This window comes from Aliikangiella maris, from assembly GCF_040719265.1.
GTDB classification, from domain to species: Bacteria; Pseudomonadota; Gammaproteobacteria; order Enterobacterales; family Kangiellaceae; genus Aliikangiella; species Aliikangiella maris.
This window is the reverse complement of sequence record NZ_JBFDAH010000017.1, coordinates 1-108819: the sequence shown is the minus strand read 5'-3', so window position 1 is coordinate 108819 and position 108819 is coordinate 1. Positions and strand designations below refer to the sequence as shown.

Genomic DNA, 108819 nt, shown 5'->3' with positions numbered 1-108819 from the left:
CAATGGACGGGTTTTTTTATATCAATAAAAAAGTGCTTTGGTGAGATGGCGTTAGGCTGTTAAATCGTCAAGTATCCTGTCTGAACTTACTGGTTGTTATTGAGCACCCAATCTTACTTCTATACACTGTTTTAAGCTGCTAAGGTTTTTGCTTGGTGTTTCTGAACCAGAGCTTTACGCTGGCGAGTATTATCCTTGATATTTTTACCCGAATGCGATTTGGCTTTCGGAGTCTACTGCGCTTGCTCATACGGGAGAGACAGGAAGGTAGCGAAAGTAAGAGTGGCTAACCGCTTTGACTTGATGTGTTTTTAGTATCGGGATGTTTTATTAGAGCTGGTTTATTCTGAAGGATTTAATTAAATAGTTAACTGCTCACGCAGTATTGAAGCAAGTATGCCACTTAATTGAAATAAAGAAGCATACTTAGATAAATTTTGATATGTTTTAGACTTCTTTTAAAATTGAAGCCAATTATTAAAGGTAATTAGGGTAATTGAATATTTGAGCCAGATTGTCCTGGAACAACAATTTTAGATGCTTGTTCGCGTTGATACTCTTGTATTTCACGCATAGTTTGCTCCATACTTTCTTTGGCTGCGTCACCAAATTTATCGATCGCTTCTTCTAATGTTGGAACTTCAAGCTCGAAATTCAGTGGTATTGCGCCCGCAGCAGTCATTACTTGAGTTTGACCGAAAAAGGATACTTTTCGACTTGAGTCTTGTTCGCCATTTGCTAAAACTGGAATTAATTTTCGGATACTGCCGATTTTTTGATCGGTATAAACTTCTTCGCGAACTAGCGTCTCTTCACTGAATTGAATATCTGGTAATTGTTGATTCATATTGATTCTCTATTTTTGATAGGAAATGCCAAACATTATAGGTGATTGATAAAACAAATACCATGATAGCAATTGTTAACGAAAGGTTTGTATGTAACAATTTATCGAAATATTGTAAGAAAGTAGCTTTATTTATTATTGAATAAATGAGTTAAAAAGATATAAATTAAGATGAATTTATTTGAATGCTTGGAAAAATTTACCTGTTAGTATGAGTCAATTGAGTGAGAAAAAGCAATGCTGGTATGTGTACATTATTAAAGCAACGAATGATAAACTTTATACTGGTATTACTACGGATTATCGACGACGTTTTAATGAGCATCTTAGCACTAATAAAAAAGCGAAATTTTTTCATTTAACCGAACCAGAGGGTATTATTTTCTTGCGTAGTGAAAGTTCTCGCTCGAGTGCAAGTCAACTTGAATACCAAATAAAACGAAAAAACAAAGCGCAGAAGCTGCTTTTAGTTAATTCTAGTGAAAACCAAATTCATAAGATAATGCGCGATGAACTTTAGAAAAAATGCTCGACTTTTTCATCGATATATCGCTTTAATTGTTAGTATACAGTTATTACTTTGGTCGATTAGCGGATTATATTTTTCGCTAATGCCAATAAGTGAGATTCACGGTGATCATTTATTAACTAGGGGTTTGGGAGCGAACTGGTCTGAGATTAATTCACCCTTATCGATTAATGACTTAAAGAAAATATTATTCGCGGAAAAAATTGATGTTGAAGATGTCGTTAATATTGAATTGATTACTAATGAAAAACAGCTTTATTTTAAGGTTAGGTTTAATGCGGATCGAGCTGAATCACTATATTTTGACAGTATTACTGGGGAAAGGTTAGCAAAAATCTCAGAGGAAGAAATATTACGATTAGCGGAACAGCTCATTAGCAATGCTGGAAATCCAATCGACGTATTGTGGCTAAAAAAGGTTGGAAACCACCATGAATATCGAAATAAGGAGTTACCGGTTTATCAGATTAATTTTGATGGGGATGAAAATCTCCGCTTATATTTAGATGGATATACTGGTGAGGTAAAGAGTTTACGAACAGACAATTGGCGCATTTTTGATTTTTTATGGATGCTTCATGTTATGGACTATAAAACAAGGGATAATTTTAACCATATGTTGCTACAATTTTTTGCTTTATTGGCTGTTCTTACATCGATGTCGGGGATTATATTATGGTTGGTTAGCAGAACAAAGAGGAAACGTTTTGGACATTGATTCAGCAAAACAATTGGCGCTAACTCTTAAACAAGATTTAACAGTAGAATATGCTTTTTTACACGATTGGCGAATAGAATTTGATAATGCCAAGCGAAGGGCTGGTGTTTGTCGATTAAAACTTCGTGTTATAGGTTTGAGTATTTATCATGTACGCTTAAATTCAGATTCTGTGATTAGTGATACAATTTTGCATGAATTAGCACATGCGATAGCATACACCTTATATGGTGAAGTTGGCCATGGATTTCATTGGAAGAATGTTGCGAGAAAGATTGGTGCAACACCTAAGTCAACAGGTAAGTTTAATTTACCGCAAGCACCGTGGATTCTGGTTTTATTTTGTCCGACATTTAATCAGCTCGAAGAGGTTAGCCAACGATTTAGACGGAATAAAAATATTCGCTATTTTGCGTTACGAGGACGACCTGAAACTAAAGGGTGCTTATATTATATTTCAAGTAATGAGTTGAACAGGTATAAGGAAGGCCTGATTGCGATAAATCAGTTAAACCTGATTCAGTAATGATAAAAACTAATTTAGAACCACAGCGTAAAATTATACAGAGATTGATTAAACGCTGTGGCTCATCTTTTTAGGTTGAGTCATATATTAGGCCGCTACGTTAAAAGACTGAATAGTTAATGGGCGACGGCTTGGATTCATTTCGTTAGAAAATTCTTTCAAGGCATTGATTTCATCCATAATGATCTTTGCTTTCTGGAGCACCACTTTTCCTTGCTCAGTAACACCAATTAAATTCTTGCCGTTACGTGCGAAAATTTGTATACCTAACTCATCTTCTAACAGTCTAAGCTGTTTGCTGACTCCTGGTTGAGAAGTAAACAGTCTCTCTGAAGCTTGCGTGATATTCATATCACATTCGGCTATTGCCAATATAAACCTGAGTTGCTGTAATTTCATTGTTAATTCCTCATTACTGCTTAAAAATAAAATCAAAGTCCTAAAAAAAACGCCACTGAGTGATTTACTGAGTGGCGTTTTAGAAAAATTTAGATTCTGTCTGCTCTAAGTCACCACTCTATCTCTATGTTTCTTGGTAAAGAGCATGTGCTTAAACATAGAGACCAACCACGCACATGCAGCCACTACGCGCTTGGTAATGCGGGTAATGGTAGTTAGACGTTTATAAGTTATTGCTCTATTGTTCATATGTAATTTAATTCTGATAAATTGCTGGTTTACTATATTTAATAATTAGCTAAATCCTAATGAAAAACTATGTAGTATTTATAATACGAATTTAAAGAATATAAATGTTATAAAACTACTTTTAAACTTAGGTATTAATTCAAATGTGTGAACTTTTATAACATGATGTTTTAGATGCGTCAAGAGGGTAAAATTACTGCAAGTCACTGAATATGCTGAATCATAACCAAAAATTATGCGGCTGACGGTTAAAAATCAGCTATCCTTGCCGGCTTTAATACTCAATCTTCAACTGAATATTTGAGTTATATTAAATTATTTATATCTAATTATATGATGGTGTCAAGCGCTAGGCTTGATGGAGTTTAAGCAATAAATTCCCTTAAAATTAAAGGCTTATAGAAATGAAAAAATATAATGTTGCTATTGTGGGTGCAACTGGAGCGGTTGGACAAGAACTGATTCGAATATTACATTTGAGATCATTTCCATTGGAAAAATTAACCCTGTTAGCATCTAAACGTTCTGCTGGTAAGACCATTGAAACTGAACATGGAAATTTCATTGTTGAAGAATTTTCTGTCGATAAGTTTCAAGGACAGGACTTTGTATTTTTTGCCACAAGTGGCAGTCATAGCTTAGAATTCGCACCAAAAGCAGCAGAAGCAGGTGCAGTTGTTATCGACAATAGTAGTGCATTTCGTCTGGACGACAATGTACCGCTGGTCGTTCCCGAAGTGAATCCTCAAGCCGCACTGACTCATCAAGGAATTATTGCTAATCCTAATTGTTCAACTATTCAAATGGTGGTTGCACTGAATCCTATTCATCAGGTATCGCCAATCAAAAGAATTGTCGTTTCAACCTATCAGGCAGTATCGGGTGCGGGACAAGAAGGTATTAGTGAACTTAATACCCAGTTAGGCGAAGTATTAGAAGGCAAATCACCTAAAATCGAATATTTTACCAAGCAAATAGCCTTCAATGTGATACCTCATATCGACGTTTTCCAGGAAAATGGTTACACCAAAGAAGAAATGAAAATGGTCAATGAAACCTGGAAAATTATGGGTGATCCAAATATTCGAATTTCAGCTACTTGTGTTCGTGTGCCGGTTGTCCGAGCGCATTCTGAAGCAATTAGCATAGAAACGGCTGATTATATTGGCGAACAAAAAGCTCGTGAGATCTTTAGTCAGGCTAAAGATATTGAAGTAATCGATCACCGAGAGAATGGCGGCTACCCAACACCATTAGATGCAAGTGAAACTATGGTGACTTATGTTGGACGAATTCGCGAAGATATATCTTGTGAAAATGGATTGGCGCTTTGGTGCGTTGCTGACCAATTATGGAAAGGTGCTGCACTCAATGCCGTGCAGATTGCTGAACTCTTGGTGAGCGAAAATTAAGATGCGCGTACTAAAGTTTGGAGGTACTTCGTTGGGCGATGCTCAACGAATGCAAAATGTCGCTGAGATTGTCACTCAGCAAGGCGAGGTACTGGTGGTGCTGTCTGCTGTTGCAGGTACGACGGATTCATTGGTAAAAATTGCTGATTATGTCAAGCAAGGACAAGTAGGTGATGCGACCAGCATTATCGACACTTTAAGACAGCATTATTTACAATACGTTGAAGCACTTTATGTACAGCAATCTAATAAAGATTTAGCAAATGAATTAGTACAAAATCATTTAAATGAAATTGCAGACCTTTCTATTGAAACGGTCACCGCTGCAACTGAGTATCATATTTTGGCCAAGGGTGAGATTATCTCTACCGAACTATTTCACTTGTTACTTGCCGAAAAACAAATCGCCAGTCACCTATTATCATCACTCGACTTTTTGAGGCTTGATAATGACAATGCACCGGATGAATCTTATTTAGAACAGGTACTCAATCAACAAATTGCTGCCGTTAATAATATTCAGGTTTTCATTGCGCAAGGATTTATCTGTCGTAATGCTTTTGGGGAAATTGCCAATCTTAAACGTGGTGGAAGTGATTATTCTGCTTCATTATTTGGGGCTGCTATTAACAGTGAGGAAGTTCAAATTTGGACTGATATCGATGGGATGCATAATAATGATCCGCGTTATGTCGAGAATACTTATCCTATTCGTGAGCTTACTTTTGACGAAGCGGCTGAACTAGCCTATTTTGGTGCAAAAATTTTGCATCCTTCCAGTATAAAGCCTGCTCGTAAAAAAAATATTCCGGTTAAATTGTTAAATACACTTGAACCTAAAGCTGTTGGGACCGTGATTTCTCACCAGGTAACACGCTCTGAAAAGGATAATATTATTCAGGCGGTAGCTGCAAAAGACGGTATAACCGCAATTAAAATTCGTTCAAGTGAAATGCTACAGGCGCCTGGCTTTTTACGCAAAGTATTTGAAGTTTTTGAGCTGTATCATACTTCAATCGATGTTGTTACCACTTCCGAAGTTGCAGTATCGGTAACCATTGATGACACAACTTATCTTGAACCGATTGTTAAAACTTTAACTGAGTTTGGCCATGTTGAAGTGGATTCAGAGTTAGCTATTGTTTGCGTGGTTGGAGAGTTTTTGTTAGAGCGAGCAGGCGTTGCCGCCAGAGTCATTGAATCGTTAAAAAATATTCCTTTACGAATGATATCCTATGGCGGAAGCGCTCATAATATCACTTTGCTGGTAGCCCAGCAGCAGAAAGTTAATGCTTTAAAAGCGCTGCACAGGGGATTATTTAATGTTTAGTTCGATGATTATTGAAAAATTTCAACAACAGTCAACGCCTTTTTATCATTACGATTTAGGTTTGCTCAATAAAACAATTGAGCATGTTGCAGGTCTGGCAAAGAAATATCAATTTGATATTCATTATGCACTAAAGGCAAATAGTAATGAGCCCATTTTAAAATTGCTTAAAGACGCTGGTTTTGGTGCTGATTGTGTAAGTGGTAATGAAGTTAAACTCGCTGCAAAAGTTGGTTTTGACGCTAAGAGTATTTTATTTGCGGGTGTCGGTAAAACAGACAAAGAAATTAATATTGCTCTAGATCTTGATATCAAAGCTTTTAACTGTGAGTCAGTGCAGGAAATTGAAATCTTAAATGAATTAGCTGCGGCTAAAAATAAAACGGCTGAAATTTCTCTGCGCATTAATCCTAACGTTGATGCAAAAACGCACAAATATATTACTACAGGACTTGATGAAAATAAGTTTGGGATTAACCAGGCTGATTTAGCACAATTGCTACAGACATTAAAACAGTTAAATCATATTCAATTAACTGGATTACATTTTCATATTGGTTCGCAAATTACCGATCTTAATGTTTTCAAAGGATTGTGCTTACGTGTGAATGAAATCAGTAATTGGTTCAAAGAACAGGGCATAAATATTGAACATCTCAATTTGGGAGGCGGTTTGGGCATCGATTATCAACAACCCGATGAACACTGTATTGCCGACTTTGAACAATACTTTGCGATTTTTGATGAGTTTCTTGAACGAAAACATGATCAGCAAGTTCATTTTGAATTGGGTCGATCAATTGTTGCTCAATGTGGCAACTTAATCACACGTGTTGTATTTATCAAAAATGGATTAAATACAAACTTTGCAATTGTCGATGCCGGTATGACCGAATTGATGCGTCCGGCGTTATATCAAAGTTATCATCAGATAGATAATCTGACAGCAAGTACAGCTACAGCAGATAAAGATACTGAAAAAGTGTTATATGATGTTGTTGGACCGATCTGTGAGTCTACTGATTGTTTTGGCCGGGCAGTTGAATTACCTGAATCAAAACGTGGAGATATTATTGCAATTCGCAGTGCCGGAGCTTATGGTGAAGTGATGGTTTCTAATTACAATTTACGTGATCGTAATTCGCCGCTTTATACTGCATAAGCTTATATGCACAATATCGATTAAAGCAGATCGACTATTGTTGATTGAATAAAAAGCTCACGTAATTCGTGAGCTTTTTTGATAATTGCAATTATTTATTGCTTCCCCAATGTTTGCACATTAATACTAGCATAATCTTTAACTTAAAAATCTACACGTTTATACTTTAAATTGTCCAACTAGCGATTGTAGTTGCTCGCTAAGTTCAGCTAACTGATAACTGGCTTTTGCCGTTTTATCGGCGGCTTGTGAGTTAGTTTCTGAAATTGTCTGAATATTCACGATATTACGATTGATTTCTTGCGAAGTAACACCTTGTTCTTCTGAAGAGGCGGCAATCATAGTATTCATTTCTACAATTGTTGCCACAGCATTGGTGATAATCTCTAAAGATTCTCCCGCTTTTTTAGCCTGCTCAACAGAAACATTAGCACCTTTACGGCTTTCTAACATGGAGTTCACTGCTTGCTCTGCCCCGGATTGTAGTGTGGCTATCAGCGTTTCTATTTCAGTTGTTGACTCCTGGGTACGTTGTGCCAACGTGCGTACTTCGTCTGCGACTACCGCAAAGCCTCGGCCTTGTTCGCCTGCTCTGGCAGCTTCAATTGCAGCATTGAGAGCCAACAAATTTGTCTGTTCGGCAATACTTTTTATCACATCTAAAACTGTACCGATATTTTCACTTTGTCTACGTAATTGTTCGATATCTTGAGAGGAGGTTTCTACATCATTAGCCAAGTTTTTTATTGTTGAAACCGTTGTGTCCACAATGTTACGTCCTGATTTTGCCTGCTGATCGGCGTCACTGGCAGCAGCAGATGCTTGACTGGCATTTTCAACCACGCCTTGTATAGCTTGTGTCATTTCGGTAATAGCTGTTGCAACCTGAAATGTTTGAGCATTTTGATTCTCAACGCCTTCAAAGGTTTCTTTGGTGATCAGATTCATTGTATCGGCTGCTTTAGCGACATTGGTAGTGACGCTCGAAATTTCCTTGATGATGCTTTGTAGTTTATTGGTAAACTGATTGAAGTTTTGTGCTAAATGACCTAGTTCATCTTGACTCTTTACCGGAATTCGTTTGGTGAGATCTCCGTCACCTTGAGCGATATTTTCCAAAATCATATTGGTTTGTTTGATTGGTTTGATAATGCTTTGAGTTACCAATATGGCAATTGATAAGCCTGCAATTATTGCAACAGCCATTGTAGTTAAAATGAGAGAAATTGTTTCAGAAATACTTTGTTCAACTACCTCACCTTGCTCGAGCAGTGATTTAAAAACACTATTACTGAGTGCCGTTGTTGTTTTAGCCATAATCGGGCCAATTACATCTAGGGTATTGTTAATCGCATTATTACGATTATTTATTGCGATAACGACTTCTTTAAATGCTTTTTGGTAGGTGACTATATTTTTTTGGGCTGTCATGGCCAATTCACGGCGTATTGGATTTTCCAAATTAAGTAATAGGTTTTCAATTTCTTTTTGAGTCTGTTGTAATTCATTATCGACACGTTGCTCTGAATCTTTGTCGTTATCGGTTAAAAATCGGAAAGCATATAGTCTGCCTAATAATAGGTGTCTTTGAGCAACACCTGCATAAAATGCGGCAGTTAAATCGCCATCGTCAAAGGCGGACTGCATAATTTGAGATAGTTTTTTTTCTGTTTGTGGGCCAACAACATTTAAGGTGTTATTGACCAGTTCGTGCCGGTGTTGCATATTGTTAACCACAATATTTTTAAAACTATCATTGTATTGCTGATTGAGTGAAATAACCTTTTCCAACATTTCTACTCGTTGTGCATTGCCAATGTCTTTTTGTGCTTTATTGAGTGTCTGCATCAACTCCTTATCGATTTGGTCAAACTCGGTGACAAATTCGCTTTTTGCACTTTTAATATAGTTTTTTACCTGTAAGCGCTTTAAGTAAAGGCCACTTAACATTTGGGTTGCTGTTCCCGCATCGGGAGCAAGATCTTGGGTGATATTCTTGGTGTCATGACTTAATAACTTTAGTTCTGAATAAGATATGCTACCTAGAATAGATAAAAGGATTAATATTGATATAGGTGAAACGAGTGTTTTGATTCGGATTGAAAGGTTATTAAAAAACGACATACGGTAACCTCTGACAAATAAAACTGATTAAGGTCAATAGTTATTAATATTAGTCAGTATAGTCTGTGTTACCAAAAAATAATTTTTATCAGTAGTTTACCGACAATTGATATAGGCTTAATGATTGGTTTAATATAATAATCTGCTTTGCGATATGTAAAAACTTTTAAACTGATTATAAGTAAAAAGGGACTAATTGAGTTAGTTAGATAAAAGGACTTAAAATTTTAATAAAATTTTCAGATAAACGATTTTAATTGGGTTTTTTATAATAAAAGCTTATAAATTTTATTTATTTAAATCAATTTTAAATTTATTCATGGTGTCTTAGCCGGAAATGGTGTCTTAGCAGGAAAAAGTTGATTTCGGTGGGTAAAAGTCATTCCTTTGACTTTTTTGTTTTTTTGTAGTGCATCATCTATTGGTAATTAAATATGGGTAGATGGTAGCGATAATTGCGACATAAATTCCAGAAACTTTCCGTCCAGAATTAAACTCTTAATCCCTTCAATGTCACTAGCCATATAACGGTCTTTTTCATAAAAATCAGCTTTGGTTCGAATAACATCAATCACTTTTTCGCCCTTAGATGAGGACTGTATGGGTTTTCTAAGTTCAACACCTTGAGCGGCACATAACATTTCTACAGCAATAATTCCTGCCAGGTTATCGGCCAGCTCGACCAGTTTTCTGGCAGCAAAGGTTGCCATTGATACATGATCTTCCTGATTGGCAGAAGTGGGTAAACTGTCTACCGAAGCTGGGTGTGCCAACGTTTTATTTTCACTTGCCAGGGCTGCTGCGGTAACCTGGGCGATCATAAAACCTGAATTAACGCCGCTATCATTAACCAAAAAAGGCGGCAGTTGGCTTAGATGTTTATCCAGAAGTAATGCAATGCGGCGTTCGCTGATAGCGCCAATTTCTGCCGCAGCAATTGCCAGTGCATCTGCTGCGATAGCAACGGGTTCTGCGTGGAAATTACCACCTGAAATAATATCGCCCTGTTCGGCAAAGACTAATGGGTTATCTGAGACCGCATTGGCTTCGGTTAATAGCACACTGGCTTGAAAACGAATTTGATCAAGTATGGCGCCCATAACCTGCGGTTGGCAACGCAGTGAATAGGGATCCTGAACTTTATTGCAGTCAGCGTGAGATTTTAGCAAGTCGCTGTCTTTCAAAAAGTCATGATAAGCCGCCGCCGTTTGGATTTGACCAGAATGACCACGCACTTGATGTATGCGCGTATCAAATGGTGCAATACTGCCAAGCGCTGCATCGACCGATAGACAGCCAGCGACCATTGCTGCAGCAAAGGTATCTTCAACCATAAATAAACCGGTTAACGCAATTGCCGTTGAAGCTTGCGTACCATTGAGCAAAGCTAAACCTTCTTTCGCTGCCAGAATTTGTTTCTCCAAACCTGCCGCTGCCAGCGCTTCGCTAGCATTCATTAGTTCGTCTTTATAGAAAACTTTGCCTACACCAATAAGTGCACAGCTCATATGTGCCAGTGGTGCCAAATCACCTGAAGCACCAACCGAACCTTTTTGTGGGATAAAGGGGTAGATATCATGATTAAGTAAATTAATCAGTGCTTGAATCACTTGCAGGCGAATTCCCGAATAGCCTTGTGACAGACTGCTAATTTTGAGTGCAACTAACAGGCGCACTGTATTTTTATCCAGCGCTTTACCAATACCAGCTGCATGTGACAGTACCAGGCTTTCCTGGAGTAGCTGCAATTTATCGTTAGGAATGCTGGTCGATGCGAGCAATCCAAACCCCGTATTTATACCGTAGACAGTACGACCCTGATCAATAACATCTTGTACCGTTTGCGCGGCAAAGTGTACTGCCTCAAAGCAGGTTTCAGATAATTCTAGTTGTACGGCATTATTAAAAATATAGCGACAGTCTTTCAGGGTTAATAAACCAGGATGAATCGTAAACTTTTGCATGTTGATGGCTCCTGTTATTATTGACTGATCATCGGTAAATTCAGCTGGTTTTCGGCTGCACATTGCTTGGCAACTTCATAACCCGCATCGGCATGACGCATGACCCCGGTTGCCGGATCATTCCATAGTACTCTGGCTATTCGCGCCGCGGCGTCATCAGTGCCATCGCAACAAATAACCACTCCTGAGTGTTGCGAATAACCCATTCCAACACCTCCACCATGATGCAATGATACCCAGGTTGCGCCACTGGCAACATTAAGCATTGCATTAAGTAGCGGCCAATCTGACACCGCATCGGAACCATCTTGCATACTCTCGGTTTCGCGATTAGGACTGGCAACCGAACCCGAGTCAAGGTGGTCGCGTCCAATAACAACAGGCGCTTTTAACTCACCCGATTTAACCATTTCGTTAAAGGCTAGGCCAAGTTTATGTCTTAAACCTAAACCTACCCAACAGATGCGCGCAGGCAGGCCTTGAAATTGAATTCTTTCACGTGCCATATCGAGCCAATTATGTAAATGTTTGTCGTCGGGTATCAGCTCTTTGACTTTTTGGTCAGTTTTATAAATATCTTGTGGATCTCCCGAAAGCGCTGCCCAACGAAAAGGTCCAACACCTCGACAAAATAGCGGGCGAATATAAGCGGGTACAAAGCCTGGAAAATCAAAAGCATTTTTAACACCCTGGTTATAGGCTTCCTGACGAATATTATTGCCGTAGTCAACAGTTGGAATACCTTGTTGATGAAAAGCCAGCATTGCCGATACCTGAACGGCCATTGATTGACGTGCTTCAGCTGCAACTTGCTGCGGATCTGATTGCGCTAGTTCACGCCATTGTTGAACGGACCAGCCGATGGGTAAATAGCCGTTAACTGGATCGTGTGCTGAGGTTTGATCGGTTACCAGATCAGGTTTAATGCCTTGTTCTTGTAATTGGCTAAAGATTTCGGCGGCATTGCCCAGTAATCCTATTGAAATGGCTTTGCCTGAAGCCAGTGCCGCGTTAAGTTGCGTGATAGCTTCATCAATAGTTAATGCCTTTTGGTCTACATATCCGGTTCTCAGACGGAAATCTATGCGTGTTTCGTCGCACTCTACGGCAATCATGCAATAGCCTGCCATAGTTGCTGCCAGCGGCTGAGCACCGCCCATTCCGCCAAGGCCACCGGTTAGAATCCACTTACCTTGAGTATTACCGCCAAAATGTTGGCGTCCAGCTTCGACAAAAGTTTCATAAGTCCCCTGAACGATGCCTTGACTACCAATATAAATCCATGAGCCTGCCGTCATTTGCCCATACATCATTAAGCCTTTTTTATCGAGGTCGTTAAAGTGATCCCAATTTGCCCACTGTGGAACGAGATTTGAATTGGCGATGAGTACACGAGGTGCATCGGCGTGAGTTTTAAATACACCGACAGGCTTACCCGATTGCACTAATAACGTTTCATCATGATTTAACTGCTTAAGTTGACGGACAATCTCATCAAAGCAGGCCCAGTTTCTCGCTGCACGACCAATACCACCATAAACTACTAATGCATTTGGATTTTCGGCGACCTCTGGATCAAGATTATTCATTAACATTCTTAAAGGCGCTTCGGTAAGCCATGATTTTGCACTGAGTGAGCTGCCGCGATCAGCCCGGATTTCGCGGTTGTCATCATATCTGGAATCAGTCATTATTTTCTCCTGCATGTGTCCATATGCGTCTCAAAATGGTTTAACTACAATCAGGTTTTTGTACTGAACTTTGTACCTAAACTATAGCGATTACCCGGATGATAAAGACGGGCATAACTGACCAGTTTGTCATCGCACCAGGTGCGTCGTTGGAGTAGTAAAATCGCTTCGTCAGATGAAAGTTCAAGAATTTTGCGAATCGATTGATCACCAATAATAGCTTCAACCTTATGTTCTGCTTCGGTTACCGGCGCAATTGAAAGTAAATATTCGCTTGGTGTTACGCTGGTAAAATCCTGCTGGGCATATTCTGGTACTGCATCAATATTGATCCATCGATACTCTAGCTGTATAGGCTGATCATTCTGAAAATGAACCAGCTGCGAATGTGCGCATAACTGTTCGGGTTCTATATTCAGGGCTTTGGCAATTGAACTGTCAGCAGTTTGTTCTTCGCAACAGATCAATTCAGAACGATGGGTAAATCCCTGTTCCTTGATTTCAGCAGAAATACTGCGGATCTGTAATAAAGAGGATTGCTGTTTTTCTTCAGCTACAAAGCTACCTTTACCTTGTATGCGCACTAGAATCCCTTCTTGGTAGAGCTCTTGCAGTGCGCGCCTGGCAGTCATACGGCTGACTTTACACAACTCGACTAATTCATTTTCTGACGGGACTCGCTCGCCAGCAGACCAAGTTTGCTGACTGATTCCGTTAAGCAGAAAATTTTTGACTTGTGTGTATCGAGTATCTTTACTTTTCATAGAATTATTATGCGACCTTTTGGTTGTATATACAAGTTGATTTTAAAATAATTTATCGTTAGAGTAGCATGTGTTTGGCCAAAATCGACAATTTCACTTTGCTAATTTGCTGTTTTTATTCAGCTTTAGGAGAATCTTATGGGCGATTCAGTAACTGAATCATTTGATTATTTTGACGGTGACATCCCGATATTCATTTCTATTCCACATAATGGCTTTGCGATACCTGCAAACATTGCGAAAACAATGACAGAATCAGCCAGGCAGTCGAACGATACGGATTGGTATTTAGATAGACTTTATAAGTTTGCCAGACAACGCGGTTATTACATGATAATTCCACGATATTCTCGCTATGTTATCGATTTGAACCGACCAAGTAGCGGTGAGTCGCTGTATCCGGGGGCTGATAATACCGAATTATGTCCTACAACTCAGTTTGACTATCAAAAAATCTATCAGCAGGGGTTAGCGCCTGATTCAACAGAGATTAAACAACGTATTGATAGTTATTGGCTGCCTTATCATACCCAATTAAAGCAGGTACTTACTCGTTTAAGTAAGCAAAATAAACGGGTGTTATTATTTGAGGCACACTCTATTGCATCCAGAGTGCCTCGGTTTTTTGATGGTCAGTTGCCTGACTTTAACTTCGGAAACTTTAATGGTAAAAGTAGTGGTTATAAATTAGCTAACCTGGTAGATAATTGGCAGCCAAAAGGTTATAGCAAAGTGTTTAATGCGCGATTTAAGGGGGGATATATTACCCGTTGTTATGGTCAAATTTTGCCCAATGTTGATGCTTTGCAACTGGAGTTGTCACAAGCTACCTATATGAATGAGCAAAACTTAACCTTTAACAAAGAAAAAGCAGCTGAGGTACAAGTCAAAATAATAGAATTTTTCGAAATACTCGAAAATTTTTATGCTAAGTCGTGAAAAAGTCTAAACTTTACCTATGCAACATTTAAAGCGCATCAAAGTTTTCAGCGAAGATCTTAAACCGGGCATGTTTGTCGCGGCGCTTGACCGTGACTGGAGTGAAACCTCGTTTCTACTTCAGGGATTCACTATTGAAACGCCAAAAGATATTGAGATGGTTAAAAGTGAATGTCAGTTTGTTTATGTTGACTTTCGTAGTGATGAACAATTTAAGCTGTATAAACTGGAAACTAGTAAATCAAGGACTTATCGGGAAAAGGTGAAAAAACAGTTACAGTCGGTAGCTCCCGAATATAATCTTCAGGAAAAATTACGTCCTGCGGTGAATCGTCGCAAAACCACCAGTCGAATCGTTAAAAGTGTGTTGGATAAAGTGGCACTTGGCGAAGATTTTGATATTCATGGCGTACGCGATTCCGTTAAGGAAAATGTTGTCAGTGTATTAAGTAATGAAGAAGCCATGCTAATGATGACAATGCTGAAAACACGCAATGAAAGTATTGCTGAGCATAGTTTCAATGTAAGTATTTTAGCGATTGGTTTTGCCAAAGCGCTGGGGTTTTCTGAATTTCAATTAGAAGATTTAGGCATGGCTGCCTTGCTGCACGATATTGGTCAGGTCAAGGTTGATCAAAAAATTGTAAATAAAAAAGGTCGTTTAAATCATAATGAAAAAGCCGAAATAGCCAAGCATACGCAATATGGTTTTGAAATTTTATCGAGTAAGGATGGTTTGACGCCATCTTGCGTTGATGTAGCCTTTTCTCACCATGAACGACTCAGTGGACAAGGTTATCCCAGAGGACTTAAGGGCGACCAGATTTCAACTAATGTACGCATTGTTAGCATTATCGAAGTTTTTGATTCGCTCACCAGCCATCAGACTTATCGTAAGGGAATGTCAGTGATGGACGCATATAAGGTCCTTATGGCAGGTAAAAATACCCATTTTGATGAAGAGTTGATCTTGAAATTCATTAAGTGGCGCAGTATTTATCCGCCGGGTTGTATTGTTGAAATGGAAAATGGCGAAGTCGGTATTGTGATAAAAGCGCACAAAGAGCATAAATTAAAACCTAAAGTTTTATTAGTACTTAACGAATATAAACAACCCCGCCGAGAAAGAATGATTGATATGAGCAAATTAGCGCTTGATCCCGAATCAAAACCCTATAAAATCATTCGCGCTTACGAAAATATGGCTTTTGGTATCGACTTACAGGAATATGCTGAAAAAGGATTAAAAGTCCAATTAGCCGATTAGTTTGATTGCTTTAATCTGATTATATTTCCCAAGGTATTTCAATGAGTTTAAATATTTCTCAATTATATGCTGAGTTATCAGCCGAAGATAAACAGCTGTTCACCGAAATTTTAAATCGATTGACCGAGCATAATGGCGATTTGACAAAACTATCGGTACAAGACCAGCAAACAATTCAACATCTTGAGGCACAATATGCTGGCCAAGATTCATCTGGTGCGCATCAAGATAATACAATTAACGATAATGAGAGCGATTTTCTGACGTTACCATTTGCGCAATATGTCAGACAAATTTTAGCTAGAGATCTTGGTGGTCAGTTTCCTTTGGAAGAAGAGGCGATTGGCTATGCCTTCGATAATAAATGGCTGCCGCTAGAGTGCCAACGTCCAGAATTGATTGAAGAATTATTTGAACGCTTTAAAGCCGATATCGTCGAAATTAATCGGTGGCGGTCTGAACTGGTTGATGTTTCGTCTGATATAAAAATGGCCGTTGGTCTGGCTTGGTTTATGGTAATCTTTCAGTTGAATCAACGAATCAATCAATAAAATCATCTTTGAAACCTGGGTAAGTTTTACTTTTAAACTCACTCGCTTGCTCGTCTAATTCAATAATCCCTCTCATAAACGATGAAAACATTTATTTATTGTATCTGACGGCCAGATTATGGCTGTCTTAGATCAACATTTCTAATTCATATGATTTATGCGTTTTGTTAAACGATATCGCTAGTTGAATGAAAAATAAATAATTGGATTATTTCTATTTTGCTAGGTGTCTTAATATTTATAATGTTTGTCTTAAAATTACTAATTAATAGATTAAATTTTTAATAAAACGTATTGTCACAGGTACGAATTGAAATTTTTATAGTTGTAATTTGTTTAGAGATTGAGGGTTTTAACTATTGAAAATGCTCAAATAGTTTGGCTACAAAATATATTGAAAAGTTATAAAAGTGAGGATTTTTTTAAATTCACTAACGTTCTGTGGCTGAGTATATTATCATTACGCCTGATGTTTTATCGATGATTAGGGACATTAAGGGAGTGATAAAATATGAACATCAATCAATTAAGATTTACCTTGGCATTGGCACAGACCAACTCGTTCAGTAAGGCAGCCGAACAATGTTGTGTCGCTCAGCCAACGCTTTCAAATGCACTTTCGCAATTAGAAGATGAACTGTCTGCTCGTCTTTTTCAACGCACCACTCGTGCAGTGAGCTTAACGCCATTTGGCCAACACATGTTGCCAATTATTGAGTCAGCATTAACTGGAATTAATCAAATTCCACATGCTGCTCGGTTTTGGCAGTCACAACAAACACCCTGTGTTCGAATTGGATTTTCTCCTGTTGTCAGTCGTACAGCATTAACGCTGATGAGCAAGTTATTTAAGCAAGAAAATCCTGAAATTGAATTAAGTTTTCGCGAGTGTTCAATTCGCGAGCGGACGATTATGTTAGAAAATGACGAATTGGATGTCGTAATTAATCCAGTGATTGGTAAAAATGATTATTTAAATTATAGTTTGTTCAATGCCGAGCCATTGTATTTTATTTGCGGTGAGTCAATACATCGGCCAGATCAAAAGATAGCGATTAACACTCTGTCATCAAAAAAATTAATTTTAACAGAGACTTCCTGCGATTTGCATTGGGTTACACAATCACTTTTGCAAAAAGCCGGGGTTAGTCTTCAATATCAATTTGCACAAGCTAGTAGTTTTATTGATGTTGAACAACAAGTCAGTGCTGCGCAGGGGAGTGGTATTTTGCCACGCTCTAAAATAAATAGTAGTGAGCACTTAGCGAAGCCTTTATTATTAAATAATGGTGAACTAGCCGTGATTAATAACTATTTTTTCTGGCACGCTCGGGCAATGGATAAAGCACATGTAGAAAAATTTATCGATTATTTACTGCGTGCTTAATCGTGATTAAAAATGCCGAGTAATTTATAAAAACTCGGCATTTTTACTTTCTTTTTTGTTATAAAACTAATTATTTTAAATCGAAAATTTTTTAATTGGCTTTTGGGCGTTTTGCTTTGTTACCAATGTTTTTGGCTAAAAAAGTTTCAACAGTTTGAAAAACTTTCTGCTGATTTTCTTCTTTAATAAAACCGTGGACTTCCAAAGGTTCAATTAATGATTCATAGGTATAGTTAATGTTATCTAGTGCCTTAGTTAACCCTTCGTAATGTTCAATAGGGCATCGTTTATCTTGTCCGCCGTGAATAAGTAACAACTTTGCTTTGAGTTGGTCAACATGATTAACTGGTGAACGTTCTTTTATAAACTCGGGGTTATCAATTCCCCAAGCATTTTCTAGAAAGTATTGGCCATGCTCATATTCCCAAGTGTCACTGAGTTTCATGGTGTTAATATCATATACACCCGCATAACCAATTGCGCAAGCATATAAGTCGGGCTCTTTAATTGCACCCATCAAGGCCGCATAACCACCATAGCTGGCACCGTAAATACAAATGCGTTGTTTATTCGCGACGCCTTGCTCAACAGCCCATAAGGTGCCATCGGTAATATCATCTTGCATAGTTGCGCCCATTTCTTGGTAATGATCAAACTCAAAATCATTACCTCGACCACCTGAACCTCGGTAATTGATTTGCAATACCGCATAACCTCGATTTGCCAAAAATTGTACTTCCGAATCAAAGTACCAGGTATCTCTCACGCCGTATGGCCCGCCATGAACATATACAACCATAGGTAAATCTTTTTGCTGTGTTGTGGGAGTGGTTAAATATCCGGTAATCTCCAGTCCATCACGGGCTTTAAACCGAATCGGCTTTTTTGCGGCCATGGTGGATGGATCAATCCATGCGCGATTTTTTATCAGTGGTCTTATTTTATTTTTTTCTTGATCATATAAATAGAATACACCAGGATTTCTATCACTATTAACATGGAAAACAATTAGTTTTCTGTCACGAGTATTACTTAGTATCGTTACTTTTTCGTTTGGAAATAATTTAGCAAAGGTTTGATATAAGCGTGCATGATCACTTTGGCTATTTAGAAAATAACTCTGTGGAATTTCTTCATGACGATAAATACCTATCAATTCACTGCTATCAAAATCTAAATTAAATATAGGAGCGTCAATAGTGAAGTCGTCTTTTATTTCCATCCGAAGTGTCATTTCCATTGTTTCAGGGGAGAGTAGGTAGACGCCTTTGCTTTTTTCTTTTCCATCATAATAGATATATATTTTATCTTTGTCGGCGCTATAGCCCAAAGGATTAATGCCACCCTCTCCATTATCGTAGTCAGCTATTTTTTTCCAATCTGAGTCATTGTCGCTGCGATAAAATACCTGAGTGCGCGTGTTTAACTCTGTCAGTCCTGAAGCGATTCGAATATTACCTTCGGTGTCGGCAAATAGATTACCATCTCGATTGGGGCTAGAATCAACTTTTCGCTTGATTCCGGAATAGACATTGAGTTTAAATATTTCTGTGAATTTAGCGTGACGTCCAGGTTTTTGCTGAGCAATTAAAATGTGTTCAGGATCGCTGGGTAATAAGCTTAATATATTAAAGTGATAAGCATTGTCTCCGGCTTTAAATCCTCGTCGCTTGCTAGGCAAGATTTGACGAATTTTTTCTCGATTCCAATTAGCAGCATATAAATAGCCAGTCATATAGGGCTCGCCAATTGATCCGATACGAATATTCATTCGCGCATAAAGTCGCTCGTCGTTGAGCCATCCATATTGACCAATCTCTTCACCATTAGCATCTGCAAAATGGAGAGATGACAGAGGTTTAAGCGTTTTCCTATCAAAAATAGCAATTTGGCTTTTACCATTAATTAAGCCTTTCACTGCCAAGTATTTGCCATTGGGCGAAATACGTACGTCTTGATATTGCTCTGCTTTAGTGAAAGTCTCAATTGGTAGTTGCTTGGCATTAATTGATCACTTGCCGGTCATAAGGAATAATCCGATTATTAGAATTAAATCATGGAGAAGCCGATTAGAAAGTGATAATTTCATAAATACGTCCTTTATTTGTATCGTTACCGGTGCAAGATTAAATAATCGACTGGTAAAATTCAATGATAATCAAAGACAGTAATACATTACAAAAATATAGTACAAGCCGCATAAATATAATTTTAGAATTTTCTTTGATAAATATTGTATCTATTTAATTATTTTCTGTTTTTGCCACGCAGAGGCATTAATTTCTTTACTAATTTAATTTGTTTTTAAGTGTTAAAGCGATATAAGAATTTCATCTATGTTTAGTTTTATCTGTTGAACGGGCTATTTATTTTTAGATAATAAGTAATTGGCTCTAATTAATTACTTATTTGAGCGCTTGAGCAAGTTGATCTCAGTATCGTTATCAAGTTTTGACTGCTCGCTCGAATATAAACGTTCAATATTAATTCCAGACTTTAAACCCAGATTTTAAATTCACATCAAATGCGTTTTCTTGTGATTTTTAGCATACGTTATGCTGTGCACAATCATATGCGCCATAATTTCGCCGTTATTAAGACTCAATTGTGCTCATTTAATCGAAGATTTGTACATATTGGCTTGATTTAATGCTCACATCAACATTAATGGAATGACTGCTTTAAGAAATGGTGATTTAACTCTATGTAGATTTAAGTCTATGGGAATTTAAAATCATCGGTAAGGATAATTCTCAAATTAAAGTAAAAGGTGAAAGAAGTATGCTAAATTGGCCAAAAGATGACAATATATTAAGTTGGGATCCTGAAAATATGGAAGCCTATTGGAAACTGTGTGAACAATATGATCAGTATCCGCAACTAATAGAGTTTTTCGAAGCAACCAGCAGCCAGCAGGAATTTAACTTTGACTATATTGATTGATTTTCGACCAGGTGTTAAATCGACAGAAATATACAATCGAGCATTGTCTAACCACGAATGTTGATTAATTTTTCTTAAATAGAATAATTCTAATTCGAGTCAGCAAATACCAAATTGCACCTAAAAATGCGATAGATAGCTGAATAAAGTGTGAAGGTTCAGTCATACCACGCTCACCAACAAAATACCAGATAATGATTGCCCCCAAAAAGACAATCAGCCCACTCATTGCTTGCATTTGCAGTGAGTAACGTCTTTTCAAATGTGCTAATTTGGCCTTTGAAGCGATTTGTTCCTGTGATTCACCTTGTGCCGTTTGTCCGGTTACCAGATTGAAGTGACAGTGATTGCAAACGGTTGCTTTGTCAGAGATTTTGTCTTTACATGAAGGGCATTGAATAATCGCCATTTGAACCACCGTTAATTGAATATTGAGTCTGATTATAAATCAGACTCCCCGTGCGAACAATCACAATTTTACAGCGCACATTAGTCGTTAATAGGCTGTCATGTATCGTCAATTAGGTACTACAGATAACGGACTCACATTTCAACTCGTTTAATACTTATCGGTTTTTTTGTTGCTCACTAGCCGATAAGCAATGAAGTAAATGATGCAATCTATCAAACCTAGTCAATCAATAGACGAATTGCCAATCCGATTAAAATGATGCCTGAGAGTTTATTTAATCCATTGGTAATCCACAAATTGCATTTTAGTTTTTGTGCTAGTTTGCCACCAGCTAATGAGACAAATAAATCAGAAGGTAAAGCGGTAATTGGAATAAGCATACCAAGAATCAGCAGTTGACTGGTAGTAATGTCGCTAGAATCTGATAGTAATGATGGAATAAAGGCAACAAAAAATAAAATTGTTTTTGGATTTGATATTTCAACTAAGACACCTTGCCAAAATATCTTTTGGTAGCCACAATCTTTTTGTTTTTCAATGATTAAACGATGAGACTGAGCCGAAGATTTAAAACAACTAAAACCTAGATAAGCCAAATAAGTGACGCCAAATATTTGCACTAATAAAAATAGATGATGATTGATTGCGATTATCGAAGCCAGACCGAAAGCTGCTGCCAGTGCATGACATATTCCGCCTACAGCGAGACCAGCAGAGGAGGCCAGACCGGCTCGGGTATTTTGACTCATACTACGTGATAACACATAAAACATTGATGGGCCTGGCGTAACTGCTAGCAAACATCCGGCCAGAGTGACAATTATTAATGATTCGAAAGATGGTAGCATTACTGTTCTCCTCGGGGTTGGGTAACGGTATTTTGAAAGGGGTTAATATCAAGTCTTTGGTTGAGTAAAAAAGAATTACTTCGTTCAACAAACTGTCGTCTTAAATAAGCAAAATCTCGAGTGACCTGTTGCAATAAATGTTCGCCAGCTTTAATTGGTTGGTAGGTTGTGCTTCGAGGAACTCTAATTTGTTTTTCTGTCTGTTTTTTCTTGAAAGGAGAAACTACCGTGTCATAATCCAGTGAAGCGAAATAAGGAAATGAATATCGCTCTTGTCCTTGGTTAATCACTCGATGAAGATTTGATTTAAAAATGCCATCACTCCACACTTCAAGCATGTCACCAATATTAATCGTTAAAGTATCAGGCATAACCGGGACATCAATCCATTCGCCATTCAGGTTTTGTGTTTGCAGTCCCGTTTTATCGGCAAATAGAATAGTGAATAATTCATAATCGGTATGTGCTCCCATATTGATATCAACATTGTCTAAATGAGCCTGGTTTTGCAGGTAATGAATCAATCTTAATTGACTGGTTGGCTTGTGCATTTTTGATAGCATAAAGCCATCAGGCATACCTAATATTTTTTCAAAAGCAGTCGTTAATATATGGCTTAAATTACGAACTTGTTGAAAATATTGTTTCACAGTTAAATGAAAGTTTTTAATTTCAGGCCATTTGACAGGACCATAAAAAATATTGCCTCGTTGATGATCGGGATCGCTTGCCGGTAAATCTAACGACAGATCAAAAGCTTCATAAAGCCGCTTGTTGGCTTCATCTTCACATAAACCATTTTCGGTTAATGGTACATAACCGCAATGACGACCATTTAAACCGATTTGATATCTTCTTTTAAACTTTTCTGACTGGTTAAAAAATGTTTTAGCAACGGTCATCAGTTGTTGATAAAGTTTAGGGTCAACGCCAAAATTTTTGATTGCAAAAAAGCCGGTTTCTCGACAGGCTTTTTCAATTTCAATTAAACATTGATTGTGATAAACAGAACCATTGATTAATGGCGAAATATCAATGATTGGAATTTCGTTTGATGTTTGAGTGAAATGATACGATGAAAGTGTGGTGTTACTAGATACGACGTTTAGCATTTAATAGTCTCCTGATTATTACAGACATAAATGATTAGCGCTTGAATTTGAGGCTTCTAAATTAGTGAAGTAGTAATTTTGAAAAAACGGCCACAACTTTTTAGCTTTGCAATCTCTTATAGAGATTGCTGTAAAAATGAGTTTGTTAACGATAATTAATCGTTTTTCAGAAATGAGAAAGGTGAGGTAAAAATTTTAATTTAATAAAAAACTAAACTAAGCTTAATTATAGAAATGGTCAGTAGAAAAGGCATAAAAAAATAATTTAATAAAATTTGTGTAAAATTATTTGATTTGGTTTTCAATCAATTATGAGTTAATTGTTAATGCAATATTCGTTGTATGTTAGATTGTTATTAGATTAAATGATTTAAATAAAGTTTGAACTTAGTCACACTGATACTGAAAAGTATAGATGTAAACATTAGATAAAATTGCGACTATTGTGCGAGTCTGATTTATACTGCAAACTTGTGAATTTTTGATCATATAAAATATGAATCAAAATTTAAAATTGAAGAATTTTTTAAGGCGATAGTTGAAATACTAAAAGCTGAATTGTGCTAATAGTGGCTAGCATGCAAAAGGAATAATGAGTTCCTTTTGCATCTAAGTCTGTCTTAATTAGCTTGGTGTGGTTTACATTTTAAGTGACTTATCGACAACTTCAAATACATCGTTAGATAAAGCGTCAATTGAGATAATCTTAGAGAGTTGTGATTTAATCAATGTTTGACGATTGCTATCGAGTTTTTTCCATTGATTAAATTGTGTTGCCAGTCGTCCAGCAATTTGTGGGTTGATTTGATTTAATTGAATAACTAAATCAGCCAACAGGGCGTAGCCCGCACCTGAGGCATGATGAAACTGAACCAGATTATTGGCGCTAAAAGTACTGATAACCGAGTGAACTTTATTGGGATTTCCAATAGAAAACTTCTCATGTTCTAATAATGATGAACGTATATAATCAATTACGTTATCTTGCTCATTGAGTACTTGTGCAGAAAACCATTTGTCTAATACTAAATCTTCGTTTTGCCACTTTTGATAAAACTGCTCAACATACTCGGACTCAAAGCCATTTTTTGATTTCGCAATAACCTGTAATGCTGCCAGTTCATCGGTCATGTTGGTTGCATGGGTTATTTGATTGGCGGCAAGTTCAAAATATTGTGCTTCACTGGCAATCAACAAATAAGACAAGGCAACATTCCGCAACCAGCGAGCGCCAGCATTGTCACCTGCCAATGTATTGTAGATTGAAAACCAAACCGGCTCTAACGATTTTGCCAGATGTTGTTTCAGTTGATTTGACTTATTAAATAATTGATCTAAATCTACTTTGTCTGATTGTCCAATCAAGCTGTTTAAGCTGGGTAACTGTACCGCCAGCGCTTTTAAAGCATTATCGAGTTGTTCATCATGTAATATCGCACTAAATGCTTGTTCGACAATCTCTTTGTCAGTGGCAGAAAGTGTGGGGGAGTTACTAAGTAATAACCGAGACATCAGATTTTGACCGGCATCCCATCGATTAAATGAATTAGGGTCGCTGGCAAACTGAGTCGCTAGCTGCGTCAACGAATACTCATAAGCTAATTTTATCGGTGCAGAAAAATCTCTGAGTAACGAAGGAATAATTTGTTCGGCATCACACTCAATTTTAAAGCTCTGCTTGTTTTCGGTTAAAATTAACAGCGCCTCATCAGTCCAATCACCTTGTTCAACTTTAAATTTGAGACTGTTTCCTGCTGCATCCAGAAAACCTGTTTTAATAGGAATCATAAAAGGAGATTTTGATTGCTGTTCTGGCGTTGGTGGACAGCTTTGTTCACAGTCTAAGTGAAACTGACCCGCACCTAGCTGAGTTAACTTGACATTAACTAATGGCGTTCCTGCTTGAGAATACCAGTTTCTAAACTGTGTCCAGTCAACATCGTTCGCCTCTTCCATTGCTCTTACAAAATCTTCGCAAGTCACAGCTTGTCCGTCATGGCGTTCAAAATATAAATCCATCCCTTTACGGAATCCAGCTTCGCCTAATAAAGTGTGCATCATATTAATCACTTCTGCACCTTTGTTATAAACTGTCACCGTATAAAAATTATTCATTTCAATGTATGAATCAGGTCGAATAGGGTGCGCCATTGGACCAGAATCTTCGGCAAACTGGGCAGAGCGAATGATTTTAACCTGATCGATACGTTGCACCGGTTTAGATTGCATATCTTCACTGAATTTTTGATCGCGAAAAACGGTTAATCCTTCTTTTAAACTTAATTGGAACCAGTCGCGACAAGTGACGCGATTGCCTGTCCAGTTATGAAAATACTCATGTGCAATAACGCGTTCAACTCCTTCAAAATCAGCATCAGTCGCTGTTTTTTCGTTTGCCAGTACATATTTGGTATTAAATATATTGAGTCCTTTATTTTCCATTGCGCCCATATTAAAGTCACTAACGGCTACAACCATATAAAGATCAAGATCATATTCGCGACCAAACTTTTCTTCATCCCAGCGCATAGAGGCTTTTAAGCTGTCCATTGCAAATTGACATTGATCCAGTTTGCCTTTATCGACAAATAATTCGAGTTTAACTTTGCGACCATTCATGGTGGTAAACTCATCTTCCAGACAATCCAAATCACCTGCGACCAGTGCAAACAAATAGCAGGGTTTAGGGAATGGGTCATGCCATTCAACAAAATGTCGTCCATCAGTTAAATCACCACGAGATGCTGGATTTCCATTTGATAACAATAAAGGATATTTTTGCTGATCACCTTCAATGCGAACGCTGAATGCTGACATGATTTCCGGGCGATCAAGATAGTAGGTTATTTTTCTAAATCCTTCGGCTTCGCATTGAGTACAAAATTTTCCGCCAGAAGTATAAAGGCCTTCTAAAGATGTATTTTTTTGTGGATAAATTTTGCACAGAGTTTGTAAATTAAATTGTGCTGTTGTTGGCTGTATGATCAACAAATCTTGTTTTAGTTGATAGTCTGAATCTGAGAGTTCTTTGTCATCAATTGAAATTTCCAATAATTCAAGTGCCACGCCATCCAATTCCATTGGTGGTAAATTAACCGATTCTGCACTTTTTGGGTTTGATTCAATATTAAGTGAAGCAGAAACCAAGACATGATCTTCAAAAAGTTGAAAAATTAATTCAGTATTTTTTATTAAATAGGGGCTTGGCTTGTAATTTTTTCGAAATTTAACTACAGGTTTAGTGGAAGATGACATGTCATGATTTTCCTAATTGACGTTACGGTTGTTTTGAATAATTTTGAATTTAATGTGTAATAAACTAAATTTAGGAGTGTAACAATACACTAAAAAATTGCAAAGATTAAGGAATATAATTAGCCATTATGATATAATATCCGTAACGTCAAAAAGCGATTAAATGCACCTAATTGCTTCAAAATTACACGATATTACAGCTAAGTTCCTTAAGTTTTTATATACAAAATAGGTTTTTGAGCTTATTATCCACACCCAGAAAACGAAGCCGAAAAGAACTTAAAGCCATAAGTTGATTATGGATTTTAAGCCAAAATTTGTTCCATTTAAAACACTTAAGTTGGGTGTTAACTGGTATTATTTTACACAATCGCACCTTGTTTAAAGTGTCAATAATAAGGAGACATGACTTTGTCAATTGTTGCTCAATTTGAAGTAAAGTTTTATCAATATCTGGATGAAAATGGTGAACTGACTTCCGCAGATATGCCCGCCGTTGCTAAAGATTTTGAAACCCTCAGAAAACTTTATCGCGATATGGCGATCATTCGACAAATGGATTCTAAAGCTTACGCGCTGCAAAGAACCGGAAAAATGGGAACTTACGCTGCAGCGACAGGACAAGAAGCAATTGGTGTTGGATATGGTGCAGTAATGAACGATGCTGATGTATTAGTACCTTACTATCGTGGTCAAGCTGCAATGATTCAACACGGTGTCAGAATCGAGGAAATTCTGCTTTATTGGGGGGGTGATGAAAGAGGCTCTGATTTCCAAAATGAAGTTGCTCGTCAAGATTTTCCTATTGCCGTGCCAATTGCGACACAGTCATTGCATGCAACTGGCATTGCCAAAGCGATGAAACTGCGCAAAGAAAAGCGCTGTGTATTTACTGAAATTGGTGAAGGGGGTACTTCACAAGGTGACTTTTACGAAGCGCTTAATCTTGCCGGTATCTGGAATTTGGGGGTAGTCTTTGTCATCAACAATAACCAATGGGCGATATCTGTACCCAGTAAAATTCAGACGGCCTGTCAAACTTACGCACAAAAAGCTATAGCAGCCGGAATCGAATGCCTTCAAGTTGATGGGAATGATGTTATTGCGATGTATGATGCTGCACAAAAAGCTGCCGAAAAAGCACGTAATGGTGGCGGTGCAACCGTCATCGAAGCTATCAGTTTGCGTTTATGTGATCACACTACAGCAGATGATGCTTCACGCTATCGTCCAAAAGGTGAACTGGAAGAAGGCTGGCAAAAAGAACCTTTAGTACGCTTACGCAAATATCTAGAACACAATGGCCACTGGTCTGAAGATGAAGAAAAAGCCATGCAGGCTGAAGTTGTCGCTTTAGTGCAGCAGGCTGTTGATAATTATATCAATACGCCCGCTGACAAACCAGAAGCTATGTTCGATAACTTATATGCTGAACTACCCGAAAGAACCCTCGCACAACGCGAACTGGCAATTTCAAGAGGAGCAAAATAATGGCAGCCATTACTTTAATTGAAGCAGTTAATCGAGCAATGGCTTACGAAATGGAAGCCGATAAAGATGTGGTTATTTTTGGTGAAGATGTTGGTTTAAACGGTGGTGTTTTTCGGGCTACCGATGGCTTACAGGCTAGATTTGGTGAAGAGCGAGTTATCGATACGCCTTTAGCTGAAGCGATGATAGCCGGAGTTGCAATTGGTATGGCAGCACAAGGAATGAAGCCTGTCGCTGAAGTGCAGTTTATGGGATTCATTTTTCCTGCGGCTGACCATATTATTTCACACTGTGCGCGAATGCGAAATCGAACGCGCGGTCGAATTACCTTACCAATGGTGATTCGAGCCCCTTATGGTGGGGGTATTCATGCGCCGGAGCATCACTCCGAAAGTACCGAAGCTATTTTTGCGCACATACCTGGATTAAAGGTCGTTATTCCATCTAATCCTTCCCGGGCTTACGGTTTAATGCTGGCGGCTATTCGTGATCCTGATCCCGTTATCTTCCTTGAGCCAAAACGGGTATACCGTATTGAGAAGCATGATATAGAAGATAACGGTGAAGAATATCCAATTGGTGTTTGTTTTGTGGATCGTGAAGGAACAGATATTACCTTAATCAGTTGGGGGGCAATGCTGCATGAAACCAAACAGGCCGCAGAACAATTGGCCCAGCAAGGTATCAGCGCTGAAGTAATTGATGTGGCTACGGTTAATCCGCTGGATATTGATACTATATTAGAATCGGTTGAAAAAACCGGACGAGTCTGTATTGTTCAGGAAGCACCCAAAGCGGGTGCTCTGGGATCAGAAATCGCTGCCGAAATTGCTGAAAAAGCGGTATTAAGTTTACTTGCACCGATTGGTCGGGTTTCTGGTTACGATACGGTGATGCCTTACTTCCGTTTAGAGAAGCAGTATATGCCGAAAGTTGAGCATATTGTCGAAGAAGCTAAAAGAATTATGGAGTACCGATGAAAACATTTAATTTACCTGATTTAGGTGAAGGTTTACCGGATGCTGAAATCGTTCGTTGGTTAGTGAAAGAAGGCGATACGGTCACTCTCGATCAACCGATGGTTGAAATGGAAACGGCTAAAGCGGTGGTGGAAGTACCATCACCATTCAGTGGTGTGATTACGCGCTTATTGGGTAAACCGGGTGATGTTATTGATGTTGGCGCTGTACTGGTAGAGTTTGATGGTGATACAAGCTCTAGTACACCAATTGCGAGCACGCCAAAACCGGCATCAGAACCTGCAGCATCTGCCGCTGTTCAACCTGCGCCTGCTGCGGGTCCACAAGAAATTTTTAAACTCCCCGATTTAGGTGAAGGTTTACCGGATGCTGAAATCGTTCGCTGGTTGGTTAGTGAAGGCGATAGTCTGACATTAGATCAGCCAATGGTTGAAATGGAAACGGCTAAAGCGGTAGTGGAAGTGCCTTCGCCTCATGCCGGCGTTGTTGCAAGATTGCATGGTGCTCCGGGAGACGTGATTGAAGTAGGAGCGCCGCTAGTTACATTTGGCACCGCTGGCGCTGCAACCCCCGCAGCCAGTGAACAGGTTGCTCAATCGGAAGCTGATGAACCAGAAAAACAAGGGGATGCAGGAACCGTTGTTGGCGCGGTGCAAGTGGGTAATCAGGTCGTTGCTGAATCAGCTAGTGCGGTGGTTAAAGCGTTAGCCAAAAAGTTAAAAGTTGATTTAACCAAGGTTATTGGTACAGGTAAAGACGGCAACATCACTCAAGCTGATGTTAAGCAAGCTAAAAAAGATGGCAAACTTTTAAATGCTAGTGCTGAACAAACGCAAGTATTAGCAAATGCGGCTGTTAATGCTGTTGTCGATGATGCTAACCCACTGAATTACAAGGCTTCACCCGCAGTCAGGTCTTATGCACGTGAACAAGGCGTTGCCTTGTCACAATGTATTGCGACGGGTAAAAAAGGCAGTATTACTAAAGCGGATATTGATCAAGCGGCGCGTCAACCTGCTGGTCAAAGAGCGAGTGCACCGGCTGCGGCTGTCGATCGAGCTACTACCGGATTACCCAGCGTACAAGTGAGCGTTGAACCACAAACAGTGCGTGGTGTACGTCGCGCTATGGCAATGGGGATGGCTAAATCTCATGCGACTGTGGTGCCAACTACTTTAATGGAAGATGCAGATATTACCGCTTGGCCAAAGCAGGATTCTCTAGCGCGTTATGTAAGAGCACTGGTCTATGCATGTAAAATTGAGCCTGCATTAAACTGCTGGTTCGATGGCGAAAAGTTTGAGCGATTGGTGCATCCAGCAGTGCATGTTGGGCTAGCAGTTGATTCACCTGATGGCTTGTACGTGCCGGTAATTTTTGATGCAGATAAGAAAAACCCATTGCAAGTCAGAGAGCGTGTTCAAGAGTTACGTGAAAAAATCGAAACCAAGTCGTTAAAGCAAGAAGATCAGCAAGGTGCAACTATTACCTTATCAAATTATGGTTCTATTGCTGGACGTTATGGCACACCGGTAGTGTCACCGCCCCAAGTTGCTATATTGGGTACTGGTCGATTCAGAAATGAATTAAAATTAACGGCTAACGGTATTTCACAGCGAAAAATACTACCATTATCTTTAACATTCGATCACCGCGCTTGTACTGGTGGAGAAGCGGCGCGCTTTTTATCGGCGGTAATTGAAGATTTACAAAAACCGCAATGATGTTAAGTTTAAATAAGTCATAAGTCATAAGTCATAAGTCATAAGTCATAAGATTAAACAGGCTATCACTCGTAGCCTGCTCTCGATTTGGATTGGCTCACTATGAGGTAAGCCAATCCATATTATCCAAATTGCCCAACGGCTAGCATTCTGCTATCTGTAGGGCATTTTATGATGCTCATGCATTTGTTCTGCTAACCTCGTAATTTCCAGCTAAACTAAGAAGTAAATCCTTTTAATCACAAAAAGAATAGCAACGCATGAGTGAATTACCGGCTACCCTGACTTATTTTGGCAATTTGCAAAGTATCAGTCAGGTGCTCAATAAATGTGCATTACCTTTGGTTGAAGCCAGTCAACTGCATAATCCATTTTTGCCTGATAAAAATACACCGCTTGCTTTTACCGTGAGTGAAATGTTTGAGCAATCGGTTAAATTTATCTCTCACGCTATTTTGGGAAAAAGTGCACCAAGAGGCCAGCCCAATCACCCGTTAATCAAAGCAATTGCCCGTTGGCGATTGGAAAATCGCTTTAATGACGAATCAGAAATTCGCGAAGCGCTTAATGGTTTATTACCTGCGATGGTCGAAAAAACCTTTAATGATGCGAAAGTGGCGCACCAGCGTTGGATCGATTTTGTATCACAAAAGCGTATAGTTGTGCTTTATGAAAAATTTCAAGAATTACAACAATGGGAGCGTTTGATTTATCAGCATAAAGGGGCTGCGATTAAATTTAAATGTGCTACTGATGATATTTTTAAATTTGCCCATCCCGCTATTTATCAAAAAAAGCCCATGCAAACGGTCGAGTTGAGTGATTATATTGAACACATGGTTGGCACTAAAACTGAAATCGAATTTAATCCGCTTAATATTCTGCTTGCACAAAATTATAGTCAGCGCACATTCAAAGAATGGCGGATGGTGGTTAATTCAGATGACTATACCGAAAACTTGATAGAGTTTCCGGTGGGGGCTATTCAAAGTGTGTATATTGATGCATTGGTGCCTGCTCAATCCGTCGAGCAACTGAAAAATCATCTCGCTAAAATGAATTCGCATATTCATGTTTATCAGGCTAAATGTAAGCGCAATGAATATGAATTGGAGTTTGTCAAAATTAGTGATAACCATGATGAGCCGCCTGAGTAATCAGGTTGCAACTGCAGTGCTTCCTAGTTTTTAAACTAATTTTATCTCGTTTTTGAATGCCATTGCCAGTACTCATATGGCTTATGGAAAATAAATGCTAAGTGGCATTTGTTAAATTCAAAGTACTCTTAAATTCAAAGTACTCTTAAATTCAAAGTACTGGCTTAGTTTTTCACCTCACATTCGATCTCACCATCACTTAACATCAAACTGAATTGTGAGTGTTGGCGTAATTGTTTTACTTGTGATATTACTGACTTTTTATCTGTTGTTCTGGCAATCGCATAGCCTCGGTGTAAAGTAGAGAGCGGACTTAAATTATTTAAAGCGCCGGCTTGAATACGTAATTGAGTTACTTTCTTTTCAAACAATTTATACCAGACATTTTCTAAACGCATTTGTAATTTTTGATTTTGCTGTTGCGTATTTTTTAATTGAACAATCGGATTGATTCGGTCAAATTTTTGTTGAAGTGAATTAAAGCGCTTTTGTTGCTGCTGAATATTTCTATTTTGAGCAGTCATCAGTTTTTGTGATAGCAAATCCAGTTTGTGCTGGCTGGTGGCAATTGCGCGTGCCGGATCGGCTAATTTTAGCTGAGCCAGCTGCAATTGGCGGTTCGACCTATCGAGCTTATCATTGATTGAACGCATCATTTGTAAACTGCACAAATCGATTTTTTGCTGCAATACTTGTTGCTCGGGTACTAATAGTTCAGCCGCAGCAGATGGCGTGGGCGCGCGTAAGTCGGCGACTAATTCAGCAACTGTTGTGTCCACTTCATGGCCAACCGCTGCAACAATTGGAATAGGGCAATCAAAAATTTCCCGCGCCAGTTTTTCGTCATTAAAACACCATAAGTCTTCTAACGAACCACCACCGCGGGTTAACAACAATACATCACAGGTATGTTGATTTATGGCTAATTGTAAGGCGTTGCTAATTTCTTTGGCTGCAGTTGCGCCTTGTACCTGAGTTGGATAAATGACTACAGGGACCATCGGACAGCGCCGTGCCAAAACATGTAAAACATCGTGAATGGCTGCTCCGGTAGCTGATGTGATAACTCCGATTTTTTTCGGTAGTAAGGGTAAAGATTGTTTATGTTCAACGGCCAACAGTCCCTCGCTTTTTAGTTTATTCACCAATTCATTTAATTGTTGCTGGAGTAGACCCATACCGTCGGGTTCCATAAAGTCAGCAATAATTTGAAAATCGCCGCGCGCTTCATACAAAGTGACCTTGCCTTTAATGATCACCTTATCGCCTTCTTTGGGGGAGAAACGCAAATTTTGTGTTTTAAAACGAAACATGGCGCAACGTACCTGTGCATTGGCATCTTTTAGCGAAAAATACCAGTGGCCAGATACTGCTTTCGTTAAATTTGATATTTCGCCACTTAACCAGACAGCACCTAGTTGTCCCTCTAATAACGATTTCGATTGAGCATTTAACTGGCTCACCGTTAGGACTGTTCTTTTGGGCGGCGTTTGTGGTTGGAGTACTGGTTGAATCATTGTGTCAAAAAAATTAATTGAGAGTGAGCTTGAAATTTTATCTGATTAGCCAAAAATACTCAGCTATTCTTGCTAAGAAGTGAAGGATATCTTTGAAAACAATAGTAAAAAACTATTAAAAATCTTTTTACTTGTCGGAATTTATCTGTATAATCCCGCTTTGGCTGGAAAGCTCTTCTAGAAATGGTGACTTTTAATATGCGTATCACTCAAGAAGCTCTTACATTTGATGATGTTCTTCTTATTCCTGCTCATTCTGAAGTTTTGCCGAATGAGGTCAATTTAAAAACCCAGATTACCCGCGAAATCTCTCTGAATATCCCGCTTGTGTCTGCCGCTATGGACACTGTGACAGAGGCTAATCTTGCTATCGCATTGGCGCAAGAGGGTGGTATAGGGTTTATTCATAAAAACATGGATATTGCCCGCCAAGCAGCAGAAGTACTTAAAGTTAAAAAGTTTGAAAGTGGCGTGGTAACCGACCCAATTACCGTGACTCCCGATACCAGTATTGCCGCACTCAAAGAAATTACCTCAAAGCATGGTATATCTGGTTTACCTGTTGTAGAAAACGGCGAGCTGATGGGAATAGTTACCAGTCGAGATATTCGTTTTGAAACTCATCTTGATAGACCTGTTTCGAGTGTGATGACCAAAAAAGATAAGCTGGTTACAGTAACAGAACAAGCCACGCAGGAAGAAGTGCTGCGTTTAATGCACCAACACCGAATCGAAAAAGTCTTAATGGTTGATGACGATTTTCATTTAACTGGTCTTTATACAGTAAAAGATATTCAAAAAGCCGAAGATAAACCTAATGCTTGTAAAGATCGTTTAGGTCATCTACGCGTTGGCGCCGCGGTAGGAACTGGACCAGATACTAATGAGCGGGTGGAGGCACTGGTTAAAGCTGGCGTTGATATCATTTTGGTTGACACTTCTCACGGCCACTCTCAAGGTGTGATTAATAAAGTTCGCTGGGTCAAACAGACTTACCCTCAAATTCAGGTAATTGGTGGCAATATTGCAACCGCAGCAGGCGCTAAAGATTTAGTTGCCGCTGGTGCGGATGGTGTAAAAGTGGGTATTGGTCCTGGCTCAATTTGTACCACGCGCATAGTTACAGGTGTGGGTGTTCCACAAATTACTGCGGTTAATAATGTGGCAGCAGCACTTGAAGGAACTGGTGTACCATTGATTGCCGATGGCGGTATTCGTTATTCTGGGGACATGTGTAAAGCACTAGCAGCGGGCGCTTATTCAGTCATGGTCGGTTCTATGTTAGCTGGTACCGAAGAAGCGCCTGGAGAAGTTGAACTGTTTCAAGGGCGTTCTTACAAGTCATATCGTGGAATGGGGTCTCTAGGCGCGATGCAGCAAAAGCATGGGTCTGGCGATCGCTATTTTCAGTCGTCAAATGCAGCAGATAAATTTGTGCCTGAAGGTATTGAAGGTCGAGTACCATACAAAGGGCCATTATCGGCAATTGTGCATCAAATGCTGGGCGGACTGCGCTCATCAATGGGGCTGACAGGCTGTGCCGATATTACGACTTTTCGTACCAAATCTGAATTTGTTAAAGTGACTGCCGCAGGTATGCGAGAGAGTCATGTGCATGATGTTCAAATAACCAAAGAAGCACCTAACTATCAGGTTTCAAAATAAGTCTATAATTGACAAGATTGCTATTATTTTTTTCGATAGCCGCAATGAAAGTTGCGGCTTTTCAGTTTTATTTATGGTTCATTAATGATCGTTTATTTCAGTTATTTAAATTTAATAATTTAAATCTGAAAAGATTGCAGGTATTTACAAATGTCGACAGATATCCACGCGCAAAAAATATTAATTCTGGATTTTGGCTCACAGTATACGCAACTGATTGCAAGACGCGTTCGTGAGCTAGGCGTTTATTGTGAGCTTTATCCTTACGATTGGGATGAAGACAATATTAAAGCTTTTAATGCAGATGGAATCATTTTATCCGGTGGTCCCGAGAGTGTAACGGGGAATAACACGCCAAGAGCGGCAGATATTATTTTTAAATTAGGCGTGCCAGTTTTAGGTGTTTGTTATGGTATGCAAACTATGGCTCATCAATTAGGTGGGCAGGTTGCCAGTTCTAATATGCGTGAATTTGGTTATGCTAAAGTCCGCCATGCAGTTAAATCTCGTTTATTTGATGGTATAGAAGATCATTCTGAAAATGGTAATGGCGTGCTTGATGTTTGGATGAGTCATGGCGATAAAGTCATTGGCTTACCTGAGGGCTTTGTTGCTATTGGTGAATCAGATAATGCGCCACTGGCGGCTATGGCAAATGAAGAAAAGCAATTATATGGTGTGCAGTTTCATCCCGAAGTGACTCATACTCGACAAGGTCATCGCATTTTAGAGCGGTTTATCAGTGATATTTGTGGCTGTGAAAAGTTATGGACAGCCGACAGTATTATTGAAAATGCCATCGAGCAAATTAAACAACAAGTGGGTAGTGATGACGTCATTTTAGGGCTTTCTGGCGGAGTAGATTCTTCGGTAACTGCAATGTTATTGCATCGGGCTATTGGTAAACAATTAACCTGTGTTTTTGTTGATAATGGTCTGTTACGTTTGAATGAAGCCAAACAGGTTATGGATATGTTTCATAAAGATTTTGGCTTGAATGTGATTAAAGTCGATGCCGAAGATCGCTTTTTAAATGCTTTGGCTGGAGAAGTTGATCCCGAAGCCAAAAGAAAAATTATTGGCCGGGAATTTGTTGAAGTCTTTCAACACGAGGCTACCAAATTAAGCAATGCCAAGTGGTTAGCCCAAGGAACAATTTATCCTGATGTGATTGAGTCGGCAGGTGCAAAAACTGGCAAGGCACATGTGATTAAATCGCATCATAACGTGGGGGGATTGCCAGAAGATATGACATTAAAACTGGTTGAGCCGCTGCGTGAATTGTTTAAAGATGAAGTCCGAAAAATTGGACTCGAATTGGGCTTGCCGTACGATATGCTTTATCGTCATCCTTTTCCTGGACCAGGACTGGGCGTCAGAATTTTAGGTGAAGTGAAAAAGATATATGCCGACTTACTACGACTAGCTGATAATATTTTTATCGAAGAGTTACACCGACATGAGCTTTATCATAAAACCTCTCAAGCATTTGCTGTATTTTTACCCGTAAAATCCGTTGGCGTGATGGGCGATGCGCGTAAATATGATTATGTTATTGCACTTAGAGCAGTTGAAACTATCGACTTTATGACAGCGCGCTGGGCACATTTACCATATGAGTTTTTAGAGTTGGTATCCAATCGGATTATTAATGAAATTGATGGAATTTCACGAGTAACTTATGATATTTCATCCAAGCCTCCTGCAACTATCGAATGGGAATAGGCGACTGCTTTGTCCTTAGCAAAACCGTCAGATAGCCAACTTGAGGAGCATGAGCTTTGGATGCGTCAGGCACTTAAACTCGCTGAAAAAGCGCGTGATTTGGGGGAGGTGCCTGTCGGTGCGGTTATTGTTGAAAATAATCAATTAATTGGCGAAGGTTTCAATCACCCCATTAATAATCATGATCCCTGTGCGCATGCAGAAATTATAGCGCTGCGCGCAGCCGGTCAGGTGAAGCAGAATTATCGTCTTATCAATACAACTTTATATGTGACTTTAGAGCCTTGTGCCATGTGTGCAATGGCCATGGTACACGCGAGGGTAAAGCAAATTGTTTTTGCCACGCGCGAGCCGCGAACTGGTGCCGGGGGAAGTTTATATCAGCTGTTACAGCATCCTTCACATAATCATCAAATAGCTATCATTGAAGGTGTTCTGCAAGCGCCAAGCGCACAGTTACTACGTGATTTTTTTAAAGCCAGAAGGTGATTAAAATAATAAAATCACTATTTAAAGCTTAAAAAATTTAAACTTATCAAGTGACAGTCAAAGCAAGTGGCATACGAAACTCTGCATGTCACTTAGCCACCAAAAAGCAGATTGATATCATTTCAAATTTACGGGTTTTATAAGATCAAACCAATGTAATGACATCGGTTTGACTATATTTCTGCAACCCGTTCAGGCTAAAGATTAATGAATCATTTATTTAAAAATGTATTTCCAAGATCAAAGATTCGACCAATTTGCTCCAGAAAATCTTCTGCAGTACCTTTACCTAAAAAGAAACTGCTATTTGTGTTTTCAACTTTTGTACTTGGTGTTTTGTTATTGGCGTGTTTAACGTTGAAGTGATTGCTAGATTTCATAGTTTGACCCTCGAACAGCTAAAAAACGAGATTTTTATTAGTCTTTCTTTATGAAAAACGGCTTGGTTAATAACTAACCTAAATTAAGTCTAGTTTATGTTTTGCTAAATACCATGAGAAAAAATCAATATTTTAAAAATAAATTTTTAATTACAGGCTGAGATGTTTAGGGCTTTTTTATTAAGGTATAACCGGTGTGCCCGTAAAATTATTGCAGGTCAACCAAGCCTGTCAGGTTGTAAAATTTAAATCGACTTTCAGATGATAATTATTTTTTGTTTTATTTGTGGGTTAATTATCTTCGGTTTAGGCCGATGCATAATTAGGCATGACAAATCAAGCAATTTCTAAACTTGCCAAGCCAAACTGCTTTCTAGTAAACACAACATTTTGTAATTTATATAATAGTAAAAGGTGTTTTTATTCCGTTTTATGTGGTTTTTAAGTTAATAAATAGAAGGTTTAATACTCACTGGAAAAATTTAATTATATGATAGTGCAAATAAATACTTGAATATGAGTTATTTAAACGTTATATTTGCGCGCTCTTATGTAGTATGAAATTAAACGTTTCAAATTAAGAAATTAAAAGAGGAATTATATCGTGCGTGCAGTATTCTCTTTAAAAAGTACTTGTTCAATTATTCAATTCTTATTTCTTCTCGGTTCTTGTTTTTTAATTGGCTGTGGTAATAGTCGTCAGTCGTCCGATACGCCAAGTGGTGTTAATCAGGAATTAAGTTCTTTGGTGCAAACGCTGCAATTGAGCGGTGATCCGAGTAAAGGTAGAAATTTACCTAGTATTAACGATCCAAAAGCACAACTGGGGATGAAACTATTTTTCACTAAAGCCCTTAGTGGTGATAAAGATACCGCGTGTGTAAGTTGCCATCATCCCGTATTAGGCGGAGGAGATGATTTATCGTTACCTATTGGCGTTGATGCTGTTGATCCAGAATTACTAGGACCTGGTCGTGTGCATCTGGTCAGTGGTGAGCATTATGATGGCGGGCCAACAGTACCAAGAAATGCACCGTCAACTTTTAATATTGCGTTGTGGGATCAGGTTTTATTTCACGATGGTCGGGTTGAAAGTTTAGGCAAAACGCCTCTTAAAAATGGTGATGACGGAATGGGAATTCGAACGCCTGATTCTGCATTTGGTGAGGCCGACCCATTAGCAGGACAAAATATGGTTACAGCACAGGCTCGTTTTCCGGTGACATCTGCTGAAGAAATGAAAAATTTTGGTTTATTTCATGGGTTAAGCAATGCAGAAGTCCGTACAAACCTACAACAACGCTTAGGGGATTATGGCGAGCCAGCTGGTGGCTTTTTAGTGACCAATCATTGGCTAGATGAATTTAGAGCCGGATTTGACGAGCCACAAGGCAGCGCCGAAACTTTAATTACTTTTAATAATGTGGTGGATGCAATTGCCAGTTATGAAAACTCTCAGGTTTTTGTTGAAACACCTTGGAAATCTTATGTTGAAGGTGATGACGATGCGATTTCGACAGAGGCTAAGCGTGGTGCATTAATTTTCTTTAAATCAGTTGCAGATGGTGGCGCAGATTGTGCTTCTTGTCATTCTGGTGATTTTTTCACTGATGAATCATTCCATGTCATTGGTATGCCTCAAATTGGTCGAGGTAAACGGGATGGAGAAAATGGTACCGAAGACTTTGGGCGTTTTCGCGAAACTAAGAATGCCGCGGATAAATATGCATTTAGAACACCTAGTTTGTTAAATGTCAGTGCTACCGGGCCTTGGGGACATGCTGGGGCTTATACTTCACTTAGAGCAACAATAGTTCATCATCTTAATCCACAAGTGGCGCTAGATAATTATGACTTTACCCAGATTGCGCCAAATATTCAGGCTAATCAAATGCGCGTCAATACACAAAAAATCATTGATCAATTAAATGCAAATCGCGCAGCAGGTTTGCCAAGTTTGCAAAATGTTAACTTGAATGAAGAGCAAATTGACTGGCTGGTTGAGTTTTTGATGTCTTTGACTGATCCTTGTGTGGAAGATAAAAGTTGCTTGAATCAGTGGATTCCATCGGCTGAAGACACTAACCCTGATACATTGAGATTAAACGCAATGGATGATTCTGGGAACTATTTATAAGATAAAGTAGTTTTAAATTTGAATAAACTATAACCCGGTTTTACCGGGTTTTTTTATACTGTACTAGAGTCAATACAAAGAGTTAAATCCATCAAATAATCCATAGAAAAAGTGGCTGCATAAAGCCGCTAAATTGGCTAACTTGATTTACGGCGTAATCGAAAATATATTAGTCCAGTAGATAATATTTTAAAGCCAATGGAAAATAATATGCGAACTGTTCAATGGGGATTTATTGGTTGTGGTAATGTCACCGAAGTTAAAAGTGGGCCGGCTTATCAAAAGGTAGATGGATTTAAGGTTTTTGCAGTGATGCGCCGAGATCAGTTAGCCGCGCAAGATTATGCTAAACGTCATCACATAACAAATGTTTTTAGCAGCGCCGCTGAGTTGATTAATCACTCTCAGGTTGATGCGGTATATATTGCTACGCCACCAGACAGCCACAAAGAATTGGCTTTGCAGGTAGCACAAGTCGGCAAACCATGCTGTATTGAAAAGCCTTTGGCACCAGATTATGCGCAAAGTTTGCAAATTGTTGAGGCATTTAATCAAGCACAAACACCGTTATGGGTCGCCTATTATCGGCGTTCATTACCGCGCTTTAATGCCATATTACAAAAGCTTAATGCGGGTGTTATTGGTCAAGTCAGGCATTATCAATGGTGTTTAAATCGCTCGGCAAATGCAGTAGATTTAGCTCAACATTATCAATGGCGGACGGATAAAAAGATTGCTTTAGGTGGTTATTTTGATGATTTAGCTTGTCATGGATTAGACTTATTTGCTTATTTTTTTGGTGACTTCGAGCGGGTTTATGGCGTCGCTCATCAGCAGCAACAGCTTTATTCTGCGTATGACTCGGTTGCCGCCAGCTGGAAACATAGTCAAGGTATTACCGCGACAGCAAATTGGAATTTTGGCGGTTTTACTCGTCGCGATCGAGTAACTATTTTTGGCAGCGAAGGCGAAATTGAGTTTTCGATATTTGATGAGCAGCCTATTGTCATAAATACTGCGGAAGGTGAGCAATTTTATGAAATTGAAAATCCACTTAATATTCAGTTATACCATGTGCAGAAAATCCGCGACTTTTTATTCGATCAACAACCTCATCCATCTACTGGAAAAAGTGCGTTGCACACCAGTTGGGTTATGGAGCAAATATTGCACTCATAAAATGGAAATACTGCGTAGTTAGCATTATCAGGTGTTTTGTAGGCTTTTTCTGGTGAGTTTTAATTTAGACTATATTTTTATGTGTACGGCATTTGACTTGGGAACATTAACTTTTGGTTTGGGATTTTTGTTGCTGCACAATTCGTATTCCTGTTAATACTAAAATTAACCCTATTAGTTGAAGCCAAGAAAAAGGTTCGGTCAGGATCATCCAGCTTAGCACAATAGTAAATATAGGGCCTAATGTACTGATGTTGGCGCTGGTACTGGCACCAAGCTTGGCAATTGAGGCTGCGGTTAGCCAACTGGGTAGCAAAGTACACAGTAAGGCGATTAATGTAATATAAAGCCATACTTCAATTGTTAACTGTGTAAAATTAAAGTGCTGGTAAGTGAGAGCGAAATGAATAAAAGTAAAAATGGTGGCAATGATACCTATCCAGCCCGTAAAACACATGGTACCTAATTGGCGAATTAATCGACCGGCTGATAAATAGTAAAAAGTAAAAGATAAGCTGCTTAAGAAAACCCAACCGACGCCAATCCAAACTTTAGTTGGATCTTGAAATTGAATATCGTGACCAAGCGCCGCGCAAAGACCAAGGTAGCAAATGAAGACGCCACCCCAGGTTTTAGCTGAAGGCAGACGCTTAAATAATATTGCTTCAATTAATAAAACCAGTGTAGGGTAGGTGAATAGTACTAAACGCTCAAGTCCTGCTGAAATGTATTGTAGACCAATAAAGTCAGCCAAACTGGCAAAATAATATCCACAAAATCCTGCCCAGACTAGTAATCCGATTAATTTTAATTGATTGATGATACGATTTGTTGAATCGGTAGCCAAATTGTCTGAAGAGGAAATTAGCGTTTGATTAAGGGGTTTGTAAAAGTGAGCATAAACCACCATACCAATGAAAAAGGGGAGAACAATACTTAATCGTAGTAACAAAAGTTGAGCCGCATCGAGTTCGCTTTGTAAATAGATTAGTTTGACAAATATTGCTTTAAATGACGCAGTGAAAGCTGCAATGAATGCTAAAAAGTAGCCATTAACTATGAAGTGCTTTATTTTGAATGGGTAAGATTGACTGGCCATTTAAGTTCAACTGCTTATATATTTGGTATTTTAGAATTTAACTTAGGTAAATTATTAATCGTAATAAATCGAAAGCTGCTTTAAGTTTAGCGTTGTTACAGGTTAATTAACATTGGTTTATCATTGTTACCTTTCACCGGTTGATTAACGGATACGAGTATTGAATGATGATACATTGATTTTCCTGAGAACCAGTTTAATAAAATTAAAGGATCTATATTCGCAGAAATACTGGAAAGTATATAGTCTATTTCATTTTACCTTGGTAATCATGACAATGCTGTGTTTTACAGCAATTCATTTGTTGATAATTGAGCAAAATGTTAATTCGTAGCCCTATTTATTGAATGACTATTTAAAAAAAATTCTTGATTAAATACTTGTCTGCAAGTTCTAGTCAGTAGGACTATATTTGTTGCTATCTCATGGTTACAATACTTGCAGTTTAAACACATGAAACAATAACAATATTTTAAATATGGATAACTCAACGATGCAATTAGATTATGGGTTCGGAGACACTTCTTTTCATGCCGCTGGTGGTGAGGCTGGAATTTGGAAACTAGTGGATGAATTTTATGACTATATGGAAACCCTGCCTCTGGCGCGAAAAATACTGCTGATGCACCCTGAAGATTTGCAGATTTCCCGTGACAAGCTTTTTCGTTTTTTATGCGGTTGGCTTGGTGGACCAAGACTTTTTCAACAAAAATATGGACCAATTAGCATACCTGGGGTACATGCTCATCTAACCATTGGCATCAAAGAAAGAGATGCATGGTTAATTTGTATGAAAAAATCAATAGAACAACAAGACTATGAGTCCGATTTTAAGGAATATTTATTTAATCAACTCTGTTTTCCTGCCGAAAGAGTTCGTAATGCGGAGTAACCTTTTTTGTTATGAGTCATTATTGTAAATATCATCCTAAACAATTAGCCATATGGTTTTGTCAGAGCTGTGACATTTATTTTTGTGGTCAGTGTGTGCCGCCCGATAAAGCGCGCTATGTGCCCCAATGTACTTTATGCCGACGGAGTTTAAAAAGCTTGAGTGTGGCAGTTAACCTACCGCCATTTTGGCAACGGTTTTCCTATTTGGTTAAGCTGCCAATGAATAAAGTTTGTTTGGGACTTATTACTGGGTTTGCGCTGCTGTTAGGCTTATTTCCCGCTAACCCCATCGGATTCGTCTTGCTATTACTTTTAATGTTACCCATTTTGGAATTAATGTTGGGTAGTATGGAAAAAGTGGCTAGTGGGGAAGGACTAGGGACAAAGTTGAAAGATTTTATGTTGTTTGAAAATAATAATCAGTTTCTTAAAGTCAGCTTTATTTGTCTCACATTAAACGTTGCAATTAGCCGAATCTATGAAATGAGCCCGTCAATTGGCATTGCCATCAGCGCTTTTTTTATATTGGGCGTGCCTGCATCATTAATAATTTTAATGATGGAAAAGTCAATGCTAGCAATGGTCAACCCCATTAAAATTGGTTTTATTATAAAGCAGTTTAAAAGTGCCTATCTGGTTTTATATGGATTACTTTTAGCTGTGGCAGGCCTAATATATCAGTTTCATTTTATTGCTGATGAATCAACATTCTGGCTGGTTAAATCTTTGGTTTATGTAATCTCCTTATACCTTTTGATGGTAGTCAGCGTGATGTCGGGATATTTGGTCTTTCAATTTCATCATGAATTGAATTTTATTGTTAATCGACAATCTATTTATGATTTCGATCCACGTATTGTTCAGGACAAAATGGCGGAAGTTGGAATTTTTATTCAGGAGGGACGCTATGAAGAAGCGCAAAAATTGTTACTGGATAAAATAGCGGAGGACAAAAGTGATTATGATGCCTATGAAAAGTTGATTTTATTGTATGTAGTACAGGATAAAAAATCTTTTATGGTGACAATAGCTAATCAGTATTTTGCACAGTTACTGAAAGATAAAAAGATGTTAAAGGCCGCTAAGTTTTATCAAAAGCTCACAGATAAGTCGATAGCCTTTGTTCCTGAAAATATTGAGGTTGTTATTGGGCTATCGCACGCCATGAAAACTAAAAATTACTTTAATATAGCTTTACCATTAATAAAAGCTTTTAAGCATAAGAATGTATTAGTGCTGGGGTGGGAAAAGCTTTATTTAGTAGAAGCTCAGTTATTGGTTGAATATGCGAATCGACAATCCGATGCAATTGAATTACTGAATTTTATTCTTAAACGTAGTTTTGATGACGATGCTTTGCAACAGGCCGAGGAATATTTGCAATTTGTGCAACAAATTAAATGATCGCTTTGCCTGAAAGCGTTATTTATATGTCAGTAAAATTAAGTATTAATAATGCTTAGTTTAAATAGAGTCAAATACTAAACTCACTAAATTAGGTAACGTTAAGTTAGAGTGCGTTAAATTTAGATAATGTTAAGTCAACTTGTTTTAACTGACCAACAGCGTTTCTTGCTTCACTCGTTTCTGCATAATAAGTGATCAAATATTTTAATTCTTTTTGCGCTAGCAGATATTGTTTATGTTGTATTAATGATTCACAGTACCAAAGTAGTGCCTGCGGGGTGCTAGGTGTAGTATTGTCGACGGGGTGTAGAAAAATATTATTTGATTCTACATGATTAGTATTTTCTGGTTGAGGGAATTGGGTCTTAATCTGTTCGGCCAATTGGCCGGCATCATCAAGCATTGTTGATTGGTGCAAATGAAAAAATAAATTAAATATTGTTGCTTGACTAAATTGTTCGGTTGAAAGTTTTAGTTGCTTTAATTGCCGGTAAGCTTGAATAATCAGTTGGTGAATATGGCGTTGATTAGAACGAAATGCAAATAAGTATTCACAAATTTTTAAAAATCCTGGTTGCTGAGGGCGCTTGGTTTCAATTTGATAAATTTGCTGGATTAATTCAAATTTTCGCGGGTTTTGCTCGAGTAATGAGTAGAGTAGGTCAAGTGCTTTGTCAATTTCCAGTTCACGTAGCCAGTAAAGGGCTTTGTCGAGTGTTTCGGTATAATTGAGTGAACGGGTGGAATTCATGTGATAACTAAAGTGTTTGGTAAAAGTTTATTTTAGTAAAACTTACTCGAAGGCAATAAGCAAGTCAAAAAGAATATTGTCAAACACACCATCGTAAAGGGATCACCAGATATTTGGTAATCCCGATAGTTGTTCGCTTGTTTATCCGCCTATTTTGCCATTGACTATTGGCTGAAAGGCAACCAGGCTGTCGCGCAATGTAGTATTGCCAAGACCGTGGCTCGGGAAAAATCCGGGCTGGTTAAAGAGATTTTGTTCACCATGTAATGCCATATAGTTCAGTATGACTGTTTCAACCAGTAAGTTAGGATTGTTTGCTGCGGGTGAAGAGGCCGTCTCGGTTGAAGCATCTGGGCGCATATAACCAATCTGTTGGTGGATTGCTTGTTCTTCCGCGTTACCACCTACCAGATTAGGACGACCATCAGGACTATAGACCATAAAAAATGAAGCGGCAGTTGATGAGTTATCACTTGTCCAAACGCCTTTTCCGCGACCGTTGATTGAGTCATCAATCATGCCGTTACTCGAAACAGAACCGTCGCTAAACACATAAACCATTAATGGCACGCCAACGCGTGCTGCATATTCCAGACAAGCACCAATACAGCGACCAGCGCGTAAATCTCTGACTTCACCAACAGCTCTGTCTCCCGTGTGGTAGTCATATCCACTCATTGTGACAGTACCAGCCCCCGCAAATCCGTTAACGACCAGTTTCATAACTGAAGCGGTTTTTCTAAATTCGCCATCGGAGTCAAATTCTTCCTGGGTAAATATGCCTGCTGGTCCCACAATATCGGGATCCAATGCGGGATTTAATGTTGAAGGGTTACCAAAACGATCGGCCAAGTCTGCACTTTTTACATAACCACATCGCACCATTTCTTTAATAACCGCATCGGTGGTAACACGAGTGTTAACATTTGCTATCTTTTTATCAGAAATACGATAAATCGACTCCATAACCGAAACTGCGTCATCTTGACTAAGCAGGCCAACTAAATCGCCAACATCAACCAAACCCGTTACATCACTGGGACGATCCACTTTGGTTGGGCGTAGTGCCAAATCTATCATGTTTGCTGGTGCCATTGAGTTGCCACCCGAATCGCTATTGCGCGAACCAATCAGTGTAAGCAGTGAACCATCGGCGCCAACCCGATTTATACCATACATTGGATTGTGAGGATTATTCCCCGTATCATTATCAGAACGAGCAGGTATTACCGCACCATTAGTATTAGCGGCGGTTGCCGGTGCGGTTTTTTCTTGTATACCACGTAAATATCCGCTGTCCGTATGGAAAGATAAACCATAATCAGAATTTACAAATCCCGTACCACTTGGCACCATATCGCCGGGTAGTCCCAGTTTGTTATAGCCCGCAGACGAGAGAAAATCGAGCTGTCCACCAGGGCCGCCAACCAAGACGTTTGAGCCAGCCATACTGGCACCACCCGCTAAATCGAAACAAATAAAAGGGATTTTTCCTGCGCCTTGCACTGCAATCCCACAAGCTGACTTGAGTGCCTCAATATCGGCAGAAAGTGCCGCTTGTGCATTACGTGGATTAGCAAACAAACCAAAAATTGATGGCGCTGCCACGGTAGCTGCGCCAGTCATAAAGCCTTGGGCAATAAAATCCCGCCGTGTTACTGGGCGCTTGTGCGCACCATGCAATAACGGTGCATTGAGAAGTTGCTGTTGAGTGTACTTTTTCTTCATCACTGTTATGCTCCGTTTATTGTATTAACAAGGCGGCACTGCCTAAAGCGGCTGCACACACGGCTTTAACGATGGTTTCTGTTCGGCCAACAGGGCAACTATTGCCACATGAAACCAATTTGTCGGTCAGGCTATCCAGTTCAGTTTTTACATCGACAACCGCTGGTTGTGTCGCAATGCCAGTTCCCATTATGTTAGCAATGAGCGGATCATAAATCTGATTACGTTTTGCCAGCGAGTCAAAAGCTAAATTAGCCGGTGAGGCAAAATTAAAGCCACTAAAATAAGTTGCTCGTTTGCTGGAATCTTCAATGAGCGCATTACAGTATTCAATGGCTAATTGAGTAACCCCCATTTGTTGTGATGATGAGAAGGTGCCGATATCGGTTAATGTAGGCATTTGTTGTTTAACAGCTTCAAAGGTTGCTGCAACATCAGCCTGTGCCATACTGATACCTGTTGCCTGTGACATTGATGCGTGGATTTCATAAAAATCCTTAATACCAATGTCGGGCGCTGCTGCTTGATCGACTGGCAGACTAACTGGTGGCGGAGGAGGCTCAACGAATGGATTTTCGCGGCTACCAATTTTCTCAAAAGTCAGGAAAAATTCATCTGATTGCGGACCTTTTTCTAATGCAATTACCGTTCCTTGGGGTGAAATCATTTGTCCGGTTTCGGGAGAATACTGTGAACTGTTCAAGCGAGTTGTTAAGGTTTTATAAGCTTGTCCATTTTTCGCTTCTTTACCATTGACTGCAATACGAATTTTTTCAATATCAATATCACTTGGTATGGTTTGATTGTTCAGGTTTATGAAGAATGGTTTGTCGAATAAATAAGCAAAACTATCCCATTGACTGACTTCATAAACAATGAAGGATTCAGGTAAATCAATTAAATGTGAAATGCCGAACAACATATAGAATTTTTCACCAACACCCACATCATAATTTTGATTAATTTGTTCTAAATTTAATGCGCGATTATGGATGGCTACCATTCGAAATGTACCTTGCCATAAACGGTTGTTAGAAACTTCGTTGCCAAGTACAAATGCATAGGTGTCGTTCCAGTCGGTGAGTGTGCCGCCAGTTTCAACATTTTCTTCGGCGGCGAGAGTGCCATTAACATAAATTTTTCGACCTTCGGTAGGCGAAAAGGTAGCAACAACATGTTGTAGCGCGGCCTGTAGAATTTGTGCATCATCAGGTGTGGTTAAAGTTTCTTCACCATTGGCATCGGTTTCGCTGCTACGGTTTTGGTAATCATAGTTATATAAGGTTTGGCCTAATGTGAAGTTTCTAGCCATGTTGCCTGCTGAATAACTGACAATGCCTGCTGGACCTTCTTGGGTAACATTATCCGGTACAATCCATGCTTCGATTGAGTATTCGCCGGTTGACTTAATTAAATCGTGAAGTTTTTTACTGCTCGCTGTTGAACCTTGCGCTTTGCCATCGATAATTTGGATGCCCCAGCCGCCAACCCAACTGTAATTGCCGCTGATTGTCAGGTTAATGGCAGGTTCAATCCCGCTGGTATCAAATGCAGTATCTCCTGAGCCGGTTTTAAAATTCCATAGCGCTATGACGTTGCTATCATGTCGACCACCACCGCTGGCAACGATGCCATCAGTTAAAAAGAGTGACTTGCTAAGTAGTAGTTTAGGATCTACCTGAGTTGGGGTGATTTGCTCAGCAAAACTGCGAATGGCAGTTTCCATCTCAGCTGAATTTGCGGTGCAATCACTCCAACAATTATGAAATTCGTTACGTAATCTTAAAACAAATCGAGAATTTTCTGGATTATCAAGATTAATTCTTGCTTTGGCGGCTGCATAGGCGCTATCGATATCTGAATTTGCAAAAAATGGAGAGATAGGAGTCGCTGAGTTCTCATCATGGCAACCGGCACAATAAGTGGTCAGCAGAGGATGAATGGTGCTCGCAAATAGGCTAGGAGATTCGGGAAACGTTTTACTATTTCCGGGATCGCGCTCTGTTGGGGCAATCAGTTCGATAGTTGTTCCTGAGGAAGCCGACTCACCTGCCCATGCGCTAATGTAACTGGTAATGGTGTCGGCACAAGCTGAATCACTGGTTAGCCAGCAGTTATGACCGCCCGCCACTTTGGTTACCATGCGTGATTCAGAGGGACGACTGAGATCAACTATCTTGTTGGCCTCGGTATAGGCGATATTTACATCAGCCAGATTAACAAACTCTGGTGCTTGTCCGCTGCCATGACATTCTCCGCAACGATTTGCCGGTGACAAATTGTCCCAAACATTTAATTTGAAAGCTTGTACATCATCAGTTGCCGGTGGTGGACCATTATAGGTTGAGCTTGGATTATCAGGTGGCACTGGATTAGGTTCGATGTCTGCGCCACCGCCAGAACAAGCTGACAAAATAATTGTCGTCGCAAAAATCAGTACTTTAATCATCACATTGGGGAAAGTACTGAGTGATGAGTGGGGGGTGGGAGTTTTAAATAGCATCATGATTATTCTCCCATACAATAAACGGCTGATTCTGCAAAGGTTCGTTTAAGCTGATAACCATTGCTGACTAGTGAATTGATCATGGTATTAATTTGGTTTCGGTCGGCAGCATCAACGGGGTCACGTAAACAGACATTGGAAAAAACTTTAGTAACCTGACAACGAGCAAATTTAGCACTATGAGCGAGCTCTTGTCCCATCGATTTTGCACCATTTCCTGTGCCTGGTAGTGATTGATCCCAGCCTAATAACTGATTTGGGCCTTTACGCCAATAGTTAATCCAGTTGTCATCGGGAGTAATGTAGCCGGGAGGAAAGTTTAAATTATTGTTAAAGTATTTGGCAACGACTCGAGTACCTGTTACTGGATCGATGGTGCCTTCTGAATTGTAGGTGAGTCGCCCATTTTCTGCCGCTGGATCGACTTCATTATCGTATTCATACTCATAATAGGCAAAGGATTGAATCATGGGATCCAGACCCGCATGACAACCATAACAAGAGTTCATAAATATTCGGCTATCGCCACCTGGACTACGTGATACGTCTTGACGAATTCTGTCAGCAGTACTTTCTGTATCCTTAATTGGTTCTAGGTCGGTGCATAAATGATTCATTAAGGTAAATCGAAACATTGCCCGGTTTGTACCGTCGAGCAAAAACGCTTTAGCAGAAGCGCGACTAGTCATAACACCAGCTGTCGCTGGGGCTTCCAATCCGGTTACACTGGATTGCGTTCTTCTTTCAAGCGTCGTACTCAAAGGCAGAGCACGCGCTTCCATTTGCGCATAGTGATCATTATTACTATTAGAATAAGCGGGGAGACCGGCGCTTGATTGACCGACATATACGATATCACCATAGAGCATTTCACGAATATCAATATCGTCACGAATCATACCAATGACAGTAGCGGTGTAATCATTTAGTGGAGCAAAGACTGTTTGCGGCTCATTTGTCCAGGGGGTAACCCAGTTTTTTAAGGTTACCGTGTAGAATGCGTCATTATCCATCGCAGTATATGCGGCTTCGAGTGGGTTACCTGAGTTAACACTGGATTGCATCGTGTTAAGTGTCGCTTCACTGGGCGGAATACCGGTTAAGCGATCATGAATTCGCTTGGCTTGTTCACGAGGGCCTGCCTGAGCGCTAAATGAAGTGGCAGTAACTAACCCAGCCACTAGTAAACAAACTGCCAGTTTTGCTGGGTTTTGTCTTGATATCGTTCGCATCATAGACTTTACCTTTATTGATAAAAATAGGGAAAGTTCGGCTAACCAAAATACATTGCTTTAGTTGTTGTTGTCTAAGTATTTATGGTTCGTTAGTCGACTGTTTTTATGCCATTTGTCCGAATAATTATAACTTATGCCAATATCTTTTTTCGTGATTGTCCGCACAGAAAAAGTTGTTATTTTTTATGAAAATACCGCTTAACGGGTAAAACGCCCCTTTTGTACCAAAGTTAGTTTTCCTGGCAAGTTTCAAAATTCAATATCTAGCCTTTGGGTTAACCAACAAAAATTTGCTATCCTGTTGAATTAATTGACGCATTAGCGGGATACTGGCAAATATTTCTAAAGCGTTGTAACTTCTGGTGGGACAGTTAATGAATATAGCAAATCGTTTATTGGTTGCTTCGGCCTTTTTAGTTTCATTAATTAACTGCACAGGGAGCGATAGCGGATTAGTGAACTCAGGACAAGATCCTGATCCGGTGGTTGTGGACTTTCCTATCGCTTATGTTAAGCGTCCGATTCCTGTCGAAGCCGATAATAATGGTAATGAGACACCTGTCATTTCTGTATTGCGTGAGCCTATTGCATTTAATCCGGGGGCTGTCCTATATTTGCGTGATCGAGCGACACCCAGTGCCAATGAAGTTGATGTTAGCAGTCAGGCTTTTGATGAAGGTGCATTGTATGATATTCGAGATGTCAGTGTTTCTTATGATGGTAATAAATTATTATTTGCCATGCGTGCACCAGAAATAGAAGATCTCGATGAAGACGAACAGCCTAAATGGAATATTTGGGAGTATGATCGCAGTGAACAGCAACTAAGACGAATCATGGCTTCAGATATTACTGCTGAAGCCGGTGATGATGTTTCTCCCAGTTATTTACCCAATGGAAAAATCGTTTTTGCCTCAACGCGTCAGCGACAAGCCAAAGCAATTTTACTCGATGAAGGTAAGCCTCAGTTTAGTGCACTCGAAGAAGATCGACGGGTAGAGTCATTAGCATTACATGTGATGAACGATGATGGCTCTGAAATTACCCAGATTACTTTCAATCAAAGTCACGATATGTATCCTTCGGTTTTGGATAACGGAAAAATTGTTTTTAGCCGTTGGGATAATGTGGCACAAAATAATGGGATTAACTTGTATCAAGTGAATCCTGATGGTACTGGTCTGGAAATTTTATATGGCCATCACAGCCATGAAAGTGGCACTGATGGTGCGACGGTTGAATTTATTAAACCGCGCCAAATTGAAGATGGAAAAATTTTAACTCATCTTAAGACTGCGCGTAGCAGTCGACTTGGTGGAGAGCTAGTCTCTATTGACTGGCAAAATTATATTGATATTAACCAAGGTGTGGCGGGCTATGAAGCGACAGAGCCGGGTCAGGTAAGTGCAACACCTTATTCTATTCGATCTGACGATGAAGCTTCGTTAGGCGGACGATTTGCCGATATTTTTCCGCTGTTTGATGGTTCTTCACGCATGTTGGTCAGTTGGTCTCCGTGTCGATTGGATGAACTGGATAGCAACGACAACACGTTCAGTGTTGAATGCACCGAAGAAAAGTTACAACAAGATGGTGCCATTGAATCAGAACCTTTGTATGGTATTTGGATTTACGATCCGACTGAGCAAACCCAGTTGCCAGTTGTGATTGCCACAGAGGGCTTTGTTGCGCATGAAGTGGTTGCCATGGCACCACGAAATTTACCGGCTGTTATTGCCGATAATTCACCTGTAAATGTTGATTTGTTATCTGAAAATGTTGGTGTGGTACATATCAGAAGTGTTTATGACTTTGATGGTCAGGATATGAGCCCCGCGGGAATTACAGCCACAGCTGACCCGATGCAAACATCTGCTGCACAACGACCAGCCAGATTTTTACGAATTGTTAAAGCGGTTGCTATGCCGGATGATGACTTAGTGGATTTGGATGGTTATGTTTTTGGACCAAATGGCCGTAACTTAATGCGCGACATTTTAGGCTATGTCATGGTCGAGCCTGATGGTTCCGCTATGTTTAAAGTGCCTGCTGATGTGGCGTTTAATATTAGCGTATTAGATGAAAATGGTCGCAGAATCGGTGCACGCCATCAAAATTGGATGAGCGTTAAAGCTGGCGAAAATAAACAATGTAATGGCTGCCATACAGCTGACAGTACCTTACCCCATGGCCGATTAGCTGCCGAGGCGCCATCGATTAATACAGGTGCACCGGTGACTGGATCTCCATTTCCGAATACTTCCCCCGAACTTTTTGCCGATCAAGGTGAAACGATGGCTGAAGTCTACGCTCGACTCAATGGGGTACGAAGTTTGTCGGTTAATATTAATTTTGAAGATGTCTGGACAGATCCGGGATTACGCACTCCGGATTTAGCGTTTAATTACACTTATGCTGACCTTTCGACACCACTGCCGACTTCTTTGGGGTGCTTGGATAACTGGAACGGACTTTGCCGAATTACCATTAATTACCCCGAAGTGATTCAACCAGTGTGGAACTTAACCCGAGAAGTATTTGACGATATGGGGAATTTAATTCAGGATAATACTTGTACTACTTGTCATGGCCGGACCGATGCTATGGGGCAAGTTCAGATTCCTGTGGCACAGTTAGAGCTCGCGGGCAATCCTTCGATTGATGATCCAGATGTGGTCACTTCTTATCGAGAACTGTTATTTAATGATAATGCATTGGAAATTATTAATGGTGCGTTAATCGATGAGTTAGTTCCGGTATTAGATAACAATGGTAATCCTGTGTATGAAACAGATGCCGATGGTAATCTTATATTGGATGCTGACGGCAACCCCATACCAGTCATGCGAACGGTCGGAGTAACGCCTGCATTAAATGTGAACTCTGCAATACAAAGTAATCGCTTTTTCAGCTTGTTTGATAATGGAGGTTCACACCAAGGGTGGTTGACTCCTGCTGAACTTAAGTTAATATCGGAATGGCTCGATATTGGTGGACAATATTATAATAATCCCTTTGATGTACCACAGTAAGCGGTCATTAATCGACGTGTTTGGGAATAAGTAAAAGTTGATAAGTAATAAATTAGTCATCAGGTGTATGATTTTCGGTTTATTCTGCACCTTGGGAATGATGGTAAAAGCTGAAAATCCAGCCGATTTTTATACCGATAATGCCGCATATCAGCAGGTCGAAATTGCTGATCCTTTTATCGAACTCCATACTGGACCCGGACGAGGGTATCCAATTTTTTATATTGTCGAAAAAGGGCAGCAGGTAACTATTATTAGAAAGAAAACACAGTGGTATAAGGTGGTTTCTCCACGCGGCAAATTTGGTTGGGTTCATGAAGATCAAATGGAAAAAACGCTGCTGCCAGATGGTGAGAATTATCAGATAAATAAGCCTGATCAAATTAGTTACATTAATCGAAATTTTGAAGCGGGTGCATTGTTTGGTGACTTTGGCGGCGCGAATGTCATGACGTTATATGCTGGTTGGAATTGGACGACTAATCTATCAGCCGAATTACAGTTATCTCAGGCATTAGGAAATGTTTCTGATATACAATTTGCCAATTTGAACATTTTGCATCAACCTTTTCCAGAATGGCGGTTTTCGCCGTTTGTAAAAATTGGTAGTGGCATTATTCAAACCAAACCGCGAGCAACTTTGGTTTTACCCGAAGATCGAAAAGACGAAATGGTCCACGCAGGCGTTGGTATGCGTGTTTATGTTTCTCGGCAATTTTTTATTCGAGCCGAATATAATTCATATACCATTTTAACCAGTAGAAATGATAATGACGAAGTAGAAGAATGGAAAATAGGTTTCAGCGTATATTTTTAAAATCGAGTTTTCTGGGATTAATGCTAATTAGCAATTGCCTATTAGCAGCTGAACCGGAAACTGTTGAAGAAAATGAAATATCGAATATTAAGGTCTTTGATCCCAAGGTTGAAAGACGTGAAGTCAACCGAGACGCCATTGATACAGAAAACTGGGAAATTGGGTTGTATTATGGTGTGATCAGCATAGAAGATTTTGGTGCAAATGATATTGTTGGTGCCAACATAGCCTATCACATTACCGAAGATTTTTTTGTAACCGCCAATTATGGTCAAGCTGAAGCTGATTTAACCAGCGCAGAGATTCTTACAGGTATATCAATTTTAAACGATGATAGAGATTATACCCACTATGATTTATCGTTAGGCTTTAATATCTTGCCAGGAGAAGGTTTTTTAGGCAAAGATATTGCCTTCACCAGTAATTTTTATGTATTAACTGGTCTTGGCAGTACCAAGTTTGCTGGGGATAATCGATCAACTGCGGTAATTGGTGGCGGTTATCAAGTTTTATTTAATGATTGGTTATCTTTTAATGTGGTGTTGCGTGATTATATTTACAAAATTGAAATTGTCGGCGCAAAAACCGCCAGTGATTTAGAAATCTCAACTGGGTTCACTGTATTTTTTTAGCTAAAAGCTATAATCGAATTATTTTACAGAAACGGGAAAAGAGTCATGAGTCAATGGTTTAAAATAGCGCCTCTGGTCGTTGCGGCATTTTTATTAGTATTTACTACCTCGTCAATGGCAGAAGATAAAGTAAAAGCGCCAGATTTCACCTTAAAAAGTAATTCAGGTAAAAATGTCCGTCTGTCTGACTTTCGTGGCAAGGTGGTTTTATTAAATTTTTGGGCATCCTGGTGTGGTCCGTGTCGCCAAGAAATGCCAATACTTGATGAAATTCAAAAGAAATATGAATCGCTTGGCTTTACTGTATTAGGGGTGAATGTCGATACAAAAGTAGAAAGTGCTCTTCGCTATTTAAAAGATACACCGGTTAACTTTCCGGTTTTATATGATTCAGAAAGTAAAGTCAGCGAACTTTATAATGTTTCGGCTATGCCAAGTACCGCAATTATTGATAGAGATGGTCATGTGCGTTACATTCATCCTGGGTATAAGTCAGGAGATGAAGAAAAATATCGTCAAAAAATTAAGGCATTAATGCGTGAGTAAAAATCAAATTTTCAGTTTAATGCGTCGTTTTTCTACAGCGAAATTATCTTTTCCTGTTTTTGGACTGATGATGAGTTGTTTGCTGATTTCCGGCTGCTCAATACAGCCCTGGCTTAAGCCTTATGAAAGACAGAATCTTGCCGATCCAATTATGGCATTTAGTCGCAATCCGGTGTCAGATAATTATTTACACCACGTTTTTCAAGCACGAGAAGGTGCAAGAGGCGCAGAAGGTAGTGCCGGAGGTGGTTGTGGTTGTAACTAGTTTTTCGCTGAAAAAATATCTTTGCCACCTGTCGCTAAAGATAATGTTGCCAAAAATAAAGCCAAGCATTCTATTGGTTGTTCTGTTATTTTCGCAACATTCTCTGGGAGCGGTTTTACCAGAAGATCGGGCTGATGCACTTTATCATTATTACGATGGCGGTGGTGTTGATATTCAGGGACCTTCCATTCTTGTGCGTAAGTCAATTAAAGATAAAGTTTCTATTTCTGCCAATTATTATATTGATAATGTAAGTAGTGCATCAATTGATGTAGTAACGACTGCTAGCCCATACACTGAAAAGCGTGTAGAAAAGAGTGTGGGTGTTGACTATTTGTATGACAAAACCGTCATGAGTTTGAACTATACCAAAAGTGATGAAAATGATTTTTCGGCCAGATCGGCACATTTTAATGTCAGTCAGGATTTTTTTGGTGATTTAACTACGGTCAATATAGGTTATTCTCAAGGTTGGGATGAAGTAGGAAAACGCGATGAGCCCGAGTTTTCTGAAGATACAGACAGACGTCATTTTCGGGTAGGGGTTTCACAGATTCTCACACGCAATAGCTTGATTAATTTAAGTTGGGAAACAATTACCGATGAAGGTTTTTTAAATAATCCTTATCGCGCTGTCCGTTACTTGGATCCGACAGTGGGGGCGGGATATAGTTATCAAGATGAACGCTACCCCTCAACACGTACCAGTGATGCGGTCGCCCTGCGCGGGATGTACTATTTACCTTACCGTGCGTCACTTAAACTCGAATTGAAACAGTTTTCGGATACCTGGGGAATTGAAGCAGACACTGCTGAAATTGCCTATGTTCACCCATGGAAAGACAATTGGATATTTGATGTCAAGTATCGTTACTACGCACAAACTCATGCTGATTTTTACAGTGATTTATTTTCGCGTATTGACGCACAAAACTTTTTGGCTCGTGATAAAGAACTGAGTACCTTTTCTTCAAACACATTTGGCATTGGGGCTACTTATACTTTTGAACTGAAAGAGTGGGACTCGCTAGATCGTTTTAGCATTCATCTATTTTATGATTTAATTCAATTTGATTATGAAGATTTTCGTGATTTGCGAGCTGAAGTTCCGGTAGGTGAAGAGCCTCTTTATGCATATGATGCAAATGTTATTCGCTTTTTCTTTTCAATGTATTATTAGTAGATTAAGAATCAATTCGCTAAAGGAATAAATAAGGAATAAACCAAGGCGATTATTTCAAGTGAATATTCGAAGAACAAGTTTAATATGAAAAAAAACTGATGAACAGTGGCTTTACACAATTACTAGCCCAGTGTAATTTTGGGTATTTTAAATGTCGTTTCTTCGTCATTAAAGCCAATATCAATTCCACCCAAAGATTGATTGTTATTAACAATATCAATAAACTCATTATAAGCGTATCGGCATTCTGTTTTATCGGTGTAGGGACCATAGTTTACCCCTTCGCGAGTTTTAAAAAACCAGTTTCCAGAAATACGATAAAAACGCCCAGTGCGCTCGAATTTTAAGCAAGGTTCTTCACCACAACGCTGGACATATGCTGGGGATTTTGAATAATCTCGGGGAGAATAGTCTTGAGTTTTTGAGCCATTAGCTCGATTATGTATATTATTCATTCTTGAAGTCACTTAATCCCTCCTTGACGAATTACCGTTCACTGATATGACCAACCTTGCCAGCGATTAAAAAATAGGGCATCAATAAAAAGTACAAGCTAGTTATTTATGCATGTTTCAATAAAGCTTGTATTTTATGTGGAAATAATTCAACCAGCAATAGCCCAAAGGTAAAATTATTTGGGCTAATGGTTAAATTTTTAGCGAAATTCAATGAATTTGTTAAGGCAAATTGAATGAGTTTTAATCGAGCTCAGTCTTATTTTGATAAAGTTCGGGCCATACTCTTATGCTTTTAATCATGTTTGATTTAACTTGTAAAATTTCCATAGGGTAGCCTTCAAGACGCATTCCGGTCCCGGCCTGTGGAATTGCTTCGATATATTCTAGAATCAAACCATTAAGGGTTTTGGGACCGTCAGTAGGCAATTCCCATTTCAGGGTACGATTTATGTCACGAATGGTTGCACTCCCATCAATAATAACGCTGCCATCCTCTTCTTTTTGAATGTCTCGGCTAGAGTCTGCGAAGTCAGTTGTGAATTCACCTACGATTTCTTCGAGAATATCTTCAATTGTTGCCAGCCCCAAAATATCTCCATATTCGTCAACAACTAGGCCAATACGTGATTTTCGCCGCTGAAAATTTAAAAGCTGCGTGTTAAGTGGCGTGCCTTCAGGAATGAAGTAAACTGGGGTCATTGCTTTAAGCAATGCTTCTTTGGTGATTTCATTATCATCATAGGTAAGCAATTTGACCATTTGGCGCGCATTTAAAAATCCCTCGACATGGTCTATTTCGTCGCGATAAATCGGTAATCGTGAGTGCACGGAATTCTTAATTTGATTGATGATTTCATCAATGGGTTGCTCAATATTAATGCCATTTATTTCATTACGGGGCACCATAATATCTTCAACAGTAACTTGCTCTAAATCTAAAATGCTAAGCAACATATTTTGGTGTCTTTTGGGAATTAACGCGCCAGCTTCATTTACAATAATTTTCAGTTCATCTGAATTTAAATGATCATTATCAATATCATTAATTTTAATTCCAAAGATCCTGAGTAGACCGTTAGTTATGGAGTTTAGCCCCAATACAAAGGGATAACATAACTTAAATAATGGCATCAAAATAAATGATGCTGGAAAGGCGATACGCTCGGGGTGGAGTGCCGCTAGTGTTTTAGGGGTTACTTCTGCAAACACCAGTACGATAAACGTCAAACCAACGGTTGCGATTATCACACCCGCATCGGGACCCCAAAGACGAGTACAGATTATTGTGGCAATCGATGCTGCGAGGATATTGACAAAATTGTTGCCAATTAATATCAGCCCAATTAACCTATCTGGTCGTGACAATAGTTTTTGGGTAAGAATAGCTCCCTTATTTTTCTTATTCACAGAATGCTTGAGTTTGTAACGATTCAAGGACATCATGCCGGTTTCTGAGCTCGAAAAGAAACCAGATAACAGAATAAGTAGAACGAGAAATAGTGAAAGGGTCGTGGTTGTTATGTCGTCCAATGCTGTAATAACTCTTTTATTTTCACAGAAACCAGGAATTATCTGACGAGTAAAAACTCAATCACTAATTTACTGCCAAAGTAGCCTAAAAGTAACAAAAATATACCTAATAAGCTCCATTTGGCGGCAAATACGCCACGCCAACCTCTGATATATTGACCAAACATCAGGATCGCTAGTACCAGCCAAGAGGCGCTTGTGAGAATAATCTTATGTAAAACCTGAGTGGATTGTTGTTCTTGTGGTAATAATATCACAAGAACTAATGATATCGTCATTAATACAAAACCGACAGTCAGTAATTGTACTAAATAGCGTTCCATTCCTTGAAGCGGCCCAAGCCAACGATGGATATGGGCGGGGTGATGCCGTAATCCTTTATCTAAATATAAAACTAAAATAGACTGTAGTGCTGCCAGCAATAAAATGCTCATTGACGCGATGCCGCTGAGTACATGTAACAAATTGAGTGGCTTTCCATCGAGAGAAATAGGCGAAATGCTCTTGAATAGAGCCGCTTCAACGATACTGATAGCTGCGACAGGAAGCGACACTAAAAGCAGTGGATGAGTCTGGTGCTTGATTAAATTCCAGCCGACCATGCACATTGCCAGCCAAGTGGTCATACAAAAGATGTTAAATAATCCGACATTTTGACCATTGCCACCATCAATCAAATGGTAAGACAAGTAACCATGGCAGATTACCGCAATAAAAAATGCCGTAGTTGATAACTGGTTAAGTGGTTGCCCTTTAGATAGACTTTTCCATGTATAGATAAACAATCCACCATAAAGTAGAACGATTATCGACTGAAGAGTTACTAAAAGCAATTGATTAATCCTTGGGTAAACATGAGGTTATTATCTGATAGCCACGCTTGGCTGTAAACTATATAAAAAGCATTATTATCGAATAATGATGATACAGCGCAAACTTTCAATCTTTTCTCAGTGCTTGTGGTCAAGCATAATCCAGCTATAATAGCCTACTTCAAAAAAGTTTGTTGAATATTAATTACAGGAATTTTCGATGTTTGATAGTTTAAGTGATCGTCTTAACCGGGTACTCAAAAAGGTTAGCGGAAAAGGCCGAATTACCGAAGATAACATTAAGACGACTCTTCGAGAAGTTCGAATGGCATTATTGGAAGCCGATGTCGCGTTACCTGTAGTTAAAGAATTTATTACTAAAATAAAATATCGGGCGCTTGGAAAAGAAGTCAAATCAAGCCTCACACCTGGCCAAGCGTTTATTAAGGTCGTTAATGACGAAATGGTCAAAGCGATGGGGGACGCTAATGAAACCCTTGAATTAAAAGCGAAGCCTCCTGCGGTTGTATTAATGGCAGGTTTGCAAGGCGCGGGTAAAACAACCTCAACAGCCAAACTTGCACGCTATTTGATGGAGCGAGAGAAAAAGTCCGTCATGGTGGTTAGTGCCGACGTATATCGCCCCGCAGCGATCCAGCAATTAGAAAAAGTTGCAAGCGAGGTTGGCGCCCAATTTTTCCCTAGCAGCGTTGAACAAAAGCCCATTGATATTGCGAAAGCGGCTATTGCCCAAGCAAAAAAAGAGTTCGCGGATGTATTAATCCTTGATACCGCGGGTCGATTAGCTGTTGATGAAGACATGATGGATGAGATTAAGCAACTGCATGCTGCTGTTAATCCAGCAGAAACTTTGTTTGTGGTTGACAGTATGACTGGACAGGATGCAGCCAATACAGCTAAAGCTTTCAATGATGCATTGCCTTTAACGGGAGTTATTTTGACAAAAGCTGATGGTGATGCACGCGGTGGTGCTGCACTGTCAATTCGTCAAATAACTGGTAAACCAATCAAATTTATTGGTATGGGTGAAAAGCTGGACGCATTAGAACCATTTCATCCCGAACGAATTGCATCACGAATTTTAGGGATGGGGGATGTATTATCCCTGATTGAAGAAGTCGAGCGAAAGGTTGATAAAGAGAAAGCTGAAAAGCTGGCGAAGAAGGTCATAAAAGGTCAGGGGTTTGACTTAGAAGATTTTCGTGAACAATTAGTTCAAATGAAAAATATGGGTGGCTTGACCAGTATGCTGGATAAGTTGCCTGGTATGGGAAATATTCCACAATCTGCTAAAGAACAGTTAACTGATAAGTCTACCGTACACATGGAGGCGATAATTAACTCAATGACGCCTCAAGAAAGAGCTGCGCCTGATATGATTAAAGGCTCACGTAAAAAACGTATTGCTAATGGTTCGGGAACTGATATTCAGGCGGTAAATCGATTACTTAAGCAATTTAAGCAAATGCAAAAAATGATGAAAAAAATGAAAGGCAAAGGTGGCATGATGAAAATGATGCGAGGTTTGCAAGGAATGATGCCACCTGGAGGTGGATTGCCTCCGATGGGCCGTTAATTGACACCTCGATATTTTATATCGAAAATTTTGTGTCAGATTAGGTTTTTTGCAATATAAAGTCATTCGTCATAAATGACGTACCTGAAAAAGTAACTTACTCATTTTTCAAAGGAAATTTTTTAATTTTTATAAAAATCGAGTATAAAGCGGTAAAAGTGACATAAATATGTAACTTTAATACTTAAAAGGGTTCCCAAATAACAAATTTAAGGATAAAATGCGCGTCCTTTGTGGTCTGGGTAAATTTTAACTGTTATTTTACCTGGAAAATAGTAGAGAATTTAGAGGAAATACAACGCATGGTAACCATACGTTTAGCCAGAGGCGGTTCGAAAAAACGCCCATTTTATCACATGGTTGTTACTGATAAGCGTAATGCCCGTGATGGTCGTTTTATTGAGCGAGTTGGTTTTTTCAATCCTGTTGCGACTGGTCAAGAAGAGCGTGTTCGTGTTGATAATGAGCGCTTGGAGTTTTGGCTGGGTCAAGGTGCTCAAATGAGCGACCGAGTGAAAAAACTTTATAAAGACAACTCAGCAGCCTAATTTTAAAGTGTCATTGTGATGAAAGACTCTCCAGTTATTATTGGTAAAATAACTGGTGTGTATGGGGTTAAAGGCTGGGTAAAAGTATTTTCACATACAGATCCCAGAATTAATATCATCAAATATAACCCCTGGAGAATTCGTATCGATAACCAATGGTGCGAATATCCATTACTTGATGGTCGTGCTCAGGGAAAAACGATTGTTGCCGAATTAAAAGGTATTAATGATCGTAATTTAGCCGAGTCATTAATTGGTCGCGAAATTGCGATTGATCAAGCACAACTGGAATCGCTGGATGAAAATGAGTTTTATTGGCGAGAACTGGAAGGTTTGGATGTTTTAAATCTGAGCGAGCAAAAAATTGGTCGGATTTCGCATTTAATAGAAACTGGTGCCAATGATGTAATGGTTGTGAAATTGACAACCGAGCAAGCTGAGGTTCATGGAAGTAAGGAAATGATGATTCCTTATATTATGGATGATGTGATTAAAAAAGTTGATCTGCAAAATAATCAGATTCTTGTAGACTGGGATAATGAATATCTCTAAGTCTCATTTCAGGTTTACGGCAATTACTCTGTTTCCTGAAATGTTTACTGCGGTGACCGAGCATGGTGTGGTTGGACGTGCAGTAAAAAAAGGTAAAGTTTGCGTTGATTTAATTAATCCTCGAGATTTTACAACAGATAAGCATCGAACTGTAGACGACAGGCCATATGGTGGTGGTCCTGGTATGTTGATGAAAGTTGAGCCATTGCAAAAGGCGATTACATCAGCCAAAGCAATCGAACCTGGGACAGTTATTTATTTGTCACCACAAGGTCAGAGACTTGATCAGCAACTTGCTTATCAACTTAGCCAGAAATCACACATTATTTTGATTGCTGGTCGTTATGAAGGAATCGATGAAAGACTGCTCGTTGAGCAGGTTGATATGGAAGTGTCATTAGGCGATTTTGTGCTAAGCGGCGGTGAAATTCCTGCCATGGCATTAATAGATAGTGTCAGCCGTTTATTACCCGATGTACTGGGGCATAATGAGTCTGCAATACAGGATTCATTTGTGGATGGTTTGTTAGATCATCCCCATTATACTCGGCCAGAGATATATCATGATGCTGAAGTTCCTCCCGTTTTATTAAGTGGGAATCATCGGCAAATTGAAACCTGGCGTTTGCAGCAACGGCTTGGACGTACTTGGCTTAAGCGCCCAGACTTGTTGGCAAAGAAAGCATTAACCTCACAAGAGCAACAGTTGCTTGAGGAATTTAAAAAGCAGCATCGTATTGATAGCTGATTTTAAAATATTGAAAAGTTTGTTAGAAATTAAAACCCAGGAGTGGACAATGAGTAAGATAATTGATCAACTGGAACAGGAACAAATGAGTAAAGAAATCCCTGATTTTGCACCAGGTGATACTGTCGTTGTTCAAGTGAAAGTTAAAGAAGGTGACCGCGAGCGTTTACAGGCTTTTGAAGGCGTTGTTTTAGGCGTTAAAAACCGTGGTTTAAATTCAGCATTTACTGTACGTAAAATTTCATACGGTGAAGGCGTTGAGCGTGTATTCCAAACTTACAGCCCACTAGTTGACAGTATTACTGTTAAACGCCGTGGTGATGTTCGTCAGGCTAAACTTTACTATCTACGTGAAAGAAGTGGTAAGTCTGCCAGAATCAAAGAAAAGCTGGATGTTAAAAAATAAGTCACACTTATTTTTTAACTACTTAAAAAGCACTCTGTTGAGTGCTTTTTTTATATTTGAGTTTTACACGATTCATTAAGTCATAATCAGTTAATGACTGTTAATCGAATTAAAAGAGTTTGCCATCAGGAACGACTTTGCTAGTATCAAGACGTTTAGGCGTGTCTTTACCTGTGACCAGTCCTTCGCTTGCTTTAGCTAATGTATCTATAATTCGGGTCATCGAATCAATATCAAGAGTTTCTATTTCGTCCGATGATTGATGATAATGGGTGTCTTTATCAATTTGAGAACTTGAAAAACTGTGCGCAGGCACACCCAGTCTTGCCAGTGTTGCATTATCTGAGCGATAAAATAAATTTTGCTTGGGATAGGGATCGGCATAAATTTCTGTATTATCTAAGTTTTGATTGAGTAAATGTGCCAAGTCAGAACGCTCATACCCCGTCATCCAGAGTTTTCCTGGTCCGAACTTTGATGGCTTTCCAATCATTTCTATATTGAGCATCGCAATGACCTTTTGTGGTTCAATATGATTGGAAAAGTATTTTGAACCCCAACCACCGATTTCTTCTGCGGTAAAGGCAACAAATACTAGTGTTCGTTCGTTAATTTTTTGTTGTGCAAAATAGTTCGCCAGGTTGATAATCGCACTCGTACCAGAAGCATCATCATCGGCACCATTGAATATGATGTCTTGATCTTTTAGGGTTTCACTTTTTACATCATTGGGAGTGTGGCTTTTCTCACCAATATGATCATAGTGAGCAGAGTAAATGATCATTTCATCTTTTTGCTTTTTGCCTGGAATAACGCCAACTATATTAACCAGATCATGTTGATCAGCTTTAGTGCGAATATCGATTTTAAAATTGGCCAGGCTAGCAAATTCGCCCATAACAACTACAGCAGACGGGCCTTTATTTTTACTTAGTTTATTTAATCCTTGCATAAAATACTGGCGAAAACGAGAAAAGATTTCTTTGTGTGCGGGATTAACAATTAATAGAGTATTGTTATCTTGATGATTTATCCGAGTAAATATTTCTCTAAAATTATCGTCTTTATCAATGGTGACTATATTTACTTTGTCACTTTGATTCCATTGTAAATGTTCGAAACTGGTTAAAGGTAGAATGTTTTCTGAGGTAATTGGTTGTCCGTTGATTTGGACATTGATTGAATCAGAAACAATACGATAAAGCGTAAATTTTTGTTTAAACTCCTTTTGTCCAGTCATGGGTTGTAATCCAATTTTTTTGAAACGATCGGCAATATAATCAGCTGCAACATGAATTTCAGGAGAAAATGAAGAGCGTCCCTTTAACTTATCGTCAGCTAAAAACTTCACATCATTTTCAATCTGTAAATTTGAGAATGAGTTGGTGTAAGCAGGCGCGCTGAATAAAAATCCACTGATACTGAGTAATAAAGCCATTGCAAATGGGGGACGACATTGGATAGTCGGTAAGTGTGAATTATTTTTGCTGATTGGTTGCTTTTGTTTGTTCATCAATTTGGTATTCGACATTTTTTTCTTCCGCTTTTTAAGCTTGATTATCTGTTTTCCGATGTTTGCTCAAATTAAAACTCATTAGGTTACTCTGTATTGAGTTTTAATCAAATAAACCATGCTCAGTTAAGAATAGCTTTGTTTAATGGTTAATCAAGCTAGGTTAATCAAGCAATAGAGAATGAGTCTAAAAACTGTAATCAGGTAAAACTAAACTGGCAAATTAAAATTGTTTCAATTTATACATTCAATGCAATGGACTGCAAGCCGGAAAGCTTCTTTTACTGAGTCCACAATTTGATAAAGATTTAAATCTTCCCAATCAATATATTCCTGCTCGGCTAAAAATCGAAAGTTAATGACCTTTTGCCAATATTTTGAGCCGTATAAAATAATCGGAATAGGGGGAATCTTTTGGGTTTGTATCAGAGTTAGGACTTCCATTAACTCATCAAGTGTGCCAAACCCCCCCGGGAAAACAATAATAACTTTGGCGCGCTTTAAAAAATGCATTTTGCGCATTGAAAAATAGCGAAAGTTAAAGGAGAATTCTTCACTGATATAACGATTAGGAATTTGCTCTCTTGGAATAATAATATTCAGTCCAATACTTGATTGACCTATTTCGGCAACACCACGATTGGCTGCCTCCATAATGCCTGGGCCACCCCCTGTCACCAACTTTGTGGTTTGATTTTCACAATCATATAAATGTTCGCCGATTAATCGAGCGAGTTGGCGTGCATCTTCGTAATATCGGCTTTGCTTGAGTGTGAGTTCTGCGCTGGCCTTTGCCTGTTTTAATAGTTCGCTTTTGGAAAGATTCGTTTGTGATTGAGAAAGCAGCTTTACCTTTTCTTGAATGAGCTCCGCTTTATGTTTATCTTCGATTCTAGCACTGCCAAAAAAGACAATAGTGTGTAAAATATTGGCTTTATCAAAAGCTTTTTCGACACTAAGCCATTCATCTGCAAGACGTTTTGCGGTGGCTTCATCTGCTGCATCATTGAAAAGATCTTTGGAAGAGGTCGCAATTGATTCTGGCGAGATAGCTGACGTTGATGGTTTATCGATTGAATCAGTCATGAATTAAAATAGATATAAAAAGATGAGCGATTGATAAACACATTATTCACTCTGGTGTCCGTAAGTGCAAGTTATTCCCTGTCAAAAAACTAGTGCCACAATTATCAAATTAATGGTTTTTTCTCAGTTGGTAAGTTTTTTGGGAGTTGAATAACTCGACTATTACACACCAGATCTTGTAATCCGCGTTTATCTTTATCAATTAGGGCCCAAATTGTGCCAATTCCGCCCAAGGAAGCTAAAGAACGCAAATAACCTTCTTTCCAATCCAGTAATTGACCATCAGGCTTGCAGACTTTCAGTCGCCAGGCTCGCATTCCAACCGTTTGTCCCCCTTTAACCCAGCACCACACATAATAATATTGAACGCACAGTAATAAATAGACCGACCATAATGGGTTTTGACTGATCATTAAGGAAAGCTGTTCACCATCAACATTAAATGGTATCGCAATAAGATTAATTAAAGCTAGACCAGCTGTGAGCGCTAATATGAATACTGCCAGACCACCTAATAAGTCATAAACCCAAGCAATTAAGCGCTTAAAAAAAGAAGCCAGTTGCACTGTGATTTTAGTTTGACTGGATGAGGAGGAGGTTGCTTTCGTATTGCTTTTAGCCATTGAGTGTTAATTAGTCACTAAAATTGCGAAAAGGGGAGTCTAGCAAAATTTGGCGACTCCCTCATCGCTTATTTTTTGGTATCTTGATTAAAATTGTCGCATTTAAACTGAATTCAATGCTTTGAATCAACGAAATAACTCATGCATCATCTGCGCAAATTCAGGAATGTGTAGCGCTTGTGGACCATCACTCAGTGCCTCTTCAGGATTTGGATGAAACTCAACCATAATGCCATTAGCACCAACCGCTTTAGCTGCTTTTGCCATTGGAATCACCAGGTCTCTTTTGCCAACCGCATGTGACGGATCGACAATAATAGGTAAGTGTGAAAGCTGTCTGATTAAAGGAATTGCACTGAGATCTAATGTATTGCGTGTTGCAGTTTCAAATGTTCTGATTCCTCGCTCACAAAGAAAAACCTGCATATTACCTTGCGATAAAATATATTCTGCGGCATTAAGCAGCTCCTCAATAGATGCCATCAAACCGCGTTTTAGCATAACTGGTCGATTAACTTGTCCAACCGCTTTTAACAAAGCAAAGTTTTGCATGTTGCGTGCTCCGATTTGTAGCATATCGGCTTGTTCTGCTACGGCTTTGACATCTTCGGTATTCATCACTTCCGTGATAATTGGCAGTTGATATTTTTCACCTGCTTGTTGCATGTAATCCAAGCCTTCAAAGCCTAGTCCTTGAAAGCTATATGGTGATGTTCTTGGCTTAAAGCATCCTCCGCGCAATATATCGACGCCCGTTTCTTTAGCATGTTTTGCGCAGGCCATAATTTGTTCTTTCGATTCAACTGCACATGGGCCTGCTAACACGGTAAAGCTATCACCGCCAATTTTAACGCCTTTAACTTCAATGATTGTATCTTCTGCTTTATGTTCTCGACTGGCCAGATGATAACTTTTACGCTTTTTCACCTCAGTCTTCGTTGCTTTATCACTAGAAGAATTATCTGCTGAGGGTTGTCCTGCGAGCGAGTTAAATTGAGCGCTGTCTGAAGTCTGTAGGAGGTCAGGTGATATATTGGCAACTTTAGCTTTACTCAATGCACTGGTTGATACTTTGGTTGCTGCCACATCTTCAGTAGGATAACTACCAAGCACTTTAAGAAAACGACACAGCTTAGAGATTTCCTGTAAAGCTTCGCTCACTGTTGGATCTGCAATATTTCCCTCGAAATCAATATAAAACATTTGTTCCCAGGGTTTACCCGCAATTGGGCGCGACTCAAGTTTGCTAAGAGGCAAATCTGCATCTCGAAATACTAACAATACTTCCGCTAAAGAGCCCGGCTTTTGGCCAGTAGATAGTGCAACTGATGTCTTGCAAGTAATCTGTTGTGAGACCTTTTGTGCCTCTCGAGTGACAACTAAAAAGCGGGTGGTGTTTTCTTTGAGATTAGCGATATTGGTAAGCAATACTTCCAGATTAAACTGCTCTGCTGATTCTCGGCTTGCAATGGCTGCCAGATTGCCAGATTTATCGTTTTTAACCAATTCAAGTGCTTCTGCGGTACTGGTGACCAGTTTCACTTGGGCAGAAACCAGTTTAGGCAGGTTTTTGTTACATTGTCGACTTGCTTCAGGATGAGCGAGTATGGTGCTAACATCTCTCAATTGAGTGCCACTTTTGGTAACAAGGCAATGATTGATTGGGTATTTTTCTTCGCCAATAATTGACAGGTTTGAATCGAGTAACAGATCATAGACTTCAGTAATACCGCCAGATGTTGTATTTTCAATTGGAATCACGCCATAGTCAGTTTTTCCCTCTTCAATACTTTTTAACACCTTTTCAAAACTGTTAAATCCCTGATAAGCATTATGGCTTTGATTAAAGTGCTTCTTGGCTGCCAGATAAGAATAGGAACCTTGTCCACCTAAAACGGCGATGGTTTTTAGTTTGTCATTATCAACTTGCGGATTAGACTGTGCTTGTAAATAATCACGCTGTACTGCAATAGAATCTTCAATAATGGCGTGAAATAAAGTGGTGACATAATGTGAATCGAGTCCACTTTGGCTGCCTTTTTCAATCAGCATGTCTAATAGCTGTTGCTCTCGTTGTTGATCGCGTACAGGGCGGAGGTCTGAGGCTTTATTAATAGCGACTGCTCGGCTGAGTTCTCGTCGGTAGGCAAATAATTCTAATAATTTATTATCAAGATCACTGATTTCAACGCGAATTTTGTCCAGCGATAAAGGGGCTTCAGATTGCTTCATATTGTCTTGCTCGTCTGTCATGATGGTTCCTAGTTTATCCCAACACCCAAAAAAAAACCTCCCGCTTGGGGAGGTTTTACTGCATATTTTTCTTAGGGTAACAGTCAAACCTCCTGAAAACAGGGGCTAAAGTTGGCAAAATAAAAAAATGACTGTTGAATTTTATTCATAAGGCCAAACATTAATGGCACGAGACTGGAGGGTCAAATGCTATTTAGTTATGAAACCCAGTGTAACGGATTTATCCCGATAACTTTCAATTTAGTGTTAACCATTTTGCGTCGGCTTGGGTATAATGCTCGGCTTACCTTCTAATACATTCAATTTTGGAGAAAATGGGTTTGAGTGGTATAAGCCGACAGAATCAGCGCGTTTTATCAGGAATGCGACCATCTGGCAGACTTCATCTGGGGCATTATCATGGCGTATTAAAAAACTGGGCAAAATTGCAGCACGAACATGAGTGCTTTTTTTGCGTGGTTGACTGGCATGTTTTAACAACGCACTACGAAAATCCAGAGATCATCGAGCAATCGGTGTGGGATATGGTGATTGATTGGTTGGCGGCAGGGATTAATCCCGGTTCAGCAACCTTATTTATTCAATCAAAGGTGCCCGAACATGCCGAATTGCATTTGCTGCTGTCTATGTTAACACCACTGAGCTGGTTGGAGCGGGTTCCCACTTATAAAGAGCAGCAGGATAAGCTGAAAGATCGCGATCTCAGTACTTATGGCTTTTTAGGTTATCCGTTGCTTCAAGCTGCGGATATTCTAGTCTACAAGGCTGGAGCTGTACCTGTTGGCGCAGATCAAGTGCCTCATGTTGAGATGTCTCGAGAAATTGCACGTCGCTTTAATCATACTTATGGGAAAGAACCTGGGTTTGAGGAAAAAGCTGAAGCAGCAATCAAAAAACTGGGTAAAAAGAACGCCAAATTATATAACCAACTGCGTCGTGATTATGTGCAGGAAGGTAATGAAGAATCATTGGCAAAAGCTCAGGCGCTGGTTGAAGGCAATGCATCAATTTCTATTGGTGATAAAGAGCGATTAATTGGCTACATTGAAGGGGGGGGGAAAATAATACTACCCGAACCACAGGCATTATTGACACCTGTTTCCAAAATGCCCGGTTTAGATGGGAATAAAATGTCTAAATCTTATAATAACACCATTGAAATGCGTGAAGCACCCGATTCGGTTGAGAGTAAAATCAAGCGAATGCAAACCGATCCGGCGCGGGTCAGGCTAAGTGATCCCGGAAACCCCGATAATTGTCCCGTATGGCAACTACATGAAGTTTACTCACCTGACGATGTTAAGCAGTGGGTCAGAAAAGGTTGTACTACCGCTGGCATTGGTTGTTTGGAATGTAAACAGCCATTGGTCGATTGTGTTGTGAAAGAAACTGGTGAGTTCAGAGAAAAAGCGCGCGAATTTGAAGAAAACCCCGAAATGGTTAGAGCAATTGTTGCAGAAGGTTCGGAAAAAGCCCGTGATGTAGCAAAAGAGACAATGGATGATGTCAGACAAGTGATGGGGTTAGCGTATCGCTAGTTTATCGATTAAACTGGTGAGTATCGCTAAGATTAGAGTGTATTAAAATATTAATGAGTGAATCTGACGTAACAACACAGGTATCTGAAGCGCAACCGCAAACTGAGCCACTATCACCAGCAGGTGGAGAGCAAAAATCTTTGCTCTCTACTGAAATTCAACAACAGGAAGAAATGCATTTTGCTGTAGTCGGCGGTGTACCTGTTGTTGATGTTCCTAAAGATCTTTATATCCCGCCTGATGCGTTAGAAGTCTTTTTAGAGGCATTTGAAGGACCTTTAGATTTACTGTTATATCTGATTAAGCGCCAAAATGTTGATATTCTCAATATTCCTATTGCACATATCACTGAGCAATATATGGAATATGTCGAAATTATGAAATCTGTTAATTTGGAGCTGGCAGCAGAATATCTGGTAATGGCTGCCATGCTGGCAGAAATTAAGAGCCGTGTACTACTGCCGCGCCCAAAAGTAGAAGAAGAAGAAGATGACCCTCGTGCTGATTTGATTCGCCGACTGCAAGAATATGAACGCTTTAAAAAAGCTGCAATGGATATTGATGAATTACCGCGTATTGAGCGAGATATTCACCAAATTAGTATTGAACCGCCCGAATTGCATATCGACCGACCACTTCCGACCGTAAGCATGCAGGACTTAATGATGGCATTAAAAGATGTTTTTGTGCGTGCAGAAATGTTTACTCACCACCATATTCAAAAAGAAACATTATCGATACGTGAGAAAATGGGTAATGTTTTAGCAATATTGTCAGCCGAAAACTTTACTGATTTTGCTTCATTGTTTAATTATGAAGAAGGTCGAATGGGGATTGTCGTTACGTTTTTAGCCGTAATGGAATTAACTAAGGAAGCGATGATTGAATTGGTACAAAGTGAACCTTTTTCGCCAATTCACGTGCGTGCCAAAATACACTAAGTAAATACAATAGCTAACACAATAACGAATACTATAATTCGTGCTGAATTGAATAAAATAGACAGAATAAAATGTATTGAATAGATTCAATCTAAACTTAACAGAACTAGTTAAAATATTAAATGTAAAAAATAAAGTATCTGATCGATGAGTATTGCTGACGACAAATTAAAAAATATAATTGAAGCTGCTTTAATGGCGGTTGGTAAACCTATGTCAATTGAGCAGTTGACTAAATTATTTGAAGATGAAGAAATGCCAGCGGCAGCTCGAATTAAAGATGCACTGACAAAATTACAGCAAGAATGTGAAGGACGTGGTGTAGAGCTAAAAGAAATTGCATCGGGCTATCGTTATCAGGCTCGACAAGACTATGCCGAATGGCTAGGCCGCCTGTGGGAAGAAAAACCAGCGAAATACTCGAGAGCTTATTTAGAAACCTTGGCTTTGATTGCCTATCGACAACCTGTGACGCGTGCAGAAATAGAAGAGGTACGCGGGGTGAGTGTCAGTTCTACGATTATTAAAACCATGTTGGAGCGTGAATGGATTCGAATTGTTGGGCATCGAGATGTGCCTGGAAGACCATCACTTTATGCAACAACAAAACAGTTTCTCGATTATTTCAATATGAAGAGTCTGGAAGATTTGCCATCTTTGGCTGAAATTCGTGATTTAGAGGATTTAAGTCCTGAATTAGATTTATCTGAACCTGGCAGCGAAAATACTCAACCGTCTGCCGATTCGATAAATAAACAAGATGAAGACGCTGATAAATTATCTGATGTCGAGAATTCGACAACTGATTTGTCAAAAGGTGAAAGTCACTCTAATGATGTTAGTGAGGTGCTGGATAATCAGCCAGACAACCAGGAGTTGGGCGAGCAATCTGAAATAAGCGCACAGCAAATTAGCGAAGACAATGAAGCGCAAGTGCAGGAGAATGAAGCGCAAGAGGAAACTAGTTTTCTTGATGAAATTGATAATGATCTCGCTGAAATAAAGCCAGTTAATCCTGATTTTTTACGAGATGATTTTGGCAAGCCTGGCTCTTCAGAAAAAGCTGAAAATAGCGAAGAGTCTCAAGCAGCAAGCATTGATAATGCTGGCAACCACTCATCGGAAGAGACTAAAGAAACAGACTCTGAAACAGAGCAAGCTGTTTTGGTAACTGAAGCGGATACAGACAATCAAAGTGAAGTTGCAGATCCTGCTAAACAATAGATTGATTAGATACATAAGAAAAATCAATATCAATGATATTTTTAGCCCAAAAGATGGTGTAAATATTTAGCAGCCACATGAGCATATTTGCAGCAAGATGATTGAGGCAACAAGATAATCATGGTGTTAAAATATGAGTCAAAAAGGCCGAATAACTTTAAAGCTGTAACAAGGGTAAATAATGGTCGATGAAAAGTTACAAAAAATAATCGCTCACCTGGGCTTAGCTTCTCGCCGTGAAGCTGAGCGCTGGATTGCTGATGGTCGGGTGAGTGTTAATGGTTCTATTGCTGAATTAGGTGATAGAGCCAATGAAAAAGATAAAATTCGGATCGACGGAAAATTAATTCAGGTTACCGCAAAAAGTGACTTTCAAAGGCAAATGCTTGCGTATCATAAGCCAGAAGGTGAAATTTGCTCACGCAAGGACCCAGAAGGACGACCTTCGGTATTTGATACTTTGCCAACTATTCGTAATGGTCGATGGTTAAATGTGGGGCGATTGGATATTAATACGAGCGGCTTATTATTTTTTACTAATGATGGTGAATTAGCTAACCGATTAATGCATCCTTCCCATCAGGTTTTAAGAAAGTATGCGGCGAGAGTAAGAGGTGAAGTGACTGAGGCAATTTTGCGACAGTTGACACAGGGCGTTGAGCTTGAAGATGGTCCGGCGCACTTTGAAAGCATAGAAGATGCTGGTGGTGAAGGGTCTAATCATTGGTATAATGTTACATTACGCGAAGGAAAAAATCGCGAAGTAAGACGTTTGTGGGAAGCTTTTGATATTCAGGTGTCGCGATTACATCGAATTCAATATGGGCCGTTTTTATTACCAAGAACCTTACGCAAAGGACGATGGCAGGCATTACCACCAGAAGAATTAAAACTATTTGAAGATTTAGTCGGGTTAAAGCCAACGGTTCAGCCTAAAAAGCCGATTGTAACAAATCGAAAAAAATTAAAAAATAAAGTGTTGAAAGCAAGAAAAATTCATAAAAAATGAAAAAAATATTATTAGCAATTAGTTTGCTGTTGTTAACTTCGTGTGGGGATTTTCCTGATTACAGTTATGATCGTTCTGAGAATTACTGTGTGCTGACATTTCCATTTGCCGGCGGTTTTATCGGTCGAAAATATGTTGGCTATTTTTATATCACCTCTACTTTGCAATATCTTGATGCCGATCCAGAAGTAGAAATTTTTATTGGAGAGCCTTCGCATATTGAGTTGGAAGAGGGTAGTGTTTTTAAAATCGAATTAAATGGCAAAGAATTTTTGCCCGAATTTAAACGGCGCCTGGCACATGGTGAATTGCAATACTGGGGACCAGCATTTTTATTCGATCGTCAACAGTCAACAGAAATATTGCAACTACTCAGACAAGGCCATAACCCAATAATTTATGGTCGGCTAAAAGTAGGGCATCAATATGAAACTGAAATTTACAACTTCTTTTTCGACGATAAAGAAGTGCAATTCAAAAGTTGTGTCAATCGATTGCTAAATGAAGACGATTTAGAAGAATTAAGTAACCGTGAGGTTAATTCAAAACCACAATAGCGCCTTTATCAACTCCTTCATATGCTTTGACTTTAACTTTTGCATTTGGGTTTTTTTGCTTAATATGTTGCGCTAAAAAATCTGCAATTAACTCTACCGTTGTATCTGTTTCTAATAAATAACATTTATTTTGCGGAATGGTTAGTTGAAACATGCCTTGATTAGCATGGTATTGGAAAATGTAATAATCTGCGCCATTGATTATTTTACTGGTTAATATATCTTCTTTGGTGGCAAGATAAATATCACTCCACATCTGTGCAATATATTTTGAATAATCCGCTGAAAAATTATTATCGATAAACACTTCAATCCTCGAGCGGTGACCATGAGCAATTCGTTGGCAGTCGCCAAAATGTTTTTTTAGGCCATGACTGTAATGATAATAGTCTTGTTCAATTTTTTCGGGTGATAATCTTAAATTAATTTGTGTGACATTATCAGGCAGAATTTTCAATATTTCAGGCTGAATGCTTTGAATAATGGCTTCTGGAGTGACTTCGGTACTATCCAATAAATAAACGGCTTGCTGAGGGCTAATATGCTCAATATAGTCGCCATTAGTAGTAGTCAATTCTAAAACCAATTGTTCAGGCGATGGTGTTACTTTAATGTTTGCAGCACCAGTTGCGACCAAAAATTTGTGGTCTACCAGGTTATCAACACAGGATTTAATACGCTTTTTAACAAATGAAAAGTCAAATAACATCCCTTCATCGTTTAGTTCGCCGTGTAATTCGACATCGAGAATCAGGCTTTCGCCGACAATACCACGTTGTGGGTGAAAATATGCGAAATCAATCACACTCAGTTGGTCGACAAATAAAGCCTGCATTTAATCAATAATCGTAATATTCAAAACGTTGATTGCAATTTTACCATATTAATCTGTTAAAATGCGCCAACTTTACCCGTTCTCTCTTTGATAAGGGAATAATTTTCTCGCGATAGGTAACTAAACCCAATATAAAGGTAACAGGAATGAACAAACAGTATCAGGTTTACGGCATCGGCAATGCGCTGGTTGACTTTGAAATTGAGACAACCCCAGATGAATTGGCAGCATTAAATGTGGAAAAAGGCGTGATGACGCTGATTGACGGTGAAAGACAACAGGCATTATTAAATGCATTTCATGGTAAGCACCACTCCAGGGCATGCGGTGGTTCGGCAGCAAATACAATTATTGGGGCACAATCTTTAGGCGCAAAGTGTTTTTATTCATGTAAAGTCGCAAATGATGAAACTGGACATTTTTATCGCGATGATTTACTACGCCACGGAGTAGAAACTAATCTGGCCGATGAAGCCCTGGAAGAGGGCGAAACGGGTAAGTGTCTGGTGTTAATTACCGATGATGCTGACCGCACCATGAATACTTTTCTAGGTATAACGGGAGAAATTAACTCTCGGCAAGTTAATCAAAGTGCGTTGGCTGCATCTGAATACTTGTATATTGAAGGCTATCTATCGAGTTCGCCAACTGCGTTGCAAGCTGCTGTAGAAGCGATGGCTTTTGCGCGTAAAAATCAGGTTAAAACCGCTTTCTCGCTTTCTGATCCCAATATGGTTAAATTTTGTCGTGAAGGATTGATTGCAATCATTGGTGAAGGTGTCGATTTACTATTTTGTAACTATGATGAAGCAACGTTATATTCAGAGTCAGATAATCTTGAAGATGCTGCTCGAAAGCTATCTAAATTGGCAAAAGTTGTGGTTATTACACTGGGGGCAGATGGGGCGTTAATTGTTTATGGTGATGAGCAAATCAAAGTTGCAGGACACCCAGTTAAAGCCCTTGATACCAATGGGGCTGGAGACTTGTTTGCAGGGAGTTTTTTATATGCAATTAGCCAAGGGCATGATTTATCCAAAGCCGGTCAACTGGCGAGTTTTGCATCTGCACAATTAGTGACGCAATTTGGACCCCGACTGACTGATGATAAATTACAGCAGGTTCGAGAGTTTGCAAAACAGTTATAAGCAAACTGACTGATTATTGAATTGGCTGATCAGCAAATAAAGTACTCACTTATTTTAACTAAAGGGGTGAACACCATGTTAAAAACGCTGTGGATAATGCGTCATGGTCTGGCGGTAAACGAATTTCAGACAGATTTTTCCAGAGCGTTATCCGAAACCGGAAAACAACAAGCACAGAGTGTCGCTCGGCAAATGTTAGCCCAAGAGACTATCTTGCCTTCTCATATGCTGGTCAGTCCTTTCCGCCGTACACAACAAACGGCGGAAATTGTCCATTCTCTATTAAATTTGGCTAAGCCTTTTGCAACGGAAGAATTGCTGGTGCATTACGCTGATTCCCAACTACTCGGAGAATTTTTACTGGAAAGTCCTACCAGTGAGTTAATTATCGTAAGTCATATGCCAATTGTTGCAAGATTGTGTCAATATCTGTCCCCTGGTTGCCAGATTTTTGGTTTTGAAACTGCACAAATTGTTAAATTAACCATTCAGCACCCAAGGAATGCAATGGTTGAAAAAGTATATCTTCCAGAATAATCATTAGTCTTTGTGGTTAAAGTTTTAGTTGTTAAGGTTTTATATGAGTGGTCAAAAAGCGAGTAGACTAAAGTTTTTGTGGATTGCTACACAAACGGGGTTGATAACTTTTTATTACTGTTGTCGTATTATTTTTGGTTCGAAATTTGTACGAGAGTTAAGACCTTTTGTCGATCGGATGATGCGCCTTTGGGCTGAAAAACTGCTCAAATTGATCGCGGTAAAAATTAATGTCACAGGTCAGAGCAATTTTCCTAATGATACGAGCCGTCCTGTTATCGTAATGTGTAATCACAGTAGTTTATACGATATACCAACGAGTATCGTCGCACTTAATACCAGCTTGCGCATGCTGGCGAAAAAAGAGTTATTTAAAATTCCAGTATTTTCTGCGGCTTTGCGCCGTGGCGAGTTTTTGTCAATTGACCGACATAATCGTGAGCAATCCTTAAAAGACTTGGAAGTAGCCAAAGCAAAAATGCTCAGTGGAATTATTTTATGGGTTGCGCCTGAAGGTACTCGCTCAAAAGATGGTAAATTAGCTGAATTTAAAAAAGGTGGTTTTCATATTGCGCTTGATACCAAAGCTTTAGTGATACCTCTGGTGATAAAAAATATCCATAAAGTACAAGCAGGCAGTGATCTACAGTTGTTTTTAAACCAACAGATTGATGTTGAGATATGTCAACCGATCGATGCTGCAGAGTTTAATGTTGAAACCAGACGAGAATTTGTCGCATTGGTTCGTGAGCGAATGTTAACTGCTTTGCAGCAAAATTGCGCAAACTAGATGCGAATGTTTTAAAATGAAGCTAACGATATCTGTTAACAGGCATATCCGTTAACAGTCAAAAAATTTTGGTTATTCTATCCATTAAAAATAACCTATTTAAATGCAGGAATATTATGTCTTACCAAATCAGCTCATCAATTTTGGAGCAAGCATTAAAAGAGTTAGTAACGATTCAAGATTTTGTTCGTTGGACTTACAGCCGATTTGAAGAAGCTGAACTTTTTTATGGGCATGGAACTGATAATGCATGGGATGAAGCGGTTGCTCTGGTTTTGCAGTCCTTAAATTTACCATTTGATGTGCCTGATAATTTACTGACAAGCAAAATTACCAGCAATGAAAAGCAAATAATCATCGAGCGAATCTCGCGCCGAATTAATGAAAGAACACCATTACCTTATTTGACTCATAAAGCTTATTTTTGTGGTAGTGAATATTATGTCGATGAACGGGTATTAGTTCCCCGTTCACCTATTGGTGAGCTCATAGAAAATAATTTTCAGCCTTGGGTTGCGCCTGAGCAGGTGACACAAATTCTTGATTTATGTACCGGAAGCGGCTGTATTGCGATTGCATGTGGACAATATTTTCCTGATGCTTTAGTCGATGCTGGCGATATTTCAGCAGACTGTATTGCTGTTGCCGAAATTAATCGCTTACGGTTACAACAAGACAATGTTGCGTTTTACCTTGCTGATTTGTTTGAGGGAATTCCCGATAAAAAATACGATATCATTGTTTCTAATCCGCCTTATGTTGATGAAGAAGATTTTGCAGAAATACCCGCGGAGTTTTTAGCTGAACCAGAGTTGGGTTTAGTCTCGGGGGATGATGGATTGGATTTAACTCGAAAGTTGCTTGCTCAGGCTGCAGACTATTTATCCGATCAAGGTGTGTTAATTGTTGAAGTAGGTAATAGTGCTGCCGCACTGGAAGAGAGTTTTCCTGATATCCCATTTACCTGGTTAGAATTTTCTCGTGGTGGACATGGTGTGTTTTTATTAACGAAAGAACAGTTAAAGCTAATACAACCTTAAAAAATTGATAAAAAATTACAAGAATAAAAATTGGAAAAACCAATGGCCACCAATCGCTCAATACAAAAAGAACGAACCAGGCGCAAAATTATTGAAGCAGCGTTAAATCAATTAAGTGCAGATAAAAGTTTTGCCAGTTTAAGTTTGCGAGAAGTTGCCAGAGAAGCAGATATTGCCCCCACATCTTTTTATCGTCACTTTAAAGATATGGAAGAGTTAGGGTTAACTTTGGTAGATGAGTCCGGGTTAACTCTGCGGCAGTTAATGCGTAAAGGGCGCAAGCGTTTTGAAGAGGGCGGTAGTGTAATAGTGACATCGGTAAAAACATTTATGGAATTTATTGAGCAAAATCCAAATGTTTTTCGGTTATTGTTTCATGAACGCTCAGGAACAACTCCCGCGCTGCGCAAAGGGGTTGCAATGGAAATTCAGCATTTTATTGTTGAGTTATCAGATTTTATGATGAATAAAGGATTTGATAAAGATGCTGCTTATGCCCAAGCTGAGGCTATGGTCGCCGTAGTTTTTAATGCCGGTGCCGAATCATTAGATGCAAAGCCTGCGCAACGAACTCAAATTGCCGAGAGAGCCGTTAAGCAATTGCGTTATATTGCAACTGGTGCAAAAGCACATGATTTTAAGCCCGTTGAATAAAGTATAATGACTTATCGACTAATGTAAAAATAGCCGATTAATTTTATCTTTATAGCAGACTCAGTGAGAACAGACTATTTGAAGTAGCCAAAAATTATTGGTTAAATCGTTGTCTTAAATGTTTAAATTGCGGACTATACGAAATTGCCTTTAAAAGCGGGATTAATCGATTGGGAGCTGGTTTAAAAGTAGGTATATGATACCAGTGACGCCCGTGTCCTTTATAAACTTTTACTTTAGGACATTTTGGTTGCCAAAACAGATATTTATTTGGCATATGTCTGAGCGTAATTAAGATACAGTTTTGGTCTCTTGGATCGGTTTCAACTTTTAAAATCTGTTCACTCATCGGATTAAACTGTTCGTGTAATGACCTGTTTGGGTTAAGCTAGTTTGATTGACCTGCTTTTTGACAATGTTTAAAGCCATGTTGGCTTATGCCTATATTTTCGTTAAGACGACTGAAATTTTGATGAAAAAATGGACCAAAACAAGCATTTTAACGTAAACAAGATTAAATTTGTCTTATCAGGTATTAATTATAGTGAATCATTGATGATTCAACATTAAAATTAATGATGTTTAATGAGTTAGGCATCTACATGGAATAAATGCCTTATCTGTTAGTGTATCTATGTTATCCGAAAAAGAAAAGCTGAAAAAGTTGGTGTTGGTTTTTAATGAACTATTTAGTGAAAGCGAAAATACTGAGTTAGTTATCGGCGCCAAAGAACCCTTTTATCAGGCAGCCAGAAATAATCAAAAAGCGATGATTTTTTCGCGAGAAGATTATTTTTCAAGCGCGCTTCACGAAATTGCACACTGGTGTATTGCCGGTAAAAAACGGCGAGAGCTAGATGATTTTGGATATTGGTATGAACCTGAAGGAAGAACCTTAACGCAACAACAAGTGTTTGAGCAAGTTGAAGTCAAACCTCAAGCATTAGAGTGGTTATTTTCAATTGCCTGTGGTCATCAGTTTTACTTTTCAGCTGATAACTTAAGTCAATCGATAGATGCTTCACAATCTTTTAAAAATGCCGTAACACAGCAGTTAAATCACTATTTAAGCGAAAAGTCATTGCCAGCAAGAGCCAGATTACTGGCGAATAGTCTGGCGCAGGCTTTTAACCAACAACTTTTTAATTAATAACTTTTGGAAAATCTTCATGTTTAAACTCGGTTTAATTATCAATCCATTTGCTGGCATTGGCGGCAGAGTCGGCCTGAAGGGTAGCGATGGTGATACAATTCGTCAGCAAGCATTAAGTATGGGAGCACTTAAGTTGGCAGAGCAAAAAACACGAATTGCGCTGTCTCAATTAGTTGATGTTAAAGACAAGTTGATTATTTATACGGTCGCGGGAGAAATGGGGGAGAATTTAGCCAAGTCACTACAACTTGATTATCGGGTGATTTGTCAGGCTGAAAATCCCTCAACTGAACAGGACACAATTAATGCTGTAAAACTGTTGCAACAGCAAGGAGTTGATTTAATCTTATTTGCTGGTGGTGATGGAACCGCTCGTAACGTTTTTGAAACCTGTAATGAAGAGCAAATGGTTTTAGGCGTTCCGGCTGGGGTTAAAATTCATTCAGGTGTTTATGCTGTTTCGGCTGAAGCTGCCGGACTATTAGTGAAAGATTTGGTTGAAGGCAAATTAATGAGTCTGTTATCTGCTGATGTGATGGATATCGATGAAGGAGCATTTCGAGAAGGTATAGTGAAAGCAAAAAAATATGGATACCTTAATGTACCAGGGGCACTTCAATATGTGCAGGCCGTTAAAAGTGGTGGTCACGAAGTTGAAGCATTGGTTTTGGAAGATATTGCTGCGGAAATTATCGAAACAATGGAAGATGATATTTATTATGTTATTGGCTCTGGGAGTACCTGTGCAGCGATTATGGAACAGTTAGGGCTAGAAAATACCCTATTAGGTTCCGATATTGTTTATCAGCAACAGCTCTTTACCTCTGATGCGATAGAGTCTGACTTTTTGACGTTACTATCTGAGGGTAAAAAACTACGATTTATTATCACAATTATTGGTGGACAAGGACACATTTTAGGGCGAGGTAATCATCAGCTCAGCCCCGAAGTGATTCGTCAAGCTGGCTGGAACAACTTTGACGTTATTGCGACTAAAGGCAAACTACAAGAGCTTGATGGCCGACCAATGCTGACTGATACCGGAGACAGCGACTTAGATAAGGCCTTAAAGGGTAGTAAACGAGTTATAACTGGATACCGAGACTATGTCATTTATCCAGTGGGTTATGTGAATTAATAGTTAAATACCTGATTATTTTAGGGTTTTTGCTTGAATTAGGAATATAAAATAGGTTTGTAGGATATTGTTCATTAATTTTGTAAGAAATATCTCACAAGCTTGTGAGATATCACCTAAAAATCAATAAGACTATCCCTACTATTTTGCTAAGGTATTTTGTAGAGAGTTGAAAATTAAAGAAATTATATACAAATTGGATTTTAATTCCATAAAAAAAATGATGTTTTTACAAAAATTTGTGCTTGTCTGAATGTCTAGAAAAGCTAAACTTTAACTGTCCTTAGGAGATAGGGAAAACAGGAGGACAGGGAGCTACCGCTTAAGGAGTGGCAGCCAAATGGAATTGGCTAATGGACTTTTTGTTAGGGAATGACAAACAGGTAGACAAAACGGATATTCTACGGAAGGTAAGGATCGATACAGGGAATAAGGAGTTCCCCTCAATGGAATTGAATAGGACGATTTCGGAAGTGCGCTGGAGCCAGAAGGATAGGGTAATGGAATGTTCTAGGATAGATCGAGGAAATTAGAAAAAGGCAGCTGGAATGGCTGCCTTTTTTTATTGTCAGTAAGATATCTCGCAAGTTAAAATCATATCGATAGTTTGATAAAATCAAAAAGTCTCTTGAAACCGCTGGTTTCCTGCCACAAAATAGCTAGTCTTGTCTTTATTTAGTCTTTTAATCGCTCAGTAACCTATGCCATTAACCATCAGTTTCGCTAAAGTTGCACAATATATCGACAACGATTCGTTGATACTGACGCCTAATTCGAGAACACAAAAAGCCTTTATTGCCGGCGCTGTTAATCACTTGCGTGAAGGTGAAGTGATTTATTCGCCTAAAGTAATGTCATTTTCTCAGTGGCAGGATGAGTTGTGGGATGAACTATCTTTTACACGACCGCTGCCAAGGCTAGTTAGCCGTTTGGCATTAAAAATCTGGATGAAGTCGCAGATAGCAAATGAAGAACATTGGCAATTAACTAATTTACTTGGGGTTGCCGAGAAAGTTATAGATGCCTATCAGATTTTGCACCAATGGGATTTGAGTATTGATGCAATCAGTGAGACCCCTACTTTAGAAAGTCAGTATTTTGTTCGCTGGATTGAACTGTTAGAGCAGTTTTTAAAGGAGAAAAAACTGTTAGCACAAATCTCTCGCTTAAATTATTTATATGACCAACGCCATGAGCTGTCGAGGCTGATTCCGCAAAAAATTATCTTACTTGGTTTTAATCAGTTGACGCCCATTGAGTCGAAATGGCTGGCATTTTGTCAGCAGCGTGGTAGTGAGTGTATTGAAATTTATCCGCAGCGTGAAGTTAAGCGATGGCAGCGAGTTGAGCTGCTTGATTTAAAACAGGAACTTCAATTTGCCGCACAAAATGCAGCTAATAACTTGCGGCAAAATTCTCAGCAGTCTATCGGTATTGTCGTTAATCAATTGGCGAACCATCTTGGATTAGTTCATCAAATATTTAGTGATGTATTTCAACCAGAAGAAAATTTGCCTTGGGAGCCACTTTATAAAGTTCGTTATAATGTTTCTGCTGGTCAAGCGCTTATTGAAATGCCGCTGGTATCAATTGCAATGAAACTCCTTCAATTAAAATCAGATGGTATTGATTTGGCAACCTTGATGCTGATAAAAAATACCCCGTTTATTCACTGGGGTGAACATGCATTTGTCATTAAACAGTTTTTGCATCAACAAAGTTTACAGTCTTATACGTTTTACTCTTTTGAACGCTTAGTTAGCGCAATACAAACACATGCCCAGTGCGACAAGTTGAATCTGCTATATAAGCGATTAGTCGAGGTTCAGCAGCGCAGCAGGCAAGCAAAGCCCGTAACCGTATGGATAGATGTCTGGCGTGATATCTTGAAAAAGTGGGGTTGGATGGAGCAAATGATACTGACTGAAAGCGAGCAAAAGCAATTAACTGAGTTTTATCAAACTTTAACACAAATGTCGGCGCTGCTAAGTTTGTATGCTAAAAGCACCCAATCTGAAGCTATTGAATTTTTTCAACAGTTATTGCAACAAGCGCCTTTTCAATTACCCAGTGATAGAACTAATGTGCATGTTTTAGGTGTGTTAGAAGCTGCCGGATTAGAATTTGAACAATTAATTTTAGTGGGGTTTGATAAAAATAACTGGCCTCAAAAAGCCAGCCCTAATCCCTTTTTACCAATAGAATTACAGCAGCGTTACCAGATGCCTGGTAGCTCAGCCGAAAAAGAATACCGCTATGCTTTAGAATTATCTCAGTCATTGTTAAATAGTGCTGACGATATTTGGGTAACACAGTCTGCTGAAGAAGAGTCAAGTGATTGCTGCTCGCCATTTTTTAAGATGATTCCTTTAGTTGATTCTTTTGCTATGTCGCAAAACCTCGCCGGCGCTTTACAATTAACAACCGATTATCAGTGGTATAAAGAAGATAACTTACAATTGGGTGTTGGTGATATTTCTGGTGGTGCTTATTTATTAAGTGAATATGCTGCTTGTCCATTTAAAGCAATGGGACATTTTCATTTTAATTTGCAACTACCCCAAACCTTACGGAGTGGAATTGATGCAAAAATAAAAGGTGCTTGGTTACATCAAACTATGGAGCTGATTTGGCAGACTTTGCAAACTCATGATGCATTGATGTCCCTTTCTGAGTTGGCACTGGAAGATTTAATTAAAAACTGTTTAAAACAGACTCAACAGCAATTAAATGCGCAATTACATGCGCTGGCACCACCCAAAGTAATCGAGCTGGAGTTTACCCGACTTTATCAATTGATTTTACAATGGTTTAAAATAGAAAAACAACGCGCTCCGTTTACTGTTGAAACTGAAGTTGGTAAAACACTGACACTTGGGCCGTTGAAATTTTCTTTTAGAATCGATCGAATTGATTATTTAGATGATGGTTCTATTGAAATTATTGACTATAAAACGGGACAGAGTCATTTTAAAAAATGGCTAGGCAGTCGCCCTGAAGAAGCACAAATGCCTGCCTATGTATTGGCATGTGAGAATGAAAAAATTACCAGTTTAACCTATGCGAAATTAAGAACAGGTGAAGTGCAACAAGCTGGCATCTGGTTTGATAAGGAAAACCAACGTTTTTTAGAAGTGGGGATTGAAGAAACTAAAGATAAAACACGTTGGTACTCAGGCGATCCAAAATTAATATCACCAGATGTCCCTTTAGTTGAGCAATGGCAAAAGACTCTGACTTCATTAGCTTCAAGAATAGCAAGTGGCGAAATGCCTGTTTCACCAAAGAACCAACTCGAATCCTGCCAGTTTTGTGAGCTGGTTGACTTTTGTCGAATTAATGAAGAACAGCCTGATGAAAGCTTGCATGACGATAACAGAAAGAGTGCGCTATCACCATATTCAAGTCAAAATAGCGAAGTAGCGGTTAGGAATAATAATGAGTCATAGTGTTGTCGATCAACCCACTCGTGAGGCGCTTCTTGATTGTACGCAATCATTTATTGTGCAGGCTCCTGCAGGTTCGGGAAAAACTGAATTGCTGACCCAGCGTATTTTAGCGCTATTAAGTATTGTCGAAAAACCAGAAAATATTTTAGCGATTACATTTACTCGAAAAGCAGCAGCCGAAATGCGTAACCGAGTAATGGACGCTTTAATAATGGGGCAAGGGAGTGAACCCAAGGCTGCTCATGAAAAGCACCGCTGGCAATTAGCACAGCGAGTACTAAAGCGTGACCAACAAAAAGAGTGGCATTTACTTGAGAATGCATCGCGACTTAATCTGATGACCATTGATAGTTTGTCCGCTAGTTTGGCGGGTTCATTACCTTTGTTATCACAAACTGGCGCTTTGCCACAAGTTGCAGAGAATGCACAAATTTATTATCAAATGGCTGCAGATGATTTGATGCAAATGCTGGGCGATGAAGAGGAAACAGAAGTTTCTCAAGCGCTATTAACGTTATTGGCGCATAAAGACAATAACATGGCAATGGTGACTGGATTAATTGCACAAATGTTGGCCAAGCGACTACAATGGATGTCAACGGTAACGCAGCATAGTCAATCATTTAATGCCGCAGCGCTACTTAACTCTATTCAAACGATTGTTGAACAAAAGCTTACTCAGTTATTTTCTTTATTACCCACAGATATACTAGCTGAGTTACCTGATATTTTGTATCAAGTGAAGCAAGTTTTACAGGCAAAACAAAAAGATAATAAACCTAACATTTTAAAACTATCGGATAATATTGAGTTTTTATCGCCACAGTTTGCCGATTTAACTTTATGGAAAGCGGTAGCAGAATTATTTTTAAAAGCGACAGGTAAAGGTGAAATTTATTCACAGTTTAATGCCTCGAATGGTTTCCCTTTAGAAAAAGATGCTCGCGATGCTCAACAGAAACTACAATTTAAAACTAACAAAAAAAATGTTACTCAAATCGCTCGTCAGTTAACAGAAACTGAAGGGCTGGGAGAATTATTGCAGGAAGTTTTATTGTTACCCGATGAGCAGGCGTTTTATAACAATCAGGCAACCTTACAGGCAACAATTAAAGTTTTGCCAATTGCTGTCGCGTTATTAAAGTTAAAGTTTAGCCAATATAATGTCATTGACTTTACCGAACTTTCTTTGGCTTCAATTGATGCACTTGGGCATGATGATATGCCAAGTGATATTGCGCTGGCACTTGATTATCGATTGGAGCACATCTTAATTGATGAATTTCAGGATACTTCGACACCGCAACTAGCTTTACTAAAATTGCTAATTGCCGGATGGCAACCTGGTGAGCACCGAAGTTTGTTTTTAGTTGGTGATCCCATGCAGTCGATATATCGCTTTCGTGATGCCAACGTTGGACTCTTTATGCAAATACGCCAACACGGTATTGGGGATATAAAGCCTGAGTTTAAGCAACTACAAGTTAATTTTCGATCAAGTAATCTAATTGTAAATTGGGTTAATCAACAATTTTCAAGCATTATGCCAAGGCATGATAATATGGCAATGGCGGCGGTAAGTTATGCGCCATCAGTTGCTTTTAACCCTGAGCAGAGTTCACATAAAGTTGAAGTCTATTTAAGTACAAATGCATTAGATGCTGAATTGCAAGCCAACAAAACAATTGAAATTGTGCAACAGCATTTAGCAGAAAACCAAGTAGCCCATAGTAAAAAAACGTTGGCGATTTTAGCGCGAAGTCGTACGCATTTAACCGAAATAGTGACATTACTCAACCAAAATAATATTCGTTTTCAAGCAGTTGAAATTGCTAAGTTATCACAAAAAATGGTAGTTAAAGATTTGACTTGTTTAGCTTTTTCGCTGAGTGATTTATATGATGAACTTAATTGGAGTGCATGTTTACGCGCTCCCTGGTTTGGATTAGCTGCCGATGATATTCGCCTGATTTTTACTACCACTGAACCTTACTTTCCTGTTTTAGAACGAATTCAAATGGCGCAGCCACAACTTTCTCAATTAGCACAGGTACGTTGTGAGCGACTATTGCCAATTCTCAAAGTCGCTATCGAACAAAAAGCCCGAAAGCCATTTCGTAAGTGGCTGGCTGGATGTTTTCAAGCGGTTGGTGGTTTAGCTGCATTAGATTACGAATCGGATTTGGATGATATGCAAGTTTGTCTCGATAAACTCGATGAACTCCAGTTAAGTGGTGAGCTTAATGATCGACAGCAAGTACTTGATGCATTAGATCGTTTGTTTGCCGCACCGGATCCCAAAGCGGATAATCAGATTCAAGTTATGACGATTCATAAGTCAAAAGGGCTTGAATTTGATACTGTGATTTTACCGCGATTAGATGCAGAGTCTCGTGGTCGTGAAAGCGCGTTGTTAAAGTGGACTGAAATGTTGGATGAGCAGGGTGAGCCACATCATCTGATCGCTATTTCGAAGCCAACAGGGGAAGAGCATGATGCAGTTTATCAATACATTTCTTATTTAGATAAAGAAAAGTCAAGATTTGAAGAGCAACGAGTGCTTTATGTCGCTGCAACAAGAGCCAAAAGTCAATTATATTTATTGGGTAATGTTAATAGCGATGAAAATAAAGGTGGTTATAAAAAGCCGGTAACTGGAAGTTTTTTATCTCTGTTTTGGTCGGGTGTTCAAGAAAACTTTAAACCGATTATTACCCATAAAGATAAAACGAACGCCGCCAATCGAAAAATTGATGATACTGACAAGAGCGAACAAGCTACAGACTTTCAAGCGCGCTGGTTAAAACGTGTTAACTTGCAACAAATTGCACAGTTACCAGTGGTTAAGCGACAGCTTGCTTTAAAAACTATCGAAAATAATCCATCGAAAGAATCAGCCTCGACTAATTTAATTATGCAACCCGATGGAAAGAGCATAAACAGTCAACAACCTGACGAGTCACACAAGCTTTCGGAGCTTGCCAGTGTCATAGGTAGCGTTTTGCATCGTCAATTACAATGGATAAGTGAGCGTTATGAGCCACAATTTTTACTGCCCGCTAACTGGCAGGAAATTACTGAGAATCAGCTAGCCAGTCGTTATATTTTTCGCCACCAATCAGAATTAGAAAGTGCTGTCGAAAAAGTTTTATCTGGGGTAAATAATATTTTAAATGATAAATTTGGTCAGCTTATTTTAGCACAGCATGCCTGTGCGCATGCTGAACTGACATTGCATAAAAAGATCGATTCGGGGAGTTACTTAACTCGTATCATCGATCGGACTTTTGTACATGATAATGTTCGCTGGATTATCGATTACAAGTCGACTCAACCTGAGAGCTATGAGTCGATGGCACAATTTATCGAGCGTGAGAAATCACAGTACTTACAACAAATCAGTGATTACTTCAAAATGTTTGCGGCCTTAGAAGATCGGGCGATAAAAGCGGGATTATATTTTCCGCTGTTACCGCATTTTGAATTGATGCTTCAATCGGAATGAAAAAAATGACTGGTTAATTGATTGTGAGTGAACTCAAGATAATGGCCATTGTTTCCCCAGTCACTTAAAACAATGCGCTCACATGGTCGATTGTTAATGGTTAGCTGGTGTTTGCCTTCGCGATGAGTATGGCCATGAATTAACCAATCACACTGTGTTTGTTGAATAAGATCATTAACTGCTTGAGCATTAACATCCATAATTTGCATTGATTTTTCAGATTGTTGCTGTTGGCTTTGTTGACGAACGTCTGCCGCATAAGCTAATCGATTTGCCAATGGTTGAGAGAGAAAATTTTGTTGCCATTGCTGGTTTCTTACCATTTGGCGAAATTGTTGATAAGCTAAATCATCGGTACATAATGCATCACCATGTAGCAGGCAAACGGATTTATTATTCCAATGACATAGATACGGCTCGTCTATAAAAATTGCGCCAGAGGCTACCATGAATTGTTCGCCGAGCAAAAAGTCGCGGTTACCATGAGCAATGAACAGTTTTTTATCGTGTTCGACAAAATCTCGAAAAGCTGCAATGACTTGTTGATTAAAGTCGCTATGATGGTCATCACCCACCCAAACTTCAAACAAATCACCGAGTACAATCAGTGTCTGGCATTTCGGTGCAATATGCTGCATGTAATGTGAAAACAGGTCCAATAAGTGAGGTTGTGTTTCACATAAGTGCAAATCTGAAATCAGGTGGATAACTGGAGTCATAATAAATTCTGTGCCTATTCGACGCTGACTTTAATAATTTCAACCGGCTCGACGGGGACATCTTGCATGCCTTTATCAAATCCAGTTTCGACTGCTTTAATTTGATTAACCACGGTCATCCCTTCGACCACTTCACCAAATACTGCGTACCCCCAGCCTTGAGTTGTTTCAGCCGTAAAATCAAGAAAATCATTGTCTTTAACATTAATAAAAAATTGTGCCGTTGCCGAGTGGGGATCCATTGTACGAGCCATTGCAATTGTTCCAACTTTATTAGACAGACCATTTTGTGATTCACATTGAATTGGTGGGTTGACCGGTTTTTGGTTAAGGTCTTTATCGAAGCCACCACCTTGAATCATAAAGTTTTCAATAACACGGTGAAAAATACATCCTTCATAATGTCCGCTTTCGACATATTGCATAAAGTTTTTTACTGTTTCGGGGGCTTTTTCTGCATCAAGCTGAATCTTGATATCGCCTAGACTAGTATGAAATATGACCATAATTCTCTCTTGTGTTTGTATCATGTTGAATTAAAGCGGCGATCTTACCTGAAGCGAGCATAAATGAAAATTAGCGAATATTTAACCGTAATTTATTTGGGTCATTTGACACCTGCGCAAGTATGACAAAGATAATACACTAAGTAGTTGATTCACGAATAAAATAGTGAATTTAGGTGATTTGAATCGCCAAGCATTCTATAATCTCGGGCATTATTTATTTTCTCGATATATTCACCGGAGCGATTTGACCAATGCTAAAAATATACAATAGCATTTCTCAACAGAAGGAAACTTTTACACCAATTACCCCTGGTAAAGTAAAAATGTATGTCTGCGGGATTACTATTTACGATTATAGCCATATCGGCCATGCGCGTACTTTTGTGGCATTTGATGTGATTGCTCGATATTTTCGATTTTCAGGTTACGATTTAAAATTTATTCGTAATATAACCGATATCGACGATAAAATTATTGCTCGCGCAAACCAAAACAACGAAACCATTAATCAATTGACTGAACGTTTCGAACAAATCATGCACGAAGATTTTGCTGCTTTAGGAATACAAAAACCTGATGTAGAGCCAAAAGCGACAGAATCAATTCCCGAAATTATTGATACAATTCAAACGCTTATTGACAGAAATTTTGCCTACCAAGGTGATGATGGCGATGTGTATTATCATGTTCCCAAGTTCTCTGAGTACGGTAAACTTAGTAAGCAGAATCTTGAAGCGTTACAAGCGGGTGAACGTGTTGGGGTGGCGGGTGATAAAAAAAATCCGATGGATTTTGTACTTTGGAAGTCAGCTAAACCGGGTGAGCCAAGCTGGCATTCACCCTGGGGTGAAGGTCGACCTGGCTGGCATATTGAATGTTCAGCAATGTCGAAAAAGTGCTTGGGTAAACACTTTGATATTCATGGAGGCGGTTCTGATTTACAGTTTCCGCATCACGAAAATGAAATTGCACAGTCTGAGGCTGCTAACGGCTGTACTTTTGCGAATACCTGGATTCATACAGGGATGGTGCAGGTCGATAAGGAAAAAATGTCCAAATCGCTAAATAATTTTTTTACGATTCGTGATGTTTTACAGGAATATCGCTCTGAATCGGTGCGTTTTTTCATGGTTTCAAGCCACTATCGCAGTCAGCTAAACTACAGTGAAGATAATCTCAAATCAGCGGATGCAGCGCTTGAGCGTCTCTATCTTGCACTGCGCGATGTCGATCTTTCTGCACTACCTGCGATAAATACCGATGATCCTTTGGTTAGCCGATTTATCCAGGCAATGGATGATGATTTTAATACACCGGAAGCCGTTGCGGTATTATTTGAAGTTGCCAAAGAGTTGAACCGAGCAAAGACAGAATCCAGTGAGCAGGTTACACATTTAGCCGCCGTATTAATTGAACTTGGTGGAGTTCTGGGCTTGCTTGGACAAAATCCTGAAGAATTTCTAAAAAGTGTTTCTGATGGCAAAGACCTTGATACTCAGCAAATTGAAGGGTTAATCGTCGAGCGAAATCAGGCTAGAGCCGATAAAAACTGGGCTAGAGCTGACGAAATTAGAGATCAGCTCCAGCAAATGGGCGTAGTACTGGAAGATAAAGACGGTAATACTAGCTGGCGAATGGTTTAAAATAAGGAATTTTTAATTCAGCTAACAAGTGTTCGCTAAGGTCATACCAGATGAGACTGCTAAACAAGAGATAATACCGCGTTTTTTGAACGGGGTATTCTTCCGCTATTTATGCAGCTATATCCTCTTTAATCGATCAAATGTTTGTGAATTGACAATAGTTAAGCGCTATTTACGCGTCCATAACTAATGACAGATCACAATTTTAGCGAATATGTGTTAGCTTAAACGTATTCCAAAATAATTGTTAAATATCTATATTGTTAAATATCTATAAAGTTAAAATTACCGAGCTGCTGAATAATTAGGGTTAAAGTTATGAGTCTTACAGAATCTTTTACACGAGAAGAGTTAATCGCTTGCGGAAAAGGCGAATTGATTGGAACGAATACTGAAGGGCGACCATTAGCTCGTCTGCCGTTACCAAACATGCTGATGATCGACCGTGTCACCAAAATATCTGATGAGGGTGGTGAATACGGTAAAGGTCAAATTATTGCTGAGTTAGATATTAATCCTGAATTATGGTTTTTTGGCTGTCATTTTGAGTCGGATCCGGTCATGCCGGGATGTTTAGGACTTGATGCTATGTGGCAACTTTGTGGTTTTCATTTATCGTGGATGGGGCACAAAGGCAAAGGTCGTGCACTGGGAGCCGGCGAAGTCAAATTTTTTGGTCAAGTATTACCCACCGCAAAACTGGTGACTTATGTTATTGATGTTAGGCGCATTCTTAAAAAGGGTTTATCAATGATCATTGCCGATGCCAAAATGCTGGTTGACGGTAAAGAGATTTACACCGCAAAAAATCTGCGTGTTGGGTTGTTTGAATCAACCGATGACTTTTAAATTTTGTATTTAGTGCTAAAGTCAAATAATCAGTCAAATTTTAAATTCACTGATAATAAATTTATTATCAATTTGAGGTAACAGAATGAAACGAGTCGTAGTGACAGGCATAGGTATTGTATCTTGTTTAGGGAATGATGTAACCAGCGTTGTTAATTCGCTTAAGCAAGGACAGTCTGGCATTCGTTTTATGGAAAAATATAAAGAAGTGGGTTTGCGTAGTCAGGTTGCAGGTAAACCTGATATTGATGTCAAAGAACATATTGACCGTAAAGTATTACGCTTTATGGGAGACGCGTCGGCATATGCTTATATTTCGATGACCCAGGCAATCAAAGACTCAGGGCTTACCGAGGATCTGATTTCTAATCCACGTACCGGTATCATTATGGGATCGGGTGGCGGTTCTCAAAAAACGCAAGTTGAATCGGTCAATATTTGTCTGGAACGCGGTGTTAAAAAGGTTGGCCCTTACGCTGTTCCTAAAACGATGTCGAGTACCACTTCTGCTTGTTTGGCGACACCATACAAAATTCTTGGCGTAAACTATACAATCTCTTCTGCTTGTGCCACCAGTGCCCACTGTATCGGAAATGCGTTTGAACAAATACAATTTGGCAAGCAGGACATTATGTTTGCTGGCGGCGCCGAAGAAGAAGATTGGCGTTTAACGCTGTTATTTGATGCAATGGGAGCATTGTCATCAAAATATAATGATACGCCATTAACCGCATCTCGTCCGTATGATGAAACACGTGATGGATTTGTTATTTCATCTGGGGGCGGGTGTCTTGTTCTTGAAGAGTACGAACATGCTAAAGCACGTGGTGCAAAAATTTATGCTGAACTGGTTGGCTACGGTGCAACTTCTGATGGTTATGATATGGTTGCACCATCAGGTGAAGGCGCAGCGCGTTGTATGCAAATGGCATTGGCCGACGTTGAAGGAGAAGTCGACTATATTAATTCGCATGGCACATCAACACCAGTTGGAGATACCGCAGAGTTAAATGCAATTAAAGAAATCTTTGGTGAGCAAATCCCTAAAATTAGTTCAACTAAATCTTTAGCAGGACACTCACTTGGTGCGACTGGTGTGCACGAAGCTATCTACAGCTTATTGATGATGGAAAATGACTTTATCGCGGGTTCAATCAATATTGAACAAACTGATCCTGTTGCGACAAACTTCCCAATTGTTAAGCAAACAGAAGCGGCAAAACTCAATACTGTTTTATCTAATAGTTTTGGTTTTGGTGGTACCAATGCCAGTTTGGTTTTTCAAAAAATTAAAAGGTAATCGGTTAGCCAAAGCGCTAAACTTGTTTTAAAAAACGCCTGAATTCAGGCGTTTTTTTATATTACGCCAATGATTTGTTGTGAACAAGAAAGAACGATAATTGTTGTTCCTTACTTGATGTTTCTTAATGGAACATTTGGCAATTGTAGAAGCTACATTTTAAATCACATGATGGTTTAAATAGTTATACTCAACGATAGGTTTAATAGTGCGGTGGAGGAGGCTCTTGTATGGTGGCATCCTGCGTTGAGTATTGAAGATCTTCTATTTTATTATTGGCTTTTTCAAGTAGGTAAGTCAGCTTGCGAATATCATTTTGTTGCTCAATAAGAACTAGGTTCAATTTTTCAATTAAATCATCCTGAAACGAAATTTTGATTTCGAGCGTTTCAATGCGTTCAATGATTTCGTTTGTATGGGTCATTAGTCCTGCTCTTTGGTATTTAGGTTTTAATCGATTTGAAATTAAGATCAAAATTGAATTTAAAATTGGGTTACAGCAATTCCTGTACAGCATTTGCAATTTTTTCTGGCTTGTCTTGTGGAGCATAACGTTGTACGACTTCGCCATTGCGATTAATTAGAAACTTGGTAAAGTTCCACTTTATTTTTTCAGTACCTAATATACCTTTCGCCGAAGACTTCAAATATTGATAAAGCGCAATGGTGTTATCGCCATTGACTTCAATTTTGCTAAATAGCGGGAATGAAATCTGGTAATTCACATCACAGAAGGATTGTATTTCGGTATCGCTGCCAGGCTCTTGCTGGCCAAACTGATTACAGGGAAAAGCTAATACTTCAAAACCTTCATCTTTAAATTGCTCATAAAGCTTTTCCAGACCCGTATATTGTGGTGTAAATCCACATCGGCTTGCGGTGTTAACAATGAGCAGTACTTTATTTTTATATTTTTCAAGTGAGACGGGGTTACCCTGAATATCGAGTACCGTAAACTGATAAATTGACATTGGTGACCTCACTGACTTTGAAGTGTTTCACAATAGATGATGTATTGACTTAAAAATACCGACAATATTGCTGTGTCGATAACTTTGCTCATGTTGATTGCGCAAATTATAGACCTGCTGCAACGGCCACTCAATAAAAGAATCAATTGTCACACAATATGTCGAACTTTGTCATTTCTAAATCTAATTAAGTAACCTATATATTAACATTTTAATATAACCCATTTTATACGCCGTTATTCAATATAAAATTATTGCTAATGCAGGTGAATCTTGAAAACTACCTAATTTAATCGATTTTTAAATTAAGCTGAAATAAATAAACAAATAAATTATTAAGGGAATCTATGAATATTGAGTATTGTTATTTTTTAGAGATGAACTTATGGTATGAACCATATTTAAAACTCAAATTAAAATTCCTTTTTTGCGGGGCATATGAATGTTTAAAAATATAAAAAATACATTACTTATTTTTACCCTGGTTGTGCTGAGTCCTGTTCATATCCATGCTGGCGCGCAGCAAACTGAAGATGAAATTGTTGCTGCTATTCGTGATAAAGCTTTGAAAAGCCCACTTGCCTATGAAATTTTAGAGTCATTAACCACTGAAGTCGGTCACCGCATGCCCGGAACACCGCAAGATGCAAAAGCAGTTGATTGGGCAGTTAAAAAATTAAAGTCGTTAAAATTTGATAAAGTTTGGACTGAGCCGGTTTCTTTTAAAACCTGGGTTAGACGTCACGAATCAGCGTATATTATTGCTCCTTACGAACATGAACTTAAAGTAACCGCACTTGGGTATAGTGTACCAACGCCTGATCAAGGAATCGAAGCTGAAGTTATTCATTTTAACACAATAGAAGATTTAATTGATTCAAAGGCTGATTCAGCGAAAGGTAAAATAGTATTTATCAGCCGAAAAATGGAGCGATTTAAAGATGGCAGTGGTTATGGGCCTGCTGTTAGAGCTCGAGGTAATGGCGCTTCTGAAGCAGCGTTAAAGGGTGCAGTTGCGGTTGTTATTCGCTCTATTGGTACAGATTCTCATCGTTTACCGCATACCGGAATGATGCGATATAAAGATAATGTCGTGCAAATTCCTGCTGCGGCTATTTCAAACCCCGATGCAGATTTGTTAGAGCGGATTTTTGCTCGTCAACAGCCCGTTAAAATGAAGTTGCAATTAAACTCCGGACCTGGCGAAGAATATACTTCACAAAATGTGATTGCTGAAATGTCAGGCAGTGAATTGCCTGACCAAAAAATTATTATTGGTGGACATCTAGATTCTTGGGATTTAGGTACTGGGGCAATTGATGATGGTGCAGGTGTTGCTATTACTGTTGCTGCGGCAAAACTGATTGGCGCAAGTGGATACCGCCCAAAACGAACTATTCGAGTTATTTTATGGGCCAATGAGGAGCAAGGATTAATTGGTGCGAAAGCTTATGCTAAAGCGCATCAACAAGAAATGCCTCTGCACGTTACCGGTGCTGAATCGGATTTTGGTGCGGGTAAAATCTATGCTTTTTCGTCGCATGTCTCACCTGATAATTTGCAATTGGTCAATCGCATGAGCCAACTAATGACCCCTCTCGGGATAAAGTATGTGAATAATCAAGCCAGACCAGGACCGGATTTAATACCGCTTTTTGAACAAGGTATGTCTGTTTTTGCATTGCATCAGGATGGCACTGATTACTTTGATGTTCACCATACTGCCGATGATACGCTGGATAAAGTTGATCCACAAAATCTGGCACAAAATGTCGCTGCTTATGTTGTTTTTGCTTATTTAACTGCAAATAGTGAGCAAAAAATCAGTCGATAATTGTGTTTATTTATAAACAATTCCCTTAAGGTTTTATAATGGAGAGTAAATTAAATTTTTAACCTTGGGGGATTTATGTCAAATGCACAAATATTAACCGAACAACTTGATTCGGTTTATCAAATTACCATTAATCGACCTGACAAAATGAACGCATTAACCGATGCGATGTATGGTGAGTTACTCGCCGGATTGCGGGAGGCCAGTGAGCTTTCATCAATTAAAGTTATCCTTATTTGCAGTAGTGGCGCTCATTTTTCAGCAGGTAATGATTTAGCTGACTTTTTGCAAACGGAGTTTAATTTAGAAAGTCATGTCGTGCAGTTTTTAATTACACTGGCAAAATTAGAAAAGCCAATTATTGCTGCGGTAAATGGTGCTGCTGTAGGTATTGGCACAACTATGCTGTTGCATTGTGATATGGTATTTGCCGCAGCCGATAGTAAATTTTCGTTGCCCTTTATCAAGCTGGGGTTAACGCCAGAAGGCGGTTCGAGTCGTTTATTGGCACAGCGGTGTGGCGTGGCTAAAGCCAATGACTGGCTTTATAGTGGCAGAAATATATTAGCAGATGAGGCGCTATCTAGTGGTCTGGTTAACCAAGTGTTTAGTGATGCACCGGCGATGCTGGCTAAATCTATAGAATACGCGCAAAAAATCGCATCCAATTCACTGGATTCCCTTGTCGCGACTAAGCAGGTGTTAAAAGGAGATGACCGAGAATCGACGGTTGCTTTAATCAAAAAAGAAGCGCAAATTTTTGCTGAACGCTTGCAAACACCTGCAGCAAAAGCTGCGTTTCAAGCCTTTTTATCTCGCAAATAATTGCTAAATTAGATGGTAAAATAGCATACCAGTGTAGTTAATGCCGTACCAATTAAGTTAAGCGCAAATCCGTTTTTAATCATTTGTTGAACGGTAATTTTTTCGCTGCCATAAATCACCGCATTGGGTGCCGTTGCTACAGGTAACATAAAGGCGCAACTGGCACTCATAGCTGCAGGCAGCATGATTAATGCAGGCTCAATTTGGGCGCTTAAAGCAGCCGATGCAAGTATTGGCATCAATAATGCCGTTGTTGCAGTATTACTGGTTATTTCTGTTAAAAAAGTCACTGACAAGGCAATGGTGATTATCAATAAGATGATCGGCAGCGTTGTGACTGCACTTAACTGACCGCCAATTAATTCACTTAAACCACTGGCCGCAAAGGCTTTTGCAATACAAATACCGCCCGCAAAAAGCAATAAAACCCCCCAAGGAATTTGATTAGCCGTTTTCCAATCAAGCAGACGTCCTTCTTTTCCATCAGGGATGATAAACATGGCAACACAGGCCAACAATGCAATAGTTGCATCGTTGACATTCGGTAGGCCAACTAACGCTCGCCAGCCACCAAAAGGCTCCTGTCGAGTAATCCAGAGTAATGCCGTCACCGCAAATACCCACATCACGCGCTTTTCAATGGTTGACCATTGACCCACCGCCGGAACTTCAATCTTCTCGCCTGATTTTATATTGCGAGTTAGCCATAACATCATTATTGGTATAAACAGTACCACTAGTGGTATACCCCATTTCATCCATTCTAAAAAGCCAAGTGAGTGACCTGTCGCTTCTTGATACGTAGATAAAAATAGCATATTAGGTGGTGTTCCGATTGGGGTACCGATTCCGCCCACGCTAGCCGCATAAGCAATACCTAATAAAAGGGTTGTGGTCAGGCGTTTGTCTTTGACATTTTCCAAAGTGGCTAGTGCTACAGGCAACAGCATTAAGGTGGTCGCGGTATTTGAAATCCACATGCTCAATACGGCTGCTGCTGCCATAAAACCCATTACTAAGTGTTTAGGAGAAGAGCCACCAAATAAATGAATCATATGTAAAGCAATACGTCGATGTGCACCAGAATAGGACATGGATTGAGACAATATAAATCCACCCAATAAAAGTAAGATTAATGGATGCCCGTATGCTTGAGCAGTTTGAGAAGATGATAACACGCCAGTCATAGGAAAAATTGCCAATGGTAAAAGCGATGTAATGGGGATAGGCAAGGGTTCAAAAATCCACCATATGGCACAAACGATGGTAACCGCCGCGACGATAATAATATTTCGCTCAAATCCTAACCAGTAAAGTAAAACAGCTAATAGTAAACTGATTAGCGGAGCAAACCAAAGCATAGTCGATTTTATATTGTTCATGGTTAGAATAATAAGATTTGTATTTTTTATATAAATAAAGTCTACACTTAATTGAAAAGATTTTGAATGAGGAATTCAGGTTCTCGCCGATGAGAGTAGAAGAATTAGGACTGGCTGTAGGCGATGCACTGCAATTGCAGATTGGCGATAATATTGAACAACGTTACCCGGTTAAATTTTATGGTATCAACCCCAAAGGCAGCGTAATTGTTTCCGCGCCATTTTCAGGCAGAGATAAAATGATTTTCATTCGCGAAGGGCAACTGGTGACACTGCGATTTGTTGTAAAAAATGTTGCCTCCGGTTTCACTACGCGAGTAATGGCAACTCGTGGGCAGCCTTACCCATACTTACACCTTGAGATTCCCAAAGAGATTCAAACTGTCGAAGTTCGTAAAGAGGTGAGGGTGGCTACCGATATTCCTGTTACCGTGATGAACAAAACCCATAGTTCGCCAGCATTAACCGGACGGTTGTTAAATATGAGTTGTTCTGGCGGCAGAATTGAAACCAATATGAAAGTTGCTCTGCAAGATAATATCTTGAATATTACTATGAAAGTTAAAATCGACGATATTGAGTGTTTGATTACTATGGACTGTATTGTGACTTATATTAAGGAGGATCCGGATAATAGTGTTTTTTCTTACGGTGTTAATATTGAAACTATCGACAAAGAAGATATGATTGCTTTACGAGGTTTTGTTTACCAAGAGCTGCTAAAAAGTATTCATATGATTTAGCTGAGCTTTGGTAAAAACGGCTAACAAGCAGAACAAGCTGAGCTATTACAAATCAAGTAGACGTCATTTCTTTCGGTTTAAAATAAACAATTTTATGTTTGAATAATGGCTCTAACCTAAGTCATGAATCTGGTTTTTGGTGGCTTAATTCATTACTTTTCCTCTCTGAATTATCTTAAACATATGCAACTTATTATAAGTAGTTGTTTGTCAAGTATTTGAATTTACTATGCTTTGTAATTGGTAAGCTGCTGATTTAACTTGAAAAACATCCTTTGCGAGGTCCACACCAACTGTTGTAGTATTCATAAAAAACACCCTTATTATTTGCTTAGCCTGTATAAAGTATGGCTAAAAAGTAACGGGGGCTAATTATCTGTTATGCGTGAAATTATGAAGAATAAACTGTTGAATAGTTTTGTTTGTGCGTTGTTAGCTCTTGTGCCAGTCACGCTTTTGGGAGTTTGGGAAATAATAAATCAGCCTCAAGTTTTAGAAAATGGACTGGTTGATGATAGCGCTGAACGAAGCTTATTTATGTTTTGGCATTTGTATTTAGTTATTTTTTTGCGTTGTTTTGGTTTTTGAATTTATCCGCCGCCAATCAAAATAGGGTATATCTCGAGATTATAGAAAGTTCTGGTAGACCAAGACCATCTATGAATGCAGCGGCCAGCAAATATAGTAAGCTGGGCCGAGGATTGTTGGTTGTTACTATCGGTGTTGCCGTTTACAACATCGCTGTTGCAGAAGATAAGGTACCTGCTACGGCGAGAGAGGGAGTAATAATTGGTGGAGGTTTCGCCGGAGGCGCTGCTGGCGGTGCGCTGGCAGGACTCGCTTGTGGGCCGGGTGCACCTGTTTGTGTCACTATCGGGGTGTTTGTAGGAGGCGCATTGGGTGCGCTAGGTGCTGATTTCACTTTCGGGTGGTTTTTCTGATGCCCACAAAGGAAATAAATGAATTTCATGTAATAGATACGATAGAAAAACCTAATGAAACACCAAGAGTGTTGCTTGAAAACAAAAATTTAAAAAAGCAAATTGAGGTTTCAGGAAAGGTGCTGGAAGCACAGTATCGAATTGGAGAAAACTTCCTTATTCTGGTCACGGAAGGAAACCCTTTTGAAGAGGCGTTATACGTGTACTATTTTAGCAATAGCTTAGATCTTATGGATTCACTGGAGCTTTCTGCAATGTATTCGGAAGGAATGCTTAGAAATGTTGCTCTTTCTGATTCAGGAGATATTATGTTTTCGTTTTTTGATAACAATGAGCAGTGGGTTTTGAAAGTATTTTCACACCCTAAGTACGCTTTTTTCAATAACAAGTACCCCGTTAAAAGTAAAATATCAGTTTTTCATAAAAATTGGCTGAGCTTAACGAAGCCCTAACAAATTGCTGCACACGGAAGAAGGACATGAACAGATGAACAAGGACATCCATAACTTGTTTTTTATTGTATGGGTTTGATTAAAGCAATTTAAAATTATATAAAGAAAAAATGGCGGAGTTTTAAATTATTGGGTCGGTTTTATTTTGAATTTTGAGTTGGCTTTTAATGAAAATTCAAATTTCAAGCGTAGTTAGTTCTCAGCAAAAGCTGATGTGAACAATGATTTAATGTATTTCATTGTTTGTGTTAGCTAAAAACCTGCTTACTTAAATTTATTCCTTTAACAAAATGATTTTGCGCATTTTCTAAATAGTGAGTTAGTGAAGTGGGTGAGCCAATAATAGTGAGTTTTGATAAATCGTCTTTGGCTTTCATTAATTCAATAAAACCGTCATTAGCAATATTAAGTTTTTGTAAAATGGGCGGTTCATTCGATGGAATATAACTCGGTTTATCTTTTCGAATGGCTCGTCCAAGCCAGTCAGTGAGCTGGATATTCTCTTGCAGCGAAAAAATGATACTGTTGGGATGCTTTTGGTGATTGGAGGTTGAGAGTTTCATTAAAGGAATAACTGACTAGCTTTGATTTTTAACTTGATTGATGCGTTGTTGAATACTGGTGTAATCGGATTTTTCAAGTGATTTTGCCATCTTTGCACGAATGGGGTTTAAATCGATTTGAGTTTTTCGTGCGTGAGTCATGATGAATATCCATATTTATTGAATCCTAAACACTAATCTATCGAAACAGTGATTGTTTGTCTAGTGGGAATTTGAGAGGATTGGGTTTGAGTATGGGGTGTCCCGTATCGTCTTAGTAGAACTTTTAGTGATTGCAATGAATGATTTGAATTACCCAACCGCTACTCAAAATAATTTGCTCTCACGGCTTGCTCCATTGAGAGAGGCCATTATAAAAAATTGATGAGAGTGAAAAACCATTCACCAAAAATGAATGGTTGTATTTAACGCTAGCTTTCAAAATAGCGGGTAATCGCATTTGCCGGTTCTTTATCAATATAATATTGCTGTTCACTGAACTTTTGTTTGAGCGTCGGTAAGTCGGGTTTGATTTCTTTAAGTTGTAAATAAGTGATTTGGTTGTTGATGTTGTTTTCGATGCAGTGGAGTTTGAGCTGAATGGCTTTAATCAGTGATTGCTCTTTACTATCGCGTAACTGTTCGAGCAGACTGTCTAAGTAAAGCATTTTTCCAGCCGTAAGCCTGTTTAGACTATCATAAAATGTTATTTGGTGCATGAGAAAAAGAGCTAAAAAATAGAAAAAAATTAAATAGGCTTTGTGTTTTATTTAAAGAATTATTTTTATTTTTTTATGTAGAATTCCTTAATTAATTTGTGGGTAAATGCCGTTAAAGATTATCTAATGGGCTTAAAGTGCCCGTGGAATTTCTATTAAGTACATGCGTGTAAATTTGAGTCGTTCTAACATCAGAATGACCCAGTAGTTCTTGAACCGTTCTTATATCTGCACCAGACTCCAGCAAATGAGTGGCAAATGAATGTCTAAAAACATGGGCAGTAACATGTTTAGAAATTAGAGCTTTTTTAACACCTTTTTGAACATGCTTAGAAAAAACTGATGGATGAATATGATGCCGTCGTATAATTAAAGTTCTGGGAACAGTCGCTATTTGATTTTCTAGATCTGTTTTGCAGGTTTGTGGTAATGGTCTATCTTTCCCTCCTTTTCCCCGTTTAACTGTAATTTGGTTACGCTCAAAGTCGATATCTTTAACCCTAAGACGATGAACTTCATTTTTCCTTAGCCCTGTTCCGTAAATAATTTGCGCCATTAACTTAGGTAATCCGTTCATTGCGTCTAATAATTTTTTGACTTCTTGGCTTGAAAGAACAACCGGTAAATTCCGATGTTTTCTTGCCCTCACCGCATTAATGGTATTTTCTCCTAATGGTTTATGTAGAACCTGTTTATAGAGAAATACTAGCGCACATAAAGCTTGATTTTGAGTAGCAGGCGCAACGTTTTTATCAACGGCTAAATGAGTAAGAAAACTGTTGACCTCATTATCACTCATTTCTATAGGGTGTCGTAATTGATGATAATGAATAAACTGCTTAATCCAGTAAACATAATTTCTTTCAGTATAAAGTGAATAGTTGAGGGTTCGAATGGCGGCTCTAACTTGTGTCATAAGCCTAGGTTTGTGTGGCTCTTTCACTATATTNCAGTATAAAGTGAATAGTTGAGGGTTCGAATGGCGGCTCTAACTTGTGTCATAAGCCTAGGTTTGTGTGGCTCTTTCACTATATTCTCTCCTTGAGTTGTTTCAAATAAACGCTATTCAAATAAGTAGTCTTTTGTCAAGTATTTGTATTTACTACGCTTTGTAATTGGTAAGTGGTTGATTTAAAAAATAAACACAAATGACGCCTGTATTTATATGCAGTAAAGCGGAGTAATAACACTTGAAAATTATCTTCTCCACTGTAAAATATTGATATTAAAGATAACTTGAAATCAGTAAAAGCTCGCTCGAAGATTAACGAGATTTACTGCATTCAATCAGCTGTTAACACACTGAAGAATAAAAGGGAGTTTGATTGATATGAAGAAAACAATAGCCTTAGCAGTGATGGGATTACTTCTGTTCGTATTTGCAATGGGTTCATCTTTTACATATAACACTATTCACTGTGAGCTTACTTCAACGCATAGCCTAGCTTCGGTAATCTCTGCTATTTTCTCGATGTTTTTTTTGAGTTTGGTATTTGTTAGATTGTTTAAAAATTTAGGGTTAATTCAACTAAATTCATATTCTATTGAGTCGATAGTGCCATATGACCCATGGGAATATTATGTGGTTCCACAACATAAACCAATTTATATTTCTCCTACAATGGATTTGCTGCTATAAGGTGCTAACAAGAAAATGAAAATAGAAACAAGAAAAACGTTCTATTTATTTGAGCGTTAGCTGTCATAAACCATTGGTCGAGGAACGTAGAGGATGACAGGATTAGAATTTAAAGAACGATTCGACGTATTAACGTCAAATATCACCTTTGAGCAATTAGCCCAAGATGCCCCAGAAGAGTTGTCGGAAAATATCAATAAATTAGGGGTGTTGATTCTACCATCACACGGAACGGATGACTCGTTTTATGCTGGAAGTTTGGATACCCTCGATTTTTTAAATGACAATGGGATTAAGGCTGATATATATGCAAATGATGAGGACTATAAAGAACTTAGTTTGCATGCAGCGGACTTCTGGCTTGGTACATTATTTGTAAAGTATTTCGTGATCCCCGTATTCTGTGGCGTTATTTCCTCATACATATACGATAAACTTAAGGCAAATAAAGATGATAAGATATCTTTAAAGTTCATAGTTGAAAAGAAAGATGGCAGCACGTCAACTGTGAGCTATGACGGCAAAGTAGAAGAGGTAGGTAAAGCCCTTGATGCAGTAAAAGAATTCAGTAATGAAGATTAAGCTCACGAACATTGAAGACACTCGCAATCAGGCTGTAACTCAAATATTAGATGAGTTAGAAAAGAAGAAAAAAGAAGCTGTCTCATCAGGAGATGAAGAGCTCGCCAACAATTGCTGGAGGGAGTCCGAAGCGCTAAAACTAAATATCCGTTATATTGAAGCGTTTGATAAGATTAAGTCTCGAAAGTACAGGGATGCTTGGAATGATCTGGAGCGTTGCGAAATCGATGCTGATTCGATAGAAAGAAACTCTGATTCCAATTTCGTCATAAACTCAAGATGCCGTTTCATAAAAGATAAGGTGGAAAAATGGCAGTCTCTTTACCCGTACTGTGTATTTGTGAGTCCAGGGTTTAAAGTTGGTTATTATACGTGCAGCATATGCAATCATAAAGTGAGGCCAAGATCCAGGTGCTCACACGTCAAGGGCAAAATATACGGTGGAGAATTGTGTGTTCATGTCGCACATGACCTAGAGTTTTTGGAAGTTTCAATAGTTACCAAGCCGGTCCAAAAATACTCGGTACTTCACAATGATGAAACCTTGGATTTTTCCCTTATTGATTACTTATCCAGTTTTCTTGACAATGCATTTGAAGATTGGGTTGCGCATTGGACGCGCATGAGTTTTGCAATAGAAAGGTTTTCACAAGTAGACCCAAGCGATGATTGCCCTTGTAAAAGCGGTAAGAAATTCGAGGAATGCTGCATTAACGAAAAAGAAATTTCCATACCCCATGTGGATTTTCAATTCTTCAAAGATATTCCTGATGAAAAAGCCAACGTACGTTTTCCATATTAATCAGCTAACAATCGGCTCCACAAGGACGGCAAACCCTTCGCTGCGCTACGGGTTTCCCGCCTGTGAGCCGTGGCGTTATGCAATTTATAATTATGGATATTTAATATGAAAAAAATCATAATCGGGATGCTTATAGTTTTCCCTTCACTGTCATTTGCTGGTGTTTCTTGCACGATTTCAGATTTCGAAGTTGAGGTGTACGATCATGGTGGAACTTACATTCATGGAAAATTGGATGGTGTGAATAACACTTGGATTAATATACAAGGTAAGGATGGGAACGACAATGCTACTAATAGACGTCTTTCTATAGCGCTTGCGGCGCAAATGGCGGGAAAAAAATTGGAAGCGTATTTTGAAAGTTTTAATAGCTGCACCGAGTATCAAAACTATACAAGAGTTACTGGTCTAAAATTAAGAAAATAGTATTAATCCACGCATAACAAGTTGCACCAGCGGACATTTTTTCCATCGCTCTTTTGTGTGGCGGGTACCACACAACGGCTCTTCCAAAAATTCCGCTGTGCAAGGCGTTAAATTAACAAAAAGGTAATTGCTATGTTTTACAAAGGAATACTTGTTTTAATTATGTTGCTTCCTAGTTTGTCTTATGCAGCAAACGACTATGTAGGTAAAGTAGCATCTATTAAAGCAGATGGAGGTATAATTCTTGTTATATTAAAGGATGGTACAGGCAATTCTGGTTGTGGTAATAGTAATAGTTTTTGGTTAGATCCAAAGCTAGATTTTGATAAGGCTATTTTATCTTTGGCTATTACGGCAAAAGCTGCGGAGAGAGAAGTTTATGCTCTCGGAGGTGGGGAGTGTAAGTCTGGTTGGCCCCATAAGAACTCTCATAAGCTTTCAGCATTTTCACTTAGATAAAAATTTAACCAGTCAAGGCAGGTGATGCAAAATACGCACACATGCTTTTTGCGTTACATTCACAAATTTAAAATTACAAAGGAAGAAATATGAAGTTTTTACTAGGTACTGTTTTATTGATCTTGACGACTCAACTACAAGCTGCTGATTGGGGAGGAAAATCAGCAGTTATCGACAAAATGTACATATATAGTACAAGTGTGATTATTGTCCAAGGCGATGTTTATGCAGGAAAAGCAGGTTGTGCAAATAACAATAAATGGAGCTTTTATTGGAACTCCTTAGATGAAAAGGTTGCTGATCGCGTTTACAGCGCTTTACTTGCTGCATACGCGTCTAAAACTCCTATTAAACCCATTTTTCACGATAGTGAATGTGGACCTGAAAATGCAAAGAAATTTACCGGTAGTTTTGTTTTTGAATAATGTAACCAGTGCGTGAATTTGATTCGGCGAAAAGCACGCCTCCCAAATTACGCAAGCGTTATAAATCATAGAGGAAATCAAAATGCGTTCGTTTATTGGGATTGTTTTTTTACTTCTATCTCATTCATTACATGCGGAATACGACAAGAATATCGAAGGTAATATCGTCGCTATTTATACCTATCCATCAGGTACAGTTTTATTTAAACTGGATAATCAACCGACTAACCATCCTAGCTGCAACCCTGTTTACTTTGCAATTGCAAAAGATGTTCCAGAGTCTGCGGCAAATAGAATGTACTCTAGACTTTTATCCTTACACACAACCAAGACTAAAGCCTATATTGGTTTCGATAGTCAAGGTGGGTGCGGTGACGGATATATTAGGGTACATAATGTTGGTGGCAATTAATTTATAACAAAGCGTTGCACCAGATACACTGATGAACGCGGCGTTAAATTAACAAAAAGGTAATTGCTATGTTTTACAAAGGAATACTTGTTTTAATTATGTTGCTTCCTAGTTTGTCTTATGCAGCAAACGATTATGTAGGAAAAGTAGCATCTATTAAAGCAGATGGAGGTATAATTCTTGTTGTATTGAAAGATGGTACAGGCAATTCTGATTGTGGTAATAGTAATAGTTTTTGGTTAGATCCAAAGCTAGATTTTGATAAGGCTATTTTATCTTTGGTTATTACGGCAAAAGCTGCGGAGAGAGAAGTTTATGCTCTCGGAGGTGGGGAGTGTAAGTCTGGTTGGCCCCATAAGAACTCCCATAAGCTTTCAGTATTTTCACTTAGATAAAAATTTAACCAGTCAAGGTAGGTGATGCAAAATACGCACACATGCTTTTTGCGTTATACGCAAATTTATCAAACACAAAAAAGGGAGATAAGAAATGCCAAAACTGTATGAGTACTTAGGGATCGTTTTATTTTTCTACAGTAATGAACATGAGCCTATTCATGTACATGGAAAATATAATGGCAAAGAGACAAAGGGCAAGGTCTGGAACCGGCGAAAAGGCGAGATTTTGAAGAGTTTGTGAATGCTAATGCATCGGAAATTATTGAAAAGTGGGTTGATTACTTCATCAAGAAGAAGCCTATTGCCCCAAAAATCATCACACAAAGGGGCCGAAATGTCAGAACTATTGGTTAAGTCCGCTCACCATGTTAAGTCCCATATCCTAGAAATTGAATTTACAGATGGGCATAAGCAAAATTTAGACTTTGCGCCCTTTATATTTTCTTCGGGTCATCCTGACTATGACAAATATAAAAAAGAGTCTGAGTTTTTGAGGTTCGATATAGTGGATGGAAACTTAAACTGGGATGACTACACTATGATTTTCCCAGTTGAAGATCTGTATATCGGTAAAATCGTAAAATAGTAAGCGTATAACGATCGCATGCACATGAAAATTGAGATGAAGCCGAAAGTTTACCTCTACAAAGAGACTGTTGATGGTGTAACACTTTATCTTGGTGAATGTTCTACTTTAGACGGACTTTCTCTTTTCAACGAAGAAGCACAAATACAATTAATAAGCTTTGGTGCAACCTGCTACAAAAAATATGTATGGGCCACTGAAAACGAATTACCCAAATTTGATAAAGTAAAAAATATTGTGGCTTTTCTAAAATCGGAAGGTGATATTGGGGTAGTTGAATTTAATGCAAAATTACCCGGTATCGGAGAGTTTGGATCACATGATGACGGTGAGTGCCATTTCCACCTGGAATCAAAAAAATCTGCAATCGAAATGCTTAAAAAGGTACTGCCCGAGCAATATAGTGATATGTTAATAAACCAGTTAGTTGACAACCAAGGTTTCTATATTACCTGTGACGACAAAGGTGTAGTAAGTAAATTTGGAAGTTTTGATGATTACTTGGCAACAAACGTATAACAAACGCAAGCAATCGGACTTGGGTAAGCTGTCACCATTTTTGCAAAAAGCCGCAAAAATGCCGCCATCTCACCCAACCCGTTGTTGCGGGCGTTATGTTTCATGGATATAAGTAGCATATGGCTAAAGTCTTGGCAGTAAGTGTCTTTCTATTTGGTTTTGTATTTATTGGATATGCCGCATTTTTTGTATTTATGGCGGTTAAAGACCATAAATCCAATCCTAAAGGTCTTTTTAACTGGCTAAAAGATGTAGTAATCGTTTCCTTCTGCTTATTTGTAGCAGCAAATACGATTTCAAGTGGCTATTATCGTATGATACAAAGTGGCATTATTAGTGAGTGAATTAAACATAACAATTAACTGTTGCGCGACTTTGAACCGCTCCTTGCAGTCGCTAATCAAAGCCGCAAAGTAAAACGTTAAATCACAATTATGAAAATCATCTCAAGAATATATTTGTTAATAATTTTGTCTTTAGGAAGTGCTGCGGTTATGTCTAGTGAAGTCCCGGACTGGGGAGGATTGGAA

Annotated in this window: 102 protein-coding genes; 67 read left to right on the top strand and 35 right to left on the bottom strand. The window is 39.0% G+C overall.

Translation table 11 applies throughout. The features are described 5' to 3' along the window. Positions 1 to 487: 487 nt before the first annotated feature. Positions 488 to 847, bottom strand: a complete 360-nt coding sequence (locus ABVT42_RS15230) for a hypothetical protein (RefSeq protein WP_353896584.1) — start codon at positions 845 to 847, stop codon at positions 488 to 490. A 181-nt stretch (positions 848 to 1028) separates the two neighbouring features. On the opposite strand from ABVT42_RS15230, the gene ABVT42_RS15225 reads away from it, so the two are divergent. From ABVT42_RS15225 to ABVT42_RS15215, 3 genes are read left to right on the top strand one after another with little or no spacing between them, the layout of a single operon-like run. After that, positions 1029 to 1367 carry a GIY-YIG nuclease family protein gene (locus tag ABVT42_RS15225; RefSeq protein WP_353896585.1) on the top strand — a complete coding sequence of 113 codons (339 nt, stop codon included), beginning with the start codon at positions 1029 to 1031 and terminating at the stop codon, positions 1365 to 1367. Further along, the gene (locus ABVT42_RS15220) at positions 1357 to 2094 is read left to right on the top strand and encodes a PepSY domain-containing protein (protein WP_353896586.1); all 738 of its coding nucleotides are present in this window, start codon (positions 1357 to 1359) and stop codon (positions 2092 to 2094) included. The genes ABVT42_RS15225 and ABVT42_RS15220 overlap by 11 nt, the downstream gene beginning before the upstream one ends. Next, the gene (locus tag ABVT42_RS15215) at positions 2084 to 2620 is read left to right on the top strand and encodes a SprT-like domain-containing protein (RefSeq protein WP_353896587.1); all 537 of its coding nucleotides are present in this window, start codon (positions 2084 to 2086) and stop codon (positions 2618 to 2620) included. Before ABVT42_RS15220 ends, ABVT42_RS15215 begins: the two co-directional genes overlap by 11 nt. A gap of 87 nt (positions 2621 to 2707) precedes the next feature. Here ABVT42_RS15215 and ABVT42_RS15210 read toward each other — a convergent pair whose 3' ends face one another. After that, the gene (locus ABVT42_RS15210; RefSeq protein ID WP_353896588.1) at positions 2708 to 3019 is read right to left on the bottom strand and encodes a LysR family transcriptional regulator; all 312 of its coding nucleotides are present in this window, start codon (positions 3017 to 3019) and stop codon (positions 2708 to 2710) included. Between the two features lie 653 nt (positions 3020 to 3672). Between ABVT42_RS15210 and ABVT42_RS15205 the strand changes: the two genes are divergently transcribed. From ABVT42_RS15205 to lysA, 3 genes are read left to right on the top strand one after another with little or no spacing between them, the layout of a single operon-like run. After that, positions 3673 to 4680 (top strand): aspartate-semialdehyde dehydrogenase, encoded by a 1008-nt coding sequence (locus ABVT42_RS15205; RefSeq protein ID WP_353896589.1) that lies wholly within the window; start codon positions 3673 to 3675, stop codon positions 4678 to 4680. A 1-nt stretch (position 4681) separates the two neighbouring features. Next, complete coding sequence (locus ABVT42_RS15200) at positions 4682 to 6010, top strand: aspartate kinase (RefSeq protein WP_353896590.1); 1329 nt, start codon at positions 4682 to 4684, stop codon at positions 6008 to 6010. Next, a complete protein-coding gene (lysA, locus tag ABVT42_RS15195) occupies positions 6003 to 7172 on the top strand; it encodes a diaminopimelate decarboxylase (protein WP_353896591.1) in 1170 nt (389 codons plus the stop codon). The genes ABVT42_RS15200 and lysA overlap by 8 nt, the downstream gene beginning before the upstream one ends. 159 nt (positions 7173 to 7331) lie before the next feature. On the opposite strand, the gene ABVT42_RS15190 is transcribed toward lysA, so the two are convergent. The 4 genes from ABVT42_RS15190 to hutC all read right to left on the bottom strand — a co-directional run bounded on the left by ABVT42_RS15190 (position 7332) and on the right by hutC (position 13715). Further along, a complete protein-coding gene (locus ABVT42_RS15190; protein WP_353896592.1) occupies positions 7332 to 9296 on the bottom strand; it encodes a methyl-accepting chemotaxis protein in 1965 nt (654 codons plus the stop codon). Positions 9297 to 9724: 428 nt separating this feature from the next. Beyond that, positions 9725 to 11260 (bottom strand): histidine ammonia-lyase, encoded by a 1536-nt coding sequence (hutH, locus tag ABVT42_RS15185; RefSeq protein WP_353896593.1) that lies wholly within the window; start codon positions 11258 to 11260, stop codon positions 9725 to 9727. Positions 11261 to 11277: 17 nt separating this feature from the next. Further along, positions 11278 to 12951 carry a urocanate hydratase gene (gene hutU, locus ABVT42_RS15180; protein WP_353896594.1) on the bottom strand — a complete coding sequence of 558 codons (1674 nt, stop codon included), beginning with the start codon at positions 12949 to 12951 and terminating at the stop codon, positions 11278 to 11280. 50 nt (positions 12952 to 13001) lie between these two features. Further along, positions 13002 to 13715 (bottom strand): histidine utilization repressor, encoded by a 714-nt coding sequence (gene hutC, locus ABVT42_RS15175; RefSeq protein ID WP_353896595.1) that lies wholly within the window; start codon positions 13713 to 13715, stop codon positions 13002 to 13004. 138 nt (positions 13716 to 13853) lie between these two features. On the opposite strand from hutC, the gene hutG reads away from it, so the two are divergent. The 4 genes from hutG (at position 13854) to ABVT42_RS15155 (ending at position 17859) form a co-directional block, all read left to right on the top strand. Beyond that, the gene (gene hutG, locus ABVT42_RS15170) at positions 13854 to 14654 is read left to right on the top strand and encodes an N-formylglutamate deformylase (RefSeq protein WP_353896596.1); all 801 of its coding nucleotides are present in this window, start codon (positions 13854 to 13856) and stop codon (positions 14652 to 14654) included. Between the two features lie 19 nt (positions 14655 to 14673). Next, positions 14674 to 15921, top strand: coding sequence for an HD-GYP domain-containing protein (locus ABVT42_RS15165; protein WP_353896597.1), 1248 nt, complete (start codon positions 14674 to 14676; stop codon positions 15919 to 15921). Positions 15922 to 15962: 41 nt separating this feature from the next. Then, positions 15963 to 16472, top strand: a complete 510-nt coding sequence (locus tag ABVT42_RS15160) for a hypothetical protein (protein ID WP_353896598.1) — start codon at positions 15963 to 15965, stop codon at positions 16470 to 16472. Positions 16473 to 16983: 511 nt separating this feature from the next. Beyond that, complete coding sequence (locus ABVT42_RS15155; protein WP_353896599.1) at positions 16984 to 17859, top strand: LysR family transcriptional regulator; 876 nt, start codon at positions 16984 to 16986, stop codon at positions 17857 to 17859. Between the two features lie 91 nt (positions 17860 to 17950). Here the strand turns inward: ABVT42_RS15155 and ABVT42_RS15150 are convergent, their stop codons facing one another. Then, a complete protein-coding gene (locus ABVT42_RS15150; protein WP_353896600.1) occupies positions 17951 to 19777 on the bottom strand; it encodes an alpha/beta hydrolase family protein in 1827 nt (608 codons plus the stop codon). An 863-nt stretch (positions 19778 to 20640) separates the two neighbouring features. Here ABVT42_RS15150 and ABVT42_RS15145 point away from each other — a divergent pair. Then, positions 20641 to 20802: a hypothetical protein gene (locus ABVT42_RS15145; RefSeq protein ID WP_353896601.1), complete on the top strand. Its 162-nt coding sequence runs from the start codon at positions 20641 to 20643 to the stop codon at positions 20800 to 20802. Positions 20803 to 20866: 64 nt separating this feature from the next. Here ABVT42_RS15145 and ABVT42_RS15140 read toward each other — a convergent pair whose 3' ends face one another. The 4 genes from ABVT42_RS15140 to pepN all read right to left on the bottom strand — a co-directional run bounded on the left by ABVT42_RS15140 (position 20867) and on the right by pepN (position 26429). Beyond that, positions 20867 to 21211 (bottom strand): hypothetical protein, encoded by a 345-nt coding sequence (locus ABVT42_RS15140; RefSeq protein WP_353896602.1) that lies wholly within the window; start codon positions 21209 to 21211, stop codon positions 20867 to 20869. 221 nt (positions 21212 to 21432) lie between these two features. Then, complete coding sequence (locus ABVT42_RS15135) at positions 21433 to 22062, bottom strand: LysE family translocator (protein ID WP_353896603.1); 630 nt, start codon at positions 22060 to 22062, stop codon at positions 21433 to 21435. Further along, positions 22062 to 23174, bottom strand: a complete 1113-nt coding sequence (locus ABVT42_RS15130; RefSeq protein WP_353896604.1) for an isopenicillin N synthase family dioxygenase — start codon at positions 23172 to 23174, stop codon at positions 22062 to 22064. The genes ABVT42_RS15135 and ABVT42_RS15130 overlap by 1 nt, the downstream gene beginning before the upstream one ends. 639 nt (positions 23175 to 23813) lie before the next feature. Then, positions 23814 to 26429, bottom strand: a complete 2616-nt coding sequence (pepN, locus tag ABVT42_RS15125) for an aminopeptidase N (protein ID WP_353896605.1) — start codon at positions 26427 to 26429, stop codon at positions 23814 to 23816. A gap of 411 nt (positions 26430 to 26840) precedes the next feature. Here pepN and pdhA point away from each other — a divergent pair, with 411 nt between their 5' ends. The 4 genes from pdhA to ABVT42_RS15105 all read left to right on the top strand — a co-directional run bounded on the left by pdhA (position 26841) and on the right by ABVT42_RS15105 (position 31781). Next, a complete protein-coding gene (gene pdhA / locus ABVT42_RS15120) occupies positions 26841 to 27920 on the top strand; it encodes a pyruvate dehydrogenase (acetyl-transferring) E1 component subunit alpha (protein WP_353896606.1) in 1080 nt (359 codons plus the stop codon). Continuing rightward, positions 27920 to 28900 (top strand): alpha-ketoacid dehydrogenase subunit beta, encoded by a 981-nt coding sequence (locus tag ABVT42_RS15115; RefSeq protein ID WP_353896607.1) that lies wholly within the window; start codon positions 27920 to 27922, stop codon positions 28898 to 28900. Before pdhA ends, ABVT42_RS15115 begins: the two co-directional genes overlap by 1 nt. Beyond that, positions 28897 to 30624, top strand: coding sequence for a 2-oxo acid dehydrogenase subunit E2 (locus tag ABVT42_RS15110; protein WP_353896608.1), 1728 nt, complete (start codon positions 28897 to 28899; stop codon positions 30622 to 30624). Before ABVT42_RS15115 ends, ABVT42_RS15110 begins: the two co-directional genes overlap by 4 nt. A gap of 260 nt (positions 30625 to 30884) precedes the next feature. Further along, a complete protein-coding gene (locus ABVT42_RS15105; RefSeq protein WP_353896609.1) occupies positions 30885 to 31781 on the top strand; it encodes a hypothetical protein in 897 nt (298 codons plus the stop codon). A 164-nt stretch (positions 31782 to 31945) separates the two neighbouring features. Here the strand turns inward: ABVT42_RS15105 and xseA are convergent, their stop codons facing one another. After that, positions 31946 to 33244 (bottom strand): exodeoxyribonuclease VII large subunit, encoded by a 1299-nt coding sequence (gene xseA, locus ABVT42_RS15100; RefSeq protein WP_353896610.1) that lies wholly within the window; start codon positions 33242 to 33244, stop codon positions 31946 to 31948. A 252-nt stretch (positions 33245 to 33496) separates the two neighbouring features. On the opposite strand from xseA, the gene guaB reads away from it, so the two are divergent. The 3 genes from guaB to tadA all read left to right on the top strand — a co-directional run bounded on the left by guaB (position 33497) and on the right by tadA (position 37177). Continuing rightward, positions 33497 to 34963, top strand: coding sequence for an IMP dehydrogenase (guaB, locus tag ABVT42_RS15095; RefSeq protein WP_353896611.1), 1467 nt, complete (start codon positions 33497 to 33499; stop codon positions 34961 to 34963). A gap of 150 nt (positions 34964 to 35113) precedes the next feature. Beyond that, positions 35114 to 36688: a glutamine-hydrolyzing GMP synthase gene (gene guaA, locus ABVT42_RS15090; RefSeq protein WP_353896612.1), complete on the top strand. Its 1575-nt coding sequence runs from the start codon at positions 35114 to 35116 to the stop codon at positions 36686 to 36688. A 9-nt stretch (positions 36689 to 36697) separates the two neighbouring features. Next, complete coding sequence (tadA, locus tag ABVT42_RS15085; RefSeq protein WP_353896613.1) at positions 36698 to 37177, top strand: tRNA adenosine(34) deaminase TadA; 480 nt, start codon at positions 36698 to 36700, stop codon at positions 37175 to 37177. A 212-nt stretch (positions 37178 to 37389) separates the two neighbouring features. Here the strand turns inward: tadA and ABVT42_RS15080 are convergent, their stop codons facing one another. Continuing rightward, a complete protein-coding gene (locus ABVT42_RS15080; protein WP_353896614.1) occupies positions 37390 to 37557 on the bottom strand; it encodes a hypothetical protein in 168 nt (55 codons plus the stop codon). A 604-nt stretch (positions 37558 to 38161) separates the two neighbouring features. On the opposite strand from ABVT42_RS15080, the gene ABVT42_RS15075 reads away from it, so the two are divergent. Both ABVT42_RS15075 and ABVT42_RS15070 read left to right on the top strand, forming a co-directional pair. Beyond that, the gene (locus ABVT42_RS15075) at positions 38162 to 39694 is read left to right on the top strand and encodes a cytochrome-c peroxidase (RefSeq protein WP_353896615.1); all 1533 of its coding nucleotides are present in this window, start codon (positions 38162 to 38164) and stop codon (positions 39692 to 39694) included. A gap of 210 nt (positions 39695 to 39904) precedes the next feature. Then, the gene (locus ABVT42_RS15070) at positions 39905 to 40873 is read left to right on the top strand and encodes a Gfo/Idh/MocA family protein (protein WP_353896616.1); all 969 of its coding nucleotides are present in this window, start codon (positions 39905 to 39907) and stop codon (positions 40871 to 40873) included. Positions 40874 to 40979: 106 nt separating this feature from the next. On the opposite strand, the gene ABVT42_RS15065 is transcribed toward ABVT42_RS15070, so the two are convergent. Continuing rightward, positions 40980 to 41972, bottom strand: coding sequence for a DMT family transporter (locus ABVT42_RS15065; RefSeq protein ID WP_353896617.1), 993 nt, complete (start codon positions 41970 to 41972; stop codon positions 40980 to 40982). Positions 41973 to 42465: 493 nt separating this feature from the next. On the opposite strand from ABVT42_RS15065, the gene ABVT42_RS15060 reads away from it, so the two are divergent. After that, positions 42466 to 42864, top strand: coding sequence for a group II truncated hemoglobin (locus tag ABVT42_RS15060; protein ID WP_353896618.1), 399 nt, complete (start codon positions 42466 to 42468; stop codon positions 42862 to 42864). Positions 42865 to 42875: 11 nt separating this feature from the next. Continuing rightward, a complete protein-coding gene (locus ABVT42_RS15055; protein ID WP_353896619.1) occupies positions 42876 to 44270 on the top strand; it encodes a B-box zinc finger protein in 1395 nt (464 codons plus the stop codon). 106 nt (positions 44271 to 44376) lie between these two features. Here the strand turns inward: ABVT42_RS15055 and ABVT42_RS15050 are convergent, their stop codons facing one another. The 4 genes from ABVT42_RS15050 to ABVT42_RS15035 form a co-directional block, all read right to left on the bottom strand. Then, on the bottom strand, positions 44377 to 45024 hold the full coding sequence (locus ABVT42_RS15050; protein WP_353896620.1) for a hypothetical protein: 648 nt from the start codon (positions 45022 to 45024) through the stop codon (positions 44377 to 44379). Positions 45025 to 45165: 141 nt separating this feature from the next. Continuing rightward, a complete protein-coding gene (locus tag ABVT42_RS15045) occupies positions 45166 to 46752 on the bottom strand; it encodes a hypothetical protein (protein ID WP_353896621.1) in 1587 nt (528 codons plus the stop codon). 16 nt (positions 46753 to 46768) lie between these two features. Next, positions 46769 to 49258, bottom strand: coding sequence for a LamG domain-containing protein (locus ABVT42_RS15040; RefSeq protein WP_353896622.1), 2490 nt, complete (start codon positions 49256 to 49258; stop codon positions 46769 to 46771). A 2-nt stretch (positions 49259 to 49260) separates the two neighbouring features. Next, a complete protein-coding gene (locus ABVT42_RS15035; RefSeq protein WP_353896623.1) occupies positions 49261 to 50493 on the bottom strand; it encodes a hypothetical protein in 1233 nt (410 codons plus the stop codon). Positions 50494 to 50867: 374 nt separating this feature from the next. On the opposite strand from ABVT42_RS15035, the gene ABVT42_RS15030 reads away from it, so the two are divergent. The 6 genes from ABVT42_RS15030 to ABVT42_RS15005 all read left to right on the top strand — a co-directional run bounded on the left by ABVT42_RS15030 (position 50868) and on the right by ABVT42_RS15005 (position 56965). Next, a complete protein-coding gene (locus ABVT42_RS15030; protein ID WP_353896624.1) occupies positions 50868 to 53525 on the top strand; it encodes an HzsA-related protein in 2658 nt (885 codons plus the stop codon). A 97-nt stretch (positions 53526 to 53622) separates the two neighbouring features. Then, a complete protein-coding gene (locus ABVT42_RS15025) occupies positions 53623 to 54342 on the top strand; it encodes an SH3 domain-containing protein (RefSeq protein WP_353896625.1) in 720 nt (239 codons plus the stop codon). Beyond that, positions 54312 to 54974, top strand: a complete 663-nt coding sequence (locus ABVT42_RS15020; RefSeq protein ID WP_353896626.1) for an outer membrane beta-barrel domain-containing protein — start codon at positions 54312 to 54314, stop codon at positions 54972 to 54974. The genes ABVT42_RS15025 and ABVT42_RS15020 overlap by 31 nt, the downstream gene beginning before the upstream one ends. Positions 54975 to 55019: 45 nt before the next feature. Then, complete coding sequence (locus ABVT42_RS15015; protein WP_353896627.1) at positions 55020 to 55520, top strand: TlpA family protein disulfide reductase; 501 nt, start codon at positions 55020 to 55022, stop codon at positions 55518 to 55520. Next, positions 55513 to 55785 (top strand): DUF4266 domain-containing protein, encoded by a 273-nt coding sequence (locus tag ABVT42_RS15010; protein ID WP_353896628.1) that lies wholly within the window; start codon positions 55513 to 55515, stop codon positions 55783 to 55785. The genes ABVT42_RS15015 and ABVT42_RS15010 overlap by 8 nt, the downstream gene beginning before the upstream one ends. Further along, a complete protein-coding gene (locus tag ABVT42_RS15005) occupies positions 55772 to 56965 on the top strand; it encodes a DUF3570 domain-containing protein (RefSeq protein ID WP_353896629.1) in 1194 nt (397 codons plus the stop codon). Before ABVT42_RS15010 ends, ABVT42_RS15005 begins: the two co-directional genes overlap by 14 nt. Positions 56966 to 57090: 125 nt before the next feature. Here ABVT42_RS15005 and ABVT42_RS15000 read toward each other — a convergent pair whose 3' ends face one another. From ABVT42_RS15000 to ABVT42_RS14990, 3 genes are all read right to left on the bottom strand, one after another. Continuing rightward, positions 57091 to 57423: a DUF6316 family protein gene (locus ABVT42_RS15000; RefSeq protein ID WP_353896630.1), complete on the bottom strand. Its 333-nt coding sequence runs from the start codon at positions 57421 to 57423 to the stop codon at positions 57091 to 57093. Between the two features lie 243 nt (positions 57424 to 57666). Further along, complete coding sequence (locus tag ABVT42_RS14995; protein WP_353896631.1) at positions 57667 to 58956, bottom strand: HlyC/CorC family transporter; 1290 nt, start codon at positions 58954 to 58956, stop codon at positions 57667 to 57669. A gap of 38 nt (positions 58957 to 58994) precedes the next feature. Then, a complete protein-coding gene (locus tag ABVT42_RS14990) occupies positions 58995 to 59789 on the bottom strand; it encodes a cytochrome C assembly family protein (RefSeq protein ID WP_353896632.1) in 795 nt (264 codons plus the stop codon). Positions 59790 to 59988: 199 nt separating this feature from the next. On the opposite strand from ABVT42_RS14990, the gene ffh reads away from it, so the two are divergent. The 5 genes from ffh (at position 59989) to rplS (ending at position 63619) form a co-directional block, all read left to right on the top strand. Then, complete coding sequence (ffh, locus tag ABVT42_RS14985; RefSeq protein ID WP_353896633.1) at positions 59989 to 61365, top strand: signal recognition particle protein; 1377 nt, start codon at positions 59989 to 59991, stop codon at positions 61363 to 61365. A gap of 302 nt (positions 61366 to 61667) precedes the next feature. Next, entirely contained in the window at positions 61668 to 61913 is a 246-nt protein-coding gene (rpsP, locus tag ABVT42_RS14980; protein WP_353896634.1) for a 30S ribosomal protein S16, read from the top strand. Positions 61914 to 61931: 18 nt separating this feature from the next. Further along, entirely contained in the window at positions 61932 to 62465 is a 534-nt protein-coding gene (gene rimM, locus ABVT42_RS14975; RefSeq protein WP_353896635.1) for a ribosome maturation factor RimM, read from the top strand. Then, positions 62452 to 63213: a tRNA (guanosine(37)-N1)-methyltransferase TrmD gene (trmD, locus tag ABVT42_RS14970; protein WP_353896636.1), complete on the top strand. Its 762-nt coding sequence runs from the start codon at positions 62452 to 62454 to the stop codon at positions 63211 to 63213. The genes rimM and trmD overlap by 14 nt, the downstream gene beginning before the upstream one ends. A gap of 49 nt (positions 63214 to 63262) precedes the next feature. Beyond that, positions 63263 to 63619 (top strand): 50S ribosomal protein L19, encoded by a 357-nt coding sequence (rplS, locus tag ABVT42_RS14965; protein ID WP_353896637.1) that lies wholly within the window; start codon positions 63263 to 63265, stop codon positions 63617 to 63619. Between the two features lie 109 nt (positions 63620 to 63728). Here rplS and ABVT42_RS14960 read toward each other — a convergent pair whose 3' ends face one another. The 4 genes from ABVT42_RS14960 to ABVT42_RS14945 form a co-directional block, all read right to left on the bottom strand. Further along, complete coding sequence (locus tag ABVT42_RS14960) at positions 63729 to 65150, bottom strand: M28 family metallopeptidase (protein WP_353896638.1); 1422 nt, start codon at positions 65148 to 65150, stop codon at positions 63729 to 63731. Between the two features lie 216 nt (positions 65151 to 65366). Continuing rightward, positions 65367 to 66218, bottom strand: coding sequence for an LOG family protein (locus ABVT42_RS14955; RefSeq protein ID WP_353896639.1), 852 nt, complete (start codon positions 66216 to 66218; stop codon positions 65367 to 65369). 104 nt (positions 66219 to 66322) lie between these two features. Continuing rightward, positions 66323 to 66841 (bottom strand): RDD family protein, encoded by a 519-nt coding sequence (locus ABVT42_RS14950; protein ID WP_353896640.1) that lies wholly within the window; start codon positions 66839 to 66841, stop codon positions 66323 to 66325. Positions 66842 to 66967: 126 nt separating this feature from the next. After that, on the bottom strand, positions 66968 to 69094 hold the full coding sequence (locus tag ABVT42_RS14945; RefSeq protein ID WP_353896641.1) for a bifunctional 3-deoxy-7-phosphoheptulonate synthase/chorismate mutase: 2127 nt from the start codon (positions 69092 to 69094) through the stop codon (positions 66968 to 66970). Between the two features lie 362 nt (positions 69095 to 69456). Between ABVT42_RS14945 and ABVT42_RS14940 the strand changes: the two genes are divergently transcribed. The 5 genes from ABVT42_RS14940 (at position 69457) to ABVT42_RS14920 (ending at position 74363) form a co-directional block, all read left to right on the top strand. Then, positions 69457 to 70632: a tryptophan--tRNA ligase gene (locus ABVT42_RS14940; protein WP_417281486.1), complete on the top strand. Its 1176-nt coding sequence runs from the start codon at positions 69457 to 69459 to the stop codon at positions 70630 to 70632. Positions 70633 to 70685: 53 nt separating this feature from the next. Continuing rightward, positions 70686 to 71573 carry a segregation and condensation protein A gene (locus ABVT42_RS14935; protein WP_417281485.1) on the top strand — a complete coding sequence of 296 codons (888 nt, stop codon included), beginning with the start codon at positions 70686 to 70688 and terminating at the stop codon, positions 71571 to 71573. A gap of 147 nt (positions 71574 to 71720) precedes the next feature. After that, positions 71721 to 72797 carry an SMC-Scp complex subunit ScpB gene (gene scpB / locus ABVT42_RS14930; RefSeq protein ID WP_353896643.1) on the top strand — a complete coding sequence of 359 codons (1077 nt, stop codon included), beginning with the start codon at positions 71721 to 71723 and terminating at the stop codon, positions 72795 to 72797. Between the two features lie 181 nt (positions 72798 to 72978). Then, on the top strand, positions 72979 to 73806 hold the full coding sequence (gene rluB / locus ABVT42_RS14925) for a 23S rRNA pseudouridine(2605) synthase RluB (RefSeq protein WP_353896644.1): 828 nt from the start codon (positions 72979 to 72981) through the stop codon (positions 73804 to 73806). Further along, positions 73803 to 74363, top strand: a complete 561-nt coding sequence (locus ABVT42_RS14920; protein WP_353896645.1) for a hypothetical protein — start codon at positions 73803 to 73805, stop codon at positions 74361 to 74363. Before rluB ends, ABVT42_RS14920 begins: the two co-directional genes overlap by 4 nt. On the opposite strand, the gene ABVT42_RS14915 is transcribed toward ABVT42_RS14920, so the two are convergent. Continuing rightward, positions 74344 to 75198, bottom strand: a complete 855-nt coding sequence (locus tag ABVT42_RS14915) for a 6-carboxytetrahydropterin synthase (RefSeq protein WP_353896646.1) — start codon at positions 75196 to 75198, stop codon at positions 74344 to 74346. The genes ABVT42_RS14920 and ABVT42_RS14915 overlap by 20 nt on opposite strands. Before the next feature lie 146 nt (positions 75199 to 75344). On the opposite strand from ABVT42_RS14915, the gene ABVT42_RS14910 reads away from it, so the two are divergent. The 9 genes from ABVT42_RS14910 (at position 75345) to ABVT42_RS14870 (ending at position 88612) form a co-directional block, all read left to right on the top strand. Continuing rightward, the gene (locus ABVT42_RS14910; protein ID WP_353896647.1) at positions 75345 to 76346 is read left to right on the top strand and encodes an adenosine kinase; all 1002 of its coding nucleotides are present in this window, start codon (positions 75345 to 75347) and stop codon (positions 76344 to 76346) included. A 75-nt stretch (positions 76347 to 76421) separates the two neighbouring features. Further along, a complete protein-coding gene (gene sixA, locus ABVT42_RS14905; protein WP_353896648.1) occupies positions 76422 to 76883 on the top strand; it encodes a phosphohistidine phosphatase SixA in 462 nt (153 codons plus the stop codon). A 43-nt stretch (positions 76884 to 76926) separates the two neighbouring features. After that, positions 76927 to 77673, top strand: a complete 747-nt coding sequence (locus tag ABVT42_RS14900; RefSeq protein WP_353896649.1) for a lysophospholipid acyltransferase family protein — start codon at positions 76927 to 76929, stop codon at positions 77671 to 77673. A 116-nt stretch (positions 77674 to 77789) separates the two neighbouring features. Continuing rightward, positions 77790 to 78713 carry a 50S ribosomal protein L3 N(5)-glutamine methyltransferase gene (gene prmB / locus ABVT42_RS14895; protein ID WP_353896650.1) on the top strand — a complete coding sequence of 308 codons (924 nt, stop codon included), beginning with the start codon at positions 77790 to 77792 and terminating at the stop codon, positions 78711 to 78713. A gap of 42 nt (positions 78714 to 78755) precedes the next feature. Then, the gene (gene fabR, locus ABVT42_RS14890) at positions 78756 to 79367 is read left to right on the top strand and encodes an HTH-type transcriptional repressor FabR (protein ID WP_353896651.1); all 612 of its coding nucleotides are present in this window, start codon (positions 78756 to 78758) and stop codon (positions 79365 to 79367) included. Positions 79368 to 80001: 634 nt separating this feature from the next. After that, complete coding sequence (locus tag ABVT42_RS14885) at positions 80002 to 80517, top strand: elongation factor P hydroxylase (protein WP_353896652.1); 516 nt, start codon at positions 80002 to 80004, stop codon at positions 80515 to 80517. A gap of 19 nt (positions 80518 to 80536) precedes the next feature. Continuing rightward, the gene (locus ABVT42_RS14880; RefSeq protein WP_353896653.1) at positions 80537 to 81658 is read left to right on the top strand and encodes an ATP-NAD kinase family protein; all 1122 of its coding nucleotides are present in this window, start codon (positions 80537 to 80539) and stop codon (positions 81656 to 81658) included. A 701-nt stretch (positions 81659 to 82359) separates the two neighbouring features. Next, the gene (locus tag ABVT42_RS14875) at positions 82360 to 85107 is read left to right on the top strand and encodes a PD-(D/E)XK nuclease family protein (RefSeq protein ID WP_353896654.1); all 2748 of its coding nucleotides are present in this window, start codon (positions 82360 to 82362) and stop codon (positions 85105 to 85107) included. Next, positions 85097 to 88612 carry a UvrD-helicase domain-containing protein gene (locus ABVT42_RS14870; RefSeq protein WP_353896655.1) on the top strand — a complete coding sequence of 1172 codons (3516 nt, stop codon included), beginning with the start codon at positions 85097 to 85099 and terminating at the stop codon, positions 88610 to 88612. The genes ABVT42_RS14875 and ABVT42_RS14870 overlap by 11 nt, the downstream gene beginning before the upstream one ends. Here ABVT42_RS14870 and ABVT42_RS14865 read toward each other — a convergent pair. Both ABVT42_RS14865 and ABVT42_RS14860 read right to left on the bottom strand, forming a co-directional pair. Further along, a complete protein-coding gene (locus tag ABVT42_RS14865) occupies positions 88600 to 89331 on the bottom strand; it encodes a UDP-2,3-diacylglucosamine diphosphatase (protein WP_353896656.1) in 732 nt (243 codons plus the stop codon). The two genes, ABVT42_RS14870 and ABVT42_RS14865, sit on opposite strands and share 13 nt — an antisense overlap. Before the next feature lie 14 nt (positions 89332 to 89345). Further along, positions 89346 to 89837, bottom strand: coding sequence for a peptidylprolyl isomerase (locus ABVT42_RS14860; protein ID WP_353896657.1), 492 nt, complete (start codon positions 89835 to 89837; stop codon positions 89346 to 89348). Positions 89838 to 90091: 254 nt separating this feature from the next. Here ABVT42_RS14860 and cysS point away from each other — a divergent pair, with 254 nt between their 5' ends. The 3 genes from cysS (at position 90092) to fabB (ending at position 93632) form a co-directional block, all read left to right on the top strand. Further along, entirely contained in the window at positions 90092 to 91483 is a 1392-nt protein-coding gene (gene cysS, locus ABVT42_RS14855; RefSeq protein WP_353896658.1) for a cysteine--tRNA ligase, read from the top strand. A gap of 318 nt (positions 91484 to 91801) precedes the next feature. After that, the gene (gene fabA, locus ABVT42_RS14850) at positions 91802 to 92332 is read left to right on the top strand and encodes a bifunctional 3-hydroxydecanoyl-ACP dehydratase/trans-2-decenoyl-ACP isomerase (protein WP_353896659.1); all 531 of its coding nucleotides are present in this window, start codon (positions 91802 to 91804) and stop codon (positions 92330 to 92332) included. 85 nt (positions 92333 to 92417) lie between these two features. Continuing rightward, positions 92418 to 93632 (top strand): beta-ketoacyl-ACP synthase I, encoded by a 1215-nt coding sequence (gene fabB / locus ABVT42_RS14845; protein ID WP_353896660.1) that lies wholly within the window; start codon positions 92418 to 92420, stop codon positions 93630 to 93632. 202 nt (positions 93633 to 93834) lie between these two features. Here fabB and ABVT42_RS14840 read toward each other — a convergent pair whose 3' ends face one another. Next, entirely contained in the window at positions 93835 to 94056 is a 222-nt protein-coding gene (locus ABVT42_RS14840) for a SlyX family protein (protein ID WP_353896661.1), read from the bottom strand. 70 nt (positions 94057 to 94126) lie between these two features. Then, positions 94127 to 94603 (bottom strand): glutathione peroxidase, encoded by a 477-nt coding sequence (locus ABVT42_RS14835; RefSeq protein ID WP_353896662.1) that lies wholly within the window; start codon positions 94601 to 94603, stop codon positions 94127 to 94129. Between the two features lie 442 nt (positions 94604 to 95045). Here ABVT42_RS14835 and ABVT42_RS14830 point away from each other — a divergent pair, with 442 nt between their 5' ends. Beyond that, positions 95046 to 96437 (top strand): M20/M25/M40 family metallo-hydrolase, encoded by a 1392-nt coding sequence (locus ABVT42_RS14830; protein ID WP_353896663.1) that lies wholly within the window; start codon positions 95046 to 95048, stop codon positions 96435 to 96437. 75 nt (positions 96438 to 96512) lie between these two features. Continuing rightward, complete coding sequence (locus ABVT42_RS14825; RefSeq protein WP_353896664.1) at positions 96513 to 97262, top strand: enoyl-CoA hydratase-related protein; 750 nt, start codon at positions 96513 to 96515, stop codon at positions 97260 to 97262. A gap of 8 nt (positions 97263 to 97270) precedes the next feature. Here the strand turns inward: ABVT42_RS14825 and ABVT42_RS14820 are convergent, their stop codons facing one another. After that, a complete protein-coding gene (locus ABVT42_RS14820) occupies positions 97271 to 98644 on the bottom strand; it encodes an SLC13 family permease (protein WP_353896665.1) in 1374 nt (457 codons plus the stop codon). An 89-nt stretch (positions 98645 to 98733) separates the two neighbouring features. Here ABVT42_RS14820 and ABVT42_RS14815 point away from each other — a divergent pair, with 89 nt between their 5' ends. The 4 genes from ABVT42_RS14815 (at position 98734) to ABVT42_RS14800 (ending at position 100780) form a co-directional block, all read left to right on the top strand. Further along, complete coding sequence (locus ABVT42_RS14815; protein WP_353896666.1) at positions 98734 to 99387, top strand: flagellar brake protein; 654 nt, start codon at positions 98734 to 98736, stop codon at positions 99385 to 99387. A gap of 381 nt (positions 99388 to 99768) precedes the next feature. Further along, on the top strand, positions 99769 to 99975 hold the full coding sequence (locus ABVT42_RS14810; protein WP_353896667.1) for a hypothetical protein: 207 nt from the start codon (positions 99769 to 99771) through the stop codon (positions 99973 to 99975). Between the two features lie 71 nt (positions 99976 to 100046). Beyond that, on the top strand, positions 100047 to 100328 hold the full coding sequence (locus ABVT42_RS14805; protein WP_353896668.1) for a hypothetical protein: 282 nt from the start codon (positions 100047 to 100049) through the stop codon (positions 100326 to 100328). Continuing rightward, positions 100328 to 100780, top strand: a complete 453-nt coding sequence (locus ABVT42_RS14800; protein ID WP_353896669.1) for a hypothetical protein — start codon at positions 100328 to 100330, stop codon at positions 100778 to 100780. Before ABVT42_RS14805 ends, ABVT42_RS14800 begins: the two co-directional genes overlap by 1 nt. A 248-nt stretch (positions 100781 to 101028) precedes the next feature. Here the strand turns inward: ABVT42_RS14800 and ABVT42_RS14795 are convergent, their stop codons facing one another. The 4 genes from ABVT42_RS14795 to ABVT42_RS14780 form a co-directional block, all read right to left on the bottom strand. Further along, positions 101029 to 101343 carry a hypothetical protein gene (locus ABVT42_RS14795; RefSeq protein ID WP_353896670.1) on the bottom strand — a complete coding sequence of 105 codons (315 nt, stop codon included), beginning with the start codon at positions 101341 to 101343 and terminating at the stop codon, positions 101029 to 101031. A 15-nt stretch (positions 101344 to 101358) separates the two neighbouring features. Next, a complete protein-coding gene (locus ABVT42_RS14790) occupies positions 101359 to 101484 on the bottom strand; it encodes a hypothetical protein (RefSeq protein WP_353896671.1) in 126 nt (41 codons plus the stop codon). A 269-nt stretch (positions 101485 to 101753) separates the two neighbouring features. After that, positions 101754 to 101990: a hypothetical protein gene (locus ABVT42_RS14785; RefSeq protein WP_353896672.1), complete on the bottom strand. Its 237-nt coding sequence runs from the start codon at positions 101988 to 101990 to the stop codon at positions 101754 to 101756. Between the two features lie 163 nt (positions 101991 to 102153). After that, a complete protein-coding gene (locus ABVT42_RS14780) occupies positions 102154 to 102957 on the bottom strand; it encodes a tyrosine-type recombinase/integrase (RefSeq protein ID WP_367024015.1) in 804 nt (267 codons plus the stop codon). A gap of 816 nt (positions 102958 to 103773) precedes the next feature. Between ABVT42_RS14780 and ABVT42_RS14775 the strand changes: the two genes are divergently transcribed. From ABVT42_RS14775 to ABVT42_RS14725, 11 genes are all read left to right on the top strand, one after another. Further along, positions 103774 to 104262 carry a hypothetical protein gene (locus ABVT42_RS14775; RefSeq protein WP_353898118.1) on the top strand — a complete coding sequence of 163 codons (489 nt, stop codon included), beginning with the start codon at positions 103774 to 103776 and terminating at the stop codon, positions 104260 to 104262. Then, positions 104252 to 105064 carry an SEC-C metal-binding domain-containing protein gene (locus ABVT42_RS14770; protein WP_353898119.1) on the top strand — a complete coding sequence of 271 codons (813 nt, stop codon included), beginning with the start codon at positions 104252 to 104254 and terminating at the stop codon, positions 105062 to 105064. Before ABVT42_RS14775 ends, ABVT42_RS14770 begins: the two co-directional genes overlap by 11 nt. Positions 105065 to 105169: 105 nt before the next feature. After that, positions 105170 to 105490, top strand: coding sequence for a hypothetical protein (locus tag ABVT42_RS14765; RefSeq protein WP_353898120.1), 321 nt, complete (start codon positions 105170 to 105172; stop codon positions 105488 to 105490). 132 nt (positions 105491 to 105622) lie between these two features. Next, positions 105623 to 105949, top strand: a complete 327-nt coding sequence (locus tag ABVT42_RS14760; RefSeq protein ID WP_367024013.1) for a hypothetical protein — start codon at positions 105623 to 105625, stop codon at positions 105947 to 105949. An 89-nt stretch (positions 105950 to 106038) separates the two neighbouring features. Continuing rightward, the gene (locus tag ABVT42_RS14755; RefSeq protein ID WP_353898214.1) at positions 106039 to 106374 is read left to right on the top strand and encodes a hypothetical protein; all 336 of its coding nucleotides are present in this window, start codon (positions 106039 to 106041) and stop codon (positions 106372 to 106374) included. Positions 106375 to 106456: 82 nt separating this feature from the next. Next, the gene (locus tag ABVT42_RS14750) at positions 106457 to 106786 is read left to right on the top strand and encodes a hypothetical protein (RefSeq protein WP_353898215.1); all 330 of its coding nucleotides are present in this window, start codon (positions 106457 to 106459) and stop codon (positions 106784 to 106786) included. Positions 106787 to 106854: 68 nt separating this feature from the next. Beyond that, a complete protein-coding gene (locus tag ABVT42_RS14745; protein ID WP_367024010.1) occupies positions 106855 to 107181 on the top strand; it encodes a hypothetical protein in 327 nt (108 codons plus the stop codon). A gap of 94 nt (positions 107182 to 107275) precedes the next feature. Beyond that, on the top strand, positions 107276 to 107425 hold the full coding sequence (locus tag ABVT42_RS14740) for a DUF4160 domain-containing protein (RefSeq protein WP_353898149.1): 150 nt from the start codon (positions 107276 to 107278) through the stop codon (positions 107423 to 107425). Next, the gene (locus ABVT42_RS14735; RefSeq protein WP_353898148.1) at positions 107426 to 107770 is read left to right on the top strand and encodes a hypothetical protein; all 345 of its coding nucleotides are present in this window, start codon (positions 107426 to 107428) and stop codon (positions 107768 to 107770) included. 24 nt (positions 107771 to 107794) lie between these two features. Continuing rightward, a complete protein-coding gene (locus tag ABVT42_RS14730; protein WP_367024008.1) occupies positions 107795 to 108289 on the top strand; it encodes a hypothetical protein in 495 nt (164 codons plus the stop codon). 119 nt (positions 108290 to 108408) lie between these two features. Next, positions 108409 to 108633 (top strand): hypothetical protein, encoded by a 225-nt coding sequence (locus tag ABVT42_RS14725; RefSeq protein WP_353898146.1) that lies wholly within the window; start codon positions 108409 to 108411, stop codon positions 108631 to 108633. Positions 108634 to 108819: the final 186 nt, after the last annotated feature.

Bases quoted from the DNA above. Each gene is read 5' to 3' on its own strand.
- ABVT42_RS15230 (WP_353896584.1), bottom strand. From the start codon at position 847: ATGAATCAACAATTACCAGATATTCAATTCAGTGAAGAGACGCTAGTT.
- ABVT42_RS15220 (WP_353896586.1), top strand. From the start codon at position 1,357: ATGAACTTTAGAAAAAATGCTCGACTTTTTCATCGATATATCGCTTTA.
- ABVT42_RS15210 (WP_353896588.1), bottom strand. From the start codon at position 3,019: ATGAAATTACAGCAACTCAGGTTTATATTGGCAATAGCCGAATGTGAT.
- ABVT42_RS15205 (WP_353896589.1), top strand. From the start codon at position 3,673: ATGAAAAAATATAATGTTGCTATTGTGGGTGCAACTGGAGCGGTTGGA.
- ABVT42_RS15200 (WP_353896590.1), top strand. From the start codon at position 4,682: ATGCGCGTACTAAAGTTTGGAGGTACTTCGTTGGGCGATGCTCAACGA.
- lysA (WP_353896591.1), top strand. From the start codon at position 6,003: ATGTTTAGTTCGATGATTATTGAAAAATTTCAACAACAGTCAACGCCT.
- ABVT42_RS15190 (WP_353896592.1), bottom strand. From the start codon at position 9,296: ATGTCGTTTTTTAATAACCTTTCAATCCGAATCAAAACACTCGTTTCA.
- hutH (WP_353896593.1), bottom strand. From the start codon at position 11,260: ATGCAAAAGTTTACGATTCATCCTGGTTTATTAACCCTGAAAGACTGT.
- hutU (WP_353896594.1), bottom strand. From the start codon at position 12,951: ATGACTGATTCCAGATATGATGACAACCGCGAAATCCGGGCTGATCGC.
- hutC (WP_353896595.1), bottom strand. From the start codon at position 13,715: ATGAAAAGTAAAGATACTCGATACACACAAGTCAAAAATTTTCTGCTT.
- hutG (WP_353896596.1), top strand. From the start codon at position 13,854: ATGGGCGATTCAGTAACTGAATCATTTGATTATTTTGACGGTGACATC.
- ABVT42_RS15165 (WP_353896597.1), top strand. From the start codon at position 14,674: ATGCAACATTTAAAGCGCATCAAAGTTTTCAGCGAAGATCTTAAACCG.
- ABVT42_RS15160 (WP_353896598.1), top strand. From the start codon at position 15,963: ATGAGTTTAAATATTTCTCAATTATATGCTGAGTTATCAGCCGAAGAT.
- ABVT42_RS15155 (WP_353896599.1), top strand. From the start codon at position 16,984: ATGAACATCAATCAATTAAGATTTACCTTGGCATTGGCACAGACCAAC.
- ABVT42_RS15145 (WP_353896601.1), top strand. From the start codon at position 20,641: ATGCTAAATTGGCCAAAAGATGACAATATATTAAGTTGGGATCCTGAA.
- ABVT42_RS15140 (WP_353896602.1), bottom strand. From the start codon at position 21,211: ATGGCGATTATTCAATGCCCTTCATGTAAAGACAAAATCTCTGACAAA.
- ABVT42_RS15135 (WP_353896603.1), bottom strand. From the start codon at position 22,062: ATGCTACCATCTTTCGAATCATTAATAATTGTCACTCTGGCCGGATGT.
- ABVT42_RS15130 (WP_353896604.1), bottom strand. From the start codon at position 23,174: ATGCTAAACGTCGTATCTAGTAACACCACACTTTCATCGTATCATTTC.
- pepN (WP_353896605.1), bottom strand. From the start codon at position 26,429: ATGTCATCTTCCACTAAACCTGTAGTTAAATTTCGAAAAAATTACAAG.
- ABVT42_RS15115 (WP_353896607.1), top strand. From the start codon at position 27,920: ATGGCAGCCATTACTTTAATTGAAGCAGTTAATCGAGCAATGGCTTAC.
- ABVT42_RS15110 (WP_353896608.1), top strand. From the start codon at position 28,897: ATGAAAACATTTAATTTACCTGATTTAGGTGAAGGTTTACCGGATGCT.
- ABVT42_RS15105 (WP_353896609.1), top strand. From the start codon at position 30,885: ATGAGTGAATTACCGGCTACCCTGACTTATTTTGGCAATTTGCAAAGT.
- guaB (WP_353896611.1), top strand. From the start codon at position 33,497: ATGCGTATCACTCAAGAAGCTCTTACATTTGATGATGTTCTTCTTATT.
- guaA (WP_353896612.1), top strand. From the start codon at position 35,114: ATGTCGACAGATATCCACGCGCAAAAAATATTAATTCTGGATTTTGGC.
- ABVT42_RS15080 (WP_353896614.1), bottom strand. From the start codon at position 37,557: ATGAAATCTAGCAATCACTTCAACGTTAAACACGCCAATAACAAAACA.
- ABVT42_RS15070 (WP_353896616.1), top strand. From the start codon at position 39,905: ATGCGAACTGTTCAATGGGGATTTATTGGTTGTGGTAATGTCACCGAA.
- ABVT42_RS15065 (WP_353896617.1), bottom strand. From the start codon at position 41,972: ATGGCCAGTCAATCTTACCCATTCAAAATAAAGCACTTCATAGTTAAT.
- ABVT42_RS15060 (WP_353896618.1), top strand. From the start codon at position 42,466: ATGCAATTAGATTATGGGTTCGGAGACACTTCTTTTCATGCCGCTGGT.
- ABVT42_RS15055 (WP_353896619.1), top strand. From the start codon at position 42,876: ATGAGTCATTATTGTAAATATCATCCTAAACAATTAGCCATATGGTTT.
- ABVT42_RS15050 (WP_353896620.1), bottom strand. From the start codon at position 45,024: ATGAATTCCACCCGTTCACTCAATTATACCGAAACACTCGACAAAGCC.
- ABVT42_RS15045 (WP_353896621.1), bottom strand. From the start codon at position 46,752: ATGAAGAAAAAGTACACTCAACAGCAACTTCTCAATGCACCGTTATTG.
- ABVT42_RS15040 (WP_353896622.1), bottom strand. From the start codon at position 49,258: ATGATGCTATTTAAAACTCCCACCCCCCACTCATCACTCAGTACTTTC.
- ABVT42_RS15035 (WP_353896623.1), bottom strand. From the start codon at position 50,493: ATGATGCGAACGATATCAAGACAAAACCCAGCAAAACTGGCAGTTTGT.
- ABVT42_RS15030 (WP_353896624.1), top strand. From the start codon at position 50,868: ATGAATATAGCAAATCGTTTATTGGTTGCTTCGGCCTTTTTAGTTTCA.
- ABVT42_RS15025 (WP_353896625.1), top strand. From the start codon at position 53,623: ATGATGGTAAAAGCTGAAAATCCAGCCGATTTTTATACCGATAATGCC.
- ABVT42_RS15020 (WP_353896626.1), top strand. From the start codon at position 54,312: ATGGAAAATAGGTTTCAGCGTATATTTTTAAAATCGAGTTTTCTGGGA.
- ABVT42_RS15015 (WP_353896627.1), top strand. From the start codon at position 55,020: ATGAGTCAATGGTTTAAAATAGCGCCTCTGGTCGTTGCGGCATTTTTA.
- ABVT42_RS15000 (WP_353896630.1), bottom strand. From the start codon at position 57,423: ATGAATAATATACATAATCGAGCTAATGGCTCAAAAACTCAAGACTAT.
- ffh (WP_353896633.1), top strand. From the start codon at position 59,989: ATGTTTGATAGTTTAAGTGATCGTCTTAACCGGGTACTCAAAAAGGTT.
- rpsP (WP_353896634.1), top strand. From the start codon at position 61,668: ATGGTAACCATACGTTTAGCCAGAGGCGGTTCGAAAAAACGCCCATTT.
- rimM (WP_353896635.1), top strand. From the start codon at position 61,932: ATGAAAGACTCTCCAGTTATTATTGGTAAAATAACTGGTGTGTATGGG.
- trmD (WP_353896636.1), top strand. From the start codon at position 62,452: ATGAATATCTCTAAGTCTCATTTCAGGTTTACGGCAATTACTCTGTTT.
- rplS (WP_353896637.1), top strand. From the start codon at position 63,263: ATGAGTAAGATAATTGATCAACTGGAACAGGAACAAATGAGTAAAGAA.
- ABVT42_RS14960 (WP_353896638.1), bottom strand. From the start codon at position 65,150: ATGTCGAATACCAAATTGATGAACAAACAAAAGCAACCAATCAGCAAA.
- ABVT42_RS14955 (WP_353896639.1), bottom strand. From the start codon at position 66,218: ATGACTGATTCAATCGATAAACCATCAACGTCAGCTATCTCGCCAGAA.
- ABVT42_RS14950 (WP_353896640.1), bottom strand. From the start codon at position 66,841: ATGGCTAAAAGCAATACGAAAGCAACCTCCTCCTCATCCAGTCAAACT.
- ABVT42_RS14945 (WP_353896641.1), bottom strand. From the start codon at position 69,094: ATGACAGACGAGCAAGACAATATGAAGCAATCTGAAGCCCCTTTATCG.
- ABVT42_RS14940 (WP_417281486.1), top strand. From the start codon at position 69,457: ATGCGACCATCTGGCAGACTTCATCTGGGGCATTATCATGGCGTATTA.
- ABVT42_RS14935 (WP_417281485.1), top strand. From the start codon at position 70,686: ATGAGTGAATCTGACGTAACAACACAGGTATCTGAAGCGCAACCGCAA.
- scpB (WP_353896643.1), top strand. From the start codon at position 71,721: ATGAGTATTGCTGACGACAAATTAAAAAATATAATTGAAGCTGCTTTA.
- rluB (WP_353896644.1), top strand. From the start codon at position 72,979: ATGGTCGATGAAAAGTTACAAAAAATAATCGCTCACCTGGGCTTAGCT.
- ABVT42_RS14920 (WP_353896645.1), top strand. From the start codon at position 73,803: ATGAAAAAAATATTATTAGCAATTAGTTTGCTGTTGTTAACTTCGTGT.
- ABVT42_RS14915 (WP_353896646.1), bottom strand. From the start codon at position 75,198: ATGCAGGCTTTATTTGTCGACCAACTGAGTGTGATTGATTTCGCATAT.
- ABVT42_RS14910 (WP_353896647.1), top strand. From the start codon at position 75,345: ATGAACAAACAGTATCAGGTTTACGGCATCGGCAATGCGCTGGTTGAC.
- sixA (WP_353896648.1), top strand. From the start codon at position 76,422: ATGTTAAAAACGCTGTGGATAATGCGTCATGGTCTGGCGGTAAACGAA.
- ABVT42_RS14900 (WP_353896649.1), top strand. From the start codon at position 76,927: ATGAGTGGTCAAAAAGCGAGTAGACTAAAGTTTTTGTGGATTGCTACA.
- prmB (WP_353896650.1), top strand. From the start codon at position 77,790: ATGTCTTACCAAATCAGCTCATCAATTTTGGAGCAAGCATTAAAAGAG.
- fabR (WP_353896651.1), top strand. From the start codon at position 78,756: ATGGCCACCAATCGCTCAATACAAAAAGAACGAACCAGGCGCAAAATT.
- ABVT42_RS14885 (WP_353896652.1), top strand. From the start codon at position 80,002: ATGTTATCCGAAAAAGAAAAGCTGAAAAAGTTGGTGTTGGTTTTTAAT.
- ABVT42_RS14880 (WP_353896653.1), top strand. From the start codon at position 80,537: ATGTTTAAACTCGGTTTAATTATCAATCCATTTGCTGGCATTGGCGGC.
- ABVT42_RS14875 (WP_353896654.1), top strand. From the start codon at position 82,360: ATGCCATTAACCATCAGTTTCGCTAAAGTTGCACAATATATCGACAAC.
- ABVT42_RS14870 (WP_353896655.1), top strand. From the start codon at position 85,097: ATGAGTCATAGTGTTGTCGATCAACCCACTCGTGAGGCGCTTCTTGAT.
- ABVT42_RS14865 (WP_353896656.1), bottom strand. From the start codon at position 89,331: ATGACTCCAGTTATCCACCTGATTTCAGATTTGCACTTATGTGAAACA.
- ABVT42_RS14860 (WP_353896657.1), bottom strand. From the start codon at position 89,837: ATGGTCATATTTCATACTAGTCTAGGCGATATCAAGATTCAGCTTGAT.
- cysS (WP_353896658.1), top strand. From the start codon at position 90,092: ATGCTAAAAATATACAATAGCATTTCTCAACAGAAGGAAACTTTTACA.
- fabA (WP_353896659.1), top strand. From the start codon at position 91,802: ATGAGTCTTACAGAATCTTTTACACGAGAAGAGTTAATCGCTTGCGGA.
- fabB (WP_353896660.1), top strand. From the start codon at position 92,418: ATGAAACGAGTCGTAGTGACAGGCATAGGTATTGTATCTTGTTTAGGG.
- ABVT42_RS14840 (WP_353896661.1), bottom strand. From the start codon at position 94,056: ATGACCCATACAAACGAAATCATTGAACGCATTGAAACGCTCGAAATC.
- ABVT42_RS14835 (WP_353896662.1), bottom strand. From the start codon at position 94,603: ATGTCAATTTATCAGTTTACGGTACTCGATATTCAGGGTAACCCCGTC.
- ABVT42_RS14830 (WP_353896663.1), top strand. From the start codon at position 95,046: ATGTTTAAAAATATAAAAAATACATTACTTATTTTTACCCTGGTTGTG.
- ABVT42_RS14825 (WP_353896664.1), top strand. From the start codon at position 96,513: ATGTCAAATGCACAAATATTAACCGAACAACTTGATTCGGTTTATCAA.
- ABVT42_RS14820 (WP_353896665.1), bottom strand. From the start codon at position 98,644: ATGAACAATATAAAATCGACTATGCTTTGGTTTGCTCCGCTAATCAGT.
- ABVT42_RS14815 (WP_353896666.1), top strand. From the start codon at position 98,734: ATGAGAGTAGAAGAATTAGGACTGGCTGTAGGCGATGCACTGCAATTG.
- ABVT42_RS14810 (WP_353896667.1), top strand. From the start codon at position 99,769: ATGCGTGAAATTATGAAGAATAAACTGTTGAATAGTTTTGTTTGTGCG.
- ABVT42_RS14805 (WP_353896668.1), top strand. From the start codon at position 100,047: ATGAATGCAGCGGCCAGCAAATATAGTAAGCTGGGCCGAGGATTGTTG.
- ABVT42_RS14800 (WP_353896669.1), top strand. From the start codon at position 100,328: ATGCCCACAAAGGAAATAAATGAATTTCATGTAATAGATACGATAGAA.
- ABVT42_RS14795 (WP_353896670.1), bottom strand. From the start codon at position 101,343: ATGAAACTCTCAACCTCCAATCACCAAAAGCATCCCAACAGTATCATT.
- ABVT42_RS14790 (WP_353896671.1), bottom strand. From the start codon at position 101,484: ATGACTCACGCACGAAAAACTCAAATCGATTTAAACCCCATTCGTGCA.
- ABVT42_RS14785 (WP_353896672.1), bottom strand. From the start codon at position 101,990: ATGCTTTACTTAGACAGTCTGCTCGAACAGTTACGCGATAGTAAAGAG.
- ABVT42_RS14780 (WP_367024015.1), bottom strand. From the start codon at position 102,957: ATGACACAAGTTAGAGCCGCCATTCGAACCCTCAACTATTCACTTTAT.
- ABVT42_RS14775 (WP_353898118.1), top strand. From the start codon at position 103,774: ATGACAGGATTAGAATTTAAAGAACGATTCGACGTATTAACGTCAAAT.
- ABVT42_RS14770 (WP_353898119.1), top strand. From the start codon at position 104,252: ATGAAGATTAAGCTCACGAACATTGAAGACACTCGCAATCAGGCTGTA.
- ABVT42_RS14765 (WP_353898120.1), top strand. From the start codon at position 105,170: ATGAAAAAAATCATAATCGGGATGCTTATAGTTTTCCCTTCACTGTCA.
- ABVT42_RS14760 (WP_367024013.1), top strand. From the start codon at position 105,623: ATGTTTTACAAAGGAATACTTGTTTTAATTATGTTGCTTCCTAGTTTG.
- ABVT42_RS14755 (WP_353898214.1), top strand. From the start codon at position 106,039: ATGAAGTTTTTACTAGGTACTGTTTTATTGATCTTGACGACTCAACTA.
- ABVT42_RS14750 (WP_353898215.1), top strand. From the start codon at position 106,457: ATGCGTTCGTTTATTGGGATTGTTTTTTTACTTCTATCTCATTCATTA.
- ABVT42_RS14745 (WP_367024010.1), top strand. From the start codon at position 106,855: ATGTTTTACAAAGGAATACTTGTTTTAATTATGTTGCTTCCTAGTTTG.
- ABVT42_RS14740 (WP_353898149.1), top strand. From the start codon at position 107,276: ATGCCAAAACTGTATGAGTACTTAGGGATCGTTTTATTTTTCTACAGT.
- ABVT42_RS14735 (WP_353898148.1), top strand. From the start codon at position 107,426: ATGCTAATGCATCGGAAATTATTGAAAAGTGGGTTGATTACTTCATCA.
- ABVT42_RS14730 (WP_367024008.1), top strand. From the start codon at position 107,795: ATGAAAATTGAGATGAAGCCGAAAGTTTACCTCTACAAAGAGACTGTT.
- ABVT42_RS14725 (WP_353898146.1), top strand. From the start codon at position 108,409: ATGGCTAAAGTCTTGGCAGTAAGTGTCTTTCTATTTGGTTTTGTATTT.